The organism is Nocardia vulneris, assembly GCF_001613425.1.
GTDB lineage: Bacteria > Actinomycetota > Actinomycetes > Mycobacteriales > Mycobacteriaceae > Nocardia > Nocardia vulneris.
In genome coordinates, this window is record NZ_BDCI01000007.1 from 342288 (window position 1) to 442802 (window position 100515).

Sequence of the window (100515 nt, forward strand, 5' to 3'; positions counted from 1 at the left end):
GATGGTGGCGTTGCTGGTGGTGCCGCCGAGCGTGACGCAGTCGCCGATGTTCGCCTCGAAGTCGGTGTTGCCACCTTTGTTCGTACTGGTGGGCGCCGGCTTACCGGACGAAGGCTTGGGCGTGACCGAGACGGCATCAATGGTGCCGTTGTTCACCGCGGGCTGCGCGTGACCGCTGATGGTGGAGCTACAGCCCACCAGCACGAGGGCGGCAACACCGACCAACGTCGCAAACGCGACACGACCCCAGGTCAGTTGACCAGACACGTACAGTCCTCCCGAGCTGTAGTGCTTCGAACTCGGACCCCCGGAAAGAATTCGAAGTGCGCAAAGCAGTGCTTGAAATACACGCCATGCATACACCATGGACCGCGCACACGTCGACCCGACTGCGGAATCAGGCTGCTAGCAACCGATCTGAGTACAGTGGTGTTTTCGGTGCGAGAGGAGTTTGTCCGTGAAGCTGATCAGCGCGATCGTATGCGCGACTGCCGCGGCAGGGGTCTCGCTGACCTTATCCGGCACCGCCTCAGCTACCGACGTGCAATGCACTTCGGCGCATGGGACCGACATCACCGTCATCGACGGCAAGACCGCCTGCCGGGCGGCCACCGACCTGCTGGGTGAGGCCAAATCGCTCGGCATCGACGGTATCGGTTACGCGAACGCCACGGCGGGCGCCCGCGCGCTCGGCATCGGTATCGCGGGCGGGGTCGGCGCGGGCGAGGGTTCGGGCGGCATCCCGCTGGCGATCGGCGTCGGACAGGACGCCATCGCGCTCAGTTCCATTGATCGCGACGATGTTTCGTCCACCGTGTGGCCGCCGGTGCTGGCAGTGTCGGTCGCCTTCGAAGGGTCGCGCGCGAGCGCGCGGACGGCCGAGACCAGCGTGGTCTGTCTGGGCGGCGGCGCCTTCGCCTGGAATTCGAGCACCGGCGACACCTGTCTCAGCACGCCGCTGGGCCGCTGGCAGACCGGCGACGAGCGGTTACCCTGAGGGACGGTCCGACGATCGGTGGTCAGGAGGTGACCTCATGGTTTCGGCAATGGCGGCAGGCGGCTTCGACGGTCGCGCCGAGCGCGGCGAACTCCTCGCGCCCCGGGAGATGCTGGTCGACCCGCGCTTCATCCGGCTCGCGGACCAATTCTTCGGCATGTTCGAGCAACCCAGCCGCGGCGGCGGCGCGCTGGCCGTCTACCTCGACGGCAGGCCGGTGGTCGACATCTGGGGTGGCTGGGCCGCCAAGGACCGGCGCTGGAACGGCGAGACCGTCGCGCTGACCTTCTCCACCGGCAAGGGCGTCGCCTCCACCGTCGTGCACCGGCTCGCCGAGCGCGGCCTGATCGACTACGACGCGCCCGTGGCCACCTACTGGCCCGAGTTCGGCGCGCACGGCAAGGCCGACATCACGGTGCGCGATGTTCTGTCGCACCGGGCCGGGCTGCATCGGGTGCGCGGCCTGGTGCCCGGACGCGAGGGCATTCTCGACTACGCGGCCGTGGTCACCGCGCTGGCCGAGAGCCCGGCCGACCCGCGCCGCATCCGCACCTCCGGCTATCACGCGATCACCTTCGGCTGGCTGGTCGCCGAGATCGTGCAGCGGGTGACCGGCGATCCGTTCACCGAGGTGGTGCGCCGCGAGATCGCCGAACCGCTCGGGCTCGACGAGTTCTGGTTCCGGGTACCGGAAGCCGAGCGGTACCGGATCGCCAAGATCTTCCCGCACCTGAGCCCGCCCGGGATCCGCTGGAACACCGCGTCGTCGGTGCTGTCCTGGGTGCGGCCGATCCGCGGACTCGCCGAGGCGGGCATGCCGGAGAGCTTCGACGAACTGGTCCGCGACCCGCGGGTGCACGACGCGGTGATGCCCGGCTGGAACGGCGTCTTCTCGGCCCGCGCGCTGGCCAGGATGTACGGCGCGCTCGCCAACCAGGGCACGGTGGAACTCCCGCAGCCCGGTGGCGGCAGCCGGACCGTGCGTTTCCTGCGACCGGAGACGATCGAGACGATCAACCAGGTGCAGCCCGCGGAGAGCCGGGACTACGTGCTCGGCCTGCCGCTGCGCTTCACCCTCGGCTATCACCGGCCGGTGCTGATGTCCAAGCAGCAACCGCGAAAAGCGTTCGGCCACTACGGTGTCGGCGGGTCCGGGGCCTACGCCGATCCGGAGCTGGGCATGTCCATCGCGTTCGTCACCAACCGGCTCGGCAACGCGGTGACGGCGCTCGGCGATGCCAGGCTGGCCCGGTTGGCGGCGACGACGCGGGCCACGGTGCGCAAGGCCAAGCCCGCGGTCACGGTCGACGAGAGCGACTGAGCCACGCCGCGGCGCCGGCATGGTCGGGTCGAACCTCGGCCACGGCCGCTTCGTTGCTATGAGTATGGAAGAGGACGCCGCTGGTCCCGGCCCGCACGCGCCGCCGATACCGGTTGCGCGGCTCCCGCGACCACGGCCGTTGCTGTGGCACGCACTGCGGGCGGGCCTGGATTTCGAGGGGTATTTCCGCTGGCGGCGGGCGCGCGACGGCGACCCCCTCTATTGCGAATTTCCCGGTATGGGGTCGGCGTTGTTCACCGGTACCGCCGCGGGTGCCCGCGAAATGTTCCGGGTGCCGGTCGAATCGGTCGAACCGCCGCGGCCCAATCCGATCGAGCCACTGGTCGGCTCGGCGTCGCTGATCCTGGCCGCGGGTGCGCGGCATCGTCGCGATCGGGCGCTGCTCACGCCCGCCTTCCACAGCACCCGGATCCGCGAATACGGCAAGCTCATCCGGGACGCCACCCGCGCGGAACTGGCGGGCGACACCGGCCCGGCGTGGGTTCCCGGTGCGCGCATCGATGCGCGGGCGGCCGCGCGTTCGATCACGTTGCAGGTGATTCTCACGGCCGTGTTCGGCGTGCACACCGCACGGCACCGCACCGAATACGTCGGCGCGATCGGCGCGTTCCTCGACGCGTTCTCCGGGCCGTTGATGCTGCTGCCGGTGTTGCGGCGCAAGGCCTTCGGCCTCGGGCCGTGGGATCGGTTCGTGCGGGCGCGGGCCCGCCTGGACCGGTTGATCCGCGACGACATCGCCCGCAGGCGAGCCGATCCGCACCGCCGCACGACCGACCTGCTCGGCCTGCTGCTGAGCACCCGGTACGACGACGGCACCGTGATCTCCGACGCGGAGCTGTGCGACGAACTGCGCACCCTGCTCGTCGCCGGGCACGAGACCACCGCGACGACGCTGGTCTGGGCGCTGTATCACCTGCATCGCGCGCCGTCGACGCTGGAACGACTACGCGCGGAACTGCGGGCCATCGGACGGGCGGCCGATCCGGCGGAACTGGCGCGGCTGCCCTATCTGGACGCGGTGTGTCAGGAGACGCTGCGGCTGCACCCCGCGGTGCCGATCGTGGTGCGCAGGCTGACCGCGCCGGGCACGCTGTGCGGGATCGCCCTGGCGACGGGCGACACGATGGGGGTCGCGGTGCCGTTGCTGCATTCGGATCCCGCGGTGTGGTCCGCGCCCGAACTGTTCCGTCCGGAGCGGTTCCTCGAACGCCGGTATCGGCCCTACGAATTCGCGCCGTTCGGCGGCGGGCATCGGCGGTGCGTCGGCGCGGCGCTGGCGGACTATGAACTGCGAATTGCGTTGGCCACCATTATCGGCGACGTGCGGTTGCGCCTGCCGCAACGGTATGCGCACGGACGTCCGCCAATTTCGGTGCCGCACAACATAGCAACCGGTCCGCATCGACCGATTCTGTTCGACATCATGAGTGATTTATGTCACGAAGATGTTTGACCGGGTCGGCGCGGCGGCCTACCAGCGGCGGTCCGCGGCGCGGCGGACTCGCCGACGTGACCGGTAACTTTCACTGAACCACATGAAGGCGGACCGGCTATGTGACGGCTACCACACCAGCCGGTCTGCTCGAATCATTATGAAAGACAACTGGCTTCAGGTCACCCCGGGACGGTAGGAAGGACGGCAGGGTCGGGCCGTCAATACCCGTGGAGTGCTCTGCCGGCTCCCGGGCGAATGAGATCTTTGTTCACGCGCGCGTCTATACGTGCGCGCGAGAGATGGAATGGACGAGAAACCTATGCATGTCGCTTCGCACACCGGGTCGCCAGTCGCGCACCGCCGGGGAGCTCAGCTGTCCCGCCGGTTGCGCGCGGGCGCTCTGCTGTCCGCGACGATCGCGGCGGCCGGCGTCCTCCTGGTCGCCCCCGCTGGCGCCGAGCCCTTCCCCGGGTTCGGTTCCGGGTCCGCCGGGTCGGCGAACGAGCCGGCGCCGCAGCAGCCGAACTTCGCGCCCCCGTCGATCAACATCGCCGACGGCGAGGTCGTCGGGGTGGCGCAGCCGATCATCATCAACTTCAAGGAGCCGGTGCCCGACCACGCGCTCGCCGAGAAGTTCATCAAGATCACCTCGTCGAAGTCGGCGCCGGGCCACTTCTACTGGCGCGGCGACAAGCAGGTGCGCTGGCGGCCGAACGACTACTGGCCGGACAACATCGACGTGCAGGTGGAGGCGGGCGGCACGCGCAGCGCCTTCAAGATCGGCGACGCGTTCGTCAGCACCGCCGACGACAACACCCACACCATCACCATCACCCGCAACGGTGAGGTGGTGAAGACGATGCCGACCTCGATGGGCAAGCCCAAGCACGAGACCCCCAACGGCATCTACATCGTCGGCGAGCAGCTGCCCAAGATGATCATGGATTCGTCCACCTACGGTGTGCCGACCACCGACCCCGAGGGTTACAAGCTCGAGGTCGAGTACGCGACCCGCATCTCCAACAGCGGCATCTTCGTGCACGCGGCCCCGTGGTCGGTCGGCCAGCAGGGCAAGTCCAACACCAGCCACGGTTGCCTCAACGTGAGCACCGAGAACGCCAAGTGGTTCATGGAGAACTCCCGGCGCGGCGACCCGGTGGTCGTGGAGAACACCCAGGGCGGGGTGCTCAGCTCCAGCGACGGCCTGGGCGACTGGAACCCGTAGCTACCGCCACTTCTCGCACGAGGCGAGTCACGAGGTTGCGCTGGCGCAACCGGTGACTCGCCTCGTTTGCGTTTGCGGCCCGTCGAGCGTGCACTTTATGTGCATTTGGGGAAATCGGTGATCATTCTGTTGGTCGTTTGATTCACTGAGCGCGTGCTCGAGAAGTTCAACAGCTCGGGGGCCAGCGTTAACCGGCTGTTTGCTCCTTTCCGTAGAGTGCGCGACGTGCGAATGCGGCCGGAGCGAGTTCTACCCCAACCGCGTGGACGTGGCTGGCGCGGCCGACCCTGGCAGGACTACGCGCTGTTCCTCGTGCTCGTCGTCCCGAATCTGGCGTTGCTGACGCTGTTCGTCTACCGGCCGTTGATCGACAACATCCGGCTCTCGTTCTACGACTGGAACATCTCCGATCCGGTGGCCACGTTCATCGGTGTGGCGAACTACCGCGAGTGGTGGGGGCGCACCGACTCCTGGGACATCGTCACCAACACCGTGGTGTTCACCCTGGCCGCGGTGGTCGGCAGCATGGTGCTGGGCCTGGCGCTGGCCCTGCTGCTGGACCGGAAGCTGTTCGGGCGCAACGTGGTCCGCTCGGCGATCTTCGCGCCGTTCGTGATCTCCGGCGCCGCGATCGGCGTGGCCTTCCAGTTCATCTTCGATCCGAGCTTCGGCCTGGTCCAAGACGTGCTGCACCGGATCGGCGTGGACCAGGTGCCGGACTTCTACCAGAACCCGCACTGGGCGATGTTCATGATCACCGTGACCTACATCTGGAAGAACCTCGGCTACAGCTTCGTCATCTATCTGGCCGCGCTGCAAGGGGTCCGGGCCGAGCTGATGGAGGCGGCCGAGATGGACGGCGCGAGCCGCTGGACCACCTTCACCAAGGTGTTGCTGCCGCAGCTGCGCCCGACCACCTTCTTCCTGTCGATCACCGTGCTGCTGAATTCGCTGCAGGTCTTCGACATCATCAACGTGATGACCCGCGGCGGGCCGCTCGGCACCGGGACGACGACCATGGTCTTCCAGGTCTACGAGGAATCCTTCCGCAACTTCCGGGCGGGCTACGGCGCGACCGTCGCCACCATCATGTTCCTGGTGCTGCTGGTCGTCACGCTGATCCAGGTTCGCGTCATGGATCGGAACGAACAGTGAAAACCGCAGGGGTAGAGACACGCTCGTATCGCAGGCGGCAGCGCGGTGTCATGGTGCTCGGCTACGCGGCCATGGTGTGCGTGTTGATCATCGTCGGGGTGCCGCTGTTCTGGATCTTCATCACCTCGTTCAAGGAACGCCCCGACATCTACGTGCAGCCCGCGGTGTACTGGCCGCACAGCTGGCGGCCGGAGAACTATTCCGACGCCACGACGACGCTGCCGTTCTGGACCTTCCTGCGCAACTCGCTGATCGTCACCGGCGTCGTCTCCGCGGTGAAGTTCGTGCTCGGCGTGTTCAGTGCGTACGGGCTGGTGTTCCTGCGCTTTCCGGGCAAGAACGTGGTGTTCCTGGTGATCATCGCGGCGCTGATGGTGCCGAACCAGATCACCGTGATCTCCAACTACGCGCTGGTCTCCCAGCTCGGCTGGCGAAACACGCTGGTGGGCATCATCGTTCCGCTCTGCGGCGTCGCCTTCGGCACCTTCCTGATGCGCAACCACTTCCTGTCGCTGCCCTCGGAGGTGATCGAGGCGGCCCGGATGGACGGCGCCAACTGGTGGCGGTTGCTCACCCGGGTGGTGCTGCCGATGTCCGGGCCGACCATGGTCGCGTTCGCGGTGGTCACCCTCGTCAACGAGTGGAACGAGTACCTCTGGCCGTTCCTGATGGCGGACGGGCCCGAGGTCGCGACGCTGCCGGTGGGCCTCACGCTGCTGCAGAACACCGAGAACCCGAGCGTCACCAACTGGGGGCCGGTGATGGCGGGCACGCTGCTCACGATGCTGCCCATCCTGCTGGTGTTCCTGGCGCTGCAACGTCACATGATCAAAGGCCTCACCTCGGGTGCGGTCAAGGGTTAGAAACAGGAGAAACCACGTGTCCACTTCTCAGTTCCCCGCGCTGTCCCGGCGCGGATTCCTCGGGCTGGCCGGCACGGTCGCCGCGGGTGCTGTGCTCACCGCGTGCGCGGGCACCGGCGGTGGGTCCAAGCAGTCCGGCGACTCCACCACGATCAACTTCTGGTCCAACCACCCGGGCAGCTCGAAAGACCAGGAAACCGAGCTGATCAAGCGGTTCACCGAGAAGTTCCCGGACCTGAAGGTGAACCTGATCGACGCGGGCAAGAACTACGAGGAGGTGTCGCAGAAGTTCAACGCGGCGCTCTCCGGTGGCGAGCTGCCCGATGTCGTGGTGCTCTCCGACGTCTGGTGGTTCAACTACGCGCTCAACGGCTCCATCGAACCGCTGGACGCGCACTTCGGCGCCGCGGGGGTGCAGCTCGACGACTACGTCGACTCGCTGGCCTCGGACTATCTGTTCAACGGCAAGCACTACGCGCTGCCGTACTCGCGTTCGACGCCGCTGTTCTACTACAACAAGGACGTGTGGGCGAAAGCCGGTCTGCCCGACCGTGGTCCGAACAGCTGGCAGGAATTCGACGAGTGGGGTCCCAAGATCCAGTCGGTGGTCGGCGACGGCAAGCTCGCGCACGGCTGGGGCGATGCGAAGAACTACCTGGCCTGGACCTTCCAGGGCCCGAACTGGACCTTCGGCGGCGCGTACTCCGATCAGTGGACGCTGAAGTTCACCGACCCCGGCACCATCGCGGCGGGCCAGTTCTTCCGCGACATGATCCACACCAAGAAGTACGCGGGCATCAAGCCGCAGATCGCCGTCGATTTCGGCACCGGCGTCATCGCCTCGACCATCGCGTCCACCGGTGACCTCAAGGGCATCAAGCAGAACGCCGAAGGCAAACTGCAGTTCGGCACCGCCTTCCTGCCGCACCCGAACGGGCCCGGCGTCACCACCGGCGGTGCCGGCCTGGCGATTCCGGCGCGGATCTCGGACCAGCGCAAGATCAACGCGCTGAAGTTCATCGAGTTCATCACCAACCCGACGAACACCGCGTACTTCTCGCAGCAGACCGGGTACATGCCGGTGCGCAAGTCGGCCGTCACCGACCCTACCGAACAGGACTTCCTGGCGAAGAACCCGAACGCGAAGGTCGCCATCGACCAGCTGCCGCTGACCAAATCGCAGGACTACGCGCGCGTGTTCGTGCCCGGCGGCGACCAGATCATCGGCACCGGCCTGGAACAGATCGGCCTGCAGAACGCCGACCCCGCAACGGTTTTCGGCAACGTCACCAGCCAGCTGCAGGCCATCATCGACCGGCAGATCACGCCGAAGCTGCCCAAGTAGTACCCCTGGTTCGTCATGGCGGCGGGCACCCGGCGGTCCGCCGCAATGACCTGGGGCGCAATTCGATTCATCCGAGGAAAGGCCGACAACGATGGCAACCGTGCAGTTCGAGAGCGTCACGCACCTGTATCCCGGTGCGCCGACGCCCGCTGTCGACAGCCTGGACATCGACATCGCCGACGGCGAATTCATTGTCCTCGTCGGCCCTTCGGGCTGCGGGAAGTCGACCAGCCTGCGCATGCTGGCCGGGCTGGAATCGGTCGAGGACGGGCGCATCCTGATCGGCGGCAAGGACGTCACGGGGCTGCCGCCACGCGCCCGCGACGTCGCCATGGTGTTCCAGAGTTACGCGCTGTACCCGAATATGACGGTCGCGCAGAACATGGGCTTCGCGTTGCGCAACGCCGGCATGAACAAGGCCGACACCCTGGTCCGGGTACAGGAGGCGGCCAAGATGCTGGAGCTGGAACACCTGCTGGACCGCAAACCCGCGAAACTGTCCGGCGGACAACGGCAACGGGTCGCGATGGGCCGGGCGATCGTGCGCAGGCCGCAGGTGTTCTGCATGGACGAGCCGCTGTCCAACCTGGACGCGAAGCTGCGCGTGAGCACCCGGTCCCAGATCGCCGCGTTGCAGAAGCGGCTCGGCACCACCACCGTCTACGTCACCCACGATCAGGTGGAGGCGATGACCATGGGCGACCGGGTCGCCGTGCTGCTCGACGGCAAGCTGCAGCAGATCGCCGCGCCCCGCGAGCTGTACGACAACCCGGTGAACACCTTCGTCGCGGGCTTCATCGGTTCGCCGGGGATGAACCTGCTGGAGGCGCCGGTCCGGGACGGGGCGGCGGTACTCGACGACCTGCGTATCCCGTTGCCGCGCACCGCGAAAACCGGCGATCGGGTGATCGTCGGCATCCGCCCGGAATCGTGGGAGGTCAGCACCGACGCCGACGGCCTCACCGTGGCCGCCGAACTACTCGAGGAACTCGGCGCCGAATCCTTCGTCTACAGCCACGGCGTGGCCGAGGACTGGAACAGCCGCTCCGGCAAGGTGGTCGCCCGAGTGGACCGCCGTTTCCAGGTAGCACTCGGCGACCAGCTCCGCCTCCGCCCCAAACTGGACGACGTCTTCTTCTTCGACGCCGACACCGAAGACCGCCTATGACGAGAACTCACTGACGGTCGTAGTCGAGCTGCGCTTTTCGCATCGACAAGCCTACTTCCGCGTACACCTCGTCGTAAGATCTCCGCTCCTCGGGCGTCATAGCGGCGAGTTCGGCATCTCTGAGCTTCTGGTAGCTAACCGTTCTCAACTGTGTTGCCCTAGCCCGCAGAATCGTCTTTGCGGCCGCCGCTGCGCAGGAGTTCGGTCTCGACCTCATCCAGCAGAGCGGTACACAGCTTGGCGTCGGCAGTCAGCAACGGTATGCGGCGCTCGATTGCCAACTGCGCGAACAATGCGTCGTACATTCCTAACCGTTTGCGCGCAGCCAGGTCTGCTGCGAGCTCCAATCGATCGGCTGTGATCTCGTGCACTACAACTCCTAGGTCATCGATCACTCGAACCGCCGCGACGAAACCTTCGCGGGTCAACCGTCTCGTCAACAGTCCCTTATTGCGCAGCACACCCGCCACTTCAACTCGTGCAAAATCAACTGTCTCTAACGATATGGCTCCATCTATGAAGTGCTGCTGCACCTCACGGGCGTGCTCGTAGCCGTCTTGATCGATGAACCAACGCAGGAAGACGGCGCTATCAACGAGGTAGTTGTCAGCCACGGTCCTCGTCCCGGAGTCGATGGAGCTCGTCCTCGATGCCGGTAACTCCGCGCATCCGGTCTTGCACATCCGCCAACGCCGCAGCGGCAGCGATCCGGCGGCTGCGGCGTGCTCGCTGGCGAGCCAGCTCCAGGACGGGCGCGAGCTCCCCGTCCGGTAGCTGGTCGACCAGTTCGTGCAGCTCGTCACGAAGTGCGCTCATGCTGCGAGTTTACCGCGAGAGCGGTGACCGCCTACCAGATGCGGACGCGGGCCTCGGGGGCTAGGTAGAGGGCGTCGTCGGGGGTGACGTCGAAGGCTTCGTGGAAGCTGTCGATGTTGCGGACCACCGCGTTGCAGCGGAATTCGGGCGGGGAGTGCGGGTCGATGGTGAGGCGGCGGATGGCTTCTTCGGTGCGGGCCTTGGTGCGCCACACCTGGGCCCACCCGTAGAAGACGCGCTGCAGGCCGGTGAGGCCGTCGAGCACCGGAGCCTCGGCGCCGTCGAGGGAGATCTTGTAGGCCTGCAGGGCGATGGACAGGCCGCCGAGATCGCCGATGTTCTCACCGATGGTGAATTCGCCGTTCACGGTGTGTTCGTCGGACAGGTCCTTGGGCGAGAGCACGCTGTACTGGTCGATCAAAGCCTTTGTCCGCTTACCGAATTCGGCACGGTCGTCATCGGTCCACCAGTCGACCATGTTGCCGTCGCCGTCGTACTTGGCGCCCTGATCGTCGAAACCGTGCCCGATCTCGTGGCCGATCACCGCGCCGATACCGCCGTAGTTGGCGGCGTCGTCGGCGTTCATGTCGAAGAACGGCGGCTGCAGGATCGCCGCGGGGAAGACGATCTCGTTCATGCCCGGGTTGTAGTAGGCGTTCACGGTCTGCGGCGTCATGAACCATTCGTCGCGGTCGACCGGGCCGCCGAGCTTGTTCAGGTCGCGGTCGTGATCGGCGGCGTAGCCGCTGCGGTAGTTGCCGACCAGGTCGGCGGGATCGATCCGCACATCGGAGTAATCGCGCCACTTGTCCGGGTAACCGATCTTCGGGGTGAACTTCTCCAGTTTGGCCAGCGCGGCCGCCCTGGTGTCGGCGCCCATCCAGTCCAGCTGGGTGATGTTGCGCCGGTAGGCCTCCTGCAGGTTGGCGACCAATTCCACCATCCTGGCCTTGGCCTCGGGCGGAAAGTGCTCGGCCACATACAGTTTGCCGACGGCCTCGCCGAGCAGGTCCTGCACCAGCGAGACACCGCGCTTCCACCGCTCACGGATCTCCTCGGCGCCGGTGAGCGTGCGCCCGTAGAACGCGAAGTTCTCCGCGACCAGGTCGTCGGTGAGATACGGTGCGCGCGAACGCAGCAGCCGCCACGCCGCCCAGGCCTGCCAATCGGCGAGCGACTCCGCCGCCCACACCTGCGCGAAGGTGTCCAGGTAACCCGGTTGCCGGACAACGACTTCGGCGAACACCTCGGGTCCCGACGCGGTCACGTGCTCCGCCAGTGCGGAAGTCCATGCCGCCCAATCGAACTCGGGGTGATCGGCGACGAGCGCGGCGAAGGTGGTCAAGTTGTAGCTGCGCTCGGCGTCCCGGCGGCGCACCACGTCCCAGTGCCCGGCGGCGAGCTTGCGTTCGAGTTCGAACACCCGCTGCCCCACGGTGTCCAGATCCTGCGGCAGCAGTTCGGCGATCCGGGGATCGCCCGCGGCGAGGGCGAACATGCGGCCGATGTGCGCGATGTAGGCCGTGCGGATCTCGGCGTGTTCGTCCTGGCGGTAGTACGACTCGTCGGGCAGACCGAGGCCGGACTGGGTGACCTGCACCAGGTAGCGGGCGGAGTTCTTGTCGTCGGTATCCACGTAGAAACCGACGGCGCCACCGACACCGGTGCGCTGCAACCGGCCGAGCAGGGCCGCGAACGCGCTACGGTCGGCGACCTCGTGGATGGCGGCGAGTTCGGCGGAGATCGGGACGAGCCCCGCGGCGGCGACCGTCTCGGTATCCATGAAACTGGTGAACAGATCGCCGATCTTGCGTGCGTCCGTGCCCGGCGCGGCGGCCTCGGCGGAGGCCCGCTCGATGATCGCCTGCACGTCACGCTCGGCCTGGTCGTACAGGGTGCGGAAGGCACCGTCCACCGCGCGGTCGGCGGGGATCTCGTAGTCGTCCAGCCATTTGCCGTTGACATGCGCGAACAGGTCGTCCTGCACCCGTACGCCCTGGTCGAGATAGGACAGATCAATACCGGAAGGACTGGTCAGCTCGGAAGTCACGCTATCCAGTATGCCCACGGACGGGCGGTGCGCAGGTGGGAGTCGGCCCCCCGGCCACGGCGGGCCGGGGTGCGGGGTGGCTGCGGTCAGACGGTCTGCGCGACGCGATCGAACTCACCGTCGTGCGCCCCGAGCAGGAAGGCATCCCACTCGGCGGGGGTGTAGTGCAGGACGGTGTCGCCGTGGCGCAACGTGGTGTGTCCCTCGGCGGTGGTGACGGCGATCAGGGTGCCATCGATGCGCCGACCGGCCCGCAGGCTGTCCAGGAACGCGGTCCATTCGGGTGCGGTGACGGTGATGACGGGCTCGTCGGCGGGGTGGTTGGCCGGATCGCGACGGTATTTGCTGTCCCGGACGAGCACCGCAGCACCATCGAAACGGACCTCGACACATTGGTTGCCGTTGTTGGACCGTGTCGAGGTGAACCAGCCGGTGGGAACTGACCGGTGGGTAGGAGTGGTGGCCATGGGCCGGATTTTACACGCCGGCATAGGCTCTGATCAGGGTCGATGACTCGTCACGGGCCAGCGATTGTTCTTGTGCGCGAACGTAAGCGAAGCTGAGATCGCGCACCAGATCCGGGTCGTCGACCGCCCCGCCGAACACCGCGCTCTCGGCCCAGCCGAAGGTGGGCAGCTGCTCGCCCGCGAAGTCGACCAGATGGAAACTGGACCCGCCGAGCACCGCACCCGCGGTGGCGGCGAACGGGATCACCCGCACCTCGACCGTGTCGAGCTCGTCGATCAGCTCGGCCAGATGGGTCAGCTGCCCGCGCAACACCTCGGGCCCGCCGGTCTGCTGCAACAGGGTGCCCTCGCCGATCACGGCGGTGAGTTGCACCGGTTCGACGCCGCGCAGCCGTTCCTGTCGGCGCATCCGGATCGAGACCAGCTGCTCCACCTGCACCGGGCGGATCATCACGTCGGCGCTGATCAGGGCGCGCGCGTAGTCCTCGGTCTGCAGCAGGCCAGGCACCACCAGGCTGTCGTAGCTGCGGATGCTCTGCGCGCCGAATTCCATGCCGTACAGCCGCTGTAGTTCGGGGCCGATCAGCGCGGACGACCTGGCCCACCACCCGCGCTGCTTGCTCGCGTCGAGCAGGGCGAGCAGCTCGGCCCGCTCCTCGGCTTCGACCTCGAGCAGTTCGAGCACCGGACCGATGGTGTTGGTGGTCAGTACCCGCCTGCCCTTTTCCACATGCGACCAATTCGCCGGGGTGAAGCCGACCCGTTTGGCGAAACCCGCCGAGTCGAACCCGCGTAGTTCGCGCAGCTCCCGCAGTCGCAACACCAGTTCCCAGCGGGCAACGGTTGGCGAGACGGGTGCCATGACAGGCGATCGTACGCGCGGGCACTGCACCGGCGTGTGACTATTGTCAATAGTGACGCACCGCACTATGGTCGGGTCTCAGCGGTCGATTCACTCCCACTTCACACGATCCACCCGCATCGAGGCAGGTTCGTCATGAGTTTGTCCCGCACCGAATCCGACGGTCATCCGGGCGTCCCGGACTACACCGCGATTCAGGACGCGCTCGCCCGCTGCCGCAGCTACCGCAAGGACCACGGCCTCTACGGCATCGTCGACCCGGCGCTGGGCCGCATCATGCTCGAGGTCGGCGCGGTCGGCGCGGTGGTCATGCCCGCCGCACTCGGTCAGCGGGTACGGACGCGACTCACCGAAACGTCGGCCGAGTCGCGGCCGGGGCCGATCATCGCGCATCCGCGCTCGTCGCGCTGGACCTTCCTGACCGGCCCGACCGACAACTCCTACCTCGACACCACGCTGTTCGCCGACCTGTTCCGGGTCTGCGCGTCCGTCGCGCTGCCGGGCAGCCACGTCGTGCTGCCCTCGCCCACCGACGAACACACCGGCTACCGCAACTGGATCGCGCCGCCCGAGCGCGACTTTCGCCGCGAGATGAGCGAGGTGCTGGCCGCTACCCGGGCGTGCGCCTAGCGCGGTGTGGGTGCGGGCGGCGGGGTCAGCGTGATGCTGAACCGGTCCTCGAGATTCTGGTTCCAGTCCCGCTCACACTGGTCGAGCTTGGCCTGGTCGTTGCCCGCCTTGCTGACGCAGTCGATGAAGTCCTTGCCGCCGGAGTCGACGAAGAAGCTGTAGCCGACGACGGCGAGCACGCCCGCGATGATCATGCCGAAGATGCCGAGCACCAGGCCGCTGATGGCCATGCCCGTACCGCCCGCGCGGCCCGAGCGGGCCTTGACCGCCGCGATGATGCCGAAGATGAGCGCGAAGACACCGAACAGGAAGCCGCCGACCACGGTCCAGCAGGTGAGCAGCGCGAGGATGCCGAGGACCAGCGCGGTGATCGCGAGTCCCTTGCCCTTCGGCGATTCCTGCCAGTACTGCCCGGGTTGCTGCCCCGGCGGCGGGTATCCGGGAGGTGGGGGATATTGGCCTGGAGGCGGGTATTGCGACATGGATTTCCTCTCCGGGGTGCGCAGGGATCGCCTACTGATCGCCCACGCTACGGGCGGATGTTAATAAAGTCGGGCATATCGACCACAGCTGGACAGATGTCGACCCGCGCACCGCGCAAGCCCGGAGCACCGCGCCTACTGCGCCCCCAACCGGGCGTGCATCTCCCACACCAGAATCTCCGATGGCCGCCGGGCGCGCACGCGCTGACCACCGGTCCGGGTCAGCCGGACCGCGTCGCCCTCGTCCAGGGTGCCGACGCCCTCCATATCCACCTCGCCACGCGCGACGAACACGTGCAGATACGGCGCGTCGGGCAGGTCGATCGTCTGCTCGGCGTCGCCGGACATCCGCGCCACGTGCAACGCCGCATGACTGCTGTTGATGGCGATCGCGGTGCGGTCCCGGTAGCGCGGCAGGCCCGCCGCCACCGTCACCAGGCCGCCGCCGACCAGCGCGTCATCGATCTCGAGCTGCTGATACCCCGGGGTCAAGCCGGGTTCGTCCGGTACCACCCACATCTGGACGAAATGCACCGGCTCGTCGTGTTCGGCGCCGTCGAGCCGCCACGAGTCGTTCTTCTCCGAGTGCAGGATGCCGGTGCCCGCGCTCATCCGCTGGGCGAGACCGGGGTAGATGACACCGCTGTGCCCGAGCGAATCCTGGTGCACCAGACTGCCGCCGAGCACCCACGTGACGATCTCCATGTCCCGATGCGGGTGGGTGTCGAAGCCCTGCCCGGGCGAGACCACGTCTTCGTTGTTGACGAGCAGCAGGCCGTGATGGGTGTTGTCGGGATCGTAGTGCTCCCCGAACGAGAAGGAGTGCTTCGAATCCAACCAGGAAACCCGCGTCTTCATGCGGTCGCCTGCTCGATGGACGTCGATGTGTGGTGTCGTGAGTGTGGACATCATGGTCCTCCTCTCGGGCCCGTGCACCGATCACCTTTCAGGGTAGGAGCACTTCCGTGGCGGTACTCCACATTCCTAGTAAATTGTCCTGCACTCGGCATTTTACGCGAGCGACCAGCGGGTGAACGCCAGGCGAGCAGAACCGACCGGTCCGCGCGAGCGGTGCCCGGCCCACCCACCGCGGCCCGCCGTTTCCGGGCCGGATTCGTAACATGATGTGCCGCAACGAAACCGGAGGTGACGGCGAGATGCGACCCGAGACGCTCGCGAGCCTCGAGCACCGGCTGCGCGCGCAGGCCCGGCGCGACGGCATCGCACATTTCGTCGTCGGGGTCGCGGTGTTCCGCGACGGCAAACTCCTGGTGGTGCGCCGGGTGCCCGACGACTACCACGGCGGCATGTACGAACTGCCCGGCGGCGGTGTGGAATCCGGCGAGACCTTCGCCGAGTGCGTGCACCGGGAACTGTTCGAGGAGACCGGGCTGCGGGCCCGGGTGATCACCGACTACCTCGGCGGATTCGACTACGCGACCAGAACGAAGTCCAAGGTGCGCAAGTACAGCTTCGTGGTCACCGCCGAGCCGGGGGAGGTGGCGCTGGCACCCGGCGAGCACGACGCCTTCGCCTGGATCGACGCCGAGGTGCTCGCGCGACTGCCGATGGCGCCCGACATGCGGGCCGCGGTGAGCGCTCTGGTCAGCGACCAGGCCCGCGCCGACCAGGCCCTTCGCGCTGATTCGGCGCGGCAGGGCCCGACCAACTAACCTCGCGGCGTGCCCACTGGTCGCTCCGAGAGCTCCACACCCGCGCCCGAGCGGCCGCTCCCGCTGCGGGTCGCACTGCGCGAGAGCCCGGGCGTGCTGCGGCTCGCGGTGGTGCGCTTCGCCGGGCAGTTCGGCGAGGGCATGTTCCAGGCGGCGCTGTCCGGCGCGATCCTGTTCAATCCCGAACGCCAGACCGACCCGTTGGCCATCGCGGCCGGTTTCACGGTGCTGCTGCTGCCGTATTCACTCATCGGACCGTACGCGGGCGCACTGCTGGATCGCTGGGATCGGCGGGCGGTACTGCTGGTCGCGAACGTACTGCGCGCGGTGTTGATCGGGGTGGTGTGCGCGGGCCTGCTCGCCGGCATCGGGGAGACGCCGCTGCTGTTGCTGGCCCTGGCCGTGGTGGGCATCAGCCGGTTCGTGCAGTCGGGCGTGTCGGCGGCGTTGCCGCGGGTGCTCGCGCAGGAATGGCTGGTGCCGATGAATTCGGTGCTCGCCACGGTGGCATCGGGGTGTGCGGCGCTCGGCGCGGCCACCTCGGTCGCGGTGATCGGACTGATCGGGGCGGGCGATTTCGGGTCGGCGGTCGCGGTGGCGATCAGCGGGATCGGATCGGTGCTCAGCGCGCTGCTGGCGGCCGGGTTCGCGCCGCGGGTGCTCGGACCGGAACCCAGCGTCGCGGCGAAGCACGACAGTGCCGTGCACGCCATCCTCACCGGTTTACGCACGGGCGCCTCGGCGGTGTGGGAGTCGAAGCAGGTCACGACGGCGATGCTGGGCATCGGCACGCATCGGATCGTGTTCGGCACCAACACCTTGATCATGGTGCTGGTGCTGCGGCAGACACCCGCCGCGGGCTCGGGTCTGAGCAACGGACTGCTCGGCTTCGGCGTGGCCATCGCCGCGACGGCCGCGGGCATGCTGGCCGCCGCGGTGGTCGCGCCGCTGCTGATTCCGCGGCTCGGGCGGCCGCGCACGGTCGTGCTGGGGCTGGTCTGCGCGACCGTGGTGCAGCTGACACTGGTCACGCCGATCGCCATCGCCGAGGCCGGGACGGCGGCCCAGCATGCGCATCGACTGCTGCTGGTCGGTGCGTTCCTGTTCGGCCTGGCCGGGCAGACGATCAAACTGACCGGCGACGCGACCATGCAGATCGACATCGACGATGCGCGGCGCGGTCAGGTCTTCGCGTTGCAGGACACCGTATTCAATATCGCGTTCATTGTCGCGATCGCCGCTGCGGCCGCGGTTATTCCGGATGACGGACGCTCCCTGCCGGTGATTGTCGCCGGCGCCGGAATCTATTGCGCGGGCATTGTCGCGATCTTGATGAATACCCGGCGACGGACCGAGCCGACGCTCGGCTGACCCGCTACGCAGGAATTATTGAAACAGCGCGGAATTCATGACGTTTCAGGCAATGGTGGGTGCTCGGCCGGGATCACCTCCGGTGCGATTCGTCGACTGGGTCAGATAGTCGGGCAGGTCCGTGTGGTCGTTATGCGGCAGGTTGTCTGCGGCGGTACCCGGCGGTTTCACCTCGGTGTGGATGGCGGGCGGATGAAAGGTGGCCGGGCGCATGGTCTCGAAGGGCGGCTCCACGGCACAGGGGACGACGGCCGAATCCTGCTGGGCGACCGCCGAGTCCGCTGCCTGCGGCCCCTCGCTCCCGAACCCGTCGGTGCGGTGGATCCAGTTGAGCGGCTCGTCGACCGCGTCGGCCGTGGTGCCGGTGACGTGGTGGTTCCAGGTGCCCAGACCGGTGGGGTCGGTATAGAAGTGGTCGAGCACGCCGTCGTCGTCCAGGTCCAGGGCCGCTACATCGGCGATACCGAGACCCGCGCTGTCCCACATGGCATCGTCGGTCAGCCCGTCGCCGTCGAAGTCGAGCCGTAGGGCGTCACCGGGACTCGCCAGTGACAGATCTGCCGCACCGGTCCAGACGTGCGGCGGGCCGACGCCGGTACCGAAGACGTACTCGATCTCGTCCATATTTGGTTGGACGCACCCGATCGGCAATCGGTTCCGCTATTTCGCCACAAATAATTTCGATCGCGAGGTCCGGCATTGCGGCGGGCCGGTCCGGTACGTTGATTTCGCTTCGCCCCGATTCGGCAGTGCGTCAACGAGTTCGAGAGGGAGTCAACGCGACATGGCTTTTCCGGCGATGATCTTCGCTGCGGTGCAGCACCTACTATTCGGTGGGTGGGGCACCATGTTGTACCCGCTCACCGAGATCTCCGACTAGCTCGCGCCCGACGCGATGCGTCGGCTCGGCCGCAAAACCCCTTGTGTACCGGCACTGTTCGGTGTGCTGCTCAGCGGCGTGCTGACCGTACCCGCGCAGGCGGGGCCGCTGCCGTGGGCACCGTCGCCGGTGAACAGTTGTGGCGAAGTGGGATTCGATCCGCGCCTGCGCGACCCTGATCCCGCGCTACCTCCGCCACCGCCCGTCACCCTGCCCGAGCAGATCGATATCCCGATCCCGGTGCCGCAGTTCGTGCCGGTGCCGGTACCCGGTCCACCGCAGCGCGACGTCCGGATCGATCCGCCCCCGCTCGCGCCGGATCCGTGCCACACGCCCTGCCCGGATGTCCGTGACATCGCCGCGGAACCGGCGCCCGCCGCGCCGCCGCAGCGACCGGCATCCGGCGCGCCGATCACGGTGCCGCGCATCGTGATCCGGCCGGAGATCGAGCCGATTCCGGTCCCGGTACCCGAGGGCCCGGCGCCGGAACCGATACCCGCACCCCCACCACCGGTGACGTATCCGGCGGAACCGGGCCCGCTCGCGCCCCGGGTGGCCGAGCCACGCGTGGTCACGGTAGAGCTGGCCGGCCAGGTCACCGGTCACGGCTCGCCGAATCGCACCGACGTGCGCTGGCAGGTGGACGGGACCGACCTCGGCGTGCTGTGGGAAACCGCGCCCGGCGAGGTCGCCGTGGCGTTCGGCGACACCTTCGGCAAGGGCTGGGTGACCGGCGGCGCGGGCCGCGAGGATCAGGACTGGCGCAGCAACGTGCTCGCCTACAGCACCGACCGCGACCTGTCCGACGGGCTTTCGCTGGACCGCATGGTGCAGGACAGCAGGTGTCACGCCGCCGAGATCCTGAGCAGCCGCAAGATCAAGAACTGGGAGACCACGACCATCCCGACCTCCGGCTTCGCGCTGGGCGAGCGGCAGTACCTCAGCTACATGTCGGTGAATCGGTGGAGCCGGATCCCCGGCCTGTGGCGCAACAACTACGGCGGGCTGGCCTACTCCGACGACCACGGCCGCACCTGGACCAAGGATCCGCACGCGAAGTGGGACAACGTCTTCGGCGCCGGCCGCTTCCAGGTCGCGGCGATGGTGCCGCACGGCGACCACGTCTATATGTTCGGCACGCCCAACGGACGCCTCGGGGTGATCGGCTTGGCCCGGGTGCCGAAACAGGACGTGCTCAACACCTCGGCCTATCAGTACTGGGTGCACGGCAACTGGGAATCGGCGGCCGAGAACCAGGCCACTCCGCTGGTCGCCGGGCTGGCCGGCGAAGTGTCCGTCCGGTACGACCCGGGCACCGAGCAGTGGCAGATGGTGTACCTCGACCCCGCCCGCGGGGCGATCGTGCTGCGCAATGCCGCACAGCCGCAAGGACAGTGGACCGAGGCGGTGTCGCTGCTGTCCACCGCCGACTACCCGACGTCCTACGGCGGGTTCCTGCATCCGTGGTCGACCGGCCGGGATCTGTACTTCACCCTCTCGGCCTGGCAGACCTACAACGTGTATTTGATGCACGCGCAACTGGATTCGCCGCGCTGAGGTGCGTCAGCCGTCGACGTCGACGAATCGGACGCGATCGCCCACCCGGATCAGCGCGGGCGGTTCGCGGTCCAGATCCCACATCCGCAACTCCGTCGTGCCGATCAACTGCCAGCCGCCGGGTGTGCTGCGCGGATACACCGCCGAATAGCCACCGGCCAGCGCGACGGCACCCGCGGGGATGGTGGTGCGGGCCCGCGCCCGGCGGGGCACGTTCAGTCGCGCGTCGTCCGATGCCAAATAGCCGAAGCCCGGGGCGAATCCGATGAACGCGCACTGCCAGATCGTGCCGGTGTGTGCCGCGACGACCTCTGCCTCGGTCAGGCGCAGCAACCGCGCGACCTCGGCGAGGTCGGCGCCGTCGTAGCGCACCGGAACGACGAGCGGTTCGTCGGGAGAATCGTTGTGCGCCAGTGTTCCACGGGAAACATCACCCGAATCCCGGCCTGGCCCAGGCTGTTGCAGCGCACCCAGCAGCGAGCCGAGCGCATGGCGCACGGTATCGGCGTGCGCCGGTGAAAGCAGCGTCACCAGCACGGTTTCCGCCGCGGGCAGCACGTCCTGCACACCCGCGAGGGGGTTGCGGCGCAGTGCCTCGACGAGGTCGACCACTTCGGTGCGCTGCGACAGCAGCACCAGCAGTGCTTGATCCCCCGCCGCGCGGATGCGCGGCTCCGTAGCCACCGGGCCGGTTGCCGACGTGCCGTTCATCCGCTCAGCCGAACGGCGCGACCGGCACGCCGGCCTCGTCGAAGGCGGCCCGGATACGCCGGGCCATCTCCACCGCCGCCGGGGTATCGCCGTGCACACAGAGGCTGGCCGCCTGCACCGGTACCGTGCCGGAGCCGTCGACGATATTCGCCGCGCCCGAGACCGCGATCGACATCGCTTGGGCGACAGCCGCATCCGCGTCGAGCACCGCACCGGGCAGGCCGCGTGGCGCGAGCGTGCCCGCGGGCGTGTAGGCCCGGTCGGCGAAACCCTCACCGACGAAACGCACCTCGGCCGCGACCGCCGCCTTCTCCAACTGGGAACCGGCCGGGCCGAGCAAGGCGAGCTCGCCGTCGTATTCGGCGAGCGCGGCCAGCACCGCCGCGGCCGACGCCTGGTCGCGTCCGGCCGAATGATAGAGCGCACCATGCGGTTTCACGTAGCGCACGCGAGCACCGGCGGCCTTGGCGAACGCGTCGAGACTGCCGATCTGATACAGCACCTCGTCGCGCAGCTCGGCCGGGTTCATCGTGATCTCCCGGCGGCCGAAACCGGCCAGGTCGCGATAGCCGACATGGGCACCGATCCGGACCCCCTTCGCGACGGCCAGCTCGCAGGTCCGGCGCATGATCGAGGGGTCGCCGGCGTGAAAGCCGCAGGCGATGTTGGCGCTGGTGACGATGTCGAGCATCGCCGCGTCGTCACCCATCGGCCACGGGCCGAAACCCTCGCCGAGGTCACTGTTCAGATCCAGCGGCACCTTCGGGCCTGCCTTTCTTTACTGCTTCCATTGCCTCACCCTCATTGTCCTCGTCCGCCTGCCGCCTCGGGATCGGCGGTCCGGCCCCTCGGAAAGCCGCAGGTAGACGCCACGGCGCGGGGTAAATAGGCGACGTCGGGCGGGGCGAGCTGGGTCACAGCGCGATGGTCGGGGCCGGTGCGGGCAAGTACGCTCGGAGCAATCATGGCCACGTATTTCGATCCGAAGTCCTGGTCGCCGTTGCGAGCCGTCGATCTCGGCAAGCGCCTGTTCGATCAATCCTGGCTGGAGCAGTGGGTCTCGGTCACCACCGCCTGGGTGGATCCGGTCGTCGACCTCGGTGCGGGCACCGTCACGGCGTTGCTGCCCGATGTCCTGATGACGATGCTCAGCGAGGGGATCCTCAGCCGGTTCGGCGGGCAGGAGGTGAACGCCACCCTGCTCGGGCACGACCTGCACGCCACGCTCCAGGTGCTGAAGGTCCGGCGGCGCGGCGCGCACTTCCAGACCAAGACGGTGCTGTCCCGGCTGCGCTGGGACGACCACCCGATCGAGGCGGTGACCGTGATCGCGCACGAGGTACGGCTGATCCCCGGCGTGCCGACGAAGGTCCGCGCCGGGCGGATGGACCTCGAGGGCACCGTCACCACCGCGGCACTGGTCGGCTGGCTGAACACCCAGCCGCTGGACTGGGTGCTGGAGATCGAGGACACCGGGCTGGTCCGCGCGAAGCACCGCACCCGCAAACTGACGGCCGTGGTCGACGCCGCGGTGCTCGACAACCGGGTGACCATAGACCTGCACCGGGTCAGCTGGTTCGGCCTGCGGATGCCGCGCCGGATGGTCGCCGCGCCCGCGCTGCTGCTCGAACAGCTGCCGAATCAGGCGCGCATCGCACACGCCACCAGGGACGGCGACCTCGTCCGGTTCCGGGTGGAACTGCCCGAGATAACCGGCTCGTTCGACCTGGCGCAGATGCGGTCCGCGATCGTCGCCGGGACCACGCTGATCGTGTTCTGATCAGCCCTGCGCCCGCCACCACTGCTGCAGGGCGGCCTCGGCCTCGTCCCTGGTCATCGGACCGCGATCGAGCCGCAGCTCCTTGAGGAACCGCCACGCCTTACCCACCTCGGGCCCCGGCGGCAGGCCGAGCAACTCCATGATCGCGTTGCCGTCCAGATCGGGCCGGACCTTGGCCAGGTCCTCCTGCTCCTGCAGCCGCGCGATCCGCGCCTCCAGCTCGTCGTAGGTGGCGCGCAGCGCGGCGGCCCGGCGCTTGTTGCGCGTCGTGCAGTCGGCCCGGACCAGTTTGTGCAGGCGGGGCAGCAGCTCATCGGCGTCGGTGACGTAGCGGCGCACCGCCGAATCGGTCCACTGCCCCTTGCCGTACCCGTGAAACCGCAAGTGCAGGAACACGAGCCGGGCCACGTCCTCGGTGAACTGCTTCGGATACTTCAGTGCCCGCATCCGTTTGCGCACCATCTTCGCGCCGACCACCTCGTGATGGTGGAAGCTGACGCCGCCGCCCGGCTCGTTGCGTTTGGTGTCCGGCTTGCCGATGTCGTGCAGCAGCGCGGCCCAGCGCAGCACCAGATCCGGATCGCCCTCCTCGAGGTCGATCGCCTGCTGCAGGACGGTCAGCGAATGCCAGTAGACGTCCTTGTGCTGGTGATGCTCATCGATCTCCAGTTTCATCGCGGGCACCTCGGGCAGCACCCGCTGCGCCAGGCCGGTCTCGCACATGATGTTGATGCCGTCGATCGGATGCGCGCCGCCGATCAGCTTGTCCAGCTCGACCCGGACCCGCTCGGCGGTGATCCGATCGATCTGCTCGGCCATCTCGGTGATCGCCGCCCGCACCCGCGGATGCAGTTCGAAACCGAGCTGCGCGACGAACCGCGCCGCGCGCAGCATCCGCAGCGGATCGTCGTTGAACGAATCCTGCGGTGCGGCAGGGGTATCCAGCAGGCCCGCGAGCAGCGCGTCCATCCCGTGCAGCGGGTCGACGAAGTCGAGCGTGCCGTCGGCGCCGATGCGCACCGCCATCGCGTTCACCGTGAAATCCCGGCGCACCAGATCGTCTTCGAGCGAATCGCCGAAGGTCACTTCGGGATTGCGGGACACCCGGTCGTAATTGTCGGAGCGGAACGTCGTGATCTCCAGCTGCTGGCCGGATTTCGACCCGCTCACCGTCCCGAACGCCAGACCCCCGGTATCCCACAGGTGATCGGCCCAGCCGCGCAGCAGCTCCTGCACCTGTTCGGGGCGCGCGTCGGTGGTGAAATCCAGGTCGGTGCCCAGCCGGCCGAGCACCGCGTCGCGGACGCTGCCGCCCACCAGATACAGCTCGTACCCGCGAGCCGCGAACATCGCGCCGAGCGGCGTCAGCACATCGGACAGCCTGCCCAGCGTCACCGCCGCGGCAGCCAGCAATCGGGTACGTCTATCCAGCTCTGCGTCCTCGGACTTGGGCGAAACCACGAATCGGCAGCTTACTGTGCTGCCCGCGCCGCGCCTGCGGCCCTGCGTGTCGGCGGCACCCAGTGGTGGCGATCTCGGGTGAACCGCGCTCGCGGCGCCGCGGCCGACAACACCGCAAACCCAACACAGTAGGATTGCTTGGTGTCTCCGGCCGATCGCGCGAACAGTCGACGCCGCCAGCCTCGGCGCCGCGGTTCGGCCGCCAATGCGGCGAAACCGCGCATGCGCACGGTGCGGGAAACCTCCGCGGGCGGGCTGGTCGTCGACGGTTTGGACGGTCCGCGCGAACAACGCAGCGCGGCACTGATCGGCCGGACCGACCGGCGCGGGCGGTTGCTGTGGTCGCTGCCGAAGGGACATATCGAGGAGGGGGAGACCTCCGAGCAAACCGCGATCCGTGAGGTGGCCGAGGAGACCGGGATCAACGGTGTGGTGGTGGCCGAACTCGGCAGCATCGATTACTGGTTCGTCACCGAAGGCCGCCGGGTACACAAGACGGTGCATCATTATCTCTTGCGTTCCACCGGCGGCGAACTGTCCGACGCCGACGTGGAGGTCACTCAGGTGGCGTGGGTCCCATTGAGCGAGTTGAATTCTCGACTGGCCTACGCGGACGAAAGACGTCTGGCCGAGGTGGCGAACAAGCTGATCGACCGGATGGAGACCGGCAAGCGATGACCCAGACTTTTCGGCGTCGCGCAGCGATTCCGTTGGGGATCTTCGTCGCGCTCCTGACCATCCTCGGGTCGGGGACGACGCTGCCGCTGCTGGCGCCGCCCACGGCGCAGGCCCAGCCCACCGGTTCCGGAACGGTGTCCGGGCCGAAATTCCTGAAACTGTCGGTGGATTCGGTGAGCCCCACCGCGGTGACCACGACGAGCGACCCGGTGGTGACGGTGTCGGGCCGGGTCACCAATATCGGCGACCGCGCGGTCAAGGACATCAGCGTCCGCATCCAGCGGGCGGCCGCGATCACCGAGCCGGGCAATCTGCGCGCCGCGCTGCGCCTCGATCAGGTCAACTACGAGGTGAACGGCCCGTTCGAGGACGTCGCCCCGCAGCTCGCGCCCGGCCAGTACAAGCAGTTCTCGGTGAGCATCGCGCTGCGGCCGGGTAGCGGCACGAGCAGCTCGCTCGATATCAGCAAACCCGGTGTGTATCCGTTGCTGTTGAACGTCAACGGCGAACCGGCCTTCGGCAAACCCGCCCGCCTCGACGACGCCCGGTTCCTGCTGCCGGTGCTCGGCCTGCCGCCCGGGTCGAAGAGCGCCGACGCGGCGGAGGCGGTGTCCGCGCCGACCGACGCGCCGGTCGCGACGACGCTGCTGTGGCCGCTGGCCGACCGGCCGCGCATGGTCGCGGGCATCGCCGGCTCGGTGGACGGGAAGGTCGAGCTCACCGACGACGAACTGGCCGCCTCGCTCGGCAAGGACGGCCGGCTCGATCAGCTGCTCGGCGCGCTGGAGAGCGTGTTCGACCTGACCCCGGGTCGCGATCGCACGCTGCTGTCTTCGGTCTGCCTCGCGGTGGATCCCGATCTGCTGCTCACGGTGGACGCGATGACCAAGGGCTATCGGGTGCTGGCCAGTCCGTCCGATCCCGACGGTGCGACCAGGGCGGGTGCGGGCGCCGCGCAGGCGCAGACGTGGCTGGACCGGCTGCGTGCGCTCGCCGGCTCGATGTGCACGGTCGCGCTGCCGTTCGCGCAGGTCGACCTGTCCGCGCTGGCCGCGGTGAACGACCCGGACCTCTCGGCCCGGGCGATGAACGCCCCCGCCGAACTCGTCGATTCGATCCTCGGCGTCAAATCGGTGCGCGGGGTGAGCCTGCCGGATTCGGGCAGCATCGACGCGAACGCGGGAATGCTGCTGCGCAGCCACGGTTTCGGCACGGCGGTGCTCGCCGACACCGCCGTCGCGCCGGAGGGCACCGCGGGCACCTCCGAGGTTTCGCAGCAGACGGCTACGCGCGGCGATACCAAGACGCAGACCACGACGACCCAGGTGCCCGACACCGGCGCCCCGGAAGTGGTGCGCCTGCCCGCGATCACCGCGCCGGTGCCGCCCGCGCCCGCCGCACCCGAACCCACCGCCTCGGCCACGTCGCACGGTCAGTCACCGAGCAGCGCGGGGGCGTCCAGTACCGCGGCCACACCGAGCGGCACCTCGGTGCCGAACAGCGGCGCCGCACCGAACGGCGCGCAACCCACCCTGCCCGCGAGCGATGCCGCGCTGCACGCCGCGACCTTCGATATCTGGTCCGCGACGGCGCTGGCCGCGGTCGGCTCGTCCAACCCGCCGACCCCGTCGTTCACGCCCGCCTCGGTGCGCTACGAGGTCAGCAACGATTCGCGCGCCGCCCGGCTGCAGGACGCGCTGGGCGCCATCTCCTGGTCGGCGCTGAATCCGCAGCCGGACCAACCGCGTTCGATGCTGCTCGTCCCGCCGCAGCAGTGGGGCGCGAACCGCGAAGAGGGCAAGGCACTGCTGCGCCAGCTCGAGCTGCTGCTGCGGGCGAACCTGGCGACCCCGCGGCCGTTCCAGGAGCTGGTCACGCAGCCGACCGACCCGAAACCCTATGAGCTGGACTACCTGGCCCAGGCCGAGCAGGACGCGGTGCCCGGCCGGTTCCTCGATCCGGTGCGCGATCAGGGCAGGCGGATCAGCGAATTGATGCGGGCGATCGTCGATGTGCCCGAGATCAAACCGAGCCCGTCGGAGTTCCTCACGCCGCTGCGCGATGACCTGATCCGGGTGCTGAGCTCCTCGGACCGGCGCACCGGCGACGCCACCCAGGCGGACACCTTCGCCCAGCGCCGCATCGACCAGAGCACCCGGACGATGGACAAGCTCTATCGCTCGGTGACCGTGCTCCCGCCGGGCGGGGTGTACACGCTCGCGTCCGAGCAGAGTCCGTTGCTGCTGGTCGCGCGCAACGATCTGCCGGTCTCGATCCGGATCAAGTTCCGCATCGAGGCGCCTCGCGAGACGAAGATCACCGACCTCGGCGAGCAACAGCTGCCCCCGCGCGGGACACGCTCGTTCCAAATCCCGACCGAGGTGAGCGACAGCCGTAACCTGGTGATTCCGATCTCCCTTACCACACCCGACGGAATCCCGCTGGGCGATGCCACACAGGTCTCGGTGCGTTCGAACGCCTATGGTCAGGCCCTGGCAATAATTACGGCATGCGCCGCCCTGCTGCTGTTCCTGCTGATCGTGCGCCGCTTGTGGCGGCGGTTCCGCGGTCAGCCCGACGTCGCCGACGAGGGGCTCGATCCGCCGCTGCGCCGGCGGGTCATCCGCTACGGGCGCGCCAAGCAACGGGCCATACAACAGCAGGAGCATCAGGAGGCACAGTGAAGGACGGTCATCTAGCGTCCTCCGCTGTCGCCCGATCCCCCCATCGCCTGCTGTGCGCCGGCACCAGCCCCGGCTACCGGATTTGGACGTCCGGCAAACCACAGTGGCAGAGTGGAGGACAATCGCTGGAGGCTCGCAGCAGCGCAGGGGTGGTGCGAGTGATGGGCAGTACCAGGAGGAACGGTGAGCGAGTCGGTATTTCTGCCGTTCACCGACCGGATCGGCCCGAGCAGTCCCGCCGGGGCACGGACGCGGCGCGTAACGATCCCGCAGCACTGCTCGTCGGCGCCGATCGGGTGCGGCTGTCCCGCGGAAAACAGGAGGCATGATGAGCGACGATGATCCATCGGCGCATCGGCCTCGATCCGATCGGCGCGACGGGCCACCGGCCCGTCGGGCGCCGGTTGCGCCGTGGGAACGGCTCCCGCCGCAGGCGGAGGCGGAGGAGCCGGACATGAACCCCGGCCCCTACGACGCCCCCGCGCCGCGGGTGCCGCAGGTCAGTCGTCCGTCGGCACCGCCACAGCGGATACCGCCGGGACAGCGCGTGCCGCCCGGACCCGCACAACGTCCGCCGGGCCCGCCCCAGCGGCCCGCGCCCGCACCGCATCCCGGTCAGCGGCAGTATCCGGCGCAGCAGCCACCGCCCGCGCCACCGCAGCAACCGCGCCCGGCACCGAGCCAGCGGCCGGGACCGCCGCCCGGTCAGTCCGGCGGGATGCCGGCGGCACCCCGGCCCGCGCCCGGCGCGGTGCGCCCCAACCAGTCCGGCGCACCGCGCCCCAGCCAGTCAGACGCACCGCGCCCCAGCCAGTCCGGCGCGATGCCGGCCGCACCACGACCGGGTCAATCCGGCGCGATCCCCGCAAGTGCGCCGCGATCCGGGCCGATGCCGGCGGCACCCGCGCGGCCGGCGCCCGGCGCGCCGCCCGCACCACGTCCTGGACAGCCCGACCCGATTCCCGGTGGCGCACCCCAGTCCGGTCGCGTGCCGCCGCCGCGGTACGCCCCACCGCAGGCACGGCCCGAGCCGTATCCGCCGCCGCGTCGCCGCCCACCCGCGGCCCGCGACGCGCAGCCGGTCGACGTGGCCAAACGCCCGCGCACGCAGGAGTGGCCCGCCGCCACCGCGACCAAAGAACCCGAGCAGAGCGCCAATTCGCGGCTGCTCAAGGACTCCGGCTCGATCGCGATCGCCACGCTGATCAGCCGGCTCACCGGTTTCGGCAAGCAGCTGCTGCTCGCCACCGTGCTCGGCCCCGCCATCGCCAGCGCGTTCACCTCGGCCAACCTGATCCCGAACATGATCACCGAGCTGGTGCTCGGCGCCGTGCTCACCGCGATGGTGGTGCCGACGCTGGTCCGCGCCGAGAAAGAGGACGCCGACGGCGGCGCTGCGTTCGTGCGCAGGCTCGTCACCGCGGCGTTCGTGGTGCTCGCCTTCGCCACGCTGCTGGCCACCGCGACCGCACCCATCCTGGCGACCCATGTCTTCGTCGCGGCCGACGGCAAGGTCAACACCGCGCTGACCACCGCGCTGACCTTCCTGCTGCTGCCCGCGATCCTGTTCTACGGCATGTCCGCGCTGTTCACGGCGATCCTGAACACCAGACAGGTGTTCCGGCCCGGTGCCTGGGCGCCGGTGCTGAACAACGTGGTGGTGCTGCTGGTCCTCGGTCTCTACGCGCTGACGCCGGGGGAGATCACCCTCGATCCGGTGCGGATGAGCGATCCGAAACTGCTCGTGCTCGGCATCGGTATCACGCTCGGCGTGGTGACCCAGGCGCTGACCCTGGTCCCGGCGATCCGCCGGGAGGGTATCGACCTGCGCCCGCTGTGGGGTGTCGATACCCGGCTCAAGCAGTTCGGCATGATGGGCCTGGCCATCATCCTGTACGTGCTGATCAGCCAGCTGGGCTTGATCTTCGCCAACCACGTCGCCTCCGGCGCCGACGAGGCCGGCCCGGCCATCTACTCCTACGCGTGGCTGCTGCTCCAGCTGCCCTACGGCGTCCTCGGCGTCACCGTGCTCACCGCGATCATGCCGCGCCTGAGCCGCAACGCGGCCGACGGCGACACCCCCGCGGTGGTCGACGACCTTTCCGTCGCCACCCGATTGACGATGATCGCGCTCTTCCCGGTGGTCACGTTCATGACGATCGCCGGGCCCGAGCTCGGCCAGGCACTGTTCGGCTACGCCCGCTTCGCCGGTGACGCGCAGCGACTCGGCCATGCGGTCAGCTGGTCGGCCTTCGCGCTGATCCCGTACGCGCTGGTGCTGATTCATCTGCGGGTGTTCTACGCCAGGGAACAGGCGTGGACGCCGACCTGGATCATCCTCGGCATCACCACGGTGAAGACCATCCTCTCGGCGCTGGCCCCGGTGATCGCCAGCGACAGCGATTCGGTCGTGATCGTGCTCGGTGTCGCGAACGGGCTCGGCTTCACCGCGGGCGCCGTGATCGGCGGCTACCTGCTGCATCGCAGCCTCGGCGACCTCCGGATGGCCAATGTCGGGCGCACCGTCACCCGGGTGGTGCTCTCCTCGCTGGCCGGCGGCGCCGTGATGTGGATCGTGGACCGGGTGCTCGGGCTCGAACGACTGACCGATTCGTTCGGCGGTCCCGGCTCGCTGATCCGGGTCGCGATCACCGCCGTCGTCATGTTCACCGTGGCGTTCGGGCTGATGCGCCTCGCGGGTGTGCCGGAGGTCGTCGGCATCACCGTCGCGATCTCGCGCCGCCTCGGCTGGACGCCGCCCGCACCGGATCTCGATCTCGACGGACCGGTCGACGATCCGTACCCGACCCAGATTCTGCGCAGGCCGGACCCGTATCCGGCCTACCCCGCCTTCGATCCGTACATGGACGCTCAGACCATGGTCCTACCGGTGATCAGAGCCGATGCCGTTGACATCACCGGCATGGGCGAGTTCCCGTACCCTGTTCGGCAGAGAAGCACAAGTGGCGAAATCGCCGGAACCTCGACATACCAGGGCGAAGGAGGACCGAGGGTGAGCGACGACGCGGTGGGCGGCGTCCCAGCCGCTGATTCTTCTGCGACCACGGCAGGCGGGCTTTCGACCGACGCTCCGCCACCCGGTGGCGAGCCGTCGGATCCCGCGTACGCGAACCGCGAGCTCGGTGCCGGTCCACCGGCGGACGAGGCGGGTCCGCAGGAGCAGCAGGCAGGTCCACCGGATCAGCACGAGCGCCAGCACCAGCTGCCGCCACGCGACCCGATGTACGACACCGGGATGATCCCGATCGGCGCGCCGGAGATGCCGCCGCTCGGTGGCGACACCCCGGGCGGCCGCCGGACCCCGCGCGGTCCCAAGCTGATTCCCGGCGCGTCGGTGGCCGGCGGCCGCTACCGGCTGCTCGCCGGACACGGCGGCGCCCGCGGCCTCAAGTTCTGGCAGGCGCTCGACATCAAACTCGACCGTGAGGTCGCGCTGACCTTCGTCGACGCCGACCAGAAGGCGGCGGACAACTCCGGTCACGACGGCCCGCAGGCGATCCTGTCCCGCACGCTGCGCCTCGGCCGGATCAACTCACCGGGCCTGGCCCGCGTGCTCGACGTGGTGCGCGGCAGCTCGGGCGGCATCGTGGTGGCCGAGTGGACTCCGGGGCGCTCGCTGCGCGAGATGGCCGAGACGGTGCCTTCGCCGATCGGTGCCGCGCGGGCCATCCGCGCGCTCGCCTCGGCCGCCGAGCTGGCGCACCGTGGCGGCGGTTCGCTGTCCATCGATCATCCGGACCGGGTGCGGATCAGCGCGTCCGGCGACGCGGTGCTGGCCTTCCCCGGCACGCTGTCCGACTCCGACGCACAATCGGACGTGCGCGGCCTCGGCGCCATGCTCTACGCCCTGATCACCGCCCGCTGGCCGATCCGCTCCGGCGGCGTCACCGGTACCGCCGCGACCGTCGGAGGGTTGCGGCTCGCCGACTTCGGCCCGGACGGCACACCGGTGGAACCGCGCCAGATAAGACCCGAGGTGCCGTTCGAGATCTCGGCGGTCGCGGTGCGCTCGCTCGAGTCGAACAAGGGTGTACGCACCGCCGCGACCGTGCAGCACGTGCTCGAGCAGGCCTCGGTGGTCGATCAGAAGACCGATTTCATCCCGGTGCTGCGCCTGGGGCAGCGCGCCACGCCGCCGGCCCCCGACGAATCGCTGGCCGATCCGGAACTGCTCGCGGCGGAGCGGGAACGCTCCCAGCGGATGATGTGGATCATGGTCGGCCTGGGCATCCTGGCCGCCCTCGTGGTCGGCATCGTGATCTGGTGGATGGTCAGCGTGTTCGCGCCCGGCGCCTCGGACGCGCCGCTGAACGAGCAGCGCAATATCGGCCTCACCACGAACAACGCCCCCGCACCGACACCTGCCGCGGCCGGGCCCACGGCCGGCAGCGGGGGCGTGCAGGTTCCGGTGACCGGGGTGACGGTGTTCTCCCCGGAGGGCACCCCCGACGGCGTCGGCAACGTCAACGCGGTACTGGATCAGAATCCGGCCACCATGTGGCGCACCGATCAGTACTTCCAGCAGTTCCCCGCGCTCAAGAAGGGTGTGGGGCTGCTCGCGACGCTGCCGAGCGCGGCCAAGCTGACCAACGTCACGATCAATTCGCCGAGCCCGGGCACCGCGGTGGAGATCCGCACCTCGCCGACCGATTCGCCGACACTGGACCAGACCCAGCTGATCGGCTCGGGCAAGCTCGTCGAGGGGCTCACCGATATCCCGGTCCGCACCGACCAGGCGGCCCGCTACGTGCTCATCTGGATCACCGGACTCGGCAACTCCGGTGGTCAGTTCCAGACCTCCATCGCCGATATTCGTTTGGATGCCACGCCTTAAGAGTTACTGATCGTCTCCCGCCGCACGTGTGTCGACCGTGCCGGCGCCGCGCCCGCCGCTCCGGTCGCGCGGCTCATCTCCGAATCCCTGGCAGATAGTTGCTGCCGAATCGCGACTGACGATATGATCTCCTCGCGCTCTCAGCAGGGGAGCTTCCCAGGTTCTGGTGCCTCGATCCTGGATGCTGCGAAATTTCGGTAATGGTCCTCGATGTCCGTTGCCACCGTGAGCGCTGTCAAGGGGTTGGCATTGTCGTCCGATGTGAACGAGGATTTCCGCGGGGGGACGTCGCGGCCAGTCGCGTACCGCGAACGCTCGTTCGTGGCCGGCGACTACAGCGACGTCGAGTTGCTGCAGGCGCATGTGCGCGGGGAGCGGCACGCCTTCGCCGAACTGCTGCGCAGGCATAACGATCATCTCTGGCAGACCGCGCTGCGCACCTCCTACACCCGCGAGGACGCGGCCGATTCGCTGCAGGACGCGCTGCTCTCGGCACACCGCACCGCCGCCAAGTTCCGGGCGGAGGCCGAGGTGCGCAGCTGGCTGCACGCGATCGTGGTGAACGCCTGCCTGGACCGGATCCGGCGCAACAAGATCCGCAAGGCCGTCTCGCTGACGCCGGAGACCGTGCCGGAACCGCGGGACGAGCGCGACGCCGTCGCCGAGCTGGAGATGTCGCTGGTGGTCGATCACGCGCTGTTCTCGCTGCCCGCCGACCAACGCACCGCCCTGGTTGCGGTGGATCTGGAAGGGTATAGCGTGGCGGAGGCCGCCGCGATGCTCGGCGTCCCGGAGGGGACGATCAAGAGCCGCTGTGCACGCGGCAGGCAACGTCTACAAGAACGGCTGGAATTTCTGCGCGATCCGGGGAACCGGAAGTAGTTGAGATGCGTCATTAATAGTGACGAACCCGTTGACGATGTCCTAGTAAGTCCCCGGCCCCGAGGGGATCCCGCGATGTCAGATGAGAACACTGGAGGTGCGATGGCGACCCGGTCCGTGCCGCAGCCTCCGTTCTCGCCCGAACTTCTCGCCGACCTGCATGCCGGCAGTCTCGCGCCCGAACTGCACGAACAGCTGTGGCCCGAGGTCCGGCGCGACGGGGAAGCGCTGCGTTTCGTGCACGCCCTGGACGAGGTCAGCGCCGAGCTGCGCGCACTCGGCCGGTCCGAAACCGTCATCCATCGGATGCCCGACGATGTCACGGCCCGGCTCATGGCCTTCGTCGACGAGTTGGACTCGGCCCCTGAAGTACCCGATGACGCAGCACCCGAGGACGCAGCACCCGAGAACACTGGTGCCACGATCTATCGGCTGCCGTTCTCGAGTGAAAACGACGATGCCGCAGCGGTTTCCGACCGCTCCGTCGCCGAGAACCGGCTGGCCGCCGATCCGGAGCCCGCGATACCACCCGCGCCACCCGCCGCGCCCGTCTCGCTCGACGAGCGCCGCCGGAGCAGGTTGCGCTGGCTCACCGCCGCGGCCGCCGCGATCGCCGTCGTGGCGTGCGCCTCGATCGCGTTGACCGTCGTCCGGGGTAGCGACGACACCCCGCCCATCGCCCAGCCCACCTCGGGCGGCACCGAGCTCGACGAGCCGACCGCGGCCGCCATGCTCACCGCCCTCGGCCGCAACGACGCCACCGGCGCGCTCAGCAACGCGGCAGCGCGCGAACGGTGCGTGCACGCCAACGGCCTGGACCGCACCGTGCTCGGTTCGATGAACATCCGCTATCACGGCCAAGACGCGGTCCTGCTGCTGCTCACCGGGCCGCGCACGCCCAAGATCACCGCCCTGATCGTCGGAACCGGTTGCAGCACAGCAGATCCGCAGTACCTGGCCGTGCAGGACATCGGCTGAGTGAGCCGGCCGACAGCGCGTCGCCCGAGTGCGCCGGGTCACTGAGCCCAACCTCACCGCACACTCCACCAGCGCAGGAACAATAGCCATTACGCTGTTGTTGACCGAGACGTCCGTCGATATCTGCCTGGGAAGGGCCTCATGAGTGCGCCAGTACGTGACCTGATCATCGTCGGCTCCGGTCCCGCCGGTTACACCGCAGCGGTGTACGCGGGTCGTGCCGAGCTGCAGCCGTTGGTGTTCGAGGGCACCCAGTTCGGTGGCGCGCTGATGACCACCACCGAGGTCGAGAACTATCCCGGCTTCCGCGAGGGCATCATGGGCCCCGACCTGATGGAGCAGATGCGCGAGCAGGCCAAGCGGTTCGGTGCCGAGATCCGCACCGAGGACGTCGACGCCATCGACCTCAGCGGCCCGATCAAGACGGTCACCGTCGGCGACGAGACCTACCAGGCGTACGCGGTGATCCTGGCCATGGGCTCGGCCGCCCGCTACCTGAACATCCCGGGCGAGCAGAAGCTGCTCGGCCGCGGCGTCAGCGCCTGCGCCACCTGCGACGGCTTCTTCTTCAAGGGGCAGGACATCGTCGTGGTCGGCGGCGGTGACTCCGCCATGGAGGAGGCCACCTTCCTCACCAAGTTCGCCGCCAGCGTCACCATCGTGCACCGCCGCGAGGAGTTCCGGGCCTCGCGCATCATGCTGGAACGGGCCAAGGCCAACGAGAAGATCAAGTTCGTGCTCAACGCCGAGATCGCCGAGGTCAACGGCGATACCAGCGTGACGAGCCTGACCCTGCGCGATACCCGCACCGGGGAGACCTCGGAGCTGGCCGCGACCGGTCTGTTCGTCGCGATCGGCCACGATCCGCGCAGCGAACTGGTCCGCGACCAGGTGGAGTTGGACGACGAAGGCTACGTGCAGGTCGTGCACCCGTCCACCGCCACCAAGGTGCCGGGCGTGTTCGCCGCGGGCGACCTGGTCGACCACACCTATCGCCAGGCGATCACCGCCGCGGGCACCGGCTGCCGCGCCGCCATCGACGCCGAGCGCTGGCTGGCCGAGCAGGGTGACATCACCTCGAACACCCTGGATCACGCCGGCAGCACGGTGGCCGTGCCCGCCAACTGACCTCTCGCCCCGAGAGTGGTCGCCCGCGTGGCCGAGAAGGCCACGGGGGCACCGCAATTCAGCAAGGAGAAGATCCATGTCCGATAGTGCCAAGACGGTCGCCGGCAAGACGGTCACCGTGACCGACGCGTCCTTCGCCGACGACGTGCTGCTCAGCGAGAAGCCGGTGCTCGTCGACTTCTGGGCGGCCTGGTGCGGCCCGTGCAAGATGGTCGCTCCGGTGCTCGAGGAGATCGCGGGCACGCACGCGGACAAGCTCACCATCGCGAAGATCGATGTCGATGCCAACCCCGAGACGGCCCGCGATTACAAGATCCTCTCGCTCCCCACTATGATGCTGTTCCGCGGCGGTAAGCCGGTGAAGCAGATCGTCGGAGCGAAGGGCAAAGCCGCCCTGCTGCGCGAACTCGACGACGTCATCTGACCCCTGGCATTCGAATGCCATAGGCACCAAAGGTCGTCGGGATCGACCGACGCGCCGTAGGATGCCTGGACCCGGGAATGCCGAATTCCCGTCCGGGTCTGAGACAATCGACCGATGCCGGTCGTGCGAAGGTGTATCCCATCGCATGAGTGGGTACCCGGATTGACGCGGAAGGAAAGGGCTCTCACGCATGCACCGACTTCGTCACGGCGATAGCGGTCCAGCCGTAGCAGAGGTTCGGAGCACCCTGGCAAGTCTCGGGTTCTTGCACGCACACGTCGATGCCGATGGCGCCGACGCACGCGAGTACTGGAAGGACACCGAGGCGTCCTTCGACCATCGACTCGACTCGGCAGTTCGCGCGTTCCAGCAGCACCGCGGACTGCTCGTCGACGGCGTCGTCGGCCCGGCCACCTATCGCGCCTTGAAAGAGGCGTCCTACCGGCTGGGTGCCCGCACACTGATCTATCAGCTCTCCGCGCCGCTCTACGGCGACGACGTCGCGACCCTGCAGCGCAAACTGCAGGATCTCGGCTTCTACGTGCACCGGGTGGACGGCTACTTCGGGCCGCACACGCACGAGGGACTCACCTCGTTCCAGCGCGAGATCGGCCTGGCCGCCGACGGCATCTGCGGACCGGACACGCTGCGGTCGCTCGACCTGCTCGGCGCCCGCGTCACCGGCGGCAATCCGCACCGGATCGCCGAGGAAGAGGTGGTGCACCGGGCCGGACCGCAGCTCACCGGCAAGCGCATCGTGATCGATCCCGGTCTGGGCGGGCCGGACAAGGGACACCCGGTGCCGTCCGAGTACGGCGACGTGTACGAGTCGGAAATCCTGTGGGACTTGGCAAGTCGGCTCGAGGGCCGGATGGCCGCGACCGGCATGGAAACCTTCCTGTCCCGCCCGTGGGGCGCCAATCCCACCGATGCCGAACGGGCCGACACCTCCAACGCCTTCGACGCCGACCTGATGATCTCGCTGCGCTGCGCGACCAACCCGAGCCCGCTGGCCAACGGTGTCGCGGGCTTCTACTTCGGCAACTCGCACGGCTCGGCGTCGATGATCGGTCAGGTGCTGGCCGGTTTCATCCAGCGCGAGGTCGTCGCGCGCACCTCGCTGCAGGATTGCCGGACGCACGCGCGGACCTGGGATCTGTTGCGGCTCACCAAGATGCCGACCGTGCAGATCGATATCGGCTATCTGACAAACGATTACGACGCCAACGTGCTCACCAACCCGCGCATGCGGGACGTGATCGCGGAGGCCATCCTGATCTCGGTCAAGCGGCTCTACCTGCTCGGCCAGGACGATCAGCCGACCGGCACCTACACCTTCGCCGAACTGCTCGCCGAAGAACTGGCCGCCGCCGACCGCATGTAGTCGCACCCCGAAACAACAAGGGCCCCGCACCGATTCGCCGGCGCGGGGCCTTTTTCGGCAACTCTCAGCGCACGCCGACCCGAGCGGGTGGCGTCATCGAGGCGGCCGCCAGCAGCTGATCGAGGGCGCGCTCGACGTCTTCTTTCCAGCCGTGATCGGAGTTGATCTCCAGACGCAGCCGCGGGAACTTGTGGTGCGGTGCGACCACCTCGAAGCCGACATCCTCCAGGAAATCGGCCTCGATCATGCAGGTCTCCGGTGAGCATTCGGCCATCGCGCCCGCCGCGGAACCCTTGATCGGCGCGATGATCCGCTCCATCAGCGTCATCGATCCGAAACGCTCGGACAGCGCGTGCGCCGGGGGATCGGACCGGATGCCGAATGCCTCGAGCGCACGCACACCGCGGCGCACCAGATCGGCCACCACGGCCTGCATCAACTGATGGGCAACCTCGGCATCCTGATACGGGAATTCGGCCCGCAGCGTGGTCAGCAGGACCGCGTCCGGGCTCACCGGCGACGTGGGGAACAGCGTGGCCCGGGGCACCGCGCTCGGCGGCGAGTACAGCGCACAACCCGCGACATTGCCGTCGACGTTGGCCACCTGCCCGCACGAGCCCCACTCCAGCAGGACCGTGGACAGCCAGGCCTCCTTCTCGAAGACCGGATCGCTGAAGCCGCGGGAGTCCTCGGCCACCGCGGGATCCATCTCCCAGAACACGCACCGCCGGGAGTGCGCGGGGAGCTTGTCGAGCTCGCCGAGGGTTAGGGCCGTGACGCTGGTCGACACCGCTCTGCTCAGCCTCCAGCTATCCGATTCATCCACGCTCATGCTCCGCCTCGCCTACGCTCGGCACCGGCATGTGCGAGGCGCGCTGACAATGGGGATGTCTGCTCACACCGCATCACAATTCACTCGCCAGCAAGAATAAGCGATCAACTGATCCCGCCTCATTCCACGTCGCTGTGCTGTTGGTAAGGAACTTGTGCTGGTTCGGTCCCGGAATCACCCGTCGTCACAGTGACGTTTCAACTCCGATCCCATACCTGTCGCAATCACAAGTTTATTTTCGCCACTTCTGTCACAAGTCGCGCTGGGTCTGTTCCATCAAACGAACGATGCGCTCGAGGTCGTCGACCGAACCGAACTCGACGACGATCTTGCCTTTGCGCTTGCCCATGCTCACGATCACCCGGGTGTCGAACGAGCCGGACAGCCGATCCGCCACATCCTGCAACCCCGGCATCTGAATCGGCTTGCGCTGTGGGGTAGGGGCTTCCTCCGGATCCGGCGCCAGCGCCCTCTCCCGGTTTGCGAGAGTGACGGCTTCCTCGGTGCTGCGCACGGATAGGCCCTCGGCGACAATGCGCTTCGCCAATTCGTCCTGGGCGTCCGCGCTGTCCAAACCGAGCAGCGCCCGCGCGTGTCCGGCCGACAGCACACCCGCCGCGACCCGGCGCTGCACCGAGATCGGTAGCTTCAGCAAACGGATCATGTTGGTGACGGCCGAGCGGGACCGGCCGATGCGGTCGGCGAGCACCTCATGGGTGACGCCGAATTCCTCCAGCAGCTGCTGATAAGCCGCCGCCTCTTCCAACGGGTTGAGCTGCACGCGGTGGATGTTCTCCAGCAGCGCGTCGCGCAACATCGACTCGTCCGCGGTCTCCCGGACGATCGCGGGGATGACGGTGAGGCCGGCCTCCTGCGAAGCGCGCCACCGGCGTTCGCCCATGACGAGCTGAAACTTGTCGACGCCCGGCTCGATCCGACGCACCACGATCGGCTGCATCAGACCGAATTCCTTGATCGAATGCACCAGCTCGCCCAGCGCCTCCGCCTCGAACACTTGGCGCGGCTGCTTCGGGTTGGGTTCGATCTGCTCCGGCGGGATCTCGCGATACACCGCGCCGCCGGACGCGAGGTCTTCCTCCGTCGGGTCGGGGACCCGATGCAGATAGGCCGACGCGGGCTGTGGCCCGATCGGATCCAGACCGATGACGCTGGCCGCTTGACTGCTGAGCCCCGGCGCAGTCGCCGGTCCCGTCGGGATCAACGCGGCAAGACCGCGTCCTAGCCCACCCTTCTTCGCCTGACTCATCGGTCCACTGACCCCTTCCTCGTTCCGCCACCACACCCGGTCTCATCGACCTGGCACGTATTGCGCCAGATCACTCCGCGCCTTCGGCGACCCGCACCACCGAGCGCGCCGCCATTTCCCGTCCGGCATCGAGGTAGCTCATTGCGCCTCGGGAGCCTGGATCATAATCGAGCACCGTCATGCCGTAGCCCGGCGCCTCGGAGACCTTCACGCTGCGCGGGATCACCGAGCGCAGCACCACGTCACCGAAATGCCCGCGGACCTCCTCGGCGACCTGATCGGCCAGCTTGGTCCGGCCGTCGTACATCGTGAGAATCACGGTGGAGACATGCAGTTCGGGATTGAGGTGCGCCTGCACCAGACCGATATTGCGGAGCAACTGACCGACACCCTCCAGCGCGTAGTACTCGCACTGGATCGGGATCAGCACCTCCTTCGCGGCGACCATCGCGTTGACGGTCAGCAGGCCGAGCGAAGGCGGGCAGTCGATCATCACGTAGTCGATGTCGTATCCGGCGATATTGGCCTCCTGGATGGCGGCCTTCAGCCGGCCTTCCCGAGCCACCATCGACACCAGCTCGATCTCGGCACCGGCCAGATCGATGGTCGCCGGAATGCAGAGCAGGCGTTCGTTGTGCGGACTCTGCTGGATCGCGTCCTTGACCGACACCTCGCCGATGAGCAGTTCGTAGCTGGACGGCACACCCGAGTGGTGCTCGATGCCGAGGGCGGTGCTGGCATTGCCCTGCGGGTCCAGATCGATCACGAGGACCGTCATCCCCTGATGCGCCAGAGCGGCCGCGAGATTGACCGCGGTGGTCGTCTTGCCGACGCCGCCCTTCTGATTGGCGATGGTGATGATGCGTTGCTCGTGCGGTTTCGGCACTGTCACCTTTCCTGGATGCAGTATCTGGCTAGCGCGTTGAGCTTCGGCCGCGATCGGGGTCTCGCTGGGGGAGATGTTCCCGAACGGCGTGCTCCCGAATGTCTCCGCGTCGAAATTGCTGGAGTCCAGCATTCCCGGCACGCGCGACGTAGTTTCCCGTGAAACATTCGCCGGACCGCTCGACATAGACAGCTCCTAACCCGAGAAACTCAGATCACGTGCGGCCGACGGAGCGTCGGCGCCGTGTCATCAAACAAGCTGTGTCGGATCGAACATGGATGCCCAACCGGGTTCGCGGCGCCCGATCGACCGAGCGGAGCCCTCGCCGCTGTCAACACCAGATCCTCCGTGGCACCTACGCTCACGCCCGACGTCCACTAGCTTGCCAGCCCTGAGCGGGATAAGAAAGCTGAATCGCGGCAACGGACGAAGGACACGCGAATCTGTCCATATTCAGCCACCGATACCCGATGTTTCACATGAAACCCCGCACCCGCCAAGGGGGTTACGCGGACGCCCGGGCTTCCGAAGTCCGATGTTTCATGTGAAACCGTTGTCGGCGTGGAGAGCTGAGCGGTGGGCCAATACGTCAGTGTGACGTATCTCCGGCAGGGTGCTGCGCCCTCCGCCCGGACCAAGATGTGCACGCCAAGATCGAATTGCCCACGGCCACTAGAGCAGTACGGGCACGACTCCTTCCTCGAGCGGCTCGAAGAATCGCGGGTTGCATCGACGGACCCCGATCACCGAAATGATCGCGTTGCCCAGTCGCGTTGCCCAGTCGCGTTGCCCAGTCGCGTTGCCCAGTCGCGTTGCCCAGTCGCGTTGCCCAGTCGCGTTGCCCAGTCGCGTTGCCCAGTCGCGTTGCCCAGTCGCGTTGCCCAGTCGCGTTGCCCAGTCGCGTTGCCCAGTCGCGTTGCCCAGTCGCGCGGTGTCAATCTCGTGCTAGCGCTCGCCAGAACAATCGCGCTCCTTCTCAGGGGGATCGGGGCGGGGGCGGGATCACCGGGTCGGCGAGGGCGGCCAACATGTCGCTATTGGATTCACGTGAAACAGACGCGTCGGAGGATCGGGTGGATTGCGCGGCAGCGGGGTGGGATTGCGCGGCAGCGGGGTGGGATTGCGCGGCAGCGGGGTGCTCCCACTTCGGCGGCGAGCGGGTTGGCAGGGGTGAGGGGAGTGGCGGCCGTCGGGGTATCGCGGGGTTAGGGGGAGCGTGCCCTGTCGAATACCAGATCTTGGCGGGCGGCCCATCAGCACAATGTTTCATGTGAAACCGAAGCCTCGTGGGTGCCCGCCCCGGCTCGGTCATCAGCGGGTGGCGAGTGACCGCTGCGGTCTCGTGGGACCGGGCCGCGACGAAGGAAAGCGCGTACCCGATCGCGCGGAGCACAGACCCGCAAGCTGCGTCCGCCGTCCGGGCCAAGTCCTAGGTGTCCTCAGTCCCGAGTCATCATCGTCTCTCCCGCATAGCCCGCCGAATGCCCGCCGTGCAAAACAGATCGACACCACGCCCCTCCGACGGAATCGGATCTCTGCCCGCGCCGACGCGAAGGTCTTCCGTGTCGGTTCACGTGAAACCGCGACTGGTCGCTCCTTGCACCCGCACGCGGGTCGCCCTGCCTCGACGTCTGCATGGCGTCGCCCCTGCCCCGATGTCGGCATGGGGGTGCGATCGACAAGTGCCGGGCCGGGGAGGGATGAATTCCTAGCGCCCGAAGTTCGGATTCGTTCTGCCCCGTAGTTGAAGGGGTTGCCACTCTCCTCGGCCCCAGAGGATGACAGCGCCGCGTCAATGATTCACGTGAAACCTTGCCCCCGGGCGGATGAGCGGAGCTTCCACGAAACGCAAGCCAAGGCGCTCTTCGTGCACGCGATCCCGTCCCCCCTGTGAACACAGCTCGCGCGATTCTCCGCCCGCGCCGTTCGGGTAGATCTCTCACCCTCCTCGTTCACGAACTCGACTTAACGACAGACCCCCGCAGAACTCCGATGGAGAACCTCGACCCCCAAAGTTCGTCGTCCATGACGATCTACTCACCAAGGATTCCCGTTCGGTTCCCAGCCGCCGGTCCCATTCGAAGGGGCCGCCTGGGGTACCGGTGCGCGGACCGGTAATTGGGTGTCGGCATCGCTTCATCCTTCGGGGGAGCAACCAACGATGATTCACGTGAAACCTCCGCCGCGGAACCGAACATCGAAGCGGATCTCGTTTCCTTGCGGAGCCAAGATCCACCTCCCGCCGCGAAGCAGCTCGACCCCACCCCAGCCGACGGCGGCGATGATCTCACGCGTCCACGCGCGGAAAGTCTGCGAGTCACTTCACTCGCTAATCGCTGCCATCCGGCGCTGGCACCCACCGGGATCGGCGTGCCTGCGTACGTTTCAGCAGAGGGGGAGGACGGGGGAATGACCCGGGGAGGACAGGGAATGAATGGGACCGAACGCGGCTCCACTACTGAGGAACCCCGATCCATCCACTCGGCCGCCGCCCCAGACGCGACCCCGCACGGCGGACACGTTGCCGATCGGACGAGAACCCGTGCAGGGGCGACCGTCTCGCCCTCGCGCTACGCGCCTGCCGCGACTCTCCCGCACCCTCGCCGCGCGCACCCCACGTCCACGCGGCCGGCAAGCACATCCGCGGCACACAACGCGCGTCGAACTCGTCGAGGCAATCGGGCGCATCAGCCTCCCCATCGGAGCGAGGAGGAAGGGCAACGGGTGTGCACCCGAGCATCCACCCCGGAGACGGATCAGCCCGCAGCGGGCGCGGGTTGGGTGAAAGGGAAGTCGGGCACCCAGCAGGATTGAGCAGCCGCTGTCGGCGATAGCGGTGCACCCGATCTCGGCCTACGACGCCGATGCCCGCGCCCCGGATCGAAGCGGGGCTTCGTCATGCCCTACATCCCCTTCTGCCACGGTCCCGCCTTCAGTTCAGACGTAACAACCCGGCGATCGAGGACGCCCCGGGGGGAGGTGAGGTGCATCGCAGCCTGGCCCCCGGCCGCCGAGCCGGATACCGAGTTATAGTGACAAGGTCGCGAAAAACGATGTGCTGCGGGTTCTTCGCCGCGCGTCGCGCATACAACGATGCAGAGGGTTCTGGTCGTTGAGCGTCTCCTCGCTGAGGCCGGACATTCCGTCTGCGCCCAGCACTGACCATCGCCGACGCGGGTCGGCGTGACGAAGGAGCGCATTATGCGGAAGACCATCGCCATTGTCGGAGCAGGCTTGGGCGGGCTGACGCTCGCGCGGGTGCTGCAGGTGCATGGCGTCGACGCGACGATCTATGAGGCGGAGCCTTCGGCGCAGAGTCGTGCGCAAGGCGGCCTGCTCGACATCCATGCGGACACCGGACAGGTGGCGCTCGAGGCCGCCGGTCTGTACGACGAGTTCCGCACGCTGGTTCGGCCGGGTGAGGACGCCAAGCGGGTGGTCGATCTGCACGGCACGATGCTGTTCGACAAGCCGGCGGATCCCGGTACAGCTCAGCCCGAGGTAGACCGTGGCCAACTCCGGCAACTGTTCATCGACTCGCTGGCGCCCGGGACGATCGAGTGGGGCCACAAGCTCGACTCGGTCCGGCAGTGTCCGGCGGGCGGATACGACCTCACCTTCGCGACGGGTGCCACCGCGCGCGCCGACATCGTCATCGGCGCGGACGGCGCCTGGTCGAAGGTGCGCCCGCTGCTCACCGCGGCGGAACCGCGCTACAGCGGAATCTGCTTCATCGAGATCGCGCTCGCCGCAGACAACGAGCACTGCCGGGAGAGCGTGGCCGCGATCGGCAGCGGCACGCTGATGGCGGTCGCGCCGGGCCAAGGCATCATCGCCCATCGCTATGCCGACGGACAGGTGCGCGGCTATGTGGCGCTGAACAAGCCCGAGGCGTGGATGAAGTCGATCGACTTCGGTGACCCGTCCGTCGGTCTCCGCCGGGTGGCCGACGAGTTCGATGGCTGGTCGCCACTGCTCACCGCGTTCGTCACCGAGAGCGACGCGCACCCGTGGCTTCGACCCATCTACGCGCTTCCTGTCGGTCTCACCTGGGACCGAGTGCCCGGGGTGACGCTCCTCGGCGACGCCGCGCATCTGATGTCGCCCTTCGCGGGTGTGGGCGCCAACCTCGCCATGTACGACGGCGCGGACCTGGCGAATGAGCTGGTTACGCAACTCGACACCGAGGTCGCGCTCAAAGCCTACGAAGAGCGACTGTTCCCGCGTAGTGGCGACGCCGCCGGCCGCTCGGCACAGAACCTGGAGACCTTCTTCGGCCGAGAAGCACCGCGGAGTGTGGTCACGCTGTTCGACCACCGGTGAGAGTCACGTGACACTTCGCAAACGATGCTCCACTGCATCGGCGATGCGGTAACCCGGCAACACAGTGGTCAGGCCGCACCCGCCCCCTGTGCGAGTCCACTCTCGGCCCTTGTCGCCGACACATCGGGCAGGGCGCCGACCGAGTAGCAACAAGCCGATTCGACGACCGCCCCTACTTCCCCTTACGCGTGCGCCCGCGCACCCCGTCCGCCCGCTTCGCCGCCCGGGCTTCTTTCCGGGCGGCGGCATGTTCGCTGCGGCGTTCGGCGCGGGGGAGACGTTCGGCACTGATGACGAGGGTGGGGGTGGAGACGAGTCCGGCTCCGCAGGCGAGGACTTGGGTGTGGCCGGCGCCGATGCGGTCCAGGGCGGCGGCGTCGCGCTCGAGTTCTTCGGCGGCGCTGACGCCTTTGAGGGCGAGCATGTGGCCGTGGTCCCGAAGCAGCGGAAACGACCACTGGGTGAGTTTGGCGAGCGGGGCGACGGCACGGGAGGTGACGACGTCGGCGCCGCCGGCTTCTTTCATGACGCCGGACTGTTCGGCTCGGCCGCGGACGACGGTGACGTCGAGTCCGGCGGCTTCGATGAATTCGCTGAGGAAGATGGTGCGCCGCAGCAGCGGTTCGACCAGGGTGATGCGCAGGTCGGGGCGCGCGATCGCGAGCGGGATGCCGGGCAGTCCGGCACCGCTGCCGATATCCACCACGGACGCGCCTTCGGCGATCAGTTCACCGATCACCGCGCAGTTGAGGATGTGCCGATCCCAGAGGCGGGGCACCTCGCGCGGACCGATCAGGCCGCGCTCCACGCCCGCGGTGGCGAGGGCCGCGCAATACTGCCGGGCGAGATCGAGTCGCTCGCCGAACACGACCGCGGCGGCCGCGGGTGGTTCCAGTTCGGCAGGCAACGCGGTGGTTCCACCGAGATCTCGTTCCACGTGAAACATCCTTCCGAACTAGAGGGGGAGACAAACAGGGACCGGACACGAACAAGGCCTCCGATCCGAAGACCAGAGGCCCCATCCAACCACTACCGTCAGAGTGACGAAATACGCCGTCCCCTAACGGTATCCGGTTAACGGCGGACGACTTCGCTCAGGACGGAACGACGACCACGTGCCGGTTCGGCTCGACGCCTTCGCTCTCGCTCTCGACGCCGTCGATCGCCGCCACCGCGTCGTGCACGATCTTGCGCTCGAACGGGGTCATCGGCGCGAGCGATTCCGGCGCACCCGATTCCAGCACGCGCTGCGCGGCGGCGGTGCCGAGCGCGCTCAGGTCTTCCCGGCGCTTGGCACGCCAGCCGGCCACGTCCAGCATGAGCCTGCTGCGCACGCCGGTCGCCTGCTGCACCGCGAGCCGGGTCAGCTCCTGGAGCGCGTCCAGCACTTCACCGTTGCGACCGACCAGCTTCGACAGATCGCGGCCGCCGTCGATGCTGACGATGGCACGGTCACCCTCGACGTCGAGGTCGATATCCCCGTCGAAGTCGAGCACGTCGAGCAACTGCTCGAGGTAGTCGCCCGCGATCTCGCCCTCTTCGATGAGGGCTTCCTCCGCGTCGTTCACGACATCGTCGGCGTCCGTTCCGGCGTTCACCATCGTCGTCGCCACTGTGGCGTCCCCTCCGTCGGTCTCAACTGTCATTTGGGTTTCCTTCATCTGCTCATCACGCTCGCCGGGCGCTCGCCGCCGGACGGTGCGCGATCAAAGGGTTGCTCAGCGTGGTGGCCGCCCGGCCACCGAAGTGTGATCAGCGTCTGCGCTTCTGGTTCGCCCGGCCGCGGTTGCCCGGCCGCTTCTGACCGCCCGGCCGACGCTGGCCCGCAGCCTTGCTGGGGGTCTTCGCGGTGCCGTTGGTCGACGGCGCACCCTCGACAGCATCCTCGACGGAGTCCGCCCCGGGACTCGACTTCTTCTTCACATTGACCGGTTTGGCCCCCGGCTTGGGCGCGTTCTGTGCCCGCTGTTCCAGCTTGGCCAGCTTCTTCTCTTCCTCTTCCTTCTCCATGCGGCCGAAGACGAGGTGCTGCTGCCCGTAGGTCCAGATGTTGTTGGAGACCCAGTACAGGAGGATGGCGATCGGCAGGAACGGGCCACCGACGAGCACACCGAGCGGGAAGACCCAGAGCGCGAGCTTGTTCATCATCGCGGCCTGCGGGTTCGCCGCCGCCTCCGGCGTCTGCCGCGCGACCGACGCACGCGCGTTGAAATGCGTTGCGAGACCGGCGATTATCATCAACGGGATGGCGACGAGCGCGATGTTCAGCTTGCTCGGCAGGCCGAGTCCGTGGATGGCGAAGGCCTGCAGCTCGGTGTTCGGGATGGTGATGAAGGCCGAGATCGGCGCGCCGAAGATCCGGGCGCTCAGGAACGACTGCACATCGGCGGCATTGAACACGTAGTTCGGCGTGTTCGCGTTCTCCGCGATCGACATACCCAGCTGGCCGAAGCCGTGACCGGTGCGGTTGAACGAGCGCAGCACGTGGAACAGGCCGAGGAACACCGGCACCTGGGCCAGGATCGGCAGGCAGCCCATCAGCGGGTTGAAGCCATGGTCCTTCTGCAGCTTCTGCATCTCGACGGCCATCTTCTGGCGGTCGTTCTTGTACTTCTTCTGCAGCTCTTTGATCTGCGGCTGCAGTTCCTGCATCTGTTTGGTGGTGCGAACCTGCTTCACGAACGGCTTGTAGAGCAGCACGCGCAGCGTGAACACGAGGAACACGACGGCCAGTGCCCAGGCGATGCCGCTGTCTTTACCGAGACCGGGCACCAACGCGAAAACCCGATGCCAGAACCACAAGATCCAGGACACCGGATAATAAATGAAGTCGAGCACGGCTCTATGCACTCCCGTCGTTCGTATCGCCGATCACCGCGCGCGGTGATCCTTTCCAAGCGTTCGGCTCCGACACCGGGCCGGTCTGCAGGTCGGTTTCCTGCGACGCCGGATCGGTGGCTGCCTCGGTTCCTGGTGCGGTGCGAACGGTGCTTCGCTTCCGCTCCGGAACCGGGTCCCACCCACCAGGGTGCCAGGGCGCACATTTGGCCAGTCGCACGGCCGCCAATCCGAGGCCGATGAACAGCCCGCGCGTCCGTAACGCGGTGACCGCGTACTCGCTGCAGGTCGGGGTGAAACGGCACACCGGCATGCGGGTGGGGGAGACGTAGGTCCGATACAACTCGATCAGGAAGATCAGCGCGTTCGCCGGTAGCCGGCCGATCGTGGCGGTGCGGCTCATACCGTGCCGACCCCGAGTTTGCGCAGCGCGGCGCGCATCTGGCGCAGCAGTTCCGCCGAAGAAGCATTCGCCGCGCCGGGCAGGGCACGGATGACGACATCGGTGTCGCTGGGCAACTCCGAGATCATCTGGTGGCACATATGACGCAGGCGGCGGGCGACGCGGTGTCGAATCACCGCGTTGCCCACCGCCTTGCTGACGATCAACCCGAAGCGTGGTCCGCCGACGCGGATCGCTGCTCCGGCCGGATCACCATCGCGTTCCTTCATGTCCACCACTCCGTCATACCCGTGCGTCAGCACGGGGGAATGGCCGGAGTGGGTATAGACATGCACGACCAGATCGCGCCTCCCGATTCGCTGGCCGCGGCGCACCGTCCGGGAGAAGTCGGCACGATGATGCAACCGATACGGCTCAGGCAACACCCGAGCGTCCGCGCGCGAGGATCAGGCAGTGAGTTCGGCGCGGCCCTTGCGGCGGCGCGCCGAAACGATGGCGCGACCGGCACGGGTGCGCATCCGGAGACGGAAGCCGTGGACGCGCGCCCGACGACGGTTGTTCGGCTGGAACGTCCGCTTGCCCTTGGCCACGGTCAACACTCCTCGAGTCAGTGGGCACCAGTCGGTACCCGAAGCTTTTTCGGTGATACAGGTATTCGCGATGAATCACAGGTCCGGTCATCATCGGCGCGTCGGTCTTGGCGCACAGTCGGTCGATATCGACCTACCCGCGGTCAGCACAAGACCGCCACCGCACCAAAGGGTGACTGTACGAGGGTACTGATCGGCTCCGAACGGGTCAAACTCGGCCCACCCCTGCGCGGCCGTCCACTCGACCAGCACAAACCCCGCACGACCGGGATCGCGCGCTGTGCACATCACTGCCCAGCCCTGTGAGTATCACCGTGAGTTCGTCCACACCCCTAGCCACGCCCGAGCCCGACCACCAGCTATGTTGCTCAGCGTTAGCTACAGAAGGGCTGGTCAACGCCTTATCGGGCGGCCGCGCAAGCGCATTTCACAACTCCCCAGGGTTCTCCACATCTGTGGATAATTGTGTGGAAAGACCCCTGGAGTGGCATATTCGTAGGGCCGACGGTGCCACGCCGCCGCCCGGAATGGGGATCTGGGCAGCGTCCGAACCGGTTACGGACGTACGCAGGATCACGGTACCGACCCGAGCATGGTCGTCGCCATCACCTCCCCGCGTGCCCCGGCCGTCTGCTCCTATCGACCTACTTCCGGGGAGGAAACTGCATGGACGACGAGCAGAACGTGTTGGCCACGGTGTGGCCCGAGGTAGTTGCCGAGCTGACCACCGGCTCACCGGACGGCGCCATTCCGCCGGTGACCCGAGCCCAGCAGGCCTGGCTGAAACTGGTCAAGCCGCTGACGGTGGCGCAGGGCTTCGCCCTGCTCTCGGTACCTTCCTCGCTGGCTCAGGAGGCCATCGAACGCGATCTGCGCGAACCGATCCTGCGGTCGCTGGCCCGGCGACTCGGCCCGCAGGTGGAAGGACTCGGCGTACGCATCGCCGCGCCGACCACCCCGGCCGCCGACCGCGCGGGCAGCAACCCCCGGCACGCCAGGATGACGAGCCGGCCAGAACGGTCCAGGGACAACGGTCCCCGCGACAACGGTCCACTCGACAACGGCCGCAGGGACAACGGCCCTCGGGAGAACGGACATCCCCAACCGGGCTACCCCGGCACCGAGTACCAGGGACGCGACGACTACCCGGCCCCGCGCTACGCCCAGCCGAACGATTACGCCCCGGAGTACGCGGGCGGCGCCGAGTACACCGATACCGAGTACGCGCCCGAGTATCCGCCCGCCGCCGAATACGACCGGCCGGACTATCCCCGCGACGACTATCAGGGCCAGGACGACTACCCGGCGCACACCGAGTTGCCGCCGCGGCGCGAACCCGCGCCCGCCGCCCGCCGCGAACCGGGACTGCCGCCGCGCCGCGAGTCCATCCCGCCCGGCCAGGAGTCGCTGTTCACCCCCGATCCCGGCCCCGCCACGATGCGCGGACCGGTGCGCGCGCCGGTGCGGGAGGCGGCACCGGCCGAAGATCCCGGCTTGGCGGCCGCGCACGAGTCGGTGCGCGAATCCGACAACCCCCGCACCGAGCACGACGACGAGCCCGTGGTCAACGTGCGTAACTCCTGGCCGACCTACTTCACCAAATCCCAGGAGACCTCGGCGCCCGCCACGTCGTCGGCCAGCCTCAACGCGAAGTACACCTTCGAAACGTTCGTCATCGGCGCGTCCAACCGGTTCGCGCACGCCGCCGCGGTCGCCATCGCGGAGGCGCCGGCCCGGGCATATAACCCGCTGTTCGTTTGGGGCGCTTCGGGTTTGGGGAAGACGCACCTACTACACGCGGCGGGCCACTACGCCCAGCGGCTGTTTCCCGGCATGCGGGTGAAGTACGTCTCGACCGAAGAGTTCACCAACGACTTCATCAACAGCCTGCGCGACGACCGCAAGGTGGCGTTCAAGCGCCGCTACCGCGAGACCGACATCCTGCTGGTCGACGACATCCAGTTCATCGAGGGCAAGGAAGGCATCCAGGAGGAGTTCTTCCACACCTTCAACACCCTGCACAACGCCAACAAGCAGATCGTCGTCTCCTCCGACCGCCCGCCCAAGCAGCTGGCCACACTGGAGGAGCGGCTGCGGACCAGGTTCGAATGGGGCCTGATCACCGATGTGCAGCCGCCCGAACTGGAGACGCGCATCGCCATCCTGCGCAAGAAGGCCCGGATGGACCGGCTGGATGTGCCGCACGATGTGCTGGAACTGATCGCCAGCCGGGTCGAGCGCAACATTCGTGAGCTGGAGGGCGCGCTCATCCGGGTGACCGCGTTCGCCTCGCTCAACGGACAGCCGCTGGATCTGCCGCTGGCCGAGGTGGTGCTGCGCGATCTGATGCCCGACACCGCGGCGCTGGAGATCAACGCGGCCACGATCATGGCGGTCACCGCCGAGTACTTCAACACCACGCTCGAGGAGCTGACCGGCCCGGGTAAGGCTCGTCCGCTCGCGCAGGCGCGCCAGATCGCCATGTACCTGTGCCGCGAGCTGACCGACCTCTCGCTGCCCAAGATCGGTCAGGCGTTCGGCCGCGACCACACCACGGTGATGTACGCGGAGAAGAAGGTCCGCAAGGAGATGACCGAGCGGCGCCGCGTCTACGACCAGGTGCAGGAACTGACCGCGCGGATCAAACAGCGCTCCCGCTGAAGTATCCACAGCCCGGTCGGGCCGATCGGCTCGCTGAGTTTTACTAACACCTGTGCACCGCCTCTGACCAGGGGCGGTGCACTTTTTTGCCCTGTGGATTCCTCGAGGAATCCTTGTGGAGTCCTCGAGGAATCCACCGGTTTGTGCACCGATCGGCTAACAGGTGTGGGGATGGGTGTCGCGGCGTCCGCTAACAGGGCTCGATCCACAGTTTCCCCAACCGATCTTGCGCACAGGGGCTGACCTGCCCAGAGACCCGCATCAGGGTGTGGATTCCTCGAGGAGTCCATGTGGAGTCCTCGAGGAATCCTCGAGTTGTCCACTCCTCGGTACACATGTGTGAACAACCGGGTGAATTCGGTGGAACAACTCGAGGAGCACTCGAGGATGAATGTGGGACAACTTCGGAACTCCACAGACGCCGCTCGTTCATCCTCGAGACACGCACCGGTCATCCCCATGGCACCACGCCCGCTGACCAGCAGATTCGGCGTCAGTGCACAGATTCCACAGTGCCTACTACTACTTCAGTTCTTCTTCTAGAAGAACTCTCTTGAAAACAGGCTGTGTGGAAAGTCGGTTGGGGAGCTGCGGTCCGCGAGTGCTCCCGTCCCCAGGCAAGGAGAAGGGGAGTGGATCCCTCGTCGACCCATCCCTGCCCCACACCTATGCATCGCCCGCCGGCCCGAATCTGCGACACCCCCTTCGCGACAGTTCCTACTCGCACCCACCGACAAGTTCTCGGCACACAGCGCACAGACCCCCGGAGGGTCGGACTAGGCCACGGGCGCAGTCGCGGGTACGGTTTGGTGTCGGTCGCCTGTGCCACACTTTTGATGGCGGCCGATCCAGCACCCTTCGCGAACCAAACGCTGATCGAGCCGAAAGGCTTGGAGGGACCAATGTCCGGCCACTGCACAACAGCTCACGGAACTGGGAGAGGACTGATCGGGCGATGGAGCTTGCAAGCATGAAGTTTCGGGTCGCCCGTGAGGACTTCGCGGAATCCGTTGCCTGGGTGGCACGTAGCCTCCCGTCCCGGCCTCCGGTCCCGGTGCTCGGCGGCGTGCTGCTCGTCGCCGACGACAGCGGGCTCACCGTCTCCGGCTTCGACTACGAGGTCTCTGCGCAGATGCGCGTCGCGGCCGAGGTCGCCGGTCCCGGCGAGGTCCTGGTGTCCGGCCGGCTGCTCGCCGACATCACCAAGGCGTTGTCGAACAAGCCGGTCGACGTGTCCGTCGACGGCACCCGGGTGCTGATCTCCTGTGGCAGCGCGAAGTTCTCGCTGCCGACCATGCCGGTCGAGGACTATCCCCAGCTTCCCGAGGTCCCGCAGCAGACCGGTGAACTCGGTGTGGATGTCTTCGCGAGCGCGGTCGGCCAGGTCGCCGTCGCCGCGGGCCGCGACGACACGCTGCCCATGCTCACCGGCATCCGCGTCGAGATCGAGGGCGACAAGGTGGTGCTCGCGGCCACCGACCGCTTCCGGCTCGCGGTGCGCCACATCGAGTGGAAGCCCGCCAACGCCGATATCGAGACCGCGGTGCTCATCCCGGCCAGGACGCTGTCCGAGGCCGCCAAGACCCTCGGCGCCTCCGATGCCCCGGTGCAGCTGTCGCTGGGCACCGGCGCGGGCTCGGACGGGCTGCTCGGCATCGTGAACGCGGGCCGCCGCACCACCACCCGGCTGCTCGACGCGGAGTTCCCCAAGTTCCGTCAGCTGCTGCCGAAGGAACACACCTCCATCGCCACGCTCCAGGTGTCGGTGCTGACCGAGGCGATCAAGCGTGTCGCCCTGGTCGCCGAGCGGGGCGCGCAGGTGCGGCTGGAGTTCTCCACCGAGGGGCTGCAACTGTCCGCCGGTGGCGACGACGCGGGCCGTGCCGAGGAATGGCTGGAGGCCGATTTCCGCGGCGAATCCCTGACCATCGCGTTCAACCCGGGCTACCTCATCGACGGCCTGTCCGCGTTGCACGCCGACCGGGTGACGTTCGGCTTCACCACACCCAGCCGTCCTGCCGTGCTGCTGCCCGCCTCCGAGGAGGAGCCGCAGGCTCTCGATTCGGGTGCGTTCGCGGCGCTGGACAGCCCGTACATCTACCTGTTGATGCCGGTCCGGCTGCCGGGCTGAGCACAGGTGCGTGATCGGGAACCGGGTTCGGCCGTCTGTGCTCGCCAGTTCCGTCGGCGGCATCGGCGGTCGGCCCTCGGCGGCTGCGGTCGTCCGCAGCCATCCCCAGGCACCGTCGAACCGATAGCGCGACTGCGGGATTCGCCGGCCCGCGGGTGGGCGAGGACACAATTCATCCACAGGTTCGTGCTGCGCTGTGGATGGCCAGCAAACACCTCGGCACCTGCGCCGATGCGGGTCGCGCAGGTCGAATCTGCCGAACTCGTGCAGGCAGGAGCCAGATAGCGGATGTTCGTTCGAACGCTGTCCCTGCGTGACTTCCGTTCCTGGCATCATGCAGAACTCGAATTATCCCCAGGCCGAACGGTTTTCTTGGGATCGAACGGCAACGGTAAGACGAACCTGATCGAGGCGCTCGGCTACCTGGCCACCCTCGGGTCGCATCGGGTCGCCGCCGACGCGCCGCTGATCCGGATCGGCACCGAACGGGCCCGGATCGGCGCCTCCGTCGTCAACACCGGCCGGGAACTGCGCATCGACGTCGAGCTGAACCAGGGCACCGCCAATCGCGCCCAGATCAACCGATCACCGGTCCGGCGGACTCGCGAGATCCTCGGCATCCTGCAGACCGTGCTGTTCGCGCCCGAGGACCTCGCCCTGGTCCGGGGTGACCCGGGCGAGCGCCGCCGGTTCATGGACGAGTTGTGCACCACCCGCCTGCCCAGGCTGGCCGCGGTGCGCAGCGATTACGACCGCGTGCTGCGGCAACGGTCCGCACTGTTGAAATCCGCTGGGCGCCAAGCCAGGTCGAAGGCGGATCTGAGCACCCTGGACGTGTGGGACGGGCACCTGGCCACCCACGCGTCGGTGCTGCTGGCGCACCGGCTGCAGCTGGTGCACGAGCTGTATCCGTACCTCGCCACGTCGTACGCCTCGATCGCGCCCGAATCCCGGCCCGCCACAATCGGTTACCGCAGCGCCAGCTTGCCGCCCGAATTCCTCGATCCCGCAAGGGAACCCCAGCCCGACGACACCGAAGCGCTGGAGGCGGTGATGTTGCGTGAGCTCGCGGCGGCCCGGCCCCGGGAGCTGGAACGTGGTGTGTGCCTGGTCGGTCCGCATCGCGACGAACTCGACCTGAATCTCGGCAGCGCGCCGGCCAAGGGGTTCGCCAGCCACGGGGAATCCTGGTCCTACGCGCTGGCGCTGCGGCTCGCCGCGTTCGAGCTGTTGCGCGCCAACGGATCCGAGCCGGTGCTGCTGCTCGACGACGTGTTCGCCGAGCTCGACCGGCGTCGGCGTACCGCGCTCGCCGCCGTCGCGGCCGGGGCGGAGCAGGTGCTGATCACGGCCGCGGTGCCGGAGGATGTGCCGGCCGAGCTGGCCGCGGTGCCGCTGCGGGTGGAGACGAACGGCGGACCGGACGGGCGCACCTCACAGATCGGCGAACCGGCCACACCCCCGCAGTGACAAGCATTTTCGTGTCCCGGCAGGCGCGCAATAGGCAAACACATTCGAATTTCTGCACAGGTTTTGCGGTTATCAACAGGTTCCTGTGGAGAACTCGCCGACCGGACCGTCCGCGTTCGTTCGACGTTGTTCGCCGCACGGTCTGCGTCGGTGCCCTGTCGTAGAGTGACTCAGGCCGTGACCGACGAGAGCGTGAGGAGCCTTGGTGACCGATCAGCAGCAACCGGGCGCCGAACCGGCGGGTTCAGAGCCGGAGCTACGCGGTATCGACCTGGCCAGGCGCGCGCTCGAGGAGGCCCGCGCGGCCGCGAAGGCGAGCGGCAAATCCGTCGGGCAGGGGCGTTCCTCGCCGCAGCGGCGCCTGCGGGCCGGCACCCGGCGCCGGTCCGGCTGGTCGGGCGCGGGACCGGATCAGCGTGATCCGCAGACCTTCGCGGCGCTGACCGGCGCGCTGGCCAAGAGCCGCGGCTGGTCGGCCAAGGTCGCCGAGGGCATGGTGTTCGGGCGCTGGGCGGGGGTGGTCGGCGAGGACATCGCCGCGCACGCCACGCCGATCACCCTGAAAGACAACGTGCTGAGCATCGCCGCCGAATCGACCGCCTGGGCGACGCAGTTGCGCATGTTGCAGAGCCAGATCCTGGCGAAGATCAATGCCGCGGTCGGTCCCGGCGTGGTGACCTCACTGAAGATCACCGGCCCCGCGGCGCCGAGTTGGCGCAAGGGGGAGCGCCATATCAAGGGCCGGGGCCCGCGCGACACCTACGGATAGCCTGCCGCGTTCCACGTGAAACGGTGCTGGATCGCGCGCCGGGACAACCGGTTTCGTCAATGTGACGGAAGTTGGCCGAGTCCGGCGAACGGCGGGCGGTACGGACTAGGCTTTACCTGTCGTGCCCGCTCACGGGTTTCCGACGGGGGTTTCCGCAGCATCGTGGTCCGAGCCGGTAACCCGTCGGCTACCGTCGCCGACCCGGAAACCGGCGGCGTGCCGAGGCGGGGTCCCGGGCGGTTCGGCGAGTACCGGGCGAGCACCGCCCGATTGCTCCCAGAGTCGAGCGAAAGCGTTAAAAGGCGGAACAGACTCGCGGCGGTCCGATTTCTCGCATTCACGGAGCTGTCAGGGGTGTCGTAGGTGCGTTGTAGGTTGGCTGTACCAGTAGGATGGTGACGTAACTAGCGGCGATCACCTTCGGCGCGTTCCGTACAGCTCGCGTGGCCCCGCATTTCCCCAGTGGAATGAGCAGGGACCATCGTGTGCTGTGCAGTGCCTCGCCAGGAGGATCAGCAAGTAAGGAGAGCTACCGACCAGTGGCTGCCAACGACTCCAACGCATCGGGCTCGACCAACGCTAACTCGGGCAAGGCGGATTACGGCGCCTCGTCCATCACGGTCCTCGAAGGTCTCGAGGCGGTCCGCAAGCGTCCCGGCATGTACATCGGTTCCACCGGTGAGCGTGGTCTGCACCACCTGATCTGGGAGGTCGTCGACAACTCGGTCGACGAGGCGATGGCCGGGTACGCGTCCAAGGTCGAGGTGACCCTGCTCGCCGATGGCGGCGTCGAGGTGGTCGACGACGGCCGCGGTATCCCGGTGGCGATGCACGCCCAGGGCGTCCCGACCATCGAAGTGGTCATGACCCAGCTGCACGCCGGCGGCAAGTTCGACTCCGACTCCTACGCGGTGTCCGGCGGTCTGCACGGCGTCGGTATCTCCGTGGTGAACGCGCTGTCCTCCCGGCTGGAGGCGGAGATCGACCGCGACGGTTACCACTGGAGCCAGTCGTACAAGGACTCGATCCCCGGCAAGCTGGTGCAGGGCGAGGCGTCCAAGCAGACCGGTACCACGATCCGATTCTGGGCCGACCCGGAGATCTTCGAGACCACGACCTACAACTTCGAGACGGTCGCGCGCCGCCTGCAGGAGATGGCGTTCCTGAACAAGGGACTCACCATCACCCTCACCGACGAGCGGGTCAGCGAGTCCGAGATCACCGACGACGTGGTCAGCGAGACCGCGGAGGCGCCCAAGCATGCCGAGGTCGACGCCGCGGCGGCGCCGGTCGAGCACAAGGTCAAGACGCGGACCTACCACTACCCGGGTGGTCTGGAGGACTTCGTCCGCCACATCAACCGCACCAAGCAGCCGATCCACAACTCCGTCGTCGGGTTCACCGGCAAGGGCACCGGCCATGAGCTCGAGGTCGCCATGCAGTGGAACTCCGGCTATTCGGAGTCGGTGCACACCTTCGCGAACACCATCAACACCCACGAGGGCGGCACCCACGAGGAAGGCTTCCGCGCGGCGCTGACCACGGTGGTCAACAAGTACGCCAAAGACAAGAAGCTGATCAAGGAGAAGGACGGCAACCTCACCGGCGACGACATCCGCGAGGGTCTGGCCGCGATCGTCAGCGTGAAGGTCTCCGAGCCGCAGTTCGAGGGTCAGACCAAGACCAAGCTGGGCAACACCGAGGTCAAGTCGTTCGTGCAGAAGGCGTGCAACGAGCACCTCACGCACTGGTTCGAGGCCAACCCGGCCGACGCGAAGACCATCGTGAACAAGGCGGTCTCCTCCGCGCAGGCCCGGGTCGCCGCGCGGAAGGCGCGAGAGTTGGTGCGCCGCAAGTCCGCCACCGATCTCGGCGGCCTGCCGGGCAAGCTGGCCGACTGCCGGTCCAAGGATCCGAGCAAGTCCGAGATCTACATCGTCGAGGGTGACTCCGCCGGTGGCTCGGCCAAATCCGGCCGCGACTCGATGTACCAGGCGATCCTGCCGCTGCGCGGAAAGATCATCAACGTCGAGAAGGCGCGGATCGACCGAGTCCTCAAGAACAACGAGGTCCAGTCGATCATCACCGCCTTCGGCACCGGCATCCACGACGAGTTCGACATCGCCAAGCTGCGGTATCACAAGATCGTGCTGATGGCCGACGCCGACGTCGACGGCCAGCACATCGCGACGCTGCTGCTCACGCTGCTGTTCCGGTTCATGCGTCCGCTGGTCGAGCAGGGGCACGTGTATCTGGCCCAGCCGCCGCTGTACAAACTCAAGTGGCAGCGTGCCGATCCCGAGTTCGCCTATTCCGACCGGGAACGCGACGGTCTGCTCGAGGCGGGCCTCGCGGCGGGCAAGAAGATCAACAAGGACGACGGCGTGCAGCGCTACAAGGGTCTGGGCGAGATGAACGCCAAGGAGCTGTGGGAAACCACCATGGACCCGTCGGTGCGCGTGCTCAAGCTGGTCACCCTGGACGACGCGGCCGCGGCCGACGAGCTGTTCAGCGTGCTGATGGGCGAGGACGTGGAGGCTCGCCGCAGCTTCATCACCCGTAATGCCAAGGACGTTCGCTTCCTCGACGTATAAGCCGGTGCGCTCGCCCGCCGGGTTCGCGCCCGCGCGGCACCGCAACCGCACCGCCCGCTAAGGAGACTTGATGACCGACACGACGCTGCCTCCGTTCGGAGGCACCGGCGGCGACCGGATCGACCCGGTCGACATCCAGCAGGAAATGCAGAACAGCTACATCGATTACGCGATGAGCGTGATCGTCGGCCGTGCGCTGCCCGAGGTGCGCGACGGCCTGAAGCCGGTGCACCGGCGGGTGCTGTACGCGATGTACGACAACGGCTATCGGCCCGACCGCGGTTACGTGAAGTCCGCGCGCCCGGTCGCCGAAACCATGGGTAACTACCACCCGCACGGTGACGCGTCGATCTACGACACCCTCGTGCGCATGGCGCAGCCGTGGTCGCTGCGCTACCCGCTGGTCGACGGCCAGGGCAACTTCGGCTCGCGCGGTAACGACGGCGCGGCCGCCATGCGTTACACCGAGTGCCGGCTGACCCCGCTCGCGATGGAGATGCTGCGCGAAATCGACCACGAGACGGTCGATTTCATCCCGAACTACGACGGTCGCTCGCAGGAGCCGACCGTGCTGCCGAGCCGGGTGCCCGCGCTGCTGATGAACGGCAGCAACGGCATCGCGGTCGGCATGGCGACCAACATTCCGCCGCACAACCTCACCGAACTGGCCGAGGCGATCTACTGGGCGCTGGACAACCACGACGCCGACGAAGAGTCGACGCTGGCCGCCTGCATGGAGCGGGTGAAGGGTCCGGACTTCCCCACCTACGGACTCATCGTCGGTAGCCAGGGCATCCACGACGCCTACACCACCGGCCGTGGCTCGGTCCGGATGCGCGGTGTGGTCGAGATCGAGGAAGACAACAAGGGCCGGACCACGCTGGTCATCACCGAGTTGCCGTACCAGGTCAACACGGACAACTTCATCAACTCGATCGCCGAGCAGGTGCGCGACGGCAAGATCGCGGGCATCTCCGATATCCACGACGAGTCCTCCGACCGGGCGGGCATGCGGATCGTGGTCACGGTCAAGCGCGACGCGGTCGCCAAGGTCGTGCTGAACAACCTGTACAAGCACACCCAGCTGCAGACCAGCTTCGGCTGCAACATGCTCTCGATCGTCGACGGGGTGCCGCGCACGCTGCGGCTCGACCAGATGATCCGGCTGTACGTCAAGCACCAGTTGGACGTCATCGTCCGGCGCACCAAGTACTTGCTGCGCAAGGCCGAGGAGCGGGCCCACATCCTGCGCGGCCTGGTCAAGGCGCTCGACGCGCTCGACGAGGTCATCGCCCTGATCCGGCGTTCGGCCAACACCGACACCGCGCGCACCGGCCTGATGCAGTTGCTCGACATCGACGAGATCCAGGCCACCGCGATCCTCGACATGCAGCTGCGCCGACTCTCGGCGTTGGAGCGGCAGAAGATCATCGACGAGTTGGCCAAGATCGAGCTCGAGATCGCCGACTTGAAGGACATCCTCGCCAAGGAAGAACGGCAGCGCGCGATCGTGCGCGACGAGCTGGCCGAGATCGTCGAGAAGTACGGCGACGATCGGCGCACCCGGATCATCGCGGCCGACGGCGACGTCGCCGACGAGGACCTGATCGCCCGCGAGGACGTGGTCGTCACGATCACCGAGACCGGCTACGCCAAGCGCACCAAGACCGACCTCTACCGCAGCCAGAAGCGCGGCGGCAAGGGCGTGCAGGGCGCCGGGCTCAAGCAGGACGACCTGGTCAAGCACTTCTTCATCTCCTCGACCCACGACTGGCTGCTGTTCTTCACCAACAAGGGCCGGGTCTACCGCGCCAAGGCCTACGAGCTGCCCGAGGCCAACCGCACCGCGCGCGGCCAGCACGTGGCGAACCTGCTCGCCTTCCAGCCGGACGAGAAGATCGCCCAGATCATCCAGATCAAAAACTACGAAGTCGCTCCGTACCTGGTGCTCGCCACCAAGAATGGCCTCGTGAAGAAGTCGAAGCTGTCGGACTTCGATTCCAACCGCAGTGGCGGCATCGTCGCGGTGAACCTGCGCGACGAAGACGAACTGGTCGGCGCCGTGCTCTGCTCGGCCGACGACGACCTGCTGCTGGTCTCGGCGCTCGGCCAGTCGATCCGGTTCTCCGCGACCGACGAGGCGCTGCGCCCGATGGGCCGGGCCACCTCCGGCGTGCAGGGCATGCGGTTCAACGCCTCGGATGAACTCTTGTCGCTGAACGTGGTGCGGCCGGAGACATACCTGCTGGTCGCGACCGCGGGCGGTTACGCTAAGCGGACTGCGATCGAGGAGTACACCGCGCAGGGTCGCGGCGGTAAAGGTGTATTGACCGTCCAATACGACCCCAAGCGTGGCACCCTGGTCGGTGCGCTCATCGTCGAGGACGAGGATGAGTTGTACGCGATCACTTCCGGTGGTGGTGTCATCCGGACAGTGGCCAAGCAGGTTCGTAAGGCTGGACGACAGACCAAGGGCGTGCGATTGATGAACCTCGGCGAGGGCGATACGTTGCTTGCTATCGCGCGCAATGCCGACGAGCCCGATCCCGATCTGCACGCCGGCGGCGACAGCGACACCGGTTCTTCTGAGTAAACCAACAGCGGCGGCAACGAACGGATCTAAGGATTCCCATTGACCACTCCGAATCAGCCGAATGACGAGCGGCACCAGACGAACGGTGTGACCGAGCGGATCGCACCGTCACCGATTCCGCCGCGGCCGATCCCCCGGCCGGTCTCCTCGGCAGAGAACGGGCAGCAGGGCGGCGGGCAGCCGAATGGCGGCCCGCCGAACGGCGGCCAACCGGGTGGTGCGCAGTCGCCGGGCGGCCAGCAGGGCGGGCAACCGCACGGTGGTCAGCCGGGTGGTGCGCGGCCGGGTGGTCCGCAAGCCGGTGGTCAGCAGGGTGGCGGGCCGTCGGGAGGCGGTCCGCAGGGTGGACCGCCCCGCGAAATGCACGACCAGCAAGGCGATTTCGCGAACAAGCAGTCCGGCCCCGAGCAGGTGCCCGGTCAAGGCGGCCAAGAAGCGTTCGACCAGACTGTCCGCATGAACAACTCTGAGTCCGGTGCACCCGAGTCCGGGGATCAGTCCGGCGGCAACGGCGGTGGCCAATCGTCGTTCCAGGAAGGGTGGTCGCAACTTCCGCAGCGGGAGCCGCAGTCCAACCTGTACCGGCCCGGCCAGGCACCGGTGACCGGACGCCCGAGCGGCTCCGGCGGCGGTGGCGGTCTCGGCGGTGGCGTCACCAACGCGCGCACCACCGCGGACCTCGCCGCCAAGGCGGCCCGCAAGGAAGCGGCGATGGTGAAGTCCGTCGGCATCGACGGACCCACCCGCAGCATCGCGCGCCCCGAACTGATCAAGGACATGCCCGACCTGTCCGAGATCCGGCACCCGCTGCCGCCGTCGGCGCCCGAGACCACCGGCCCGCAGACCCCGATCTCGCCCGCGGTGCCCGTCGCGGTCGCCGCCGCCGTCGCCACCGGCGAACCGCTGCGCGCCACCGTGCAGATCCGGCGCATCGACCCGTGGTCCACGCTGAAGATCTCGCTCGTCATCAGCGTCGCCATGTTCTTCGTGTGGATGCTCGCGGTCGGCCTGCTCTACATCGTGCTCGAGGGCATGGGCGTGTGGGAGCGGCTGAACAACACCTTCACAGACATGGTGTCCCAGGACAGCGGATCGGTCGGCCTCATCGACGCGGGCACGGTCTTCGGCTACGCCGGCGTCATCGGCCTGATCAACGTCGTGCTGTTCACCGCACTCGGCACCGTGGGCACGTTCATCTACAACCAGTGCTGTGATCTCGTCGGCGGCATCCAGGTAACCCTGGCCGACCCCGACTAGGAACCGGTCCTGCCAGACGGCCGGTGCCGCCCACTCCGGGCAGCACCGGCCGTTTCCGTCGGTGGTCATGCCGATCTGCCCTGCGCGGAGCTTCTACCAGCCGTTTTGGATGGCATGGCCGGTGTTGTGTACTCTCTACACGTTGTCGCGAACTACGCGCTGCAACAACATAAGGGCCTATAGCTCAGGCGGTTAGAGCGCTTCGCTGATAACGAAGAGGTCGGAGGTTCAAGTCCTCCTAGGCCCACCCTTCACTCACGTCTGGCTCATGCTCACGAAGAGCATGAGCCATTGTTCGTTTCGGAGTGTTTTGTGGGGGTGCAACCCCCACGCCCCGCCCGGCGGGCTTCGCCCCCGGACCCCCGACATGTGGTTGCGTTCGAATGGCAACTGCGGCTTGCCGACCCCGACCGTCTGTTTTGACCGTGCCGACAGCGGGAAGGTACCGTTGCCGAGTCGAACACTGCACATCGCGGTAGCGGACATCCGGGGCCTTAGCTCAATTGGCAGAGCACTGCCTTTGCAAGGCAGGGGTTAGGGGTTCGATTCCCCTAGGCTCCACTCGTAGGCGGCCCATGCTCACACAGAGCGTGGGCCGTTCTCGTTCCGCGTGTTTTGTGGGGGCGCAGCCCCACGCCCTGCCCGGCGGGCTTCGCCCCCGGACCCCCTCCCAGGTTTGCACCGGGAGGGCTCGCCCTTCGGGCTTCGGGTGCCGAGGTCCGACGGTGCTTGCTCTGCCGGCGGTTGATGACAGCGTCGTCGTTGCGGACTCGGGATCGTGTCGGTGGTCCGCCGTGTTTGGTCAAAGGTGTCGACGCGGTCGGCGAATGATGCCGCTAGGTCGCCACCGGGAGTTCGGTGTCCTCGAGCGTGGCGACATGCAGGCGTGGCGACTTGAAACGGGTGCCGGTCGGCTTTCGAAAACTGTGCTGGCTCAGGGGAATCAGGGGGTTGTCGCGGTCCAGTTGCGGAAGGCGGTGAGGAACTCTTCGGGGGCGTCGGACTCTACGTAGGTGCCGGCGCCTTTGACGATGACGGTGGTGTGGTCGGGGAAGGTGGCTTCCAGGCGTTCGCGTTCCTGGGGGCGGAAGGCGATGTCGGCGTCGCCCCAGACGATCAGGGTGGGCAGGTGGGCGATGTTCGCGTGACCCGCTGCCAGTTCGGCGAAGAAGGCGCGGCTGGACAGGACGCTGCGCGGGAAGACCGCGGTGGCCTTGCGGCGCTCCGGAGTGTTCATCGGCCAGCGGTAGTGGGCCATCTCGGCGGCTGTCGGCTTGCGCCGCTTGTGGCCCAGGGGAACGAACACGTTGACGACGAAGTTCAGGTGCCGAGCCAGGAAGCGGCCCGGGGGTCCGCCGAAGATGCGGGAGAAGTACTCGAAGTGGAAGACGCCGTTGACGGGCCAAGCCCAGGTGTTGGCGAGCACCAGCCGATCGAAGACGCCCGGCCGCCGCTGCACTGCGGCCAGGCCGATCAGCCCACCCCAGTCCTGCCCGACCAGGGTGACGCCGTCGAGGTCGAGCGCGTCCACGAACGCGGTGACCACTTCGGCGTGTTCCTCGGGCAGGAAGCCGTAACCGGGCTTCGGCGTGGACAATCCGAAGCCCGGATAGTCGAGGGCGATGCACCGGAAGTCGGCGCGCAGAGCACGGATCACCTCGCGCCAGAGAAACGACCAGGTCGGATTGCCGTGCAGGAGTAGCAGAGTGGAGCCCGACCCCTCGTCGACGTAGTGCACGGTGTGCCCGTCGATCTGGACGAAACGGCTCTCGAACGGGAACAGGCTGTCGTCGACCCATGCCGGTCGCGCATTCTCGGTGATCTCGGCCATGGCGGCCCCCTCTCGGCTCGGCCCTGCGATAAGCTTGAGCATTTCAAGTACACTTTATAAAGTCAAGTAGAGGACAGGATGCGTAGTTACGGCCAGTATTGCGGGCTCGCCCGATCGCTGGAGGTGGTCGGCGATCGGTGGAATCTGCTCATCGTGCGCCAGCTCCTCCTCGGCCCCGCGCGCTATCGGGACCTGATCGACGGACTGCCCGGCATCGCGACCAACCTGCTCGCCGACCGGCTGCGCGACCTCGAAACCGCGGGTGTGCTCGAGCGGCGACTGGCCGGAGCGAGCAACGTGGTCGAGTACGCCCTCACGCCGTGGGGCGCCGAGTTGCGGGAGCCGATCGAGGGGCTGATCCGCTGGTCCACCCCGTTGATGGTGCGCGGGGCCGAGGGTGACGCCTTCCGTCCCGAGTGGCTCGCCCTCGCCGTCCCGGCCCTGCTGGCCACTCGGGTCGAGCACGGTCACGCCGCGACGATCGGTCTCGAGATCGGCGGCGAGCTCTTCCGGCTCCGGGCGGCAGGGACAGGCTTCGAGATCGGGCCGCATGACGGCGGCGAGCTCGACGCGACGGTCCGTGCCGATCCGGCGGGTGTGCTCGGCCTGGCCGCGGGCGCGCTCACCCTGGACGATGCGCGCGCCCTCGGGCTGGTCGAGGTCGACGGCGACGAGTCGGTCGTCCGGGCGGTCTTCGCCGCCTGACCGGCATGCCGACGACCGTCGGCGAGCCCTGCTTGGACGGCGCGGAGCCGACTCACGCGGTCCCGATCGCGGGGCACGGCCTGCGCCAAGATCGTTCCGGCGGAACGGAAATCGGCGTAGCCGCCGCGCCGGGACCTGGTCGTCCGCCGGAACCAACCAGTAGGGTGGGAGGTATGAAGATTCTGGTCGTCGTGGGTGCTGTGGTCGCTGTTCTCGTCGGTATCTCGAAGTTGCGCCGGCGCAGCGACGCGGACATGTGGCACGAGGTCACCACCCGCTGATTTCCGCCCGCTCGACCTCTCGAACATGAGTTCGACTCGAGGTAGGGTCTGGGCCGTGCCTCAACTTTCGCGCCGGGACCGAGCCAGGATCAACCTCGAACAGGTTCGGGAACAGCTGCTGGACGCGGCGGCCTTCGGTAAGTACCTCCCGCCCGAGCAGCTGGAGCACGCGGCGGGAAAGATCGCCGAGGGGTTACGCGTCTACACCGAGCTGACGCGGGACCGGGACTAGCCCGGCCCGCTCACAACTCGACCGCGGCGGCCGCCAGCCGGGCCCGGACCTCGGCATCGGGCCAGTGGCGGATCTCGTATCGGCGCGGCGCGAGATCGGGGATCGGGGTGAGCCCGACGATGTCGACCACCGCGGCGAACGGGACGGTGAACAGCACCGACTTCTCGCCGTTCTCCTCGACGCAGAACATCACGTAGTCGGCTTCCGGCAGGAAATAGTCGACCCCCTCGCCCCAGATGGTGACGGTGTAGGGACCGCTGTCGGCGCCGATGTACATGACGGAACCGACATAGGCGCCCTCGATATCGCCGTGGCCGGTCTCGAGGACGAGGTTCACCTCGAGCTGCTCGTTCAGGACGCGGCCCTGGGCCTCGTACTCGGTCAGCGCCAAACCGCAGCGAGCACGCTGGACGAACGACAGGTGCTGATGGCGGGGTGATTGATCGAGCGGGATCACGGCGCCGTCGTCGTCGACCGTGTACCCCTGCGGGGAGATCTGGCGGACCGCCTCGCGGTACTTCTTCTCGACGTATTCGTAGAGCGGACCGAGGTCGTCGACGTCGGGGGCGATGATCAAGGTGTCGACGTCGGGCATGAACGCGATCGGCCGGTGCTCGCCGTCGCCGGAACCGGCGAGCCAGCCGGGGACCAGCGGCCAGGATGTGCAGTAGCCGTCGCCGTCGTCGCCGAAGAACAGCACGCCGGATTCCTGGAAACCGCCGGAACCGACCTTGGCCGTGAGGTTTTCGCGGGCGGCGGTGAACACCTCGGCGGCCTCGACACCCCATTGTGCGAGCGTCACGTCGTTGACGATGGAGCGCGAGTTCGGCAGGTCCACCGCGACGAGCTCGTTCAGGAACGGCAAGGCGGGGCGGGTGATCGGACCCGTTTCGTGGCCGCTGGTGGCGCTGATCCCGAAGGTTTCCGAGCGGAGGATGGGCAGCAACAACGACCGCACCTGCGGCCAACCGGGCATCGTCGCGGAGTCCTTCGGGGTGGCGATGAAGCGGGCGATCCGGGTGGCGCGCTCGTCCTCGGGCAGGTCGTGCGCTTCCCGGAAGATGTTGCTCAGGAAGAGTTCCCATCCGCTCGACAGGCGAATGACGAACTCTTCCGGGTCGTACTCCGCCCCTTGCTCACCGGCTTCGGTCAGCTGCTGCAAGACGAGCGCCGCGAACTGGTCGGCATCGCTCCCGAGATTCTCCACGCGGCCACCATAACCGCGGTCTCCGGGCAGTCGCACGGGAAAAGCGCCGGGCTCACTCCTCGGAGAGCGGGCCGTGCCGGTCGAGGTGCAGATAGGTGTAGCCGGTCACGACCAGGCACACGGCGGTGGCGGTGATCAGCATCGCCCAACCGGCGACCACCATGCTGAGCAGACCACCGAGCAGTGCGCCGAACGCGAAACTCACATACAGCAGGAAGTAGCCGAGCCAATCCGCGTAGTCGCCGCCGCTGATATGGCGTTCGATGCCCTGCGCCATCTTCACCAGCGTGCCGGTGACATAGCTCAGCGGCACCGACACTTCGCCGTCCTTCACGAACGAGGTGTTGAGCGCGCCGACGCCGAACGCGACGAACAGGATCGGCACGAAGTCGATATCGGGTGCGTTCTGGATGCGGGCCAGGTCGATGATGGAGGCGGTGGCCAGGCTGAAGGTGGTCAGCAGCGTCGGGCCGTGCGGGTGCCCGGACCAGAAGTGCCGCCGGCACCAGGAGGCGACCACCACGCCGCCGACGAACGACGCGAGCAGGCAGGCCGCCGCGAGCGCCGTGTCCTTCTGGTCGTGGAAGTGGCCGAGGATGGCGCGTTCGGTGTTGCCGGTCATGAACGTGACGAAATAGCCCGCGGTGTGCATGAACGCCGCGGCGCCGATCAAACCGGCCAACGCGGCCAGTACCCAGGACAATCTGGCCTCGTTGTCGAACAGTGCCCGCCTACGCTCTTCGTCCGGTACAGGCACAGCTCAGACTCCTTTTAGAGGCGGATGTGTCCCCATCAGTGATACCTGCTCCGCGCCGGGGTGCGCAGCTGCGCCGCGGCGAGTTGCCGGGAGATCACTCGCGGCTATGCGCGGTGGCTTTCACTGCGCCGATCGGTATACCGGCGGTAGCCCAGTGTCGCGAAAGTGCCGTCTTCCCTGTTCACAGGCGGTGACGCCTGATGTCGTCAGTTACAAGGAGTAACCACGAATCCCGGTCGGGACAGCGACGACAGCTCGTGCGTGCGGCGTCGCGGGAACCGGCCGGTGTGACCGGTAGCACGCAAGATCGCACGGCGGGAGCCTTCGGCATGACCAGCACAGTGACCTCGTCGGCCTGGCGCTCACCGCAGGATCCGAAGCGGCAGATCCTGCGGGCCGCCGGCGGGACCGGCACGGAAAATCCACCGGTGCCGGTTACCGTGCACGAGTGGATTCCGTGCTCGATTTCCTGCTGACCGAACCGCTCGCCGCGACGCCGCTCGATGATGTCGGCGCGGCCTGGACCCGGCATCGGGTGGCGGCCAACCGTTTCGACAAACCGGTCGATATCGCCGTCGCGGGCGGATTCGGCGCCGACCGCCTCGGCTACGCGTTCCTGTCCGGATATCAGGAGGCGGTGCGCACGCTCATTCCCGACCTGGCCGATGACGAGCTGGTTGCGCTGTGTGCGACGGAGGCGGGCGGCGGGCATCCCGCGGCGATCGAGACGACGGTGACCGAGGCGCACGGCGAAGTCCGGCTGAACGGCACGAAAACCTTTGCGACGCTGGGCATGCTGGCGCAGCGGCTGGTGGTGATCGCCAGTGTGGGGACCGGCCCGGACGGCCGGAATCGCTTGCGCGCCACCACGGTCGAGCTGCCGCAACCCGGCGTGCAGGTGACGGGTCTGCCCACGACCGCGTTCGCACCGGAGATCCCGCACGCGACGGTCATCCTGACCGACGTCGCGGCCACGGTGCTGCCCGGCGACGGCTACCTGGACTATCTCAAGCCGTTCCGCACCATCGAGGACATCCACGTGCTCGCGGCCACGCTCGGCTGGCTGGTGCGGGTGGCGCGGACCGCGGCGTGGCCGCAGTCGGTGCTCGAACGACTGCTGACCGGCGTCGCGGCGGTGCGCGGGCTGGATATCGATGCGCCGGGCTCGCCCGGCGTGCACATCGCGCTCGGTGGCGTGTTCGAGTTCGTCCAGCGTCTGTCGGCCGAACTGGATTCGCTGTGGGGGTCGGTGGATTCGCTGACGCGGGAGCGGTGGGAGCGGGATCGTCCGCTGCTCGGGGTCGCCGGGCGGGTCCGCGAGCAGCGGCTGGCAACGGCTTGGCGATCGGTATTGCCGGGCGCCGAGCACCTCGGCTGACCCGGTCCAGAAATGGGGAGCGGGCCTCGGCGAAGGGGGGGAGTTAGCCGAGGCCCGCGTAAGGTCGGCCCGGGGGGGAGGGGCCGACGTGAATGATCCTACGCGATGATTCGCGATTGTGTGCGCGTGGGGAGCGCCACTTTCTCGACTTTTTCCGGGCCCGCGATCTTTCCCGTAGCCGGGGGTCGTTTCGGCGGCGGAATCCGCGCGGAATCCGCTCGGCGCGGAGGTGGCCTGGTGTTTGCCAAAACCGCTGTTGCGCAGGTCGATACCTACGCACTCCGCGGTGCGCCGGATGGATGGGGGTCGGCGCGCTGAACATGCCGACCGGTCTCTGTGTGTCGAGGATCGCTGTCGGAACATGCGGTACACGCCGTGTCCGAGGGTGAATATGTCGCGTGTCGGTGCCAGGCGGCGTGTCCGGACCGTCGCGGCGAACCTGCTTCCTCGATGCGCTGGTGCGCGGACCCGTGCCGGTCGGATGTTCAACTCGCCCGGTCGGTTTGGTGTCGAGGCATGGCCGGTCGAGTAGCGCCCGAGGACGAATCGGGTAGTGCGCTACGCACGACGATGCGGGGTCCCGGGCGGGACTATTTATCCGGTCGCACTTCGATCCGGCACCCCCGAGCACCGCCTGGATCGAGGTGCGACCTTCGTTTTGCCCCGGGTCGGTCCGATCGGGTCTGGGCAACCGGCCAAGATCTCTGTACATTGTAGAGAGAAAGGGTGCCTGTCGATCTCGGGCAGGAGCGGCACCGGCGGCGGGACTTATCGCGACACGGGTGACGAACAAATCGGATGAACTTGTCGGTGGGTAGCGCAATACTGACACGGAATCGGCCAGCGACCCGATCACGCGAATTGGCCGGCGTCGGATCTACCGGCGTCGCGCAAATACATCCTATGAAAACTCACAAATCCCAGGAGAGTCATGCCCGACGCAATAGTCGCCGAGGGTCTGGTCAAACGATACGGCCGGCTGGTCGCGCTCGACGGACTCGATCTCACGGTCCCGGAGGGGACCGTCACCGCGTTGCTCGGCCCGAACGGCGCAGGTAAAACCACTACCGTCCGGGTGCTCAGCACGCTGCTGATACCGGACGCCGGCCGGGCCACCGTCGCGGGTATCGACGTGCTCGCCGATCCGCGCGCCCTGCGCTCCCGGATCGGCGCGTCCGGCCAATATGCCGCCGTCGACGAATATCTGACCGGCTTCGAGAATTTGGAAATGGTCGGCCGGCTGTATCACATGGGTGTGCAGCGCAGTAAGGAACGGGCGCGGGAACTGCTCGACCGTTTTCGGCTCAGCGATGCCGCCGACCGTCCGGTGAAAGGTTATTCCGGCGGTATGCGCCGGCGGCTCGACCTGGCGGGAGCGCTGGTGGCCAACCCGCCGGTGCTGTTCCTGGACGAGCCGACCACCGGCCTCGATCCGCGCGCCCGGCTCGACCTCTGGGACGTCATCGAGGAGCTGGTGGCGGGCGGCACCACGCTGCTGCTCACCACGCAGTACATGGACGAGGCGGACCGGCTGGCCGACGCCATCGCGGTGATCGACCACGGCAAGGTCATCGCGCGCGGCACCGCCGACGAGCTCAAGACCATGGTCGGCGGCGACCGGATCGAGCTCACCGTCGACCACGTGGACAATCTCGGGGTCGCCACGCAGGTGCTGAAAAGCTTGGCGGACGGGGAGATTCACGTCGAACCGGGGTTGCGGCGGATCACCGTGCCGGTGTCGGACGGGTCCCAGGCACTGGTCGCGGCGATCAACAAGCTCGCCGAGAACGACGTGAAACTGCACGATGTCGGACTGCGCCGGCCCTCGCTGGACGACGTGTTCCTCACCCTCACCGGACACGAAGCCGAGGAACTCGTCAACGGCGAAGGCGCGGGCGAACTCGAAACCACGGAAGGAAAGACACGATGACCGTGGCGATTCCGGTCGTCGACCGGCCCTCGATCGGGGCGAAGCTGGCTATTGTCGTCAGCGATAGCCTGACCATTGCCAAACGCGGCGTTATCAAGATCAAGCGAGTGCCCGACGTCTTGATCTTCTCGACCCTCTCGCCGATCATGTTCGTGCTGTTGTTCGCCTATATTTTCGGCGCGGCGATCGATGTGCCCGGCATGTCCGGCGGCTACCGGGAATTCCTGATCGCGGGCATTTTCGCGCAGACCGTGGTGTTCGGCGCCTCGTTCACCGGCGCCGCCCTGGCCGAGGACATGCAGAAGGGCATCATCGACCGGTTCCGGTCGCTGCCCATGGCCCCCTCGGCCGTGTTGATCGGGCGCACGCTCAGCGACGTGGTGATCAACGTGGTCAGCCTGACCGTGATGTCACTGACCGGATTGGTGGTCGGCTGGCGGATCCGCGGTTCGTTCCTGGACGCGGTGCTGGCGTACGCCTTGCTGCTGCTGTTCGCCTACGCGGTGTCCTGGATCATGGCGGTGGTCGGGCTGCTGGTGCGCACGCCCGAGGTGTTCAACAACGCCAGCTTCATGGTGGTGTTCCCGCTGACCTTCATCGGCAACACCTTCGTACCGAGCGAGAAACTGCCGTCGGTGCTGCGGGTCGTCGCCGAATGGAATCCGGTGTCCGCGTTGACCCAGGCGACGCGCGACCTGTTCGGCAACACCAGCCCGCTGGCACCCACCCCGGAGGCGTGGTCGCTGCGGCATCCGGTGGCGACCACGCTCGTCTGGGTGGTGGTGATCATGGTGGTGTTCGTGCCGCTGGCGATCCGGCAGTACAAGAAGGCCGTCAGTCGCTGATCAGCGTCCGTTCTCCGCGCCGGCGCCGGCCACCGGGGTCGGCGCGGAGCCGTTGCGGGAGTACCCGATCCGCGGCGGTTCCGGGGCGGGCGCGGGCGGCTGCGGTCGTTTGCTGCGTATCAGCAGGGCCACCCCACCCGCGAGCGCGACGGCCGCCGCGACGATCAGCCGGTACCGGGTACGTGCGGATACATGTAGGCGCCCCAAGGTCATTGGCCCATGCTGGCACAACCGCGTAGTTCATGCAGTATCTCCAGCTCAGCAGTTCGTCCCGGGTCGAAACGAGCGACTCTTGCCGCCGCGTCGCGGGTTCGCCGCGGCGGGACCGTAGCATTGCGGCGTGACCTCACCGAACCAGACCGCTGTGGCGACGCTCCACACGAATCACGGCGATATCAAGATCTCGCTCTTCGGTAACCACGCCCCCAAGACGGTCCGCAATTTCGTCGGGCTGGCCGACGGTTCGGCCTCGTACACCACTGCGAACGCGAGCGGCGGCAGTACCGGCCCGTTCTACGACGGCGCCGTCTTCCATCGGGTGATGGCCGGGTTCATGATTCAGGGCGGCGACCCGACCGGCACCGGCCGCGGCGGCCCGGGATACGAGTTCGGCGACGAATTCCATCCGGAGCTGCGTTTCGACCGTGGCTACCTGTTGGCGATGGCCAACGCCGGACCGGCGACCAACGGTTCGCAGTTCTTCATCACCGTCGGCCCGCAGCCGCATCTCAACCGCAAGCACACCATCTTCGGTGAGGTCGTCGATCCGGAGTCGCGCAAGGTGGTCGACTCGATCGCCACGACGCCGACCGATCGCAACGACCGTCCCCTGGAACCCGTCGAAATCACCAAGATCACGATCGAATGAGACTATGACCGCTCAGCCGCCCGCACCCACGTGCGTCCGTCACCCGAATCGTCCGACCGGTCTGGCGTGCACACGCTGCGGACGGCCGTCCTGCCCGGAATGCTTGCGCCCGGCCTCGGTCGGCCAGCACTGCGTCGATTGTCTGCGTCAGGATCAGCGTGACGTGGCCCCGGTGCGTACCGTCGCGGGTGCACCGGCTGCCCGCGGATCGTTGCCGTTCGTGACCTACGCGCTGATCGCGGTCAACGTCGCGATCTTCGCGGTGACGGCCGCCCAGGCGCAGAGCCTGCTGGAGAACCGAGCCTCGGACCTGTTCCTGCGCTGGGTGCTGTACCCGCCCGCGGTCGCCGACGGTCAGTGGTGGCGCGTGCTGGGTTCGGGCTTCCTGCACTACGGCCCGATTCATCTGCTGCTCAACATGTTCGCGCTGTATGTGATCGGCCGGGACGCGGAACTGGTGCTCGGCCGGCTGCGCTACCTCTCGGTGTATCTGGTGTCGCTGCTCGGCGGTGCCGCGGCCGTCATGGTGTTCGCCCAGGACAGCGCCACCGCGGGCGCGTCCGGCGCCGTGTACGGCCTGTTCGGCGCGATCACCGTGATCCTGATCCGGCTGCGGCAGAACCCGAATCAGATGCTGATCTTGATCGCCATCAACGTGTTCATCAGCTTCTCCTTGCCCGGCATCTCGCTGTGGGGTCACCTGGGCGGACTGGCGGCGGGCACCTCGGCGACGCTCGGCATCCTGTTCCTACCGGGCTGGCTACGGGCGAAATCGCCGCAGGCGGCGCGGCTCATCGGCTGGAGCGCGGTGGGCGTGGTCGCGCTGATCTCGCTCGCGGTGATCGGTGCGACCGCGATGTCGTTGACCTGACCGGGTTCTCGGCTTCACGTGAAACAAGAGCGGGTCGCTCGGACCGGGTTCAGCGGGTGGTCTTGCCGGACAGCCGAAGCGCGCGGACGAGGGCGGCGTGCACCTCGTCGGGCCGGGTGCCCAGATCCCAGCGCCCGAAGATGAGCAGGCGCTCGGTGTCGGCGTGGCGCACGTCGATCTCCAGCATCGGCATCTTGCGGCCGAGGCGGCGATAGTCGACGACGCGCGCCCGGATGATCTGCTCGCGGGTGTATTCGTCCGGGCCGAAGAGGGTGCGGACCACCATCCGCGGGTCGGTGCCGGGGACGACGCTGAGCCGGGGGCGCTGCCGGAAGCCGAGCCCGGCCAGCGCGAGCAGGCCGGCCGCCGCCAGGCCGATGAGCAACCGGGCCGGTGCGTCGCCGGCGAAGATCGTCGCCACGGCCAGGAGCACGCCGCCGCCCGTGACGGCCGCGAGGGCGGCGGCGGGGGTGGTCCAGGCCAGCTGCGCCGAGTTGTCACCAGGCTGCTGAGCAGGAGATTCAGACGTCACAGGCCACTTTCCCCAGCGTTGCGCGAGTTGTCCACAGATTCATCCACAGGTGTGTATGAATGACACGTCTGTAATCCAGATGTGGTGTCTGCGTCACCTTCGGCCACCCAGATGTGGTGTCAGCGCCACCGCATGGTCATGATCAGACCGACGACCATGAGGCCGAATCCGATCAGGAAGTTCCACGCGTTCAGATCGCTCATCCAGCCGATGTGATCGGCGGCGATGTAGTAGACGAGCAGCCAGGCCAGCCCGGCGAGCATGAAACCGAGCATGATGGTGACGTACCAGACCGGCGACGGGCCGACCTTGACCTTCACCGGAGTCCGGCTGGCAGGGTTGATCGTGTAGTCGGTCTTCTTACGGACCTTCGACTTCGGCATGACGTCCTCGTGTTCGGCGTTCAGGTCGGTACCGGCGGGCAAACGCGGTGTGCCGAGTGGTGGTGCCGAGCTCGCTCGCCGCTGTGGACAAGGCTCTGGCTGCCCTCCGGTGTGCCTCTAGGCTATCCCAACTGGTATTGGATGCGACGCGGTGTCAGGCGGGGACGTAATCTCAGAGCATGCGTGTTCTGGTCGTCGACAATTACGACAGCTTCGTCTTCAACCTGGTCCAGTACCTCGGACAGTTGGGTGCCGAGGCGGTCGTGTGGCGCAACGACGACCCGCAGCTGGCCGACGTCGACGCGGTGGTCGCCCAGTTCGACGGCATCCTGATCAGCCCCGGCCCCGGCACCCCGGATCGTGCGGGTGCCAGCATCGAGCTGGTCCGCGCCTGCGCCCGGCACGCGGTGCCGCTGCTCGGCGTGTGCCTCGGCCATCAGGCGATCGGTGAGGCGTTCGGCGCGACCGTGACCCGCGCCCCGGAACTGCTGCACGGCAAGACCAGCTCGGTGTTCCACGTCGGGGCAGGCGTGCTGGCCGGGCTGCCCGACCCGTTCACTGCGACCCGCTACCACTCGCTCACCGTGCTGGAAGAGACGTTGCCCGCGGAAATCGAGGTGCTCGGCCGCACCGAGAGCGGCATCGTGATGGCGATGCGGCACCGCACGCTGCCCATCCAGGGCGTGCAGTTCCATCCCGAATCGGTGCTGACCCAGGGCGGGCACCGGATGCTGGCCAACTGGCTCGGCATCTGTGGCGAACGCCCCGCGGAGGGGCTCGTCGAAATGCTCGAGGCGGAGGTCGCCGCGCTGGTGCTGCAGTGAGTCGCCGCCCGGGTCACAGCCGCGGACGCACCGATCTCGACTCGCCGCAAGTCAGGGGTGCGGCGTAATGGCAACCCGGCCCTACGTCTTGCTGTCTGTCGCGGTGAGCGTCGACGGGTACATCGATGACGCGAGTCCGCAACGGCTGCGTCTGTCCGGCCCGGCCGATTTCGACCGGGTCGACCAGGTCCGCGCGGACTCCGACGCGATCCTGATCGGGGCGGAAACTCTGCGCCGGGACAATCCGCGCTTGCTGGTGGACAGCGCCGAGCGCCGGGCCGCGCGCGTCGCGGCGGGCAAGCCCGAGTATCCGGTGAAGATCACGGTCACCGCCGGTGGTGACCTCGATCCCGGGTTGCGGTTCTGGCACCACGGCGGGGACAAACTCGTCTACACCACCGACGCGGGCGCGGCGCGGATCGGGGACCGGCTGACTGGGCTCGCCGAAGTCGTCACGCTCGGCGCCGAACTCGACTTCGGCGCGCTGCTCGACGACCTCGGCCGGCGCGGCATCGCACGCCTCATGGTGGAGGGTGGCACCCGGATACACACCGCGTTCCTCGCCGCCGATCTCGCGGACGAACTGCACCTCGCGGTCGCGCCCCTCCTGGTGGGCGACCGTGCGGCGCCCCGATTCCTCGATCCCGCGAGCTTTCCCGGTTCGCCACACCGCCGCATGCAGCTGGCCGGGGTCGACCAGGTCGGTGACGTCGCGGTGCTGACCTATTTCCTCGAGGCGGGCATGCGCTGAGCCCCGCAGATCCGGCCGGGGGGGCGATGCGTAGGGGGACAAGGGATACAACCTGGATCGAAAGGCGCGCGATGGGTGACACGCAGGACGTGCGATTCATGCGGCAGGCGATCGAGCTGGCACGCGACTGCCCGCCGAGCGCGACGGCGTTCTCCGTCGGCGCGGTGATCGTCGCCGCCGGGCTGGCGATCGCTACCGGGTACTCCCGCGAGACCGACGACAAGGTGCACGCCGAGGAGTCCGCGCTGAACAAGCTGGACGCGGCCGACCCGCGACTGTCCGCGGCGACGATCTACACCACGCTGGAGCCGTGCTCGCAGCGCGGCACCGCCACCCGGCTGCCATGTACGGATCGAATCCTGCAGGCCGGGATTCCCAGGGTGGTCCTCGCCTGGCGCGAACCCGCGACCTTCGTGACCAACTGCGTCGGTGTGGAAAAGCTGCGTGAGCACGGCGTCGAGGTGGTCGAGCTGACCGAACTGGCAGCCGAAGCGATGTCGATGAACCGCCACCTCGATTTGTCAGACTGACTGCCAGGGTATTCGACACTCATTGACCGTTATGCGGCGCCTCCGGTATATCTGTGAACAGCCAAATCGGCAATTCACACCCTGGGGGATCGAAGTGTTTTCTTTCTCGAAGTTCGCCGCGCTCACTGCCGCCGTTTCGTCCATTTTCCTGTTGCAAATGGGAACAGCCGAAGCGGACGGCAACGGATCGGGCACCTGCCGGACGGATAGGTTCTGTGGCTGGTCGGAGGTCGGCTACACCGGCGCCGACTTCCACTCGAAATCGCCTGAGGGCTGCTGGGATACGACGCCGATCCGCTCGGCGCACAACGCGCTCAACCAGAAGGTCACCCTGTGGGCGAACTCGAACTGCACGGGGAAGAGCATCGTGCTCGACGCCCGGACGGTGTATCGGGGCATCGGGTTCCTGGCGCACTCGATGTCGCCGGCCTGACAGCAGCATTCGGCTGCCATAGATTTATGGCAGCCGAAGCTTTCTGCTCGATGAACTCAGTAGAAATACGTCGAACCGTTCGAAATTCGAGCCCGAATATGTCGAGCAGGTTTTACGGCCGTCCGTAGACCGCAGTCACGAATTCGCCGAGTTGGTTGTCGTCGAGGTGACGGGCCAAGTCGGCCTCGCTGATCATGCCGACGAGGCGCTTGTTGTCGATCACCGGCATTCGTTTGATCCGGTGACTTTCCATCTCGTCGAGCACTTCTTCGATATCGGCGTCGGCGGCGACCCAGCGGGGCGTCGACTCGCAGAGTTCGGCCGCGCGGGTGGTGCCGGGCGAGCGCCCCTGGGCGATGCACTTCACGACGATGTCGCGGTCGGTGATGATGCCGCACATCCGATCGTTGTCGTCGGCGATGACCAGCGACCCGACGCCGAGCTCGGCCATCACGCGGGCGGCCTTGCCGACGGTTTCGTCCTTCGCGATCCACTGCGCACCGGGTTTCATGATGTCCCTGGCGGTCGTCATCGGTTTCCTCCTCGCTACTCAGCACAGCTGATTCGGATGGAGCACACCAATTCTGCCGCCGAACACACCGACTGGTCGGTGCTTTGCGGAACAACTGCCGAAAACAGAAATGAGCGGACCCGAAGGTCCGCTCATCCACTGCGGGTGAAAGTTCCGTCGCGACTACGGCGGCCCGAGCACGCCGACGCCGACCTGCACCGCGCCGCTCTTCGGCAGCGAACCACCCGCCGCGGGCGCCTGGGTGATGATGCGACCCACGCTGCCCGCGTCGAACGTGCCCTGCGGGGACTGGCTGATCTGGCTCTGCGAGCCGGTCCAGCCCTCCTTCTGCAGCTTGTCCACCGCCTGCGCGACCGTGAGTCCGGTCAGCGACGGCATCTTGATCTGATCGCTGGACACCTGGACGACAACGGTCGAACCCTTCTCGACCGTCGTGCCGCCGGCCGGGCTGGTCGCGAGCACCTCACCGACCGGACGACTGGACGGCACCTTCTCGATCGTGATCTTGAATCCGGCACTGTCCACCAGATTCGGCCGGGCGACCTCGATGTCCTGGCCGACCACGTTGGGCACGCGGATCGGTTCCGGACCGGAGCCGAGGGTCACCACGATGACCCGGTCGGCGTCCACCCGCGACCCGGCCGACGGATCCTGCCCGATGACCTTGTCCTTCTCCTGCGTGCTGGACGGCTTGCGCTGCACGGTCGGATCCATCTGCAAGCTGTTCTTGCGCAGTTCGGCCTCGGCCTCCTGCTGGGTCAGCCCGTCGAGCTTGGGTACCTGCACCTGGGTGGGACCGGTGGACACCTGCACGGTGATGGTGCTGCCCTTGTCCACGCGCGAGCCGCCCAGCGGCTGGGTGGCGATGACATTGCCGGTCGCGACCTTGCTGTCGGCCTTCTGGAAGCTGGCCACGGTGAAGCCGGCCTTCTGCAGCGCATCGATCGCCTGCTGCGAGGACTTGCCCGACACATCGGGCACCGTCACCTGGTCCGGCTTGCTGCCCGGCCCGATCAGCACCCAGAACAGGGTGAACGCGACGGCGACCGCGGCGGCCGCGGCGACGGCGAGGTAGATCGTGCGGCGCGGGCCGCCGGGATCCACCGACGCCTGCTCGGAGGTGTCGTCGTTGCGCTCGATGGTGCGGTAGCTGCGCGGCGCGGGCTCGGTGTTGCCGAAGACGGTGGTGCGGTCCTCGTCGGTCATCACCATCGGGGCGCTCGGCTTCTGCCCACCGAGCACCCGGATCAGGTCCGCGCGCATCTCGGCCGCGCTCTGGTAGCGGTTGGCCGGGTTCTTGCTCATCGCCTTGAGAATCACCGAGTCGAGCTCGCGGGGCACCCCGGGATGCACGTGCGAGGGCAGCCGCGGATCTTCCCGGACGTGCTGGTAGGCCACCGCGACGGGCGAGTCGCCGGTGAAAGGCGGCTCACCGGTGAGGATTTCGAACAGCACGCAGCCGACGGAGTACACGTCGGAGCGCGCGTCGACGGTCTCGCCGCGCGCCTGCTCGGGCGAAAGGTATTGCGCGGTACCGATTACCGCGGCGGTCTGGGTCATCGGGTTGGAGCTGTCGGCGATCGCTCTGGCGATGCCGAAGTCCATCACCTTCACCGCGCCCGCCCGGTTGATCATGATGTTGGCGGGCTTCATGTCGCGGTGCACGATGCCGGCCTTGTGGCTGAAATCCAGTGCGGCACAGACGTCGGCGATGACCTCCATGGCCCGGCGCGGCGGCAGCGGACCCTTGCCGCGCACGATATCGCGCAGCGTCTCGCCGTCGACGTACTCCATCACGATGTAGGGCAGCGGACCGTCGTCGACCTTGGCCTCGCCGGTGTCGTACACCGCGACGATGGCCGGATGGTTCAGCGCGGCGGCGTTCTGCGCCTCCCGCTTGAACCGCAGGTAGAACGTGGGGTCGCGGGCCAGGTCGGCGCGCAGCACCTTGATCGCGACATCCCGGCTGAGCCGTAGATCGCGCGCCTTGTGTACTTCGGACATACCGCCGAACCCGATGATCTCGCCCAGCTCGTAGCGGGAGGAGAGATTCTTCGGGGTCGTCATGGTTGTCCTTGCGAAGAAGTAGCGGGCGCGCCGACGGAGCCGGAGGGGCCTCGGGCTCCGGGAATCTCCGGAAATGGTATGTCGATCGTCGGAACTCGCGGCCGGGTAGTGGTCGGCGCGGTCGTCGTCGGTTTGCTGCTCGTCGACGGCGTGGTCGTCGTCGGGGTCGGGGTGGTGGTGGTCGGTTCGGGGGTGGTGGTCGGCGGTTCCGTCGTGGTGGTCCGCTCGACCGTGGTCGGCGGCGGCGGAACAGGTTTCGGCGTCGTCGTGCTGGTCACCGGCGGGGGCGGCGGCTTCGGCGCGGGCACCGACGTCGTGGTCGTCGCCGGGCCCTTGTTCGGGTTGGTGTCGCCGCCGAACATCAGGTAGCCGACGGTGGCGACGAGCAGCACGCCGACCGCGACGCCGGCCGCGGTCCACTTCTGCGTGGTGGTGAAGCCCTTGTCTTGCGGCGGCACGCGGTTGCCACCGGTGCCCGGGTTGAGCATCGTCGCGGGCGCCGCGCCCGTGGCCTGGCCCGCCGCGCCGAGCGCACCGCCGGCCGGCGTCGAATAGCGCACCGTCGCGCCGTCGAAATCCGAAGGGGTGGACGGCAACACGACGGTCGGGCCGGGCGGCAGCACCCGGGTGGCGCCGGTCAGCGGCGTCCCCGCGCCCGCACCGCGCGGCGGGGGCGGCCTGCGGCCCGCGCGCACCGCGGCCACCGCGTCGGCGAACTCGCCGCCGCTGGCGTAGCGCAGGTTCGGGTCCTTGCCCATGGTGATCTCGATCAGCTCGCGCACGTTGCCGGGCAGATCGCCGGGCATCGGCGGCGGCGCCTCGCGGACGTGTTTCATCGCGACCGTGATCGCGCCGTCGCCGCTGAACGGCCGGGTACCGGCCAGCGCCTCGTAGCCGACGACGCCGAGCGAGTACACGTCGCTGGCGGCGGTGGCGTCCTCGCCGACCGCCTGCTCCGGCGCGATGTACTGGGCGGTGCCCATCACCATGCCGGTCTTGGTCACCGGCGAGGCGTCCACGGCCTTGGCGATGCCGAAGTCGGTGATCTTCACCTGACCGGTCGGCGTCACCAGGATGTTGCCCGGCTTCACGTCGCGGTGCACGACCCCGGCCCGGTGCGCCACATCGAGCGCGCGCCCGGTCTGCTCGAGCATGTCGAGCCCCTGGCCGACGGAGAGCCGGCCGAGCCGGTTCAGCACCGTGTTCAGCGGCTCGCCCTGCACCAGTTCCATGACCAGGTAGGCGGTTTCACTGCCCTGCGGGTCGGTGGTCTCGCCGTAGTCGTAGATGCCCGCGATCCCGGGGTGGTTCAGCTGGGCGGTGGTCTTGGCCTCGGTGCGGAACCGATGCCGGAACGTCGGGTCGGCGGAGAACTCCGACTTGAGCACCTTGACCGCCACCCGGCGATCCAGCCGGGTGTCCAGCGCCTCCCAGACCTGGCCCATGCCGCCGGTCGCGATCAGCCGTTGCAGCCGATAGCGGTTGGCGATCATCGCACCGTTGTTCAGCATCCCCGTACCTTCACTCGCACATCCATCTCGTTCAGCCCCCTCGCAGACCGGCGTCCAGCACCGCACGCGCGACCGGCGCGGCCACCGAACCGCCGGTCGCGGCCAGCGCCCGGTCGCCGCCGTTCTCCACGACCACCGCGATGGCGATCTTCGGATTCTGGGCGGGCGCGAAGGCGATGTACCAGGCGTGCGGTGGGGTTTTGCGTGGATCGCTGCCGTGCTCGGCGGTGCCGGTCTTGGAAGCGATCTGATAGCGGGACTTGTTACCTCCGGCGGTGTTGCTTTCCGAGGCGATCATCAGATTCGTCAGCGAAGACGCTACCTGTGCGCTGACCGCTTGGCCGACCGAGACCGGCTTGGTTTTCGACAACTCACTGAGGTCGGGCCCCTGCAGTTGGTCGACCAGGTACGGCTGCATCCGGACCCCGCCGTTGGCCACGGTCGCGGCGATCACCGCGTTGTCCAGCGGCGTCAGCGCCACGTCCCGCTGCCCGATGCTGCTCTGGGCCAGCGCGGCGTTGTCCGAAATGGGGCCGACGGTGCCCTCGGCCACCGGGATCGGGATATCGCGGTGCGTGCCGATGCCGAAGGCGGCCGCCTCGTCCTTGAGGTTCGCGGCGCCCACCTTGACCCCGAGTTCGGCGAACGCGGTGTTGCACGAGAGCCGGAACGCGTCGTACAGCGAGGCGGTCGGGCCGGGCCCGCAGTTGCTGCCGTTGTAGTTCTCCAGCGTGGTGCTGGTGCCCGGCAGCGTGATGTTCGGCGCCGCGGTGAACTGGTCCTCCGGCGTCGCGACGTTGTTCGCCAGCGCCGCGGCGGTGACCACCACCTTGAACGTGGAACCCGGCGGATAGGTCTGCGAGACAGCGCGATTCAGCATCGGCTGGCGTTCGTCGGCGCTGAGCTCCTCCCACGCCTTGGTGCCGCTCGCCCCGTCGTGCCCGGACAGCAGGTTGGGGTCGTAGCTCGGCGTGGACACCATGGTGAGGATCTTGCCGGTGCTCGGCTCGATCGCCACCACCGAACCGGTGTAGCCCTTGCTGGTCAACTGGTCGTAGGCGACCTGCTGCATGGCCGGGTCGAGCGTGGTGATCACGTTGCCGCCGCGCGGATCCCGGCCCGACACCATGTCGACCAGCCGCTGCCCGAACAGGTGACTGTCGGACCCGTTGAGCACCGAGTCCTCGGCCCGCTCGAGTCCCGTGGTCTTGTACTGGATCGAGTAGAACCCGGTGACCGGGGCGTAGGCCTCCGGCGAGGTCGGGTAGGTGCGCAGGTACTTGTACCGGTCGTCGGTGGCCACCGAATTCGCCAGCACGGTGCCGCCCGCGGAGATCTGCCCGCGCTGGCGCGAGTACTCGTCGAGCAGCACGCGGTTGTTGCGCGGATCGGTGCGTAGGTCGTCGGCCTTGATCACCTGGACGTAGGTGGCGTTGAGCAGCAGCGCGACGATCATCACCATCACGGCGATCGCGACCCGGCGTAGGGGAGTGTTCATGTCGCGGGCCCCGCTTCCGGCCGGCCGCCCTCGGGCTTGCGCAGCAACTCGGTCGTCGCGTCCGCGATCGGGGCGGCGGGCACGCTCTTGCGGGCGGGCGCGGGCGCGCGGGCCGCGTCGGACACCTTGATCAGCAACGCGAGCAGCGCGTAGTTGGCCAGCAGCGAGGAACCACCGTAGGACATGAACGGCGTGGTGAGGCCGGTGAGCGGGATCAACTTGGTGACACCGCCGACCACCACGAACAACTGGATCGCAATGGTGAACGCCAGCCCGGCCGCCAGCAGCTTGCCGAAGCTGTCGCGCACGGCGAGCGCGGTGCGCAGGCCGCGCACGATGAACACCAGGAACAGCACCAGCACCGCGGTGAGCCCGATCAGCCCGAGTTCCTCACCGATGGTGGTGATGATGAAGTCGGTCTTGGCGAAGGGCACCTGGTTGGGGCGCCCGCTGCCCAGGCCGGTGCCCGCGAGACCGCCGGTGGCCAGGCCGAACAGCGACTGCGAGATCTGATAGCCGGTGTTGTTGTAATCGTCGAACGGGTGCAGCCAGGTCTGCGTGCGCACCTGGACGTGCCCGAAAGTCTGGTAGGCGAACACGAAGCCGAGGCCGAGCAGCGCGCCGCCGATGATCAGCCAGCCCACTCGCTCGGTGGCGATGTAGAGCATCACCAGCACCGTGCCGAAGATCAGCAGCGAGGTGCCGAGGTCTTTCTCGAAGACGAGCACGCCGACGCAGACGATCCAGACCACCACGATCGGACCGAGGTCGCGGCCGCGCGGGAACTCCATGCCCAGCAGGTGCCGACCGGCCGCGGTGAACAGGTCGCGCTTGGCCACCAGCACCGAGGCGAAGAAGATGATCAGCAGGATCTTTGCGAACTCGGCGGGCTGAATGTTGAAGCCCGGCACCTTGATCCAGTTCTTGGAGCCGTTGATCTCGGAGAACCGGCTCGGCAGCAGCGCGGGCATGGCCAGCGCGACGAGCCCGACCAGCCCGAGGGTGTAGCTGTAGCGCGCCAGCGTGCGGTAGTCCCGCAAGGCGATCAGCAGCACGACGAACACCACCATGCCGAGACCGGTCCACAGGATCTGCTTGTTGGCGTCGGGGGAGGGCATCGACCACGAGTTGTAGACCGCGGTCTGCTGATCGGCCAGGTCGAGCCGGTGGATCAGCACCAGCCCGAGCCCGTTCAACAGCGCGACGATCGGCAGCAGCAGCGGGTCGGCGAAGGGGGCGAACCGGCGCACCGCCAGATGCGCCACGCCGAACAAACCGAGATAGGCGGCACCGTATTTGGCGATATCCCAGGTGAGCGACTGCTCCTGACTGGCCTCGACCAGGAACAGCGCCGCCGTGGTGATCACTGCCGCGCCCGCCAGCAGCAACAGTTCGACATTGCGTCGAGTGCTCGGCGGGGGCGCGGGAGCGAAGCCGCCGGGAGGACTGGGAAAAGCCCCAGCGGACGGCGGTGCCGGTGCGGACATCAGTCCGTCACCCGGCAGTTCTCCCCCGCGATCTGGGGGTTCGACGACGTGGTCGACGGCGGAACCGGAGCCTCCGACTTGGTCGGTGTGGGGCGAGCGTCACCGGGGCCCGGCGGCGCGGGCTCGACGGTGGTGGTGGGGGCACTGCTGGTGGCCGGCGGCAACGGCGGCTGCGGCTCGGCGGGCTGGGGCAGCACGCCCGGCTGCGGCACCGACTCCTTCACCGGGCACGGCGGCAGCAGCTCGCCCTGCGCGATGGAGCGCATCTGCTCCTTCGCGCGATCGAGCGAGCCCGGCGGCAGACCGCGCCCGACCTGCTCGCGGCCCGTCTGCTTGAGATCGGTGACCTTCAGCTGCTTGCACGCCGACGGCAGATCGGCGCCCGGGTTCACCAGCGAGAGCTCACCGGTCTTGGTGACGCAGCCGACCTGGTTCACGTCGTGGATCGAGTAGCCGAGCACCGAACCCGGTAACCCGCGCAGGATCACCACCGAGCCGTTGTCCGCCCCGACGTAGTAGTTGCTGCGAATCATCTTGTAGCCGACCAGCAGTCCGACGCTGACCGCGACCACCAGCGCCACCGCGAGCATGATCCAGCGCAGCTTGTGCGACTTGCCCTTGGCCTCCGGCTCCGGTGCCGCCGCCGCCCGGCGCGGTGCGGCGCGCGGCGGACGCATCGCCGCCGCCCGGCCCGCCGCGGTATTCGGTGGCGGCGTGTCCTCGTCCACCCCGGACGCCGCACCGGCGACGATCGGATGGCTCTGGCCGTAGTCGAGATCGATCACATCCGCGACGACCACCGTGACATTGTCCGGGCCGCCGCTGCGCAGCGCGAGCTCGATGAGCCGGTCGGCGCACTCGTCGGTGGAACCCTCGCGCATGGTGTTCGCGATGGTCTCGTCGCTCACCACATCGGAGAGGCCGTCGGAGCACAGCAGGTAGCGATCACCCGCGCGCGCCTCCCGCATGATCAGCGTCGGCTCGATCTCGTTGCCGGTGAGCGCGCGCATGATCAGCGAACGCTGCGGATGGGTGTGCGCCTGCTCGGGCGTGATCCGGCCCTCGTCGACCAGCGACTGCACGAACGTGTCGTCCCTGGTGATCTGGGCGAGCTCGCCGCCGCGCAGCAGATAGGCGCGGGAGTCACCGATATGGACCAGGCCCAGCTTCTTGCCCGCGAACAGGATCGCGGTGAGCGTGGTGCCCATCCCGTCCAGCTCGGGCTCCTCCTCGACCTGATCGGCGATCGCGGCATTGCCCTCCCGCGTCGCCGTGTCGAGCTTGCCGAGCAGATCGTCGCCCGGCTCGTCGTCGTCCAGATGCGCCAGCGCGGCGATCATCAGCTGCGAGGCCACCTCGCCTGCGGCATGGCCACCCATGCCGTCGGCGAGCGCGAGCAGCCGTGCGCCCGCGTAGACGGAGTCTTCGTTGTTGCCTCGGACGAGACCGCGGTCGCTGCGCGCTGCGTAGCGGAGAACGAGTGTCACGATCGCAGCTCGATCACTGTTTTGCCGACACGGACCGGAGTGCCGAGCGGAACCCGCACGGCAGTGGTGACTTTCGCGCGATCGAGATAGGTGCCGTTCGTCGAACCGAGATCTTCGACGTACCAATCGTCGCCGCGGGGAGACAGTCGCGCATGTCTGGTCGAGGCGTAGTCATCGGTGAGCACCAGCGTGGAATCGTCCGCACGCCCGATCAGCACCGGTTGGGTGCCTAGCGAGATGCGGGTGCCGGCGAGTGAACCTTGAGTCACCACAAGAAATTTGGCGCCCTTCTGGCCCCGGCTGAAGGAGGGCAGCACCGCGGAACCGCGTGCGGCCCTGGGCTGGATCCGAATGCCGGATGCCGCGTAGATGTCGCTGCGCAAGGTGCGCAGCACCGCCCACACGAACAACCACAACAGCAGAAGGAACCCCGCACGGGTCAGTTGCAGGATCAGTCCCTGCACGGCGCTCCACCTCCTGTTCGACCGTGTATGTCGGTGCCGTAGGTGCGGTTCGACCACCCCCACCAGCATGCTGGTCTTGCCGACCCCGGTATCCGGTGCCGTGCGTGTGTTGGCAGCATCATAGGGCCGAAGGTCGATTTCGATCACGATACGACCGACGAATCCCTGATGGCCAAGTCGTGACCGGCATCGCGAGCTTACGGGATCAGACGATACGGATCAGGATCTCGGAGTGCCCGGCGCGGATGACATCCCCGTCGGCGAGCTGCCAGTCCTGCACGGGCGAACCGTTGACCAGCGTGCCGTTGGTGGAACCCAGATCCGAGAGCATCGCGGTCGAACCGTCCCAGCGGACCTCGATATGTCTGCGCGAAACACCCGTGTCGGGCAGCCGGAAATGCGCGTCCTGGCCACGGCCGATGATGTTGCTGCCCTCGCGCAACTGGTAGGTGCGGCCGCTGCCGTCATCGAGCTGAAGAGTCGCGGAATAGCCCGAACCGGCCTGCGGGGCAGCGCCGTACGCCGGCGCGGCGCCATAGCCCGGCTGCTGGCCGTACCCCGGCTGCTGCGAATAGGCCTGGCCGTAACCGCCCTGGTCGTCCTGGCCGTACGCACCCGGCTCGGCGTAAGCCTGATCGCCGTAACCCGGCTCGGCATAGCCCTGCTGGCCGTACCCCGGCTGGGCGTAGCCCTGACCTTGCTGGCCGTACGCCGGATCCGCGTACGCCTGATCGCCATAGCCTTGCTGGCCGTAACCCTGCTGGCCGTAACCCGGTTCCTGGTAACCCTGCTGGCCGTAGCCGGGCTCCTGATAGCCCTGCTGGCCGTACCCCGGCTCCTGGTAACCCTGCTGACCGTAAGCGCGATCGGCATAGCCCTGCTGCTGGCCGTACCCCGGCTCCTGATAGCCCGGCTGACCGTAGGCCTGGCCACCCTGCTGATAGTCGTAGCCGTTCTGGTACTCGCCATACCCCTGCTGCGCGTCCGGCGCCTGATAGTCGGCCGAACCATACGGTGCAGCGCCACGACCGTAGTCCTCGCGGTACGCGCCGTTCTGCGGACCGCCGCGACCAGCAGGCGGTGGGGCGTACCCGCGGTTGCGTGGATCGGACTCCGCGGGCTCACGGCTCGGGTCGTAGCCTGAGTTCTGCGTCATGGGGCCAGCTCCTGGTTGCGGGTTATCAGGTCGTTGTGGCGGGGGTTCGGGGCTGTGAGCTGGTGTAGCTCGGCGACCGATGTCCGGGTCGACCCGGCCGCTTGCCCTGAACTGTCCGGTGTGCAGCGTAGGTGATGCCTCGAAAGCCACGTGTACTTCGCCGTAGGTCTGCCACCCTTGCTCCCGGATGTAATCCTGCAGATGCTTGGCGAACGCGCGGGTCGTGAGGTCGTGATCGGCATCCAGTTGCTGGTGATCCGAAGAATTGATCGTGATCACATAGCTGTTGGGCGCCAACAGATGTCCGCCGCCGAGCTCCTGGACATGATCGGCGGCCTCCTGTTGCAGCGCCGCCTCCACCTCCTGCGGCACGACATTCCCGCCGAACACCCGAGCGAACACGTCACCGACGGCGCCCTGCAGACGACGCTCGAACCGTGAAACGATGCCCATCTCGGCCTCCCTTCGGTGAGCGTCAGTTCTTCGGATCCGTAACAACGACACGCGGATATGGCGTGTCGCGTATCGAGCACGTTCATTGCATGATATCCACGATCGTCCACACCTGTAACTCTTGGCGCGATCAGCAGGTTCCCCGGCTTGTCCAGCCCCCGCGTCACCAGCCGACAAGCACGATTTCGTGTCCGCGCGTGGTGCGTGATACTGTCTCGGAGTCGCTCGGGCGAGTGGCGGAATGGCAGACGCGCTGGCTTCAGGTGCCAGTGTCCTTCGGGACGTGGGGGTTCAAGTCCCCCTTCGCCCACCGTTGCACTCGTGCAAGGCTCGTGCTCGTAAAGGGCACGAGCCTTGCTCGTTTCACTCGTATTTGTGGGGGCGCAGCCCCCACGCCCCGCTCGGCGGGGCTTTGCCCCCCGAACCCCCCATTCCTGTGTTGTTTGCGCATCCGGGGTCTTACGTGGTGGGTGCGTTTCGTGTTGGGGTGCGGCGTTGTTCGTGGGATGGCGCTGTCCTGGGGCACATCCCGCTGGGCGTGTTGGGGGGAGCCTCTTCTGTGTAATTTCTCGTTGGAGTTGTCACTCTTTGTGGTGCGGGCCTATCACTGGCCGTTCTAAGGGGGGCTGGTCACTCTCGCGATGAAGGGTTGTCGCTCAGCGTCTCTGGGTTGTCGCTCTCGCGATGAAGCTCTGCGACTTTCCGTCCCCTTGGAGGGCTGACGCTTTTCGCCTGTGGCGGGCTATCACTCTGTGCCCGTGCAGGGCAATCACTCCCTGCTGGGCGGAGATAGCGGCCTGCCGTGGCGGGGGAGTGCTTCATGGTGGTGGATGGGGTGGGCGGGTAAAGGTTTCGGTGGGGTGGGCGGTGTTTGGTTCCAGGGGGATGTGGGGGAACGGGGAAAGTGGGAACTGATTTTCGGCGAAACGCAATAATTCTTCGATTCATTGCACGGGGTTTCGTGGTGGCGGCGCTATGCTCGCCCGCGAAACTATCCCGAATCGGGCGTTTCCCCAACGCTTACGCGTCACTCGTGTGGCTTCTGCGTGCGCGAAATGTGACGCCGTTCGTGGATCTTCCCAGAAATGTTCTACTCTCCGACTGCGAAGGATCGCGTATGAATGTGCTCGGAACAGGGCCGCGGCGCCGATTAATCGTGACGCTGGCGGCTACCGCGGCGGTGACCGTGCAGGTGGCGGCCGCGGGGTTCGCGGCAGCCGAACCGGAACCCGTTGGGCAGCAAGGGCCTTACCCGGTGTATCCGCAGCTGCCGTTCCCGGTGCCGCCGGCGACGCCGTGGCACGACCACGGGATACTCGGCCGATTCGACGGGCACGATCCGTCGTTCTATTACCCGCCCGCCGAGGTGGTCGCCTCGAAAGAACCGGGTGAGATCATCGCGGCCCGGGAAATGGTGCCGTCCTTCTTCGCGCTGGTGCCGCTCGACGTGGATGCCTGGCAGCTGTCCTACCGGTCCACCAACTCGCGCAACGAACCGATCGCCGCGATCACCACGGTGCTGAAACCGCGTGGCAGCAAGCCGGATCGGATGATCTCCTACCAGTTGCCGCAGGACTCGCTTGCGCCGCATTGCGCGCCGTCGCAGACGGTGCAGCAGGCCAGCGTGCCGACGAACTATCGCGGCACCGTCGGGCCGGACAGCGAAATGCTGATTCCGCTGTACGCGATTTCGCAGGGCTGGGCGGTTTCGCTGCCCGACCACGAAGGTCCCGCGAATGCGTTCGGCGCCGGGCCGCTGGCCGGAATGGTGACCCTGGACGGCGTGCGGGCCGCGGAGAATTTCGCGCAGATGTCCCTGGACCGCGGCGCCGACACGATGGTCGGTTTGATCGGTAACTCGGGCGGCGCCATTGCCGCGGGCTGGGCCGCGGAATTGAAAGAGCAGTACGCACCCGAACTGAATATCGTCGGTGTCGCGGAAGGCGGCGTGCCCGCGGATATGACGGCGATGGTCGATCTGGCGAACAGTCAGCTGGCCGCCGGGCTCATCTACTCCGGCGTGCTGGGTGTCGCCCGCGAATATCCCGAACTGCAGGAGTATTTCGACCAGCACATGAATCCGCTGGGCAAGGCGATGGTCGGGCCGCAGAGCAATATGTGCATGGGCTGGAACGCGACCGCGATGTTCCCGTTCCTCAATATCAAGGGCCTGTTCGACAGCCCGGATATGACGCGTGAGCCGGTGCCCGCCGCGGTCCTGGAGAAGGTGCGGATGGGCAAGAATGTGCCCAAGATGCCGATGTTCATCTACCAGTCCAATCCGGACTGGGTGGCGCCGGTCGGCCCGGTCAACAAGCTGGTCGACACTTACTGTGCGGATCCGGACGCGCGCGTGGAGTACAACCGCACGCACGCCAACGAGGGCTACAGCCTGTTCGTCACCGCACAGCCGCGCGTGATGTCCTGGATGAAGGACCGGTTCGACCGGGTCCCGGTGGCCAACGGCTGCATCCGCAACGACGTCGCCGGTATCGCGCTGGAAGGTGAAGCGCTGCAGGAGTTCGCCGCCGCGGTCGGTCCGCGCGCCGCGGAGCTGTCCGCGCGGGCGATCCGCGAGATCAACTGAGCGATAGTACGAACGACAGGGCCCCGGATCCGTGGATCCGGGGCCCTTTTCGTATGACGAGGTCAGGCGGGGGTGGTCAGGACACAGCGGGTGCCCCGGTAGATGGTCGGCATGCAGCGGTTGCAATGGGTGCATTGCGAGACCTCGGCCGCCTCGGCGCTCATCCGGGCGACCAGTCCGGGATCGTGCAGCAGCGCCCGCGCCATCGCAACGAACTCGAACCCGTTGGCCATCGCGAGCTCGATCGACGCGCGCGAGGCGATGCCGCCGAGCAGGACCAGCGGCAGCGCGAGTTCGGTGCGGAAGCGGCGCGCCTCGTCGAGCAGGTAGGCCTCGTGGAAGGGATAGGTACGCAGGAAGCGGCGACCGGCCAACCGGATCCCGGCCCGTTGCGGCTGCGGGAACTGGTCGGCGAATTCGCGCAGCGGCACGTCGCCCCGGAACAGATACATCGGATTGCGCAGCGAACTGCCGACCGTGAGCTCGAGCGCGTCGAGGTTGCCGTCCTGCGCGAGCCACCGCGCGACGGTCAGGCTTTCGTCGCCGCGGAAACCGCCGGGCACCCCGTCGTCCATGTTGAACTTCGCCAGCACCGCGAGCTCGCCGCCGACCTCCTGCCGCACCGCGTCCGCGGTCTGGCGGGCCAGCCGCGCCCGGTTGACCAGGGTGCCGCCGTACTCGTCGGAGCGCTTGTTCAGCGCCGGGCTGAGGAACGAGCTGATCAGATAGTTGTGCCCGAAATGCAGTTCCACGGCATCGAATCCGGACTCGACCGCCAGGCGGGCGGCCCGTGCGTGCGCGGCGACGATCCGGCGGATGTCCGCCGTGGTCGCGGACTGGGTGAGCCGCAGGCTGATCGGGCTGAACTGCCGGCTCGGCGCGAGCGCTGGCGCGCGGTTGGATGCCGCGTTGGCGACCGGGCCCGCGTGACCGAGTTGTGCCGACACCGCGCCGCCCGCCTCGTGCACCGCGTCGGTGAGCCTGCGCAGTCCGGGGACCGCCTCCGGACGCATCCAGATCTGGTGCCGGTCGGTGCGACCCTCCGGCGCGACCGCGCAGTACGCGACGGTGGTCAGCCCCGCGCCGCCCGCGGCGACCGCGCGATGGAAGTCGATGAGTTCGTCGGTGACCAAGGCGTCGGGCGTGCGTCCCTCGAACGTCGCGGCCTTGATGATCCGGTTGCGTAGCTGGACCGGCCCGAGCTCGGCCGGCTGGAACGCGTCGTGCGGCATGGGTCCACACTAGAACGTGTTCCAGTTTGTGTTCGGGAAATGGGATGACCGAAGTGTCTTGACTCACAATGAGAACCTGTTCTAATTCTTGACATGCGCAGATATGACGGCCGCCGCGTGGTGGTGACGGGAGCTGGATCCGGCATCGGGCAGGGCATCGCCCTGCGTCTGCTGGATGAGGGGGCGCAGCTGGTCGCCGCCGATATCGATGAGCCGGGCCTGGCGGCCACGGCGGAGAAGGCGGGGGACGCGGCGCAGCGGCTGCGGACCGTCGCGGTGAACGTCGCGGACCCGGACTCGGTGCGCGCCGCGACCGGCACGGCGCTCGAATTCCTCGGCGGGCTCGACGTACTGGTGAACGGGGCGGGCATCCTGCGTCCGGCGCGCACCCACGAGATGCCGCTCGAGGTGTGGAACCAGGTGCTCTCGGTGAACCTCACCGGCACCTTCCTGATGACCCAGTCCGCGCTGCCCGCGCTGCTCGAATCCGGGCACGGGGTGGTGGTGAACCTCTCCTCGACCGCGGCGTTCAGTGCGGCGCCCTACCTCGCGGCGTACGCGGCGTCGAAGGGCGGCGTCAACGCCTTCACCCACGCCATCGCGCTGGAGTACGCCAAGCAGGGGCTGCGCGCGGTGAACATCGTGCCCGCCGGGATCACCAGCGGCATCACCACGAAGTCCATCCTCGACCAGCCGGAAGGGTTCGATCACAAGCTGTTCGCCCGGATGACCGGCTGGCTCAACGGCGGCGCGCTCGGCAGTCCCGAGGACATCGCGGGCGTGGTGGCGATGGTCGCGTCCGAGGACGGCCGCTATATGACCGGCACCGAGATCCGGATCGACGGCGGTGCGTTGATGTAAGGGGGGTCAGGGCGTGGCGATCAGCAGATGGCGGGGAATCGGCGGTGTCGCGGACTGCTGATGGTCCACGGTGCAGCCGGCCCGCTCCAAGGCGGCGATCACCTCGGCCACCGGACGGAGCCGGAAACCGTAGGGCGTGAACGGCATCTTCGCCATAGTGTCCGGGTCGCCGATATCGATGACGATCCGCCCGCCCGGACGCACCACCCGGACGAGTTCGGCGCAGGCCGCGTCCAGGTCCGGCACGAAGTAGATGGTGTTGACCGTGATCGCACCGTCGAGGCTGTGCTCCGCGAGCGGCAACGCGGTGAGCGAGCCCTCGGAAAGGCGCAGCCGGCCCGTGGTGATCTCGCGCGCGAACGCGGACCTGGCCCGGGCAAGCATGTCCGGCGAGATCTCCACCCCGTGCACGGTGCCGCTGTTGCCGATGCGCGCCAGCAGCAGGGAAAGCCCCGCGCCACCGCCGAATCCGAGGTCGGCCGCGGTCTGGCCGGGCCGGATCGCGGCGGCCGCCACCGCGGCCTCGATGGCGCGCTTGTTCGCGCGGTTGAGGACCACCGCGACGCCACGCCCGAGCAGGCCGTGGGGATTACCGAGCTGACCGGCCACCGTCGACAGGACGCGGGCCCGCACACCGTTCATAGCGTCATGGTATCCACCGCGGCGCCGCTGTTCGGATCATCGACGTTCCCAATACTGTGCCGAGAGCGCCCGTTTCGGTTCGATCGGACGCAGTGCCACCGACCCGAGAGACCGCGATGCGTACGCTGCTGATGTTTCTGGCCGTCTGTCTCCTCACGGCATGGCCCGGCTCGGCCGCAGCCGCCGCGCCGTGGGGGCCGCTCGCCGCGGCCAACCCGTTCCTCGGCCCGCTCGGCACCTCGACCATGCACGGCGACGCGGGTTCCTCGGACGCCACACCGCTGGCCGGGCCGGGCGCGGGAGCAGTTCCGGTGGCCGGATATCCGCTGCTCTCGGCCTGCCCCACGCTGCTGGAGGGATCCGACAACCTGGTGGTCGCGCTGTGCACGGCGATCGCCGGACAGATCCCGACGGTGCATCTGATCGACCCGGCCGCCGCCGGACCGTTCGAGTCTTCGCTTGCCGCGCTCCCGCTGGCCAAGGGCAGTCTGCTCGGCGGCGTCTACGCCTATCTGGACAACGCGGATCGCCTCGTCGTCGTGGACGGCGGCAACCGGCTGCTCCGCATCGGGCATTCCCGCGACGCGGCCGGGAGGTGGCAGTTCACGAGCGCGGTCGCGGCGGACCTGAGTGCGGTGATCCCGGTGGGGGACAACGTGACCGGGCTGGTGCCGGATTGGTCGGGCAACGTCTGGTTCGCGACAGGTCGCGGTGTGGTCGGGCTGGTCACGCGCGCAGGTGCCCTCGCGACGGTGGCGCTGCCCGCGGGAGAGCAGGTGGCCAACAGCATTTCGGCGGCGCCGAGCGGGCGGATCGCGGTGGCGACGACGCACGCACTCTACGAGTTGGCGGCCGATGACGCGGGCCGGCCCGAGATCCGGTGGCGCGCGGACTATGACCGCGGTTCCGCGCGCAAGCCGGGGCAGCTCAGCTGGGGCACCGGCTCGACGCCCACGTACTTCGGGCCGGATACCGGAGCCGACTATCTGACCATCGTCGACAACGCCGACGGACAGGTCAACGCGTTGGTGTTCCGTTCGGGCACCGGCCAGTTGGTGTGCAGGCAGCCGGTGCTGACGAAGGGCGGTGCGGGCAGCGAGAATTCGCCGATCGGCAGCGGCCGCTCGCTGTTCGTCGCGAGCACCTACGGCTATCCCTATCCCAAGGTCCCCGCGGACGCGGGCCCCGCGGTGCCGCCCTCCGCGCCGTTCGTCGGCGGCATGACCCGGGTCGACGTGGACGAAAACGGTTGCCACACGGTGTGGGAGAACGAGGTGCGCAGCGCGGCCGTGCCGCGGCTGTCCATGCCCGACGACGCGGTGTACACCGTGACCCGAGTGGGTCCGAACCCGACGACACCACTGGACGGCTATGCGTTCACAGTGCTCGATCCGGCAACCGGAGCGGTGACCGCACGACATCCCTTGCCCGGCACGCTGATCGACGACCCGCTGCAGACTTCGCCGTTGCTCACCCACGGCGGACGGATGTTGCAGGGCACGATCACCGGAATTCTGCGCATCGGCTGAGTCCCGCTCCCGGCGCGGCCATCTCGGCCGATGTGATCCGGATGCCGGTGTCGCACAGACCGGTTCGGCGGTTATCCACAGGTGGTGTGGGCGCTACGGTCCTGTGGATAGAGCTGTGCGCTGCTCGAGGATGGCCAGGCGCACTCCGCTGGGGATAAGTCATCGCCAGCGGGGGTCCGTAAGGTTCGCCGGGCTCGGTGGCAAGCCGGTCGAGGCTGTGGATGATGCTGTGGGTTGTTTCTGGATGGCCGGACGTTGTTCATCTCCGCTTTGCCGCCGCGACCTCGAGAATCCGGCGGTGCCGCATCCCGAAACGCCTGGCTCGGGGCTGTGGATGAAAGCTTGCCCAGCTGCGGAAAACGGTCGGCAGAGCGGTTGACGCACCGTCCCCATTGGGGATGAACGGGTGGTGCGGGCATGTGGACATCGATACCGCCGGGCGGCATGCACAGCGGTGGCGACAGGGTGTGCCGAACCTGTGCACAGTGGTGGAGTACGCGTCATGCCCAGGCTGTGCACGAGCCGGAACGGGTCAGCGCGACGCCCGCTCGCGGCATTCCGGTGTGTCGTCCCCGCGTGTCTGTGCTGCGGAACGCTTGCCCCCGTGTCGATTTCGCGCCTTTCGCCGGGTCTGCGCCGCAGGTGAGGCGAAGATCACACCGGCTGTGAAAGTTGCGGCCGTGGTGCTGAACCCGCGTCTCCGGCGTCGAGTGGCGGTGACCCTGCAATGTCTGGTTATTCCTGATCTTGTCATGACACATGCATGTGCACGGACGGTTCAACTAGGCGCACGTCGTGTTAAATACGCCGTAAACAAACCTGAAGTCGCTTTCTGTTCATCCACTGTCCAGCTATCGCCGACTCCGGCGCTGAACATGCAGCTAGGGCGGCCTGCGGAGGAGCATCGACTGATCTATGTCGGGGCGACAGCTAATCGTTCGGAGAAAGTTTGTACCGCCACGAAACGGATAAAGCGCGACCTGCGGATTCGGGGGAGGGTGCGGAAATCGACGCCCCGAATCCGGGGTCGTGGCGCGCGCTGCGAGTTAGCTGGAACTGTGAAAAACCATGCCCTCACAAGGGTTAACTGGCGCGCTGCTTTATACGCTTGACACGAGCGACGAGGGTTGCATCGGCATAACGATTGTGTAGAGTCAACGGCAACGCTGGCCGCAGCTGAGCACGACTCGCTGCGGCCAGCGGAACTCAAATGGGGGATACCGCAACCGAACCGTGACACGGCGTAGCTGTCGGTTGCCCGAAGCCACTTCGCTCAGCGTGTGCTCGCGGTTGGCTGTCCGCCGCCGACCCCGGCACCCGAGGTCTTCGTTTCGTGCTCCGTCTTGGCCAGCACGACTCGCCGCCCTACCCCGAACACGTAGACCAGGAAAAACGCTTCCGCGGTGAATCCGATGGCGATGCGCACGGGGGCGGGCAGCGGGCTCGGCGTCACGAAACCTTCGATGCAGCCGCACACCAGCAGCACCCCGACCAACCCGAGCGCGATCGTCGCGGTGGCCCGGCCCTGGCGCGCCACCGCCTCCACGCGGCTCAGCCGGCCCGGGTCGATCAGCGTCCAGCCCAATTTCAAGCCCGCGCCACCGGCGACGAAAATCGCGGTCAGCTCCAGCGTGCCGTGCGGCAGGATGAACCCGAAGAACGCGTCGAGCCGTCCGGCATCGGCCATCAGCCCGGCCGAGACACCCAGGTTGAGCGCGTTCATGAACAGCAGATACACCGCGGGCAGGATCAGCACGCCGGTGAACAGGGCGATCGCGGTCACCCACGCGTTGTTGGTCCACACCTGCGCGGCGAACGCGCCCTGTGGATGCTCGGAGTAGTAGGTCTCGAACGCGCCGCCGCGCGCCGTCAGGCCGCTGGTGTCGTCGGGGATGCCGAGAACCGTACGCGCCGAATCGAAGCGGTCCACCCAGAGCGCGAGCCCGGCGGAGACGAGCAGGAACACCGCGGCGACGCCGGCCCACCACGGCCAGGTCCGATACAGCGCGGCCGGAAAACGATGGGTGAAGAACCGGCCGATCTCCGACCAGGGGTCGGCCCTGCTGCCGAGCACCCGCCCGCGCGCCCGGGTGAGGATCGCGCTCAAACCGGCGATCAATTCGGCATCGGGACTGTGCGACTGCAACCTGGCCAGCTGCTGAGAGGTGCGCCGGTACAGCATGACGAGCTCGTCGGCCTCCGCGCCGGAGAGCTTGCCGCGTGAGGACAGCTGATCCAGCCGCTCCCACGCCCTGCGGTGCGCGAAACTGTATGCGTCTACGTCCATCGGTTGCCTCCCACTACCGCCGGTCGCAAGAATGCTATCGACATGGCTGAATTCACCACCGGCGAAGCGGTCGCGCTCGAGCTGCCGATCGCCCGGATCCCGACCCGGGCCGCCGCGTTCCTCATCGACGCGGTGGCGCAGTTCGCGCTGGCTTCGGTGCTGTTCGTGCTGGCCGTCGCCGTGCTGCTGCCCAACGGCGCGGACACGGCCTGGCTGAGCGTCGCGGTGATCGTCACCCTCGTCACCGTGCTGGTGGGGTATCCGGTGGCCTGCGAAACCCTTTCGCGCGGCAGGACCCTCGGCAAACTCCTGCTCGGCCTGCGGGTGGTGCGCGCCGACGGCGGCCCGATCGACTTCCGGCACGCGCTCACCCGCGGCCTGGCCGGTGCCATCGTCGATTTCTGGATGCTCGGCGCGCTCGGCGCGGTCGCCGTGCTCACTTCGCTGTGTTCCCCGAACGCGCGCCGGGTCGGGGATGTGCTGGCGGGCACCGTGGTGGTGCACGCGCAGCGGGCGCTGCCGGTGCCGTTGCTCGCGGTGCCGCCGCCGTGGCTGGTCGGCTGGACCGCGCAGTTGGAGCTGGCCGGATTGCCGGACGATCTGGCGCTCGCGGTCCGGCAATACCTGAGCCGGTGCAAGACCCTCACGCCGGAGGTACAGCACCAGCTGGGCAGCGCGCTCGTCGCCGTGGTCTGCGCACGGTTGCAGGTGCCCGCGCCGAGCGGTTATCCGCCGGTGCAGATCCTCGGCGCGATCATCGCCGAGCGGCAACGTCGCGTGCTGCCGCCGCCGCTGTTCCCGGTGTTTCCGCGCGGCCCGATCGGGCCACCCGCGGTTCCCGGCGTCGCGGTGCGGTGACGCGCGCGAAGACCGCGGGCTAGGTGGCGGCGTAGTCGTCGATCTCCTGGAGGAAGCGGTCCAGCCGGGCCGGGGTGATCCAGGAGGCCCGGAACGAGTTCTTTGCCAACGTGATCAGCTGCGCTCGGTCGAGTCCGGCGTGTTCGGCCAGAGCCACGTAGTTGTCCGCGGCATAGGCGCCGAAGTAGGCGGGGTCGTCGCTGTTGACGGTCACCGTGATTCCGCGGCCGAGCAGGTGCACGATCTCGTCGGCCTTCATCTGGGTGGTGACGAACGAATTCGACACCGGGCAACAGGTGAGCCCGATCCCCTTGGACTTGGCCAGCTCGACCAGCCGTTCGTCCTCGACGATATTGGTGCCGTGGTCGAGGCGGTCGACGGCGATGTCCTCCAGCGCCTGCCGGATGTGCTCGATCGAATCCTGCTGGTCGATATCGCAGTGCATGGTCAGCAGGAAGCCTTCGCGGCGGGCGCGCGCGAAGACGGCCGCGAACTTGCTCGGCGGATTGCCCCGCTCGTCGGAGTCGAGCCCGACCCCGATGATCCAGTCGCGGTACGGCAGCGCCTCCAGCAGTGTCGCCATGGCGTACTCGGCGGAGTAGTCGCGCAGGAAGCACAGGATCAGCTCGGCCGAGATGCCGAATTCGCGGCGGGCCTGCACGATGGCCGAGCGATACCCGTTGATCACGGTGGCGAACGGGACACCGCGCCCGGTGTGCGCCTGCGGGTCGAAGAACATCTCGACATGCCGCACGCCCTGCGCGTGCGCCCTGGTCAGGTAGTCGAAGGCCAGGTCATGGAAGTCCGCGGGTTCCTGCAGCACCGCCATGGCGGGGTAGTACACCTGAAGGAACGACGTCAGGTCGTGGAACTGGTAGGTCTGCCGGATCTCGTCGACCGTCCGCTGCGGCAGCTCCATCCCGTTGCGCTGCGCCAGCCGGAACTTCAGCTCGGGTTCGAGCGTCCCTTCCAAGTGCAGATGCAATTCGGCCTTGGGCAACCCGCGGACGAACGAGGCAAGATCGGACATGGGTCCATCATGCGCCTCGCGGCGTCGGCGGCACGCCGATTACATGGTGCCGGACTGTTTGAGTTCGAGGTATTCGTCGGCGAGGGCTTCGGGGAGCCGGTCGGGGGCGGCGGCCACCACGGCGATACCGGTGCGACGCAGCGATTCCTGGACGAGGGCACGCTCGGCGAGGATCGTTTCGGCGGCCGCGGCCGGATAGAGGTCGGCGCGACTGGCGCGGCGGGCGGCGGCTGCGGCGATATCGGGATCGGTGACCGAGACGATCAGCACGCGGTGGCGCTGGGCCAGGGTCGGCAGCACCGGCAGCAAGTTCTCCTCGACGGCGGCACCGTCGAGGCTGGTGAACCAGACGATCAGGCTGCGCCGCCGGGTGCGCTGGATGGCGGCGCGCACCAGGCCCGCGCTGTCGGTGTCGACGAGTTCCGGGGTGACCCCCGCCATCGCGTGCATGAGCTTGAGCTGCAACCCTTTTCCGCTGATGCCGCGCACCTCGGCGCGCGGCGCGCGGTCGAAGGCGAGCAGATCGACCGAGTCGCCCGCCGCCGCGGCGAGCCCGCCGAGCAGCAGCGCCGCTTCCACGGCCGCGTCCAGCCGGGTGCCGTCGCCGACCCGGCCCGCGCTGATCCGGCCGGTGTCCAGCAGCATCAGCATGTGCCGGTGGCGCTCGGGACGCCAGGTGCACACCAGCACGTCGGTTGCACGTGCGGTGGCGCGCCAGTCGATGGCGCGCACGTCGTCTCCCGCGACGTACTCGCGGAACGAATCGAATTCGGTGCCCTGCCCGCGCAGGTTGGCCACGTTACGGCCCTCGAGGTGTTGCAGCCGTTTGACTTTCGAACGCAGCAGCCGCTCGCTGCGGAACTGCGGCAGCGCGCGCACCCGGGCCGGAACCCGGCGCCGGGACTGCGTTCCGGCGAGCCCGAGCGGGCCGATCAGGCGCACCGTCACCGGGCCGGCCACCCGGTCACCGCGCTGGGCCGGGGTGAGCGTGGTGCGCCAGCGGACCAGGGTGGCGGGCGCGAGAACCATTTGGTGCGTGCGGTTTCCGGCGCGGACGCTGTCGGGCCAGTCGTCCCACACGGTGCCGCGCAGCGGCTTGGCGCCGTTGTTCACCGCGACCAGTTCCACCTCGGTGGCGCGACCCAGCCGGACGGTGGTCAACGGTGGCCGGGACAGGCCGAGATCACCGGCCCGGCCGACCGTGCCGAGGTCGAACAGCACGGCGGCGGCCAGTATCGCGGTCGCCACGACCACGCCGATCCAGGACGGCACGACGAACGTGACGAGCAGCGCCAGCACCCCCGCGAGTGCGGCGAGGCGGCCGGTGACCACCGGCTGCGGGCGGCCGACGGAATCGGCGGGTCGGGCGCGCATCGTTACACCGGAACCGGGACCGAGAGCAGCAGCGACGTCATGACACCCTCGGTGGTCACGCCGTCCAGCTCCGCCTCCGGCCGCAGCTGCAAGCGGTGTCGCAGTACCGCGACGGCAACGGATTTCACGTCGTCGGGGGTGACGAACCCGCGCCCGTTCAACCAGGCGAACGCGCGTGCGGCCGCCATCAGCGCGGTCGCGCCGCGGGTGGACGCGCCGTGCTGTACCGCCGGGGCCATCCGGGTGGCCCGGCAGATATCGACGGTGTACGCGAGTACCTCGGGACTGATCGTCACCGTGCCGACGGCGGCGCGGCCCGCGGCGATATGGGCCGGACCGGCCACCGGCCGCAGCCCCGCCGCGGCCAGATCGCGCGGATCGAAGCCGGCGGCGTGGCGCTGCAGGATGCGGAATTCGTCTTCCCGGCCGGGCAATTGGACGTCGACCTTGAACAGGAACCGGTCCAGCTGCGCCTCCGGCAGCGGATAGGTGCCCTCCTGCTCGATCGGGTTCTGCGTGGCGACCACGACGAACGGGTCGGGCAGTGGCCGCGGCTTGCCGTCCACCGAAACCTGACGCTCCTCCATCGATTCCAGCAGCGCCGACTGGGTTTTCGGGGGCGTGCGGTTGATCTCGTCGGCCAGCAGCAGGTTGGTGAACACCGGCCCGTGCCGGAAGGTGAACTCGGCCGAGTGCGGATCGTAGATCTGGGAGCCGGTGACATCGCCCGGCATCAGGTCCGGGGTGAACTGCACCCTGGCGTGCTGCAGGTCCAATGCCGTCGCCAACGCCCGGACCAGCAGCGTCTTCGCCACTCCGGGCACACCCTCGAGCAGTACGTGCCCGCGGCAGAGCAGCGCGAGCACCAGGTACATGATCGCGTTGTCGTTGCCGACCACCGCCTTGCCGATTTCGGCGCGCAGCGCGGTGAACGCCGCGCCCGCCTCCGCGGCGGTGGGGCCGTGGTTGGTGTCGGTCGGAATGGTCATTGGACCTCCAGTGTCAGGTGGGGGTTCCCGGCGGCCGGGCAAGCGTGCGGCGGCGGCGGCGGTCTCATCCGAGCTCCGCCTCGAGCCATTCGAGTTGGGTGGCAACGAGTTCCAGCGTTTCCCCGTCGGGCACCGGCCCGTACAGCGCGGTGCCGAGCTGGGCGGGGTCGGTGCCGGTGCGCGCGGCGAGGGCGCCGACGAGCCGGTCCGGCGGGG

The 100515-nt window shown here is 67.9% G+C and carries 87 protein-coding genes and 3 tRNA genes (1 of these 90 cut by a window edge); 48 read left to right on the plus strand and 42 right to left on the minus strand.

The genetic code is table 11. The features are described from left to right. Positions 1-267, minus strand: partial view of an LppU family putative lipoprotein gene (gene lppU, locus NVU01S_RS10850; protein ID WP_052281029.1) — the start only. Its footprint begins 339 nt before the window's first position; the window shows 267 of its 606 coding nt (coding positions 1-267); its start codon is at positions 265-267; its stop codon lies off the left edge, out of view. 190 nt (positions 268-457) lie between these two features. Between lppU and NVU01S_RS10855 the strand changes: the two genes are divergently transcribed. The 8 genes from NVU01S_RS10855 (at position 458) to NVU01S_RS10890 (ending at position 9530) form a co-directional block, all read left to right on the plus strand. Further along, the gene (locus tag NVU01S_RS10855) at positions 458-997 is read left to right on the plus strand and encodes a DUF6764 family protein (protein WP_043676999.1); all 540 of its coding nucleotides are present in this window, start codon (positions 458-460) and stop codon (positions 995-997) included. 49 nt (positions 998-1046) lie between these two features. Continuing rightward, a complete protein-coding gene (locus tag NVU01S_RS10860; RefSeq protein WP_043676997.1) occupies positions 1047-2318 on the plus strand; it encodes a serine hydrolase domain-containing protein in 1272 nt (423 codons plus the stop codon). A 58-nt stretch (positions 2319-2376) separates the two neighbouring features. Next, entirely contained in the window at positions 2377-3792 is a 1416-nt protein-coding gene (locus NVU01S_RS10865) for a cytochrome P450 (protein ID WP_052281028.1), read from the plus strand. A 286-nt stretch (positions 3793-4078) separates the two neighbouring features. After that, a complete protein-coding gene (locus tag NVU01S_RS10870; protein WP_014989187.1) occupies positions 4079-4999 on the plus strand; it encodes a L,D-transpeptidase in 921 nt (306 codons plus the stop codon). Between the two features lie 225 nt (positions 5000-5224). After that, a complete protein-coding gene (locus NVU01S_RS10875; protein WP_175068885.1) occupies positions 5225-6154 on the plus strand; it encodes a carbohydrate ABC transporter permease in 930 nt (309 codons plus the stop codon). A gap of 50 nt (positions 6155-6204) precedes the next feature. Further along, positions 6205-7017, plus strand: a complete 813-nt coding sequence (locus tag NVU01S_RS10880) for a carbohydrate ABC transporter permease (RefSeq protein WP_014989189.1) — start codon at positions 6205-6207, stop codon at positions 7015-7017. 16 nt (positions 7018-7033) lie between these two features. After that, the gene (locus NVU01S_RS10885) at positions 7034-8362 is read left to right on the plus strand and encodes an ABC transporter substrate-binding protein (protein ID WP_082032262.1); all 1329 of its coding nucleotides are present in this window, start codon (positions 7034-7036) and stop codon (positions 8360-8362) included. A 91-nt stretch (positions 8363-8453) separates the two neighbouring features. Further along, entirely contained in the window at positions 8454-9530 is a 1077-nt protein-coding gene (locus tag NVU01S_RS10890; protein WP_043676994.1) for an ABC transporter ATP-binding protein, read from the plus strand. Between the two features lie 158 nt (positions 9531-9688). Here the strand turns inward: NVU01S_RS10890 and NVU01S_RS10895 are convergent, their stop codons facing one another. From NVU01S_RS10895 to NVU01S_RS10915, 5 genes are all read right to left on the minus strand, one after another. Continuing rightward, positions 9689-10144, minus strand: a complete 456-nt coding sequence (locus tag NVU01S_RS10895) for a type II toxin-antitoxin system VapC family toxin (RefSeq protein WP_043676992.1) — start codon at positions 10142-10144, stop codon at positions 9689-9691. Next, positions 10137-10346, minus strand: coding sequence for a hypothetical protein (locus NVU01S_RS44160; RefSeq protein WP_043676989.1), 210 nt, complete (start codon positions 10344-10346; stop codon positions 10137-10139). The genes NVU01S_RS10895 and NVU01S_RS44160 overlap by 8 nt, the downstream gene beginning before the upstream one ends. 31 nt (positions 10347-10377) lie before the next feature. Beyond that, the gene (locus NVU01S_RS10905; RefSeq protein ID WP_156161784.1) at positions 10378-12396 is read right to left on the minus strand and encodes a M13 family metallopeptidase; all 2019 of its coding nucleotides are present in this window, start codon (positions 12394-12396) and stop codon (positions 10378-10380) included. Positions 12397-12482: 86 nt separating this feature from the next. Further along, positions 12483-12863, minus strand: a complete 381-nt coding sequence (locus NVU01S_RS10910) for a DUF397 domain-containing protein (protein WP_043676988.1) — start codon at positions 12861-12863, stop codon at positions 12483-12485. Between the two features lie 10 nt (positions 12864-12873). Beyond that, the gene (locus NVU01S_RS10915; RefSeq protein WP_043676987.1) at positions 12874-13725 is read right to left on the minus strand and encodes a DUF5753 domain-containing protein; all 852 of its coding nucleotides are present in this window, start codon (positions 13723-13725) and stop codon (positions 12874-12876) included. Between the two features lie 135 nt (positions 13726-13860). On the opposite strand from NVU01S_RS10915, the gene NVU01S_RS10920 reads away from it, so the two are divergent. Further along, complete coding sequence (locus NVU01S_RS10920) at positions 13861-14355, plus strand: hypothetical protein (RefSeq protein ID WP_043676986.1); 495 nt, start codon at positions 13861-13863, stop codon at positions 14353-14355. Here NVU01S_RS10920 and NVU01S_RS10925 read toward each other — a convergent pair. Next, positions 14352-14837: a DUF4190 domain-containing protein gene (locus tag NVU01S_RS10925; RefSeq protein WP_043676983.1), complete on the minus strand. Its 486-nt coding sequence runs from the start codon at positions 14835-14837 to the stop codon at positions 14352-14354. The genes NVU01S_RS10920 and NVU01S_RS10925 overlap by 4 nt on opposite strands. Before the next feature lie 135 nt (positions 14838-14972). Then, complete coding sequence (locus NVU01S_RS10930) at positions 14973-15746, minus strand: pirin family protein (RefSeq protein WP_043677076.1); 774 nt, start codon at positions 15744-15746, stop codon at positions 14973-14975. A gap of 248 nt (positions 15747-15994) precedes the next feature. On the opposite strand from NVU01S_RS10930, the gene NVU01S_RS10935 reads away from it, so the two are divergent. Further along, entirely contained in the window at positions 15995-16510 is a 516-nt protein-coding gene (locus NVU01S_RS10935; RefSeq protein ID WP_167829424.1) for an NUDIX domain-containing protein, read from the plus strand. Between the two features lie 63 nt (positions 16511-16573). Next, a complete protein-coding gene (locus tag NVU01S_RS10940; RefSeq protein WP_043677071.1) occupies positions 16574-17881 on the plus strand; it encodes an MFS transporter in 1308 nt (435 codons plus the stop codon). A gap of 45 nt (positions 17882-17926) precedes the next feature. Here the strand turns inward: NVU01S_RS10940 and NVU01S_RS10945 are convergent, their stop codons facing one another. Further along, positions 17927-18505: a hypothetical protein gene (locus tag NVU01S_RS10945; RefSeq protein WP_052281026.1), complete on the minus strand. Its 579-nt coding sequence runs from the start codon at positions 18503-18505 to the stop codon at positions 17927-17929. Between the two features lie 271 nt (positions 18506-18776). Here NVU01S_RS10945 and NVU01S_RS10950 point away from each other — a divergent pair, with 271 nt between their 5' ends. Beyond that, positions 18777-20318: a glycoside hydrolase family 183 protein gene (locus tag NVU01S_RS10950; protein ID WP_043676980.1), complete on the plus strand. Its 1542-nt coding sequence runs from the start codon at positions 18777-18779 to the stop codon at positions 20316-20318. A gap of 6 nt (positions 20319-20324) precedes the next feature. Here NVU01S_RS10950 and NVU01S_RS10955 read toward each other — a convergent pair whose 3' ends face one another. Then, on the minus strand, positions 20325-21029 hold the full coding sequence (locus NVU01S_RS10955) for a 5-oxoprolinase subunit B family protein (RefSeq protein ID WP_052281025.1): 705 nt from the start codon (positions 21027-21029) through the stop codon (positions 20325-20327). Positions 21030-21033: 4 nt separating this feature from the next. Further along, a complete protein-coding gene (locus tag NVU01S_RS10960; RefSeq protein WP_156161783.1) occupies positions 21034-21789 on the minus strand; it encodes a LamB/YcsF family protein in 756 nt (251 codons plus the stop codon). Positions 21790-21993: 204 nt separating this feature from the next. Here NVU01S_RS10960 and NVU01S_RS10965 point away from each other — a divergent pair, with 204 nt between their 5' ends. After that, positions 21994-22809 (plus strand): hypothetical protein, encoded by an 816-nt coding sequence (locus NVU01S_RS10965; protein WP_043676975.1) that lies wholly within the window; start codon positions 21994-21996, stop codon positions 22807-22809. Here the strand turns inward: NVU01S_RS10965 and NVU01S_RS10970 are convergent, their stop codons facing one another. Then, positions 22810-24270: a CCA tRNA nucleotidyltransferase gene (locus tag NVU01S_RS10970; RefSeq protein WP_043676972.1), complete on the minus strand. Its 1461-nt coding sequence runs from the start codon at positions 24268-24270 to the stop codon at positions 22810-22812. Positions 24271-24411: 141 nt separating this feature from the next. On the opposite strand from NVU01S_RS10970, the gene NVU01S_RS10975 reads away from it, so the two are divergent. From NVU01S_RS10975 to NVU01S_RS11010, 8 genes are all read left to right on the plus strand, one after another. Further along, positions 24412-24948 carry an NUDIX hydrolase gene (locus NVU01S_RS10975; protein ID WP_081594261.1) on the plus strand — a complete coding sequence of 179 codons (537 nt, stop codon included), beginning with the start codon at positions 24412-24414 and terminating at the stop codon, positions 24946-24948. Next, on the plus strand, positions 24945-27632 hold the full coding sequence (locus NVU01S_RS10980; protein WP_043676971.1) for a hypothetical protein: 2688 nt from the start codon (positions 24945-24947) through the stop codon (positions 27630-27632). The genes NVU01S_RS10975 and NVU01S_RS10980 overlap by 4 nt, the downstream gene beginning before the upstream one ends. A gap of 958 nt (positions 27633-28590) precedes the next feature. Continuing rightward, positions 28591-32487: a lipid II flippase MurJ gene (locus NVU01S_RS10985; RefSeq protein WP_422395039.1), complete on the plus strand. Its 3897-nt coding sequence runs from the start codon at positions 28591-28593 to the stop codon at positions 32485-32487. A gap of 210 nt (positions 32488-32697) precedes the next feature. Continuing rightward, the gene (gene sigM / locus NVU01S_RS10990; RefSeq protein WP_244467406.1) at positions 32698-33369 is read left to right on the plus strand and encodes an RNA polymerase sigma factor SigM; all 672 of its coding nucleotides are present in this window, start codon (positions 32698-32700) and stop codon (positions 33367-33369) included. A 102-nt stretch (positions 33370-33471) separates the two neighbouring features. After that, entirely contained in the window at positions 33472-34347 is an 876-nt protein-coding gene (locus tag NVU01S_RS10995) for an RsmA family anti-sigma factor (RefSeq protein ID WP_043676966.1), read from the plus strand. Positions 34348-34488: 141 nt separating this feature from the next. After that, complete coding sequence (trxB, locus tag NVU01S_RS11000; RefSeq protein ID WP_014989211.1) at positions 34489-35475, plus strand: thioredoxin-disulfide reductase; 987 nt, start codon at positions 34489-34491, stop codon at positions 35473-35475. Between the two features lie 76 nt (positions 35476-35551). Continuing rightward, positions 35552-35899 carry a thioredoxin gene (gene trxA, locus NVU01S_RS11005; RefSeq protein ID WP_014989212.1) on the plus strand — a complete coding sequence of 116 codons (348 nt, stop codon included), beginning with the start codon at positions 35552-35554 and terminating at the stop codon, positions 35897-35899. Between the two features lie 190 nt (positions 35900-36089). Continuing rightward, positions 36090-37283, plus strand: coding sequence for an N-acetylmuramoyl-L-alanine amidase (locus NVU01S_RS11010; RefSeq protein ID WP_041563220.1), 1194 nt, complete (start codon positions 36090-36092; stop codon positions 37281-37283). A gap of 64 nt (positions 37284-37347) precedes the next feature. Here the strand turns inward: NVU01S_RS11010 and NVU01S_RS11015 are convergent, their stop codons facing one another. From NVU01S_RS11015 to NVU01S_RS11025, 3 genes are all read right to left on the minus strand, one after another. Next, a complete protein-coding gene (locus NVU01S_RS11015) occupies positions 37348-38073 on the minus strand; it encodes a GNAT family N-acetyltransferase (RefSeq protein ID WP_029902904.1) in 726 nt (241 codons plus the stop codon). Between the two features lie 292 nt (positions 38074-38365). Beyond that, positions 38366-39382: a ParB/RepB/Spo0J family partition protein gene (locus NVU01S_RS11020; protein WP_043676964.1), complete on the minus strand. Its 1017-nt coding sequence runs from the start codon at positions 39380-39382 to the stop codon at positions 38366-38368. A 70-nt stretch (positions 39383-39452) separates the two neighbouring features. Next, positions 39453-40400, minus strand: a complete 948-nt coding sequence (locus NVU01S_RS11025) for a ParA family protein (protein ID WP_014989216.1) — start codon at positions 40398-40400, stop codon at positions 39453-39455. 3069 nt (positions 40401-43469) lie between these two features. Between NVU01S_RS11025 and NVU01S_RS11030 the strand changes: the two genes are divergently transcribed. Then, entirely contained in the window at positions 43470-44591 is a 1122-nt protein-coding gene (locus NVU01S_RS11030) for an FAD-dependent oxidoreductase (protein ID WP_043676959.1), read from the plus strand. 172 nt (positions 44592-44763) lie between these two features. Here the strand turns inward: NVU01S_RS11030 and rsmG are convergent, their stop codons facing one another. The 6 genes from rsmG to rpmH form a co-directional block, all read right to left on the minus strand. Continuing rightward, positions 44764-45537, minus strand: coding sequence for a 16S rRNA (guanine(527)-N(7))-methyltransferase RsmG (gene rsmG / locus NVU01S_RS11035; protein WP_081869205.1), 774 nt, complete (start codon positions 45535-45537; stop codon positions 44764-44766). A gap of 148 nt (positions 45538-45685) precedes the next feature. Then, positions 45686-46192: a Jag family protein gene (locus NVU01S_RS11040; RefSeq protein ID WP_086006256.1), complete on the minus strand. Its 507-nt coding sequence runs from the start codon at positions 46190-46192 to the stop codon at positions 45686-45688. A 151-nt stretch (positions 46193-46343) separates the two neighbouring features. Then, entirely contained in the window at positions 46344-47429 is a 1086-nt protein-coding gene (gene yidC / locus NVU01S_RS11045; RefSeq protein ID WP_042261869.1) for a membrane protein insertase YidC, read from the minus strand. Positions 47430-47433: 4 nt separating this feature from the next. Continuing rightward, positions 47434-47832, minus strand: a complete 399-nt coding sequence (yidD, locus tag NVU01S_RS11050) for a membrane protein insertion efficiency factor YidD (RefSeq protein ID WP_014989222.1) — start codon at positions 47830-47832, stop codon at positions 47434-47436. After that, positions 47829-48257: a ribonuclease P protein component gene (rnpA, locus tag NVU01S_RS11055; protein ID WP_043676956.1), complete on the minus strand. Its 429-nt coding sequence runs from the start codon at positions 48255-48257 to the stop codon at positions 47829-47831. The genes yidD and rnpA overlap by 4 nt, the downstream gene beginning before the upstream one ends. Before the next feature lie 21 nt (positions 48258-48278). After that, on the minus strand, positions 48279-48422 hold the full coding sequence (rpmH, locus tag NVU01S_RS11060; RefSeq protein WP_005516618.1) for a 50S ribosomal protein L34: 144 nt from the start codon (positions 48420-48422) through the stop codon (positions 48279-48281). Positions 48423-49088: 666 nt separating this feature from the next. On the opposite strand from rpmH, the gene dnaA reads away from it, so the two are divergent. The 6 genes from dnaA (at position 49089) to gyrA (ending at position 60640) form a co-directional block, all read left to right on the plus strand. After that, positions 49089-51083: a chromosomal replication initiator protein DnaA gene (gene dnaA / locus NVU01S_RS11065; protein ID WP_063048098.1), complete on the plus strand. Its 1995-nt coding sequence runs from the start codon at positions 49089-49091 to the stop codon at positions 51081-51083. A gap of 955 nt (positions 51084-52038) precedes the next feature. After that, positions 52039-53214: a DNA polymerase III subunit beta gene (gene dnaN / locus NVU01S_RS11070; RefSeq protein ID WP_029900112.1), complete on the plus strand. Its 1176-nt coding sequence runs from the start codon at positions 52039-52041 to the stop codon at positions 53212-53214. A 288-nt stretch (positions 53215-53502) separates the two neighbouring features. Further along, the gene (gene recF, locus NVU01S_RS11075) at positions 53503-54684 is read left to right on the plus strand and encodes a DNA replication/repair protein RecF (RefSeq protein ID WP_043675456.1); all 1182 of its coding nucleotides are present in this window, start codon (positions 53503-53505) and stop codon (positions 54682-54684) included. Positions 54685-54889: 205 nt separating this feature from the next. Beyond that, entirely contained in the window at positions 54890-55453 is a 564-nt protein-coding gene (locus tag NVU01S_RS11080) for a DUF721 family protein (RefSeq protein ID WP_043675624.1), read from the plus strand. A gap of 539 nt (positions 55454-55992) precedes the next feature. Beyond that, on the plus strand, positions 55993-58047 hold the full coding sequence (gyrB, locus tag NVU01S_RS11085; protein WP_043675459.1) for a DNA topoisomerase (ATP-hydrolyzing) subunit B: 2055 nt from the start codon (positions 55993-55995) through the stop codon (positions 58045-58047). A 70-nt stretch (positions 58048-58117) separates the two neighbouring features. After that, positions 58118-60640, plus strand: a complete 2523-nt coding sequence (gene gyrA / locus NVU01S_RS11090; RefSeq protein ID WP_043675464.1) for a DNA gyrase subunit A — start codon at positions 58118-58120, stop codon at positions 60638-60640. Positions 60641-60748: 108 nt separating this feature from the next. Here the strand turns inward: gyrA and NVU01S_RS45350 are convergent, their stop codons facing one another. Further along, on the minus strand, positions 60749-61072 hold the full coding sequence (locus tag NVU01S_RS45350; RefSeq protein WP_307681702.1) for a hypothetical protein: 324 nt from the start codon (positions 61070-61072) through the stop codon (positions 60749-60751). Between the two features lie 24 nt (positions 61073-61096). Here NVU01S_RS45350 and NVU01S_RS11095 point away from each other — a divergent pair, with 24 nt between their 5' ends. The 3 genes from NVU01S_RS11095 (at position 61097) to NVU01S_RS11105 (ending at position 62458) form a co-directional block, all read left to right on the plus strand. Further along, positions 61097-61897: a DUF3566 domain-containing protein gene (locus NVU01S_RS11095; protein WP_280433452.1), complete on the plus strand. Its 801-nt coding sequence runs from the start codon at positions 61097-61099 to the stop codon at positions 61895-61897. Between the two features lie 173 nt (positions 61898-62070). Then, positions 62071-62144, plus strand: a tRNA-Ile gene (locus tag NVU01S_RS11100). Between the two features lie 241 nt (positions 62145-62385). Next, positions 62386-62458 (plus strand) — tRNA-Ala (locus tag NVU01S_RS11105). Positions 62459-62840: 382 nt separating this feature from the next. Here NVU01S_RS11105 and NVU01S_RS11110 read toward each other — a convergent pair. Then, positions 62841-63728 carry an alpha/beta fold hydrolase gene (locus NVU01S_RS11110; protein ID WP_043675469.1) on the minus strand — a complete coding sequence of 296 codons (888 nt, stop codon included), beginning with the start codon at positions 63726-63728 and terminating at the stop codon, positions 62841-62843. Positions 63729-63806: 78 nt separating this feature from the next. Between NVU01S_RS11110 and NVU01S_RS11115 the strand changes: the two genes are divergently transcribed. From NVU01S_RS11115 to NVU01S_RS43310, 3 genes are all read left to right on the plus strand, one after another. Then, entirely contained in the window at positions 63807-64433 is a 627-nt protein-coding gene (locus NVU01S_RS11115; RefSeq protein WP_043675471.1) for a winged helix-turn-helix transcriptional regulator, read from the plus strand. Between the two features lie 173 nt (positions 64434-64606). Further along, positions 64607-64714, plus strand: coding sequence for a DLW-39 family protein (locus tag NVU01S_RS44575; RefSeq protein ID WP_014980838.1), 108 nt, complete (start codon positions 64607-64609; stop codon positions 64712-64714). Between the two features lie 55 nt (positions 64715-64769). Continuing rightward, entirely contained in the window at positions 64770-64946 is a 177-nt protein-coding gene (locus NVU01S_RS43310; RefSeq protein ID WP_156055146.1) for a DUF6374 family protein, read from the plus strand. Positions 64947-64956: 10 nt separating this feature from the next. Here NVU01S_RS43310 and NVU01S_RS11120 read toward each other — a convergent pair whose 3' ends face one another. Together NVU01S_RS11120 and NVU01S_RS11125 are read right to left on the minus strand one after the other, a co-directional pair. After that, positions 64957-66153, minus strand: a complete 1197-nt coding sequence (locus NVU01S_RS11120) for a DUF1444 domain-containing protein (protein WP_043675474.1) — start codon at positions 66151-66153, stop codon at positions 64957-64959. A 52-nt stretch (positions 66154-66205) separates the two neighbouring features. Then, positions 66206-66910 (minus strand): YoaK family protein, encoded by a 705-nt coding sequence (locus NVU01S_RS11125; protein ID WP_043675477.1) that lies wholly within the window; start codon positions 66908-66910, stop codon positions 66206-66208. 448 nt (positions 66911-67358) lie between these two features. Between NVU01S_RS11125 and NVU01S_RS11130 the strand changes: the two genes are divergently transcribed. The 3 genes from NVU01S_RS11130 (at position 67359) to NVU01S_RS11140 (ending at position 71063) form a co-directional block, all read left to right on the plus strand. Next, positions 67359-68288, plus strand: a complete 930-nt coding sequence (locus NVU01S_RS11130; RefSeq protein WP_043675479.1) for an acyl-CoA dehydrogenase family protein — start codon at positions 67359-67361, stop codon at positions 68286-68288. A 931-nt stretch (positions 68289-69219) separates the two neighbouring features. Beyond that, positions 69220-70218 (plus strand): daunorubicin resistance protein DrrA family ABC transporter ATP-binding protein, encoded by a 999-nt coding sequence (locus NVU01S_RS11135; protein ID WP_043675482.1) that lies wholly within the window; start codon positions 69220-69222, stop codon positions 70216-70218. Continuing rightward, positions 70215-71063, plus strand: a complete 849-nt coding sequence (locus NVU01S_RS11140; RefSeq protein ID WP_014980844.1) for an ABC transporter permease — start codon at positions 70215-70217, stop codon at positions 71061-71063. The genes NVU01S_RS11135 and NVU01S_RS11140 overlap by 4 nt, the downstream gene beginning before the upstream one ends. On the opposite strand, the gene NVU01S_RS11145 is transcribed toward NVU01S_RS11140, so the two are convergent. Then, entirely contained in the window at positions 71064-71276 is a 213-nt protein-coding gene (locus NVU01S_RS11145) for a hypothetical protein (protein ID WP_042262458.1), read from the minus strand. Between the two features lie 127 nt (positions 71277-71403). On the opposite strand from NVU01S_RS11145, the gene NVU01S_RS11150 reads away from it, so the two are divergent. Both NVU01S_RS11150 and NVU01S_RS11155 read left to right on the plus strand, forming a co-directional pair. Continuing rightward, complete coding sequence (locus NVU01S_RS11150; protein ID WP_043675486.1) at positions 71404-71931, plus strand: peptidylprolyl isomerase; 528 nt, start codon at positions 71404-71406, stop codon at positions 71929-71931. Positions 71932-71935: 4 nt separating this feature from the next. Then, on the plus strand, positions 71936-72802 hold the full coding sequence (locus NVU01S_RS11155) for a rhomboid family intramembrane serine protease (protein ID WP_043675489.1): 867 nt from the start codon (positions 71936-71938) through the stop codon (positions 72800-72802). A 49-nt stretch (positions 72803-72851) separates the two neighbouring features. Here NVU01S_RS11155 and NVU01S_RS11160 read toward each other — a convergent pair whose 3' ends face one another. Together NVU01S_RS11160 and crgA are read right to left on the minus strand one after the other, a co-directional pair. Next, a complete protein-coding gene (locus tag NVU01S_RS11160; protein WP_052280918.1) occupies positions 72852-73334 on the minus strand; it encodes a PH domain-containing protein in 483 nt (160 codons plus the stop codon). Between the two features lie 119 nt (positions 73335-73453). Then, positions 73454-73717: a cell division protein CrgA gene (gene crgA / locus NVU01S_RS11165; RefSeq protein ID WP_043675629.1), complete on the minus strand. Its 264-nt coding sequence runs from the start codon at positions 73715-73717 to the stop codon at positions 73454-73456. 179 nt (positions 73718-73896) lie between these two features. Between crgA and NVU01S_RS11170 the strand changes: the two genes are divergently transcribed. The 4 genes from NVU01S_RS11170 to NVU01S_RS11185 all read left to right on the plus strand — a co-directional run bounded on the left by NVU01S_RS11170 (position 73897) and on the right by NVU01S_RS11185 (position 76255). Continuing rightward, on the plus strand, positions 73897-74541 hold the full coding sequence (locus NVU01S_RS11170) for an aminodeoxychorismate/anthranilate synthase component II (RefSeq protein ID WP_043675492.1): 645 nt from the start codon (positions 73897-73899) through the stop codon (positions 74539-74541). A gap of 67 nt (positions 74542-74608) precedes the next feature. Next, positions 74609-75292, plus strand: coding sequence for a RibD family protein (locus tag NVU01S_RS11175; RefSeq protein WP_043675494.1), 684 nt, complete (start codon positions 74609-74611; stop codon positions 75290-75292). 71 nt (positions 75293-75363) lie between these two features. After that, positions 75364-75822 (plus strand): deaminase, encoded by a 459-nt coding sequence (locus tag NVU01S_RS11180; protein ID WP_043675497.1) that lies wholly within the window; start codon positions 75364-75366, stop codon positions 75820-75822. A 157-nt stretch (positions 75823-75979) separates the two neighbouring features. Further along, entirely contained in the window at positions 75980-76255 is a 276-nt protein-coding gene (locus NVU01S_RS11185; RefSeq protein WP_167829415.1) for a peptidase inhibitor family I36 protein, read from the plus strand. Positions 76256-76367: 112 nt separating this feature from the next. Here NVU01S_RS11185 and NVU01S_RS11190 read toward each other — a convergent pair whose 3' ends face one another. The 8 genes from NVU01S_RS11190 to NVU01S_RS11225 form a co-directional block, all read right to left on the minus strand. Further along, positions 76368-76787: a CBS domain-containing protein gene (locus tag NVU01S_RS11190; protein WP_042262442.1), complete on the minus strand. Its 420-nt coding sequence runs from the start codon at positions 76785-76787 to the stop codon at positions 76368-76370. Between the two features lie 162 nt (positions 76788-76949). Then, positions 76950-78854, minus strand: a complete 1905-nt coding sequence (gene pknB / locus NVU01S_RS11195) for a Stk1 family PASTA domain-containing Ser/Thr kinase (RefSeq protein ID WP_043675503.1) — start codon at positions 78852-78854, stop codon at positions 76950-76952. Continuing rightward, the gene (locus NVU01S_RS11200) at positions 78851-80365 is read right to left on the minus strand and encodes a serine/threonine-protein kinase (protein WP_043675506.1); all 1515 of its coding nucleotides are present in this window, start codon (positions 80363-80365) and stop codon (positions 78851-78853) included. The genes pknB and NVU01S_RS11200 overlap by 4 nt, the downstream gene beginning before the upstream one ends. Positions 80366-80396: 31 nt before the next feature. Then, entirely contained in the window at positions 80397-81863 is a 1467-nt protein-coding gene (locus NVU01S_RS11205; protein ID WP_029892276.1) for a peptidoglycan D,D-transpeptidase FtsI family protein, read from the minus strand. After that, entirely contained in the window at positions 81860-83350 is a 1491-nt protein-coding gene (locus NVU01S_RS11210) for an FtsW/RodA/SpoVE family cell cycle protein (RefSeq protein ID WP_036556868.1), read from the minus strand. Before NVU01S_RS11210 ends, NVU01S_RS11205 begins: the two co-directional genes overlap by 4 nt. Further along, complete coding sequence (locus NVU01S_RS11215) at positions 83350-84837, minus strand: PP2C family protein-serine/threonine phosphatase (protein WP_043675509.1); 1488 nt, start codon at positions 84835-84837, stop codon at positions 83350-83352. Before NVU01S_RS11215 ends, NVU01S_RS11210 begins: the two co-directional genes overlap by 1 nt. Next, positions 84834-85301: an FHA domain-containing protein FhaB/FipA gene (locus NVU01S_RS11220; RefSeq protein WP_014980860.1), complete on the minus strand. Its 468-nt coding sequence runs from the start codon at positions 85299-85301 to the stop codon at positions 84834-84836. The genes NVU01S_RS11215 and NVU01S_RS11220 overlap by 4 nt, the downstream gene beginning before the upstream one ends. A gap of 205 nt (positions 85302-85506) precedes the next feature. Next, positions 85507-86910, minus strand: a complete 1404-nt coding sequence (locus tag NVU01S_RS11225; RefSeq protein ID WP_043675512.1) for an FHA domain-containing protein — start codon at positions 86908-86910, stop codon at positions 85507-85509. 227 nt (positions 86911-87137) lie between these two features. On the opposite strand from NVU01S_RS11225, the gene NVU01S_RS11230 reads away from it, so the two are divergent. Beyond that, positions 87138-87220: transfer RNA gene (locus tag NVU01S_RS11230), tRNA-Leu, on the plus strand. Between the two features lie 807 nt (positions 87221-88027). Next, complete coding sequence (locus NVU01S_RS11235) at positions 88028-89497, plus strand: lipase family protein (protein WP_244467371.1); 1470 nt, start codon at positions 88028-88030, stop codon at positions 89495-89497. A 62-nt stretch (positions 89498-89559) separates the two neighbouring features. Here NVU01S_RS11235 and NVU01S_RS11240 read toward each other — a convergent pair whose 3' ends face one another. Next, positions 89560-90729 (minus strand): NADH:flavin oxidoreductase, encoded by a 1170-nt coding sequence (locus NVU01S_RS11240; RefSeq protein WP_043675518.1) that lies wholly within the window; start codon positions 90727-90729, stop codon positions 89560-89562. A 93-nt stretch (positions 90730-90822) separates the two neighbouring features. Here NVU01S_RS11240 and NVU01S_RS11245 point away from each other — a divergent pair, with 93 nt between their 5' ends. Further along, positions 90823-91590 carry an SDR family NAD(P)-dependent oxidoreductase gene (locus NVU01S_RS11245; protein ID WP_043675520.1) on the plus strand — a complete coding sequence of 256 codons (768 nt, stop codon included), beginning with the start codon at positions 90823-90825 and terminating at the stop codon, positions 91588-91590. Positions 91591-91596: 6 nt separating this feature from the next. On the opposite strand, the gene NVU01S_RS11250 is transcribed toward NVU01S_RS11245, so the two are convergent. After that, positions 91597-92232, minus strand: coding sequence for a class I SAM-dependent methyltransferase (locus NVU01S_RS11250; protein ID WP_043675523.1), 636 nt, complete (start codon positions 92230-92232; stop codon positions 91597-91599). Between the two features lie 116 nt (positions 92233-92348). Between NVU01S_RS11250 and NVU01S_RS11255 the strand changes: the two genes are divergently transcribed. Next, the gene (locus tag NVU01S_RS11255) at positions 92349-93761 is read left to right on the plus strand and encodes a hypothetical protein (protein WP_043675525.1); all 1413 of its coding nucleotides are present in this window, start codon (positions 92349-92351) and stop codon (positions 93759-93761) included. 1273 nt (positions 93762-95034) lie between these two features. Here NVU01S_RS11255 and NVU01S_RS11260 read toward each other — a convergent pair. After that, entirely contained in the window at positions 95035-96048 is a 1014-nt protein-coding gene (locus tag NVU01S_RS11260) for a stage II sporulation protein M (protein ID WP_043675528.1), read from the minus strand. A gap of 42 nt (positions 96049-96090) precedes the next feature. On the opposite strand from NVU01S_RS11260, the gene NVU01S_RS11265 reads away from it, so the two are divergent. Then, positions 96091-96906 (plus strand): RDD family protein, encoded by an 816-nt coding sequence (locus NVU01S_RS11265; RefSeq protein WP_043675531.1) that lies wholly within the window; start codon positions 96091-96093, stop codon positions 96904-96906. 19 nt (positions 96907-96925) lie between these two features. Here the strand turns inward: NVU01S_RS11265 and add are convergent, their stop codons facing one another. The 3 genes from add to NVU01S_RS11280 are packed head-to-tail and all read right to left on the minus strand — an operon-like array spanning position 96926 to position 100299. Next, a complete protein-coding gene (gene add, locus NVU01S_RS11270) occupies positions 96926-97936 on the minus strand; it encodes an adenosine deaminase (protein WP_043675534.1) in 1011 nt (336 codons plus the stop codon). A gap of 39 nt (positions 97937-97975) precedes the next feature. Next, entirely contained in the window at positions 97976-99310 is a 1335-nt protein-coding gene (locus tag NVU01S_RS11275; RefSeq protein WP_052280919.1) for a DUF58 domain-containing protein, read from the minus strand. Positions 99311-99312: 2 nt separating this feature from the next. Then, positions 99313-100299 (minus strand): AAA family ATPase, encoded by a 987-nt coding sequence (locus NVU01S_RS11280; RefSeq protein WP_052280920.1) that lies wholly within the window; start codon positions 100297-100299, stop codon positions 99313-99315. Between the last annotated feature and the right edge of the window lie 216 nt (positions 100300-100515).

Coding starts and splice junctions, on each gene's coding strand:
- NVU01S_RS10860 (WP_043676997.1), top strand. CDS start 1,047: ATGGCGGCAGGCGGCTTCGACGGTCGCGCCGAGCGCGGCGAACTCCTC.
- NVU01S_RS10865 (WP_052281028.1), top strand. CDS start 2,377: ATGAGTATGGAAGAGGACGCCGCTGGTCCCGGCCCGCACGCGCCGCCG.
- NVU01S_RS10870 (WP_014989187.1), top strand. CDS start 4,079: ATGGACGAGAAACCTATGCATGTCGCTTCGCACACCGGGTCGCCAGTC.
- NVU01S_RS10880 (WP_014989189.1), top strand. CDS start 6,205: ATGGTGCTCGGCTACGCGGCCATGGTGTGCGTGTTGATCATCGTCGGG.
- NVU01S_RS10890 (WP_043676994.1), top strand. CDS start 8,454: ATGGCAACCGTGCAGTTCGAGAGCGTCACGCACCTGTATCCCGGTGCG.
- NVU01S_RS44160 (WP_043676989.1), bottom strand. CDS start 10,346: ATGAGCGCACTTCGTGACGAGCTGCACGAACTGGTCGACCAGCTACCG.
- NVU01S_RS10910 (WP_043676988.1), bottom strand. CDS start 12,863: ATGGCCACCACTCCTACCCACCGGTCAGTTCCCACCGGCTGGTTCACC.
- NVU01S_RS10915 (WP_043676987.1), bottom strand. CDS start 13,725: ATGGCACCCGTCTCGCCAACCGTTGCCCGCTGGGAACTGGTGTTGCGA.
- NVU01S_RS10920 (WP_043676986.1), top strand. CDS start 13,861: ATGAGTTTGTCCCGCACCGAATCCGACGGTCATCCGGGCGTCCCGGAC.
- NVU01S_RS10925 (WP_043676983.1), bottom strand. CDS start 14,837: ATGTCGCAATACCCGCCTCCAGGCCAATATCCCCCACCTCCCGGATAC.
- NVU01S_RS10930 (WP_043677076.1), bottom strand. CDS start 15,746: ATGTCCACACTCACGACACCACACATCGACGTCCATCGAGCAGGCGAC.
- NVU01S_RS10935 (WP_167829424.1), top strand. CDS start 15,995: ATGCGACCCGAGACGCTCGCGAGCCTCGAGCACCGGCTGCGCGCGCAG.
- NVU01S_RS10945 (WP_052281026.1), bottom strand. CDS start 18,505: ATGGACGAGATCGAGTACGTCTTCGGTACCGGCGTCGGCCCGCCGCAC.
- NVU01S_RS10950 (WP_043676980.1), top strand. CDS start 18,777: ATGCGTCGGCTCGGCCGCAAAACCCCTTGTGTACCGGCACTGTTCGGT.
- NVU01S_RS10955 (WP_052281025.1), bottom strand. CDS start 21,029: ATGAACGGCACGTCGGCAACCGGCCCGGTGGCTACGGAGCCGCGCATC.
- NVU01S_RS10965 (WP_043676975.1), top strand. CDS start 21,994: ATGGCCACGTATTTCGATCCGAAGTCCTGGTCGCCGTTGCGAGCCGTC.
- NVU01S_RS10980 (WP_043676971.1), top strand. CDS start 24,945: ATGACCCAGACTTTTCGGCGTCGCGCAGCGATTCCGTTGGGGATCTTC.
- sigM (WP_244467406.1), top strand. CDS start 32,698: ATGTCCGTTGCCACCGTGAGCGCTGTCAAGGGGTTGGCATTGTCGTCC.
- NVU01S_RS10995 (WP_043676966.1), top strand. CDS start 33,472: ATGGCGACCCGGTCCGTGCCGCAGCCTCCGTTCTCGCCCGAACTTCTC.
- trxB (WP_014989211.1), top strand. CDS start 34,489: ATGAGTGCGCCAGTACGTGACCTGATCATCGTCGGCTCCGGTCCCGCC.
- trxA (WP_014989212.1), top strand. CDS start 35,552: ATGTCCGATAGTGCCAAGACGGTCGCCGGCAAGACGGTCACCGTGACC.
- NVU01S_RS11010 (WP_041563220.1), top strand. CDS start 36,090: ATGCACCGACTTCGTCACGGCGATAGCGGTCCAGCCGTAGCAGAGGTT.
- NVU01S_RS11020 (WP_043676964.1), bottom strand. CDS start 39,382: ATGAGTCAGGCGAAGAAGGGTGGGCTAGGACGCGGTCTTGCCGCGTTG.
- NVU01S_RS11025 (WP_014989216.1), bottom strand. CDS start 40,400: ATGCTGGACTCCAGCAATTTCGACGCGGAGACATTCGGGAGCACGCCG.
- NVU01S_RS11030 (WP_043676959.1), top strand. CDS start 43,470: ATGCGGAAGACCATCGCCATTGTCGGAGCAGGCTTGGGCGGGCTGACG.
- rsmG (WP_081869205.1), bottom strand. CDS start 45,537: ATGTTTCACGTGGAACGAGATCTCGGTGGAACCACCGCGTTGCCTGCC.
- NVU01S_RS11040 (WP_086006256.1), bottom strand. CDS start 46,192: ATGGTGAACGCCGGAACGGACGCCGACGATGTCGTGAACGACGCGGAG.
- yidD (WP_014989222.1), bottom strand. CDS start 47,832: ATGAGCCGCACCGCCACGATCGGCCGGCTACCGGCGAACGCGCTGATC.
- dnaA (WP_063048098.1), top strand. CDS start 49,089: ATGGACGACGAGCAGAACGTGTTGGCCACGGTGTGGCCCGAGGTAGTT.
- dnaN (WP_029900112.1), top strand. CDS start 52,039: ATGGAGCTTGCAAGCATGAAGTTTCGGGTCGCCCGTGAGGACTTCGCG.
- recF (WP_043675456.1), top strand. CDS start 53,503: ATGTTCGTTCGAACGCTGTCCCTGCGTGACTTCCGTTCCTGGCATCAT.
- gyrA (WP_043675464.1), top strand. CDS start 58,118: ATGACCGACACGACGCTGCCTCCGTTCGGAGGCACCGGCGGCGACCGG.
- NVU01S_RS11095 (WP_280433452.1), top strand. CDS start 61,097: ATGAACAACTCTGAGTCCGGTGCACCCGAGTCCGGGGATCAGTCCGGC.
- NVU01S_RS11110 (WP_043675469.1), bottom strand. CDS start 63,728: ATGGCCGAGATCACCGAGAATGCGCGACCGGCATGGGTCGACGACAGC.
- NVU01S_RS11115 (WP_043675471.1), top strand. CDS start 63,807: ATGCGTAGTTACGGCCAGTATTGCGGGCTCGCCCGATCGCTGGAGGTG.
- NVU01S_RS44575 (WP_014980838.1), top strand. CDS start 64,607: ATGAAGATTCTGGTCGTCGTGGGTGCTGTGGTCGCTGTTCTCGTCGGT.
- NVU01S_RS11135 (WP_043675482.1), top strand. CDS start 69,220: ATGCCCGACGCAATAGTCGCCGAGGGTCTGGTCAAACGATACGGCCGG.
- NVU01S_RS11140 (WP_014980844.1), top strand. CDS start 70,215: ATGACCGTGGCGATTCCGGTCGTCGACCGGCCCTCGATCGGGGCGAAG.
- NVU01S_RS11145 (WP_042262458.1), bottom strand. CDS start 71,276: ATGACCTTGGGGCGCCTACATGTATCCGCACGTACCCGGTACCGGCTG.
- NVU01S_RS11155 (WP_043675489.1), top strand. CDS start 71,936: ATGACCGCTCAGCCGCCCGCACCCACGTGCGTCCGTCACCCGAATCGT.
- crgA (WP_043675629.1), bottom strand. CDS start 73,717: ATGCCGAAGTCGAAGGTCCGTAAGAAGACCGACTACACGATCAACCCT.
- NVU01S_RS11170 (WP_043675492.1), top strand. CDS start 73,897: ATGCGTGTTCTGGTCGTCGACAATTACGACAGCTTCGTCTTCAACCTG.
- NVU01S_RS11175 (WP_043675494.1), top strand. CDS start 74,609: ATGGCAACCCGGCCCTACGTCTTGCTGTCTGTCGCGGTGAGCGTCGAC.
- NVU01S_RS11180 (WP_043675497.1), top strand. CDS start 75,364: ATGGGTGACACGCAGGACGTGCGATTCATGCGGCAGGCGATCGAGCTG.
- NVU01S_RS11185 (WP_167829415.1), top strand. CDS start 75,980: ATGGGAACAGCCGAAGCGGACGGCAACGGATCGGGCACCTGCCGGACG.
- NVU01S_RS11190 (WP_042262442.1), bottom strand. CDS start 76,787: ATGACGACCGCCAGGGACATCATGAAACCCGGTGCGCAGTGGATCGCG.
- pknB (WP_043675503.1), bottom strand. CDS start 78,854: ATGACGACCCCGAAGAATCTCTCCTCCCGCTACGAGCTGGGCGAGATC.
- NVU01S_RS11200 (WP_043675506.1), bottom strand. CDS start 80,365: ATGCTGAACAACGGTGCGATGATCGCCAACCGCTATCGGCTGCAACGG.
- NVU01S_RS11205 (WP_029892276.1), bottom strand. CDS start 81,863: ATGAACACTCCCCTACGCCGGGTCGCGATCGCCGTGATGGTGATGATC.
- NVU01S_RS11210 (WP_036556868.1), bottom strand. CDS start 83,350: ATGTCCGCACCGGCACCGCCGTCCGCTGGGGCTTTTCCCAGTCCTCCC.
- NVU01S_RS11225 (WP_043675512.1), bottom strand. CDS start 86,910: ATGGGCATCGTTTCACGGTTCGAGCGTCGTCTGCAGGGCGCCGTCGGT.
- NVU01S_RS11235 (WP_244467371.1), top strand. CDS start 88,028: ATGAATGTGCTCGGAACAGGGCCGCGGCGCCGATTAATCGTGACGCTG.
- NVU01S_RS11240 (WP_043675518.1), bottom strand. CDS start 90,729: ATGCCGCACGACGCGTTCCAGCCGGCCGAGCTCGGGCCGGTCCAGCTA.
- NVU01S_RS11245 (WP_043675520.1), top strand. CDS start 90,823: ATGCGCAGATATGACGGCCGCCGCGTGGTGGTGACGGGAGCTGGATCC.
- NVU01S_RS11250 (WP_043675523.1), bottom strand. CDS start 92,232: ATGAACGGTGTGCGGGCCCGCGTCCTGTCGACGGTGGCCGGTCAGCTC.
- NVU01S_RS11255 (WP_043675525.1), top strand. CDS start 92,349: ATGCGTACGCTGCTGATGTTTCTGGCCGTCTGTCTCCTCACGGCATGG.
- NVU01S_RS11260 (WP_043675528.1), bottom strand. CDS start 96,048: ATGGACGTAGACGCATACAGTTTCGCGCACCGCAGGGCGTGGGAGCGG.
- NVU01S_RS11265 (WP_043675531.1), top strand. CDS start 96,091: ATGGCTGAATTCACCACCGGCGAAGCGGTCGCGCTCGAGCTGCCGATC.
- add (WP_043675534.1), bottom strand. CDS start 97,936: ATGTCCGATCTTGCCTCGTTCGTCCGCGGGTTGCCCAAGGCCGAATTG.
- NVU01S_RS11275 (WP_052280919.1), bottom strand. CDS start 99,310: ATGCGCGCCCGACCCGCCGATTCCGTCGGCCGCCCGCAGCCGGTGGTC.
- NVU01S_RS11280 (WP_052280920.1), bottom strand. CDS start 100,299: ATGACCATTCCGACCGACACCAACCACGGCCCCACCGCCGCGGAGGCG.